The sequence below is a fragment of the Cyclobacterium sediminis genome (assembly GCF_054781075.1).
Window position 1 is genome coordinate 288,358 of the sequence record NZ_BAAGVC010000011.1, and the last position, 115,343, is coordinate 403,700.

Annotated in this window: 90 protein-coding genes and 1 tRNA gene (1 of these 91 running past the window's edge); 42 read left to right on the forward strand and 49 right to left on the reverse strand. The window is 39.4% G+C overall.

The window, feature by feature from the left end; translation table 11 throughout:
* Together ACYVHJ_RS14215 and ACYVHJ_RS14220 are read left to right on the forward strand one after the other, a co-directional pair.
* A protein-coding gene (locus tag ACYVHJ_RS14215; RefSeq protein WP_339900961.1) for an acyl-CoA dehydrogenase crosses the window boundary here: on the forward strand, positions 1–508 show its 3' end. 632 nt of this gene lie to the left of the window's left edge; 508 of the gene's 1,140 nt are visible here — the last part of the coding sequence; the start codon falls outside the window, past its left edge; the stop codon is at positions 506–508.
* 141 nt (positions 509–649) lie between these two features.
* Entirely contained in the window at positions 650–1,579 is a 930-nt protein-coding gene (locus ACYVHJ_RS14220) for a helix-turn-helix domain-containing protein (protein ID WP_339900959.1), read from the forward strand.
* Here ACYVHJ_RS14220 and ACYVHJ_RS14225 read toward each other — a convergent pair.
* The 3 genes from ACYVHJ_RS14225 to ACYVHJ_RS14235 are packed head-to-tail and all read right to left on the reverse strand — an operon-like array spanning position 1,562 to position 2,995.
* A complete protein-coding gene (locus ACYVHJ_RS14225; protein WP_460515820.1) occupies positions 1,562–2,347 on the reverse strand; it encodes a geranylgeranylglyceryl/heptaprenylglyceryl phosphate synthase in 786 nt (261 codons plus the stop codon). The genes ACYVHJ_RS14220 and ACYVHJ_RS14225 overlap by 18 nt on opposite strands.
* A complete protein-coding gene (locus ACYVHJ_RS14230; RefSeq protein WP_339900956.1) occupies positions 2,328–2,654 on the reverse strand; it encodes a hypothetical protein in 327 nt (108 codons plus the stop codon). Before ACYVHJ_RS14230 ends, ACYVHJ_RS14225 begins: the two co-directional genes overlap by 20 nt.
* Complete coding sequence (locus ACYVHJ_RS14235; protein ID WP_339900954.1) at positions 2,651–2,995, reverse strand: phage holin family protein; 345 nt, start codon at positions 2,993–2,995, stop codon at positions 2,651–2,653. The genes ACYVHJ_RS14230 and ACYVHJ_RS14235 overlap by 4 nt, the downstream gene beginning before the upstream one ends.
* Before the next feature lie 247 nt (positions 2,996–3,242).
* Here ACYVHJ_RS14235 and ACYVHJ_RS14240 point away from each other — a divergent pair, with 247 nt between their 5' ends.
* Together ACYVHJ_RS14240 and crtD are read left to right on the forward strand one after the other, a co-directional pair.
* A complete protein-coding gene (locus ACYVHJ_RS14240; protein ID WP_460515823.1) occupies positions 3,243–3,917 on the forward strand; it encodes a DsbA family oxidoreductase in 675 nt (224 codons plus the stop codon).
* Between the two features lie 145 nt (positions 3,918–4,062).
* Positions 4,063–5,532: a phytoene desaturase family protein gene (gene crtD, locus ACYVHJ_RS14245; protein ID WP_460515825.1), complete on the forward strand. Its 1,470-nt coding sequence runs from the start codon at positions 4,063–4,065 to the stop codon at positions 5,530–5,532.
* On the opposite strand, the gene ACYVHJ_RS14250 is transcribed toward crtD, so the two are convergent.
* The 5 genes from ACYVHJ_RS14250 to ACYVHJ_RS14270 form a co-directional block, all read right to left on the reverse strand.
* Positions 5,529–6,929, reverse strand: a complete 1,401-nt coding sequence (locus ACYVHJ_RS14250; RefSeq protein WP_460515827.1) for an MltF family protein — start codon at positions 6,927–6,929, stop codon at positions 5,529–5,531. The two genes, crtD and ACYVHJ_RS14250, sit on opposite strands and share 4 nt — an antisense overlap.
* 99 nt (positions 6,930–7,028) lie before the next feature.
* Positions 7,029–8,363 (reverse strand): TolC family protein, encoded by a 1,335-nt coding sequence (locus ACYVHJ_RS14255; RefSeq protein ID WP_460515829.1) that lies wholly within the window; start codon positions 8,361–8,363, stop codon positions 7,029–7,031.
* A 1-nt stretch (position 8,364) separates the two neighbouring features.
* Complete coding sequence (locus ACYVHJ_RS14260; protein ID WP_460515832.1) at positions 8,365–11,427, reverse strand: efflux RND transporter permease subunit; 3,063 nt, start codon at positions 11,425–11,427, stop codon at positions 8,365–8,367.
* Positions 11,428–11,436: 9 nt separating this feature from the next.
* Positions 11,437–12,513 (reverse strand): efflux RND transporter periplasmic adaptor subunit, encoded by a 1,077-nt coding sequence (locus ACYVHJ_RS14265; protein WP_460515834.1) that lies wholly within the window; start codon positions 12,511–12,513, stop codon positions 11,437–11,439.
* Between the two features lie 335 nt (positions 12,514–12,848).
* On the reverse strand, positions 12,849–16,247 hold the full coding sequence (locus ACYVHJ_RS14270) for a TonB-dependent receptor (RefSeq protein ID WP_460515836.1): 3,399 nt from the start codon (positions 16,245–16,247) through the stop codon (positions 12,849–12,851).
* 589 nt (positions 16,248–16,836) lie between these two features.
* On the opposite strand from ACYVHJ_RS14270, the gene ACYVHJ_RS14275 reads away from it, so the two are divergent.
* A complete protein-coding gene (locus ACYVHJ_RS14275; RefSeq protein ID WP_339900943.1) occupies positions 16,837–17,538 on the forward strand; it encodes a lysoplasmalogenase in 702 nt (233 codons plus the stop codon).
* Between the two features lie 7 nt (positions 17,539–17,545).
* Here ACYVHJ_RS14275 and aspS read toward each other — a convergent pair whose 3' ends face one another.
* Positions 17,546–19,306 (reverse strand): aspartate--tRNA ligase family protein, encoded by a 1,761-nt coding sequence (aspS, locus tag ACYVHJ_RS14280; protein ID WP_460515838.1) that lies wholly within the window; start codon positions 19,304–19,306, stop codon positions 17,546–17,548.
* Between the two features lie 237 nt (positions 19,307–19,543).
* Here aspS and ACYVHJ_RS14285 point away from each other — a divergent pair, with 237 nt between their 5' ends.
* The 4 genes from ACYVHJ_RS14285 (at position 19,544) to ACYVHJ_RS14300 (ending at position 23,958) form a co-directional block, all read left to right on the forward strand.
* Positions 19,544–20,812 carry a M23 family metallopeptidase gene (locus ACYVHJ_RS14285; RefSeq protein WP_460515840.1) on the forward strand — a complete coding sequence of 423 codons (1,269 nt, stop codon included), beginning with the start codon at positions 19,544–19,546 and terminating at the stop codon, positions 20,810–20,812.
* Between the two features lie 157 nt (positions 20,813–20,969).
* The gene (locus tag ACYVHJ_RS14290) at positions 20,970–22,046 is read left to right on the forward strand and encodes a glycosyltransferase family protein (RefSeq protein WP_460515843.1); all 1,077 of its coding nucleotides are present in this window, start codon (positions 20,970–20,972) and stop codon (positions 22,044–22,046) included.
* Positions 22,047–22,092: 46 nt separating this feature from the next.
* A complete protein-coding gene (gene rfbF / locus ACYVHJ_RS14295) occupies positions 22,093–22,875 on the forward strand; it encodes a glucose-1-phosphate cytidylyltransferase (protein ID WP_339905948.1) in 783 nt (260 codons plus the stop codon).
* A gap of 24 nt (positions 22,876–22,899) precedes the next feature.
* Complete coding sequence (locus tag ACYVHJ_RS14300) at positions 22,900–23,958, forward strand: NAD-dependent epimerase/dehydratase family protein (RefSeq protein WP_460515845.1); 1,059 nt, start codon at positions 22,900–22,902, stop codon at positions 23,956–23,958.
* 56 nt (positions 23,959–24,014) lie between these two features.
* Here ACYVHJ_RS14300 and ACYVHJ_RS14305 read toward each other — a convergent pair whose 3' ends face one another.
* The gene (locus tag ACYVHJ_RS14305) at positions 24,015–25,310 is read right to left on the reverse strand and encodes an NAD(P)H-dependent oxidoreductase (protein WP_460515847.1); all 1,296 of its coding nucleotides are present in this window, start codon (positions 25,308–25,310) and stop codon (positions 24,015–24,017) included.
* Positions 25,307–25,846, reverse strand: a complete 540-nt coding sequence (gene rfbC, locus ACYVHJ_RS14310; RefSeq protein WP_460515849.1) for a dTDP-4-dehydrorhamnose 3,5-epimerase family protein — start codon at positions 25,844–25,846, stop codon at positions 25,307–25,309. The genes ACYVHJ_RS14305 and rfbC overlap by 4 nt, the downstream gene beginning before the upstream one ends.
* A 207-nt stretch (positions 25,847–26,053) precedes the next feature.
* Between rfbC and moeB the strand changes: the two genes are divergently transcribed.
* Positions 26,054–27,268 (forward strand): molybdopterin-synthase adenylyltransferase MoeB, encoded by a 1,215-nt coding sequence (gene moeB, locus ACYVHJ_RS14315; protein WP_460515851.1) that lies wholly within the window; start codon positions 26,054–26,056, stop codon positions 27,266–27,268.
* Positions 27,269–27,405: 137 nt separating this feature from the next.
* Here moeB and ACYVHJ_RS14320 read toward each other — a convergent pair whose 3' ends face one another.
* From ACYVHJ_RS14320 to bshC, 8 genes are all read right to left on the reverse strand, one after another.
* Positions 27,406–29,757, reverse strand: a complete 2,352-nt coding sequence (locus tag ACYVHJ_RS14320; protein WP_460515853.1) for an OmpA family protein — start codon at positions 29,755–29,757, stop codon at positions 27,406–27,408.
* A 2-nt stretch (positions 29,758–29,759) separates the two neighbouring features.
* On the reverse strand, positions 29,760–30,734 hold the full coding sequence (locus tag ACYVHJ_RS14325) for a PorP/SprF family type IX secretion system membrane protein (protein ID WP_460515855.1): 975 nt from the start codon (positions 30,732–30,734) through the stop codon (positions 29,760–29,762).
* A 40-nt stretch (positions 30,735–30,774) separates the two neighbouring features.
* Positions 30,775–33,717, reverse strand: coding sequence for a T9SS type B sorting domain-containing protein (locus ACYVHJ_RS14330; protein WP_460515857.1), 2,943 nt, complete (start codon positions 33,715–33,717; stop codon positions 30,775–30,777).
* 264 nt (positions 33,718–33,981) lie between these two features.
* Entirely contained in the window at positions 33,982–35,475 is a 1,494-nt protein-coding gene (locus tag ACYVHJ_RS14335; RefSeq protein ID WP_460515859.1) for an LruC domain-containing protein, read from the reverse strand.
* 39 nt (positions 35,476–35,514) lie between these two features.
* Positions 35,515–35,877: a hypothetical protein gene (locus ACYVHJ_RS14340; protein ID WP_460515861.1), complete on the reverse strand. Its 363-nt coding sequence runs from the start codon at positions 35,875–35,877 to the stop codon at positions 35,515–35,517.
* Between the two features lie 1,125 nt (positions 35,878–37,002).
* Positions 37,003–37,476 (reverse strand): hypothetical protein, encoded by a 474-nt coding sequence (locus ACYVHJ_RS14345; RefSeq protein ID WP_460515863.1) that lies wholly within the window; start codon positions 37,474–37,476, stop codon positions 37,003–37,005.
* Between the two features lie 16 nt (positions 37,477–37,492).
* Entirely contained in the window at positions 37,493–38,077 is a 585-nt protein-coding gene (locus tag ACYVHJ_RS14350) for a 5-formyltetrahydrofolate cyclo-ligase (RefSeq protein ID WP_460515865.1), read from the reverse strand.
* Entirely contained in the window at positions 38,037–39,632 is a 1,596-nt protein-coding gene (bshC, locus tag ACYVHJ_RS14355; RefSeq protein WP_460515867.1) for a bacillithiol biosynthesis cysteine-adding enzyme BshC, read from the reverse strand. The genes ACYVHJ_RS14350 and bshC overlap by 41 nt, the downstream gene beginning before the upstream one ends.
* 183 nt (positions 39,633–39,815) lie before the next feature.
* Here bshC and ACYVHJ_RS14360 point away from each other — a divergent pair, with 183 nt between their 5' ends.
* From ACYVHJ_RS14360 to ACYVHJ_RS14395, 8 genes are all read left to right on the forward strand, one after another.
* Entirely contained in the window at positions 39,816–42,014 is a 2,199-nt protein-coding gene (locus tag ACYVHJ_RS14360; protein WP_460515869.1) for a heavy metal translocating P-type ATPase, read from the forward strand.
* 90 nt (positions 42,015–42,104) lie between these two features.
* Entirely contained in the window at positions 42,105–42,311 is a 207-nt protein-coding gene (locus tag ACYVHJ_RS14365) for a cation transporter (RefSeq protein ID WP_339902735.1), read from the forward strand.
* Between the two features lie 50 nt (positions 42,312–42,361).
* A complete protein-coding gene (locus ACYVHJ_RS14370; protein WP_460515872.1) occupies positions 42,362–43,624 on the forward strand; it encodes a M16 family metallopeptidase in 1,263 nt (420 codons plus the stop codon).
* An 11-nt stretch (positions 43,625–43,635) separates the two neighbouring features.
* Positions 43,636–44,115 carry a 2-C-methyl-D-erythritol 2,4-cyclodiphosphate synthase gene (ispF, locus tag ACYVHJ_RS14375; protein ID WP_303614998.1) on the forward strand — a complete coding sequence of 160 codons (480 nt, stop codon included), beginning with the start codon at positions 43,636–43,638 and terminating at the stop codon, positions 44,113–44,115.
* Positions 44,116–44,126: 11 nt separating this feature from the next.
* The gene (gene mnmC2, locus ACYVHJ_RS14380) at positions 44,127–44,816 is read left to right on the forward strand and encodes a tRNA (5-methylaminomethyl-2-thiouridine)(34)-methyltransferase MnmD (protein WP_460515874.1); all 690 of its coding nucleotides are present in this window, start codon (positions 44,127–44,129) and stop codon (positions 44,814–44,816) included.
* Entirely contained in the window at positions 44,801–45,340 is a 540-nt protein-coding gene (locus tag ACYVHJ_RS14385) for a hypothetical protein (RefSeq protein ID WP_460515876.1), read from the forward strand. Before mnmC2 ends, ACYVHJ_RS14385 begins: the two co-directional genes overlap by 16 nt.
* A 180-nt stretch (positions 45,341–45,520) precedes the next feature.
* Positions 45,521–46,792 (forward strand): FG-GAP repeat domain-containing protein, encoded by a 1,272-nt coding sequence (locus ACYVHJ_RS14390; RefSeq protein WP_460515878.1) that lies wholly within the window; start codon positions 45,521–45,523, stop codon positions 46,790–46,792.
* 17 nt (positions 46,793–46,809) lie between these two features.
* Positions 46,810–47,706, forward strand: a complete 897-nt coding sequence (locus ACYVHJ_RS14395) for a sugar phosphate isomerase/epimerase family protein (protein ID WP_460515880.1) — start codon at positions 46,810–46,812, stop codon at positions 47,704–47,706.
* A 39-nt stretch (positions 47,707–47,745) separates the two neighbouring features.
* Here the strand turns inward: ACYVHJ_RS14395 and ACYVHJ_RS14400 are convergent, their stop codons facing one another.
* The 22 genes from ACYVHJ_RS14400 to ACYVHJ_RS14505 all read right to left on the reverse strand — a co-directional run bounded on the left by ACYVHJ_RS14400 (position 47,746) and on the right by ACYVHJ_RS14505 (position 76,853).
* Positions 47,746–48,741, reverse strand: a complete 996-nt coding sequence (locus ACYVHJ_RS14400) for an adenosine kinase (RefSeq protein WP_460515992.1) — start codon at positions 48,739–48,741, stop codon at positions 47,746–47,748.
* 65 nt (positions 48,742–48,806) lie between these two features.
* A complete protein-coding gene (locus tag ACYVHJ_RS14405; RefSeq protein WP_339906209.1) occupies positions 48,807–49,184 on the reverse strand; it encodes a transmembrane 220 family protein in 378 nt (125 codons plus the stop codon).
* A gap of 45 nt (positions 49,185–49,229) precedes the next feature.
* Positions 49,230–50,603: an alkaline phosphatase family protein gene (locus ACYVHJ_RS14410; protein WP_460515882.1), complete on the reverse strand. Its 1,374-nt coding sequence runs from the start codon at positions 50,601–50,603 to the stop codon at positions 49,230–49,232.
* Positions 50,600–51,808: a metabolite traffic protein EboE gene (gene eboE, locus ACYVHJ_RS14415; protein WP_339903267.1), complete on the reverse strand. Its 1,209-nt coding sequence runs from the start codon at positions 51,806–51,808 to the stop codon at positions 50,600–50,602. The genes ACYVHJ_RS14410 and eboE overlap by 4 nt, the downstream gene beginning before the upstream one ends.
* Positions 51,809–51,848: 40 nt before the next feature.
* Positions 51,849–53,009 carry a 3-dehydroquinate synthase gene (locus ACYVHJ_RS14420; RefSeq protein ID WP_339903266.1) on the reverse strand — a complete coding sequence of 387 codons (1,161 nt, stop codon included), beginning with the start codon at positions 53,007–53,009 and terminating at the stop codon, positions 51,849–51,851.
* Positions 53,010–53,078: 69 nt separating this feature from the next.
* Positions 53,079–53,978, reverse strand: a complete 900-nt coding sequence (gene eboC, locus ACYVHJ_RS14425) for a UbiA-like protein EboC (protein ID WP_460515885.1) — start codon at positions 53,976–53,978, stop codon at positions 53,079–53,081.
* 8 nt (positions 53,979–53,986) lie between these two features.
* Positions 53,987–54,898: a TatD family hydrolase gene (locus ACYVHJ_RS14430; protein ID WP_460515887.1), complete on the reverse strand. Its 912-nt coding sequence runs from the start codon at positions 54,896–54,898 to the stop codon at positions 53,987–53,989.
* 104 nt (positions 54,899–55,002) lie between these two features.
* Positions 55,003–55,890: an EboA domain-containing protein gene (locus ACYVHJ_RS14435; protein WP_460515889.1), complete on the reverse strand. Its 888-nt coding sequence runs from the start codon at positions 55,888–55,890 to the stop codon at positions 55,003–55,005.
* A 314-nt stretch (positions 55,891–56,204) separates the two neighbouring features.
* Positions 56,205–57,365: a Gfo/Idh/MocA family protein gene (locus tag ACYVHJ_RS14440; protein ID WP_460515891.1), complete on the reverse strand. Its 1,161-nt coding sequence runs from the start codon at positions 57,363–57,365 to the stop codon at positions 56,205–56,207.
* A 50-nt stretch (positions 57,366–57,415) separates the two neighbouring features.
* Positions 57,416–58,447, reverse strand: coding sequence for a sugar phosphate isomerase/epimerase family protein (locus tag ACYVHJ_RS14445; protein ID WP_303614985.1), 1,032 nt, complete (start codon positions 58,445–58,447; stop codon positions 57,416–57,418).
* A gap of 168 nt (positions 58,448–58,615) precedes the next feature.
* Complete coding sequence (locus ACYVHJ_RS14450) at positions 58,616–59,821, reverse strand: class I mannose-6-phosphate isomerase (protein ID WP_460515893.1); 1,206 nt, start codon at positions 59,819–59,821, stop codon at positions 58,616–58,618.
* A 29-nt stretch (positions 59,822–59,850) separates the two neighbouring features.
* On the reverse strand, positions 59,851–60,918 hold the full coding sequence (locus ACYVHJ_RS14455) for an aldose 1-epimerase family protein (RefSeq protein WP_460515895.1): 1,068 nt from the start codon (positions 60,916–60,918) through the stop codon (positions 59,851–59,853).
* A 111-nt stretch (positions 60,919–61,029) separates the two neighbouring features.
* Entirely contained in the window at positions 61,030–61,827 is a 798-nt protein-coding gene (locus ACYVHJ_RS14460; protein ID WP_460515897.1) for a 3-keto-disaccharide hydrolase, read from the reverse strand.
* Between the two features lie 75 nt (positions 61,828–61,902).
* Positions 61,903–64,560: a c-type cytochrome gene (locus ACYVHJ_RS14465; RefSeq protein WP_460515899.1), complete on the reverse strand. Its 2,658-nt coding sequence runs from the start codon at positions 64,558–64,560 to the stop codon at positions 61,903–61,905.
* 210 nt (positions 64,561–64,770) lie between these two features.
* On the reverse strand, positions 64,771–66,276 hold the full coding sequence (locus ACYVHJ_RS14470) for a RagB/SusD family nutrient uptake outer membrane protein (RefSeq protein WP_460515901.1): 1,506 nt from the start codon (positions 66,274–66,276) through the stop codon (positions 64,771–64,773).
* A gap of 29 nt (positions 66,277–66,305) precedes the next feature.
* The gene (locus ACYVHJ_RS14475) at positions 66,306–69,401 is read right to left on the reverse strand and encodes a SusC/RagA family TonB-linked outer membrane protein (protein ID WP_460515903.1); all 3,096 of its coding nucleotides are present in this window, start codon (positions 69,399–69,401) and stop codon (positions 66,306–66,308) included.
* A gap of 336 nt (positions 69,402–69,737) precedes the next feature.
* Positions 69,738–71,246 (reverse strand): RagB/SusD family nutrient uptake outer membrane protein, encoded by a 1,509-nt coding sequence (locus ACYVHJ_RS14480; protein WP_460515905.1) that lies wholly within the window; start codon positions 71,244–71,246, stop codon positions 69,738–69,740.
* Between the two features lie 20 nt (positions 71,247–71,266).
* Positions 71,267–74,341, reverse strand: coding sequence for a SusC/RagA family TonB-linked outer membrane protein (locus ACYVHJ_RS14485; RefSeq protein WP_460515907.1), 3,075 nt, complete (start codon positions 74,339–74,341; stop codon positions 71,267–71,269).
* Positions 74,342–74,577: 236 nt separating this feature from the next.
* Complete coding sequence (rplS, locus tag ACYVHJ_RS14490) at positions 74,578–74,946, reverse strand: 50S ribosomal protein L19 (protein ID WP_339903326.1); 369 nt, start codon at positions 74,944–74,946, stop codon at positions 74,578–74,580.
* 48 nt (positions 74,947–74,994) lie between these two features.
* Complete coding sequence (trmD, locus tag ACYVHJ_RS14495) at positions 74,995–75,720, reverse strand: tRNA (guanine(37)-N(1))-methyltransferase (RefSeq protein ID WP_460515909.1); 726 nt, start codon at positions 75,718–75,720, stop codon at positions 74,995–74,997.
* A gap of 6 nt (positions 75,721–75,726) precedes the next feature.
* The gene (gene rimM / locus ACYVHJ_RS14500) at positions 75,727–76,257 is read right to left on the reverse strand and encodes a ribosome maturation factor RimM (protein ID WP_460515911.1); all 531 of its coding nucleotides are present in this window, start codon (positions 76,255–76,257) and stop codon (positions 75,727–75,729) included.
* 14 nt (positions 76,258–76,271) lie between these two features.
* Positions 76,272–76,853 (reverse strand): 30S ribosomal protein S16, encoded by a 582-nt coding sequence (locus ACYVHJ_RS14505; RefSeq protein ID WP_303615081.1) that lies wholly within the window; start codon positions 76,851–76,853, stop codon positions 76,272–76,274.
* Positions 76,854–77,080: 227 nt separating this feature from the next.
* Here ACYVHJ_RS14505 and ACYVHJ_RS14510 point away from each other — a divergent pair.
* From ACYVHJ_RS14510 to ACYVHJ_RS14525, 4 genes are all read left to right on the forward strand, one after another.
* Positions 77,081–77,152, forward strand: a tRNA-Arg gene (locus ACYVHJ_RS14510).
* A 481-nt stretch (positions 77,153–77,633) separates the two neighbouring features.
* Positions 77,634–78,776, forward strand: coding sequence for a hypothetical protein (locus tag ACYVHJ_RS14515; RefSeq protein ID WP_460515913.1), 1,143 nt, complete (start codon positions 77,634–77,636; stop codon positions 78,774–78,776).
* A 36-nt stretch (positions 78,777–78,812) separates the two neighbouring features.
* Positions 78,813–80,438, forward strand: coding sequence for a BCCT family transporter (locus ACYVHJ_RS14520; protein WP_460515915.1), 1,626 nt, complete (start codon positions 78,813–78,815; stop codon positions 80,436–80,438).
* Between the two features lie 10 nt (positions 80,439–80,448).
* Positions 80,449–81,309, forward strand: coding sequence for a universal stress protein (locus ACYVHJ_RS14525; RefSeq protein WP_460515917.1), 861 nt, complete (start codon positions 80,449–80,451; stop codon positions 81,307–81,309).
* Position 81,310: 1 nt separating this feature from the next.
* On the opposite strand, the gene ACYVHJ_RS14530 is transcribed toward ACYVHJ_RS14525, so the two are convergent.
* Positions 81,311–81,994 carry a site-2 protease family protein gene (locus ACYVHJ_RS14530; RefSeq protein WP_339903320.1) on the reverse strand — a complete coding sequence of 228 codons (684 nt, stop codon included), beginning with the start codon at positions 81,992–81,994 and terminating at the stop codon, positions 81,311–81,313.
* Between the two features lie 843 nt (positions 81,995–82,837).
* On the opposite strand from ACYVHJ_RS14530, the gene ACYVHJ_RS14535 reads away from it, so the two are divergent.
* The 3 genes from ACYVHJ_RS14535 (at position 82,838) to ACYVHJ_RS14545 (ending at position 86,754) form a co-directional block, all read left to right on the forward strand.
* Positions 82,838–83,245, forward strand: coding sequence for a hypothetical protein (locus tag ACYVHJ_RS14535; RefSeq protein WP_460515919.1), 408 nt, complete (start codon positions 82,838–82,840; stop codon positions 83,243–83,245).
* Positions 83,246–85,045: 1,800 nt separating this feature from the next.
* Positions 85,046–86,053, forward strand: a complete 1,008-nt coding sequence (locus ACYVHJ_RS14540; protein ID WP_460515921.1) for a phosphotriesterase family protein — start codon at positions 85,046–85,048, stop codon at positions 86,051–86,053.
* A gap of 95 nt (positions 86,054–86,148) precedes the next feature.
* The gene (locus ACYVHJ_RS14545; RefSeq protein ID WP_460515923.1) at positions 86,149–86,754 is read left to right on the forward strand and encodes a hypothetical protein; all 606 of its coding nucleotides are present in this window, start codon (positions 86,149–86,151) and stop codon (positions 86,752–86,754) included.
* Positions 86,755–86,814: 60 nt separating this feature from the next.
* Here the strand turns inward: ACYVHJ_RS14545 and ACYVHJ_RS14550 are convergent, their stop codons facing one another.
* Both ACYVHJ_RS14550 and ACYVHJ_RS14555 read right to left on the reverse strand, forming a co-directional pair.
* Positions 86,815–88,575 (reverse strand): M56 family metallopeptidase, encoded by a 1,761-nt coding sequence (locus tag ACYVHJ_RS14550; protein WP_460515925.1) that lies wholly within the window; start codon positions 88,573–88,575, stop codon positions 86,815–86,817.
* A complete protein-coding gene (locus ACYVHJ_RS14555; protein WP_303614955.1) occupies positions 88,572–88,946 on the reverse strand; it encodes a BlaI/MecI/CopY family transcriptional regulator in 375 nt (124 codons plus the stop codon). Before ACYVHJ_RS14555 ends, ACYVHJ_RS14550 begins: the two co-directional genes overlap by 4 nt.
* A gap of 148 nt (positions 88,947–89,094) precedes the next feature.
* Here ACYVHJ_RS14555 and ACYVHJ_RS14560 point away from each other — a divergent pair, with 148 nt between their 5' ends.
* The 12 genes from ACYVHJ_RS14560 to ACYVHJ_RS14615 all read left to right on the forward strand — a co-directional run bounded on the left by ACYVHJ_RS14560 (position 89,095) and on the right by ACYVHJ_RS14615 (position 103,449).
* A complete protein-coding gene (locus ACYVHJ_RS14560; protein ID WP_460515928.1) occupies positions 89,095–89,847 on the forward strand; it encodes an NRDE family protein in 753 nt (250 codons plus the stop codon).
* Between the two features lie 660 nt (positions 89,848–90,507).
* Complete coding sequence (locus tag ACYVHJ_RS14565) at positions 90,508–90,993, forward strand: hypothetical protein (RefSeq protein ID WP_460515930.1); 486 nt, start codon at positions 90,508–90,510, stop codon at positions 90,991–90,993.
* A gap of 11 nt (positions 90,994–91,004) precedes the next feature.
* Positions 91,005–91,637, forward strand: a complete 633-nt coding sequence (locus tag ACYVHJ_RS14570) for a hypothetical protein (RefSeq protein WP_460515932.1) — start codon at positions 91,005–91,007, stop codon at positions 91,635–91,637.
* 167 nt (positions 91,638–91,804) lie between these two features.
* Complete coding sequence (locus ACYVHJ_RS14575) at positions 91,805–93,946, forward strand: KAP family P-loop NTPase fold protein (protein WP_460515934.1); 2,142 nt, start codon at positions 91,805–91,807, stop codon at positions 93,944–93,946.
* A 150-nt stretch (positions 93,947–94,096) separates the two neighbouring features.
* Positions 94,097–94,819 carry a DUF6438 domain-containing protein gene (locus ACYVHJ_RS14580; RefSeq protein WP_460515936.1) on the forward strand — a complete coding sequence of 241 codons (723 nt, stop codon included), beginning with the start codon at positions 94,097–94,099 and terminating at the stop codon, positions 94,817–94,819.
* A 157-nt stretch (positions 94,820–94,976) separates the two neighbouring features.
* On the forward strand, positions 94,977–95,795 hold the full coding sequence (locus ACYVHJ_RS14585) for a carboxypeptidase-like regulatory domain-containing protein (protein WP_460515938.1): 819 nt from the start codon (positions 94,977–94,979) through the stop codon (positions 95,793–95,795).
* 117 nt (positions 95,796–95,912) lie between these two features.
* Positions 95,913–96,512 (forward strand): hypothetical protein, encoded by a 600-nt coding sequence (locus tag ACYVHJ_RS14590; RefSeq protein ID WP_460515940.1) that lies wholly within the window; start codon positions 95,913–95,915, stop codon positions 96,510–96,512.
* Positions 96,513–97,379: 867 nt separating this feature from the next.
* Entirely contained in the window at positions 97,380–97,622 is a 243-nt protein-coding gene (locus ACYVHJ_RS14595; protein ID WP_339904897.1) for a hypothetical protein, read from the forward strand.
* Positions 97,619–98,017, forward strand: a complete 399-nt coding sequence (locus ACYVHJ_RS14600; protein WP_339904899.1) for a type II toxin-antitoxin system VapC family toxin — start codon at positions 97,619–97,621, stop codon at positions 98,015–98,017. The genes ACYVHJ_RS14595 and ACYVHJ_RS14600 overlap by 4 nt, the downstream gene beginning before the upstream one ends.
* A 907-nt stretch (positions 98,018–98,924) precedes the next feature.
* Entirely contained in the window at positions 98,925–99,908 is a 984-nt protein-coding gene (locus ACYVHJ_RS14605; RefSeq protein WP_460515944.1) for a YpdA family putative bacillithiol disulfide reductase, read from the forward strand.
* Between the two features lie 459 nt (positions 99,909–100,367).
* A complete protein-coding gene (ppk1, locus tag ACYVHJ_RS14610) occupies positions 100,368–102,380 on the forward strand; it encodes a polyphosphate kinase (RefSeq protein WP_460515946.1) in 2,013 nt (670 codons plus the stop codon).
* Between the two features lie 49 nt (positions 102,381–102,429).
* A complete protein-coding gene (locus tag ACYVHJ_RS14615; protein ID WP_460515948.1) occupies positions 102,430–103,449 on the forward strand; it encodes an adenylate/guanylate cyclase domain-containing protein in 1,020 nt (339 codons plus the stop codon).
* Between the two features lie 54 nt (positions 103,450–103,503).
* Here ACYVHJ_RS14615 and ACYVHJ_RS14620 read toward each other — a convergent pair whose 3' ends face one another.
* Complete coding sequence (locus ACYVHJ_RS14620; RefSeq protein ID WP_460515950.1) at positions 103,504–107,139, reverse strand: BamA/TamA family outer membrane protein; 3,636 nt, start codon at positions 107,137–107,139, stop codon at positions 103,504–103,506.
* Positions 107,140–107,151: 12 nt separating this feature from the next.
* Positions 107,152–108,006, reverse strand: a complete 855-nt coding sequence (locus tag ACYVHJ_RS14625; protein ID WP_460515952.1) for a hypothetical protein — start codon at positions 108,004–108,006, stop codon at positions 107,152–107,154.
* A gap of 56 nt (positions 108,007–108,062) precedes the next feature.
* On the opposite strand from ACYVHJ_RS14625, the gene ACYVHJ_RS14630 reads away from it, so the two are divergent.
* Both ACYVHJ_RS14630 and ACYVHJ_RS14635 read left to right on the forward strand, forming a co-directional pair.
* Complete coding sequence (locus tag ACYVHJ_RS14630) at positions 108,063–109,250, forward strand: Pycsar system effector family protein (RefSeq protein ID WP_460515954.1); 1,188 nt, start codon at positions 108,063–108,065, stop codon at positions 109,248–109,250.
* 244 nt (positions 109,251–109,494) lie between these two features.
* On the forward strand, positions 109,495–110,145 hold the full coding sequence (locus tag ACYVHJ_RS14635; protein ID WP_339901468.1) for a hypothetical protein: 651 nt from the start codon (positions 109,495–109,497) through the stop codon (positions 110,143–110,145).
* A gap of 67 nt (positions 110,146–110,212) precedes the next feature.
* Here the strand turns inward: ACYVHJ_RS14635 and ACYVHJ_RS14640 are convergent, their stop codons facing one another.
* The 3 genes from ACYVHJ_RS14640 to dusB all read right to left on the reverse strand — a co-directional run bounded on the left by ACYVHJ_RS14640 (position 110,213) and on the right by dusB (position 113,142).
* Positions 110,213–111,124: a mechanosensitive ion channel family protein gene (locus ACYVHJ_RS14640; protein ID WP_339901470.1), complete on the reverse strand. Its 912-nt coding sequence runs from the start codon at positions 111,122–111,124 to the stop codon at positions 110,213–110,215.
* A 64-nt stretch (positions 111,125–111,188) separates the two neighbouring features.
* Positions 111,189–112,100: a DMT family transporter gene (locus ACYVHJ_RS14645; RefSeq protein WP_460515994.1), complete on the reverse strand. Its 912-nt coding sequence runs from the start codon at positions 112,098–112,100 to the stop codon at positions 111,189–111,191.
* A gap of 52 nt (positions 112,101–112,152) precedes the next feature.
* Positions 112,153–113,142, reverse strand: a complete 990-nt coding sequence (dusB, locus tag ACYVHJ_RS14650; protein WP_460515957.1) for a tRNA dihydrouridine synthase — start codon at positions 113,140–113,142, stop codon at positions 112,153–112,155.
* Between the two features lie 148 nt (positions 113,143–113,290).
* Between dusB and ACYVHJ_RS14655 the strand changes: the two genes are divergently transcribed.
* Genes ACYVHJ_RS14655 through ACYVHJ_RS14665 form a run of 3 tightly spaced genes read left to right on the forward strand, consistent with a single transcriptional unit; the run spans position 113,291 to position 115,251 of the window.
* Positions 113,291–114,229, forward strand: coding sequence for a CPBP family intramembrane glutamic endopeptidase (locus tag ACYVHJ_RS14655; protein WP_460515959.1), 939 nt, complete (start codon positions 113,291–113,293; stop codon positions 114,227–114,229).
* Positions 114,222–114,428, forward strand: coding sequence for a putative signal transducing protein (locus tag ACYVHJ_RS14660; RefSeq protein ID WP_339901476.1), 207 nt, complete (start codon positions 114,222–114,224; stop codon positions 114,426–114,428). Before ACYVHJ_RS14655 ends, ACYVHJ_RS14660 begins: the two co-directional genes overlap by 8 nt.
* A complete protein-coding gene (locus ACYVHJ_RS14665; RefSeq protein WP_460515961.1) occupies positions 114,412–115,251 on the forward strand; it encodes a phosphatidate cytidylyltransferase in 840 nt (279 codons plus the stop codon). Before ACYVHJ_RS14660 ends, ACYVHJ_RS14665 begins: the two co-directional genes overlap by 17 nt.
* The last annotated feature ends 92 nt before the right edge of the window (positions 115,252–115,343 follow it).

Genomic DNA, 115,343 nt, shown 5'->3' on the forward strand with positions numbered 1-115,343 from the left:
TTTAATGTTTACTGACCTAAAAATTCCTAAAGAGAACCGAATTGCAGAAGAAGGCTTTGGTTTTAAGTTTGCTATGGAGACATTAAATGGTGGTAGAATTGGTATTGCAGCCCAGGCACTTGGTATAGCAGCGGGCGCCTTAGATTTATCCATCAAATACGCACTGGAAAGAAAAACCTTCGGAAAAACCATCAGTGAGCATCAAGCCATACAGTTCAAATTGGCAGACATGGACACTGAAATTGAAGCCGCCCGATTACTTTGTTACAAAGCAGCCTTTAAAAAAGACAATAATGAAGATTATGTTAGGGCAAGTGCAATTGCCAAATTGTACTCTTCGAAGGCAGCTATGAAAACCACCATTGAAGCCGTTCAAATTCATGGGGGTTATGGCTATGTGCGTGAATACCACGTTGAACGAATGATGAGAGATGCAAAAATAACTCAGATATATGAAGGCACCTCTGAAATTCAGAAAATAATCATATCCAGAAAGCTTTTAAGCTAATTGTAATAGTAGTGAAGAATTAAAAATATATAGTAATTTTCATATCGGAATTTAGTTTATTCTAATTTTTTATTGGAAATTGTCATAATAAATCAGAAAAAAAATATACTTTTACAAAAAATAACTCTAAATGCACTAATCATGGAATATTACAATAAGGTGATAGAGTCGGTTGGAGTAAGGTACGTGAAAGGCAATAACTTCAAAATTGAACGACCTGTAACCATCACCGACTATACAGATTCTGAAAACACAGCCATCCTTCTTCACAGGGGCTCGCTAAATTATGGTGAAGACCAGGAATCTGTAAACGAAGGGGAAATTCTTTTTATTCCAGCAAGCAGGCCTACAAGGGTATCTTTTGGAACCGTTACTAAGAGGAACGAGACCAATAATGATAACTTTTTGGAAAACAAAAAGAAATACCTTCAGACCATAAGCTTCAAAAACATCAAAAATCTGGATGATGATTGTATCACCACGGTTACTTTTGAAGCAAAAGTATTCGATGTTGTTAATTTCTTTAATTCTTTAGGAATACCCGCATTTGTAATAAGATTCAATGACCGAATTGCTTCGATAATTGAAGATGTAGTGAAAGAATCTGAACAAAATACCCCGGGTAAAGAAAGAGTAATCAAGTTGTATACTGAATTGCTTGTAGTAGAATTGGTCCGCCATATTCTTAAAAACAGGTTATTCGTAGAAGAGTTATCTACAAACAGCACCTATTTCAAAGATCCTCGATTGATTGATATGTTCAACTATATCAAAAAGAATATAGGTGGTGACTTATCTAACAAAGTTTTAGCAAAGGTGGCCAATGTTTCTGAAGATTACGTTGGCCAATACTTTAAAATGCTGACAGGAATCAATCCTCAGGATTATATCGAATACCAAAGAATGGAAGCGGCAGTTGAATTATTACGTACAACCAAGAAAAGTATTCGTGACATAGGAAAAGAAGTGGGCTATAAAGACACCGCCTATTTCTGTAGGCGATTTAAGATGATGTATGGCCTTCCTGCAGGAAAAATGAGAAGAAGAGAGTCGCTAATTAACGTTCAGTGACGAATTATAGATTTTAGCATAATGCAAAACCTCAGTGATCAAGCTGGGGTTTTTTTCTGCCCCATTCCCAATAACCAATACATCTGCTCCCGCAGCCCATGCTGCTTTGGCTGCTTCCAGAGATCGAATTCCTCCTCCTACCATCAAGGGACATTCCACTTGTTCACTTACCGCCTTTATCATTTTTTGAGAAACAGGATTCTTTGCACCGGAACCGGCATCAAGGTAAAAGATAGGCAAACCCAAGTACTTGCCTGCCAAAGCCGTGGCTGCTGCAATATCCGGCTTGTTATGAGGGATCGGAATCGTTTGGCTTATGTATTCCACACTGGTACCTACATCACCATTTACCAGCATGTACCCCACAGGCAATATTTCAAGATTACTTTTTGCCAAGGTAGGTGCAGCCAAAACATGCTGACCAATCAATAGCTCCGGGTTTCTTCCGGAAATCAATGATAGAAACAAAATGGCATCGGCTTCCTCAGAAATCTGCATGACACTTCCGGGAAATAATACAATGGGTACATTACTTTTGCTTACTTCCCTTAATCTTCGCAAGCACTGATCTAGCCTTTTGGCATTTACTAAGCTTCCCCCTACAAAAAAAAAGTCAATTGTGAGGCCATGTGAAAGTTGATTCAATAAATCCAGAGAAGGTTGTTTGTCTAGCTTTTCCGGGTCTATCAGCAGTGCCAGGCCTTTCTCCCCTTTAATCTTCTTTTCTATAAGGAGCTCGCGCAGATCATTAATTCGATTCTTCTTCATTACCTACCTGGGCCATAACCACCTCCATTAATTTTGCTTTGCCTACCCCTACTAACATCCAAAATAACCTACTTCTTAAATTCCCTAAAAAGCTATAAGGTTTCTTACCTTTTTTTTTCTTCTTGGCCACTTTTTTCTTACGCTTACCTCCCAATTGATTGACAGTATAAACGGCCAATACCCCTCCTATTATTGCCAAGCCACCAACTTTTAAATACACCTGTGAATCTTGTTTAAAAAGCTGGAGTTGCTTTTCCAAAGTCTGTTCTAATTCTTCTGACTGTTTTAATAATTCCTCTTTCATCATTCTCCTTTTTTACCTTTAAATAAAAAAACATACCTGAAAAGAGAATTTTTGAGTATGCTCTGAAAGCCCCCTGCGTTTCTCAAAAGATACAATAACAGAAATATAAAAGTGTAAATGCCCGTTACCATCAAAAATCCAATGGAACTGCTACCATATAACTCACTGAAGTAAAACGCCAAAGCAATACTTCCAAAGAGTAAAATAAAAGAAGCAGAAATAATCATTAGCACCATAACTGCTACTCTTGCCACAACAGAACTAATTTTATCAGTAATTTCAGCTTTTATGATGTTTACCCTTACTTCTATTAATTTTTTTATCGTTGTAATGATCTCATTCATACAAACTTAGGGGTTGAATTAACAATTTATTAAATGGGATAGTCAAGTTACTATATTTTAAAGCAAAAACCTTGCAGAAAATCCTGCTTCTTGCAGAAAGGATATCTTCTGAGGGTTAGTTTATTCAACTACAAAGAAAAATAAATTCTCCTTAAATAAATATCCACAACTCCAGAACCGAAGCCAAAGCAGAAGTGTTGTAGTGGAATTACAACCTCCTCAAAAATTGCGGATAAAAAAAACTACCATGCAAAAGAAAATGAAAGTTGAAATCTGGAGTGATGTGGTTTGCCCATTTTGCTATATCGGTAAACGTAGATTTGAAAAAGCTCTGGCTAATTTCAGCCAAAAAAATCAGATTGAAGTGATCTATCGAAGTTTTCAGTTAAATCCCGATATTCAAACGGATACCAATAAATCTGTGGAGCAATACCTTGCTGAAAGCAAAGGCGTTACTCTAAGCAAAGCAACTGAAATGACCCAATATGTCACTGATCAGGCAGCATTAGAAGGGCTGGATTTCCAAATGCAGAATGCAGTGGTCGCTAACACTTTCAGGAGCCACAGAATATTACAGCTTGCCTTGACCCAAGGGAAACAACAAGCAATGAAAGAGCGCTTACTTGAGGCTTACTTTATAGAAGGCAAAAACATAGACGACATGGGTATTTTATCCAACTTATCCTCTGAGGTAGGCCTTACAAATGTTGAAGAAATCACAAAAACCGACACCTTCTCTGATGAAGTAAAAAGGGATATATTAGCATCTAAGCAAATGGGGATTCAAGGGGTGCCATTTTTTGTATTCAATCGAAAATATGGTATTAGTGGAGCCCAGGAAACCAAGGTTTTTGCTGAGGCAATCAATCAATCTTTTCTGGAATGGAAGGAAGAAAGCCTCCAATCTCAAGAAGGTATTTAAAACCCAAGCAATGGGTTTTACCAACCGCTGATTCCGTCTTTAGAAGCAGTCTTGATAACAAAGCCTACTTTTATAAGTTATCATTGAATAAATTGGCAATTGGTAACAAAAACCCACTTGAAAACAGTGGAAATATTATTAATGAATGGATAAAAAGGTAATTATAATAGGGGCAGGCATAGCAGGTTTGGCAGCTTCAATTCGATTAACCGTAAAGGGGTATCAAGTAAAGGTTTTTGAGGCGAACCCTTATCCCGGCGGAAAATTGACCGAAATCAATATTGACGGTTACCGCTTTGATGCAGGCCCGTCCCTATTTACTTTACCTGAACAAGTAGAGGAACTGTTTGCTTTAGCAGGCTTAAAAACCGAAGACTTTTTCCGATACAAGAAGCTTGATGTCAATTGTAATTATTTTTGGGAAGATGGTACGAAGCTAAGTGCTTATTCCAATTTGGATAAATTCACTAAAGAAGTGGAGCATCAACTTGGAGAAAAACCTCAAAACATCAAAAAGGCACTGGATAAATCAGCCTATATTTACAAATACCTTGCCCCTTTGTTCATGCATAGGTCTTTGCACAAGTGGAGTACTTGGTTTAACAAAAAAGCCATGGCTTCTTATTTTAGGATTGCTAAGTTTGGTCTTTTCAACACCATGAATCAGGCCAATCACCGGCAATTCAAACACCCAAAGCTGATTCAACTATTTAATAGGTACGCCACCTACAACGGATCAAACCCTTACCAAACCCCGGCCACTTTAAATATAATCCCACACCTTGAATTTAATAAGGGAGCATTCTTTCCTACCCAAGGAATGCACGACATTACTGTTAGCCTATACAATCTCGCAAAGCATTTGGGTGTGAATTTTCACTTTAACATGGCCGTAGATAAAGTCCTGGTCAAGGATCAAATAGCCATTGGAATACAAGCCGGGGACAAATCTTATAAAGCCGATTATATCCTTAACAATATGGACATGGTGACGGCCTATAAAACCATACTAAAAGAGGAAGAACAACCCAAACGATTATTAAAACAACCTAAATCTAGCTCTGCCTTGATTTTTTATTGGGGTATTAAAAAGTTTTTCCCTGAACTTGACCTACACAACATTCTATTTAGCAAGGATTATGAAAAGGAATTTAAAGCTATTTTTAAAGACAAAGACATCGATGATGATCCTACTGTGTATATCAACATCACCTCTATTCATAAAGAAAATGATGCTCCTAAGGGCGCCATGAATTGGTTCACCATGATCAATGTGCCTAATGATCAAGGTCAGGATTGGGAAAGTTTAAAAGCCAAGGCCCGAAAAGCCATTATTAGAAAAATAAATGCTACCCTAAAAACGGACATTGAGCCGCTGATTGAAGCGGAGCAAATATTAGACCCCATTGGAATAGCCACCAAAACTTCGTCAGCGAATGGAGCCTTATACGGCAATAGCTCCAACAACCGATACGCTGCTTTTTTAAGACACCCAAATTATAGTTCAAAAATAAAGAAATTGTATTTTTGCGGGGGAAGTGTTCACCCCGGAGGAGGGATACCTTTGTGCTTATTGTCTGCAAAAATCACGGCAGAGATGATTCCTGATGCTTAAGAATCTACTAAAACCTTATAGGATTCATAAAGTCCATAAACTTCCCGAACATAGCGAACTGTCACATGGCCTTTGGCATAGCCACTTTTCACCCATGGATCTCGATACACTTCCGGTTTGGATTTTCTCTCCAAATAATACGCAACATTCTTCCACCTTTTGTTGTCCTTTCCATATTTATAGGCCAAGCGCCAAGCGTCTTGAACATGACCATGCCCTACATTGTAAGAAGCCAAAATAAACTTAATCCTTTCGTTGTTATCAGGCACACGGTCGAGCCAAAAGCCATCCAGGTATTTGAGGTAATTGACACCTCCCCTTAAACTTTCATTGGGATTGTTTGGATCATTCACCCCAAAACGTTGTAAAGTTACAGGCATCAGTTGAAGCAAGCCTACTGCCCCTGCATAGGAAACAGCAGAATGATTAAAGCGGCTTTCTTTATACACCAGAGCAGCCAATAATCTCCAATCCCAACCCAGTTTATCAGCTCCTTTTTTAATGATATTATCATAGGCCGAAATTCTATCGCCTGAAACAGAAGAAAAGGCTGATGAGGACCTGTGGTAACTGTTTTTCTTATTGAGAAAATACTTGTGGTACAATATGGCTTTGTATCCTGTTCGATTTATTCTTTCAATCCACTCATTGATCTTGGCTTCCAACTGAGGTGCATTTTTACGAATGGCCCAAGCCACTGGGTTGGGTTGACTAACCGTAAGACCTACGTCTAATAAATCATTATAGGTAGCATTTACCAAGGCAATGTCATTGTCCACCACTGTATAGTCTATTTTCTCTTCAATGACCTGATTGATCAAATCTTCCAAACTTGTGTTCTTTTCTTCTATAGACAAAGCAAGCGAGAGGGAATCACTTAGTAATGAAAGCCTTTCCTTATAAACCGTCCCTTTCTTTATATAAACCTTCTTATTGGTAAGTTGGGTAAGGCTGTCCACATGAGATTGATCTTTCCGCTGCACCACCACTGTTTTCATGCTATTAATCGGTGCAGTAAAATTGGCCCGCTTTTTTCTCTCCTCGTTTACTTCAAAGTTTATGGCAACAATATCAGCTTTCCCTTTATTCAAAAGGCGAAATCCATCTTCCAAATCATGCTTTACAATTAACCTTAGGTTCACCCCAAGCTGGTTCGCCAAATTACGAAGCAACTCAAATTCATAGCCCATGGTCCGGCCCCTATAGATATAATAGCTGGTAGATGAATTGTCTACAACCGCTCTAATAAATCCCCTTTTTTTAATGGCATCAAAATCTAAGACAGCAGGGGATTCCCAATATTCCGGCACCTTTATTTCTTCAACATTTGACTTGCATGAAGTCAATTCGAAAACAATTAATAGCAAGAAAAGGCAAGAAATGCTGGTTTTTGACATAGAGGGGGCACTCTAATCGTGCTTTGGTGTTATCAATTATAGGCTTTTATCCTTAATATACCAAAAATAGCCCTGCAAAATATAGGCACTGAGCCCCTATTACTCATGTAAATTCTCCTGCAAATTAGCGAAATAAATATTACCGGAAAGCCGCATAAGTTCTATTTCATTCTCCTTTATTGTATAAAGAGACTCTATCAATCTGCTCTCAGCTTGCAATCTGCTCACTTGGGCATCCCGAAATTCAAGATAATTAGTGATTCCCAATCGAAACCTGTCGAGTGTAATGTCAGAGCTCTCCACAGCCACCTCATAATTTAATTTTTCTATTTCCAAAAGTCGTCTGCTATTTTGGTACGTATTGAAGGTCCGCTGTAAATCAGACAGCATTTGATTTTCATATTGTTCCATCAAGTGCTTCTGGTTGTTGATTTGAATCTTAGCGGCTTGAATGCGCTTATTTAAGGCCAAGCCACTGAAGAGGTTTAAGCTTATGGTGGCCCCCAAATTAATTCCTTGCTGCTGATTACTCAGCAAAAATCCTGCATCCGAATTTAAAGTATTGTCTATATATGACCCATTTAAGGTAATGGTCGGTAGCCTTTGTGCCCGCAACTCTTTTAATTGGAGATAGGCAACATTTTCCATTCTTTGGGTAGCCAAAAAACCTTTATTTTGATCTAAAGCACTTTCTTTCAATTCTTCAAGAGAATAAGAATCCTCTATGGTGATGGTGTCATTGACTACAAAATTTTTATTTGGGCCGATGGCTAGTAATTCGTTCAAATTGACACTTGAATTTTGAATAACTTGTTCTTGGGAAACCAAGGCTGTAAGGTCTGCATTGTAATCCACCTGTGCAGCTAAAAAGTCTCTTTTTGATGCACGTCCAAATTCATATTGAGCTTTGGCGATCTCTAATCTTTCATCTGATAATTTTAAAGTGTGCTTGAGCACCTCGTACCGTTGTTGCTCAAGAACCAACCTGTAGTAGGCCGTGGCAATAGCAGCTACGGTATTTTCTATGACCACCTTGGCCTCCAACTCAGATACTTCTCTCAATTTCCCCAAACGTTGCATGGCAACTACTGCATCTGCCCTAAAACCATAGATAGCTACCAAGCTATAGTTATTGTTTCTGGTTTGGGCATTGGGGATAATCCTTGGATTTTCCGGATCACTTACAAAGGCCTGTTCTGTATCTTCCTTTCTATAAACTCTGGTATTATTTAAGTCAAGCACTGGCATCAACAGACTTCCGGCTTGTTTTTTCTCATTTTCTGCCAACAAAACCTGATTGGTAGCAATCTTAACATCAAAGTTATTTTCCAATCCAATCTCAACTGCCTTTTCAAAAGTTAAAGGTTCGTCCTCCTGTCCATACAATCTGCAGGAGTAAGCTACTATCATTCCTAGCAATATAATTTTCTTCATATTAAACTCTTGCTAATCTTCCTTTTTTAGATGTCAAATAGGTATATATACCCGGAATAATAAATAAGGTAAGTAGTGTTGCTAACAACATTCCACCAACTACCGCTACCCCCATCGGTACCCGTCCTTCTGAACCTGCTCCCAATGCCAAAGCTATTGGCAAAATTCCCAAGATGGTGGACAAACTGGTCATTAAGATGGGGCGAAACCTTGCTGCTGCAGCGCCTTCAATGGCTTCTGATATGGGAATCCCTTGGGCTTTACGTTGGTTGGCAAATTCCACAATCAATATCCCATTTTTGGTCACCAAACCAATGAGCATGATTATTCCTATTTGACTAAATACATTAAGGGTAAAATCAAATAACCACAATGAAAACAAGGCGCCAAATATCGCCAATGGCACCGTAAACATGATTGTCAATGGGTCCATAAAACTTTCAAACTGGGCAGATAAAACGAGGTAGATCAATATCAAGGCAAACACAAAGGCAAACACCAAACTACTGGAACTGTCTCTGTACTCCTTGGATAATCCGGCCACATCGGTGGTATAGGTTTCGTCAAGCACTTCGGCTGCAATTTTATCCATTTCCACAAGTCCCGAACCTACTGTTTCTCCCGGAGCTAGGCCTGCCTGCACCGTTGCACTTACAAACCTATTGTAGCGATAAAGTTGAGGTGGCGTACTTCTTTCATTGATCTTAACCAAATTATCCATTTGAATCAATTCGCCTTCATCACTTCTTACATATAGCATCCTGAGGTTTATGGGTTCATTCCTATCCTCCAACTGCATTTCACCAACTACTTGGTATTGCTTGCCATTCATGATGAAATAATCAAATCGCTGACCGGAATAACTCAGCTGAAGTGTTCTCGCAATTTCTTGCACCGAAACGCCTATGTTTCTGGCTTTCTCCCTATCAATCTCCACCTCTATTTCAGGCTTGGTAAATTTTAAATTGACATCGGGAAAAGTAAAAACGGAACTTTGTCCTACTTTATCCATAAAAACCGGGATAATTTCTTTTAACTTCTCCAAGGTCTGGGCTTGAATAACATATTGGATGGGTAGTCCGGCTCTCCTATCTCCAATGGATGGTTCCTGCGCTCCAAAAGCCCTAACGGCCGTCTTGTTCTTTAAATACACTGCCACATCATCAAAAATTTCTTGTTGACTTCTTTCCCTTGTTGCTGCATCCTTTAAAACCAATCTTATAAACCCTGAGTTGGTACTTGCAGAACTAAACCCAGGAGAGGTAACCGAAATTAGCCCTTCTCTCTCTTCCTCAGGAATCATTTCAAACAATTCCACAGTCATTTCATCAATGATTCGGTCCATATAGCTAAAAGTTGCTCCCTCAGGTCCGGCCATATTTATTCTTATTTGTCCCCTATCTTCTAAAGGAGCTAATTCAGAAGGAATATTATTAAAAAGATAATAAGTACCAAGTCCCATTAGTCCAACCAAAACAAAAGACATCCACTTTATTTTCATAAAAGAGGAAAGAGCTCGCACATAAATTTTGTTTAACCACAAAAAGAATGGCTCTGTTTTATTATACAACCAGTTATGCTTTTTTCTTCTTTTTAGTAACTTAGAACTCAGCATTGGTGTCATGGTGAGGGCCACAAAAGAGGAGATGATCACTGCTCCTGCCACAACCACTCCAAATTCCCTAAACAGCCTTCCTGTGGTGCCTGTAAGAAAAATCACAGGTAAGAAAACCGCAGCCAAGGCTACCGTAGTGGCTATAACGGCAAAGAATATTTCCTCAGCTCCCTGCTCCGCTGCAGTTTCCGGATTTTCTCCGTTTTCAATTTTGGAATAAATATTTTCCAACACCACTATGGCATCATCTACCACCAACCCTATGGACAATACAATGCCTAGCAAAGTCAGTACATTGATGGAAAACCCTGCCATATACATGATAAAAAATACACCTATCAAACTAATGGGGATGGTAAGCACAGGAATAAAGGTCGTACGCCAATCTCTTAAAAACAGAAAAATGATAAGCACCACCAACATGAAAGCCACAAAAATTGTCTGTTGCACTTCGCTGATTGAATTTCTTATAAATTTGGTAGTGTCAAATCCTATCCCCAGTTTAATATCCTCCGGCAGGTCTTTCTTTATAAATTCCAGTCTTCGATAAAACTCATCTATGATTTCAATACTATTTGATCCCGGTAAAGGTACCAAGGCCACCCCTACCATGGGCACCCCGTCTCTTTTTAGCACAGTCCGTTCATTCAGAGGGGCTATCTCTGCATTTCCAACATCCTGAAAACGCACCACATTGTTGGACTCTTCTTTGATAATCAATCGGTTAAACTCTTCTGAAGTACTCATCCTACTCCTTGTCCTTACCGAAAGTTCTATGGACTCACCTTCAATTTTACCGGTAGGGAGTTCCACATTTTCGCTTTGGACTTTGTTTAGGACATCTAAGGGTGTAATGCCATAGGAAGCCATTCGCAAGGGGTCCATTCGCAAACGCATGGCATATTCCTTTTCTCCCCAAATTCTGATTTCACTGATACCATTGATGGTCTGCAGCCTTTCTTTGAAAATATTGGTGGCGATATCAGACAACTCCAATAAGCTTCGTTGATCACTTTGTACATTTAAAAATACGATGGGCTGGGTATCTGCATCCTGTTTGGAAACGATAGGGGGATCAGTATCGGGAGGAAGGTTTCTTTGGGCCCTTGAAACTTTATCTCTTACATCATTCGCTGCGGCCTCCATATCAGCCCCGATTTCAAATTCCACCGTAATGCTACTGTTCCCATCATTACTAATGGAAGACAAGGATTTAATTCCGGAAATACCATTAATGGCTTCTTCCAGAGGTTCTGTAATCTGTGCCTCAATTACATCCGCATTGGCCCCCACATAAGTCGTTCTTACATTCACCACCGGAGGATCCACACTTGGAAATTCACGGATTCCTAAAAAGGAAATTCCAATGATACCAAAAATCAAAATAGTGAGTGACATCACTATGGACAATACCGGTCTTCGAATACTGATTGTAGATAAACTTGACATATGATTCTATCAGTTCGTTAAGTTAACATCAACGGACATTCCATCCTTTGCTTGCAATACGCCTGTCGTTAATACCAGTTCTCCAGGACTTACTCCTTCTAACAACTGGACCCTCGTATCTGATCTTTGACCGATCTCCACCTTTCTGGATTCGATGACACCATCTTTGGCCACGAAAACTTTGTATCCTTCTAATTCAGGAACGATAGACTCAGAAGGGACAAGAATGGCATCCGTTATTTTATCCAGAACCAAACGAACCCTTACAAACATTCCCGGGAGGAATTTTTTGCCTTTGTTTGGACTCTGAGCCCTGATTTTCAAAGTCCTGGTAGCCGCATCTATATTCGGTTCAATGGCATAAACCTTTCCTTCTGCTTCTTCATTGGATACATTTGAGTTGAAATAAATGACCGTACCCACCTTTATTTCATTGGAATATCGCTCAGGAATTGAAAATTCTATTTTGATAGGGTCTACATTGACAATGGTGGCAATAAGGTCAGCCGTGCCGATTACACTTCCTTCTGATATTTGCCTGAAACCTAACTCTCCATCAAAAGGCGCCCTGATGATCATTTTATTTAGTTGGGCTTCGATCAAACGCAAATCTGCAAGATTGGTGTTGTATTGATTGAGGACTATGTCGTATTCTTCCTGGCTAATGGCCTCTTTTGTTAATAACTGCTTTTGCCTTTTTTCCTGACTTTCATACAACTTTTTGGTATACGCCAACCTATCATATTGGGCTTTTAACTCGTCGTCGTTTAAGTAAAGTAAAGGGGTACCTTTTTTCACAAACTGCCCTTCCTCAAAAGTTATTTTCTCCACCAAACCATTCACTTCAGGCCTTAAGTTTACCATTTCATTGGGTATAAGGGCACCAGTAATATTCAGGCTACTTTCCAGTGGCTCTTCCTTCAGTTTAATTACATTTACCGGAAGGTTTGACTGCCCCCCTGTAGTAACATTTTCTGTACCCGCCGTCTCCCCTTCAGTGAAAAGCTCCATTCTTGGATAGAAAAATATAAACCCTATCACTAATAGGATAATTACAGACAAAATGATTTTGGTTTGGTTTTTCATTCTGAAAACTAATGTATCGTTTAACCAACAAGTTTTTTTAAAGATATAAGGTTAAAGTAACCCTATTTTTATTAGCAAAAAAACAATAAAATTTAAGAGGTAAAACTAAGCCATTAATGGCGTGAAAATCCAGTATTTATGGGCTGAAATCATTTTATTAAAAAAAATGGATTTTGCAATGTCTATCCCATTTGGATAGATTAGCAATCCAGCCTAAACAATTGATATAAAATAGACTTAAGTCCGCATATTACACAAAGTGTAGTGTTTATTACGAAAAAAGAGGTCACCTATGTAGGCGACCTCTTTTATTCTATAGCAATCTAATTTAAAAATTAAAACAAATACCTTAAACCAACCTGCATGCTCCAGGTAGTTCCAAAACCACTAACATTTCTGAAAGGATTCGTAGGAAGGTTTCCTGAAATGGTGGTTAGGTTAAAATCAGGAGTGGCACTTACTGAACCTGCCCTTGAGAGCAGGTTTTCAGCACCATTTAAGTTATCCTGAATCCCCCAATCACTGTTTAATAGATTTCCAAGGTTAACAATATCAACACTCAACTGAACAGTGTTTTTCATTTTCCCAAAAGTCTGAGAAACATCTTGTAGGATACGGATATCGAACCTGTTTAACCATGGGTTAAGGAAGGCGTTTCTCGGTAAATAATCCCCTCTGTATTTGCTCAATCCATTTTCCTCGACATAGGCATCAAAGGCAGCTCTTTGCTCTGCTGCGGTATAAACTACACCATCATCATCTGTAATGTCGACAAAATTCATGGTAGAAGAATTTTCAGGAAGGTAAATTAAGTCTCCTGTAATGCCATCCCCGTTAAAATCATTGCCATACACATAAGAGTATCTTCCCTGATGTGCTCCATTATAGTAAAGTCCTATGGTGGTAGCCAATGCATTGGCATATTCAATTCTATAACTTACACTTCCTACTATCCTATGAGGAATTGCGAAGTTAGAGATATGCAGCATTTGATCGTTTGGACTATTAATAGTAGGGCTTGCACCCCATGCTGAACTTGCATTGGATCCATCATTTGCCGTAACTTCTTTTGCAGAAGAATAGGTGTAATACAAGGAAGCACTAAAACCTCTGTGATAAGGTACCGATACACCAACTGTTCCACTAAAGCTTCTACCTTTGATACTGGTATTGGAAAGTACGGTTGCATTATTTCCTCCCATTACACTGTTGTAAGCAGTACTTTGTCCGGGAAGAAACACTTCCCTGGTATCACCATAATCACCCGGAGCTCCACTAGAACCGTAATCCATGGTATTGGTTGACCTAATGCGGTTAGCTCCATATTGGAATACGGCATTGATATCTCTGGTGTACAATAAATCAGTAGTAAAAAGCAATGGAGTATTTGGGATTTGGTAATCCAAACCAAAACTTGATCTCCATACCATTGGCATTTTAAAATCAGGGTCAACCAATGCGAATGAACCCGGAGCACCTTCTGTTGGAGAAGAAATAAATACATCTTCAGCTCCTTCAGGAACATTTTCCACATAATAGTAACGCTCTGGTTGGAAAGTGATGTTGTCTATCCACCCTTCAACTTGCTCGTAACTCCCCGGCTCAACGTTATTCTGGATCACACCTGCATTGGTAGGCATATTGGTCAACCATACGAATGGTACCCTTCCAGAAAATACGCCGGTACCACCTCTCAATGTAAGCGAACGGTCACCAAATACGTCATAATTAAATCCAAACCTTGGAGAGACCATTAATTTAGAAGTTGGCCACTCTCCTGAGTTGTAATTGGTAGGCATTCCAAATTGATTGGTCAGGGTAATCTCGTTGATGGATTCGTTAGCCGTTAATTCATTCAGGTAAATCGGAAGCTCAGCACGAAGACCAAAAGTAATGCTAAGGTCATTATTTACTGCATATTTATCCTGAGCATAAAGAGAGGCCAATCCAAAATTAACCCTGGAATAGGTATCTTGTCCTGCATAAGGGTAAGTCAAGCCAAATATGGTAGGAGCAACTTCGTTGGCAGTCCCTGTAGTAAGGAAGTCTTCTACAGATGCATAACGATAATAAGAGGTTCCCATTCTGGTATAACTGTTACCAAAATTCTGAAGTTCAAAGGCAGCACCCATAGTGATGTTGTGCTTCCCTTCTACATAATTCAAGTTATTGATAATAGAGTAATTATTGTTAATAACGTCATTGTTATAAGTAAATAACTCCGTACCAAACGAAATATAATTCATGGAACCTTTGTCCTTTACCATATTTCCATTACCATCATCAACTAAATCGCCACCATCCCAGATGTCAACAAAAGGGAAAAGTTGGTCTGATGGAGAAGTTCTTTTGTCCTGAATTCTAGAATAAGTAGCCAATAATTGGTTCGACCAACTTGTGCTGATGTAACTATTCAATTCTGCAGTAATGGACCTTACAGAATTCTCAAATCCATAATTTCCATTTTCAAAGGTCATGGCATTCTGACTAACCCTTGCTCCATTTGGCCATGGAGCCCTAGGACGAGGACCTGAAGTGGCATTGGCCAATTGATTAGAAGTACCAATTACTTGGTTGTACCTCACGGCCAATTTGTTCTTTTCATTGATGTTCCAATCAATCCTTGCTAGCAATTTGGTGCTGGCTTGTTCCGCCTCATTGGCATAGCCTTCATATCTTCCCGGATCATACCCCCATTGGTTGATCAGGTGGTTTTGAACAGCTTCCAAATCTGTTCTTGTAGGTCTGGCAATATTATTTTCAGGATCAGCAATACCGTCTTCTGACGGTCTCCAAAGGTTTACTCCGGAAGCATTAGCTCCTGTGAGGATCTCTCTTTCGGCATTTACAAAGAAGAACAATTTGTTTTTGATAATTGGTCCTCCCAATCTAAAGCCAAAATTCTTGGTGGCAGCATCTACAGCCTCCAATTCATTGTCACCAATTTTCCTTCCCTGAAGGGATTGGTTTTTAAGGAAGTAATAGGCAGAACCTTCTAAGGTATTGGTTCCACTTCTGGTTACGGCATTGATACCTGCACCTGTAAAGCCACTTTGCAACACATCATATGGCGCAATATTTACTGTAATTTCTTCAATGGCATCCAGAGAAATTGGTTGAGAATCTCCCCCTGGTAGTGGGTCACCACTTAAACCAAACCCATTGTTAAAGTTTGCTCCATCAATCTGAAGGTTATTGTACCTTGCATCCCTTCCCGCAAAGGAATTACCACTGGCTTGAGGGGTTAACCTTGTAAATTCAAGTACACTCCTGTTGATCTGTGGAAGGTTTTTTAATTGTTCATTGGAGATATTGGTGGCAGTACCTGTGCGGTTTGAAGTGAAGTCTGAACCCCTGTCTCCTTCTACAACAAACTCTGTCAATTCCGTGTCTCCGTCAATAAGCGCTGCATTTAAATTATAAACCTCTCCAAGCCTCAAGACTATTCCTGAGAATAGTTGAGATTCAAAACCAAGGTAATTAATTTCAATAGAGTAGGGCCCTCCCACTCTCAGGTTGGGTAGGTTAAACCTTCCATCCACATTGGTAACAGCTCCATACACGGAACCGGAAGGCTCGTGGGTAGCTTTTACAGTAGCACCTATCAGTGCCTCTCCTTCTGTGTCAAACACAGCTCCTTGAACAGAACTGGTAGTTACTTGCCCATAACTGCTCCCAATAGCCAGAAACAGCAATAGCACAACAAGCATTCTTTTTTGTAATAGTTGCCTCATTTTCAAATATTTAATAGGTATAAATAAATAATAGAATCAAAAATAGGATCGGCTTTATTTGGGTACAAATATAATCTTAAATTAGGGCTATTAGAATAGCTAACTATTAAGTTTTCAATTGAAGTGCCAAAAATAATTAACAAATTCCTAACATTAGAATTTAGAAGGAAATATTTTAAACCTTTTATTAACTCGATTGAAAAAAAATAATCAATCGTAAATCTAAAAATTGCCTTACAATTATTCCAAATCCACTTCTAAAGTTTAAGAAAGGTCTAAATCAAAAATTCATTAAATGAAATTTCTAAACTTTATTCTAAGCCTTCCTAAAACTGCTGTTCTTTAAAAGCATTATTTTCATAGAAACTCATTATCTTCAATTTTATAAAACGAGCAAAGTAGCAGCTGTTGTCTTCTCTACTTTAATTCGTCCAAAATCATTCAAATTGTAAATAATGCTGACCTCTCAAAAAGGAATCATTTTCATTCAAACTACAAAGAGAAGTAAATGCCAGTACACTTTTAACAACCACCTAAGTACCTGATTGGTTCGACTTTAAGACAATTAAAAATAAAGAAATTAAAAAAAATGCGCAAAAAAGAAATCTTATGGTTATATGTCTTCCTCTTTACATCCTTGGCAGATATTTCAATGATCATTCATGCAGAGATTAATTATAGGTATTTCACCAAACCTTTGATTATGCTCTCTCTCTTGCTTTATTTTTTGCAAAGCACAAAATTGATCAAAGGAAGTTTACTACGTATCACCGTTTCTGCCGGCCTGTTTTTCTCCTTCCTGGGAGACGCTTTGCTTTTAAACAAAGACTTGTTTTTATATGGCCTCGGCGCCTTTTTTATGACACATGTATGTTATATAATAGCCTTTAAGCTGACTCAAAATCAGACCTTAAACCTATTTAAGGTAAATTTTATAAAAATGTTTGTTTACAACCTTCCACTTTACATCCTAACAGCATTCATCTACTTCCTGATTCATGCGCAGTTGAACGAATTAAAAATTCCGGTTATTATATATACAATGGCCATTGTCATGATGGTGACAATGGCCAGAGAAAGGTATGGTAGAACCAATAATTCAAGCTTTTGGCAATTGTTTATTGGTGCTTTTCTATTTTTTATATCTGATAGTTTGCTGGCCTTAGATCGGTTTTTTTATCCCATAATCGATGGAGATCTTTATATTATGGGCACCTATATTTTAGGTCAACTATTGATCATTATGGGAATAAGAAGCCACCTTTTGCAAGTTCATAAAGCTTCCTCTTAAATTCCGTTTATTCTTTTTCTCTTTCTTTTATATCCAATGACAACTCAATCAATTGTTCATCAGAAATGCTGCTTGGAGAGTTAATCATCACGTCTCTACCTGCATTATTCTTTGGAAAGGCAATATAATCCCTAATGGAATCTGTTCCTCCAAAGATGGCACATAAGCGATCAAAACCAAAGGCAATCCCACCGTGAGGAGGAGCTCCAAATTCAAAGGCTTCCATAAGAAACCCAAATTGTGATTGGGCTTCTTCTTCTGTAAAGCCCAGATGCCTGAACATCATTTGCTGGGTTTCCTTGTCATGAATTCTAATGGAACCACCACCGATTTCTACTCCATTGATAACCAAATCATAGGCATTGGCGCGAACCTTTCCGGGATCTTTGTCGAGAAGTTCCATGTCCTCTTTTTTAGGAGAAGTAAAAGGGTGGTGCATGGCATGATACCTGGCCGTTTCTTCATCCCATTCAAGCAATGGAAAATCCAGCACCCAAAGCGGTTTATATACAGATTTGTCTCTCAATCCCAAATCATCCCCCATTTTAAGCCTTAATTCGGACATTTGCTTTCGGGTGTCTTTTTCACTCCCGGAAAGCAGCAATATCAAATCACCTTTTTTAGCTCCTGCTTTGTCTGCCCAAGCTTTAAGGTCTTCTTGACTGTAAAATTTATCCACTGATGACTTAAAGGTGCCATCTTCATTGCATTTAACATAGACCATGCCTTTGGCACCTATTTGCGGTCTTCTTACCCAATTGGTAAGCGCATCCAGCTGCTTTCTGGTATAGTTTGCTGCACCCCCTGCATTGATGCCAAGGATCAGCTCTGCACTATCAAATATGCTAAACCCTTTTCCCTGTGCCAAATCATTGAGTTCCACAAAAGGCATCCCAAAGCGGATGTCAGGCTTGTCATTTCCATAGAGACGCATGGCATCTTCATAGGTCATGCGATCGATATTACCCAATTCCATCCCCTTAACTTTCGTGAAAAGATGACGAACCAAACCCTCAAAGATCTCCAAAATATCCTCTTGGTCTACAAAGGACATTTCACAGTCTATTTGGGTAAATTCCGGTTGCCTGTCTGCACGGAGATCCTCATCTCTAAAACACTTTACTATTTGAAAATAACGATCAAAGCCACTGACCATTAATAGTTGCTTAAAGGTCTGTGGAGATTGAGGTAAGGCATAAAATTCCCCTCCATGAACCCTGCTAGGAACAACAAAGTCTCTAGCTCCCTCAGGAGTGGACTTGATCAATACGGGTGTTTCCACCTCCATAAAATCTTGTCCATCCATGTATTTCCTGGTCTCCTGCATCATGCGATGTCTCAGTTGCAGCTTTTCTCTAACCACATTCCTTCTCAAGTCCAGGTAACGGTACTTCATTCTCAACTCTTCCCCTCCATCTGTCTCGTCTTCAATGATGAATGGTGGCACTTTGGCCTTATTTAATACCTTCAATTCACTTACGCGAATTTCAATTGATCCGGTAGGGATTTTATCATTTTTTGAAGCACGTTCAATCACCACACCTTCAGCCTGAACGACATACTCCCGTCCCAAGGTTGTTGCAGTTTTTAAAAGCTCAGGAGCCACGGCCCCTTCTTCAAAAATCAGCTGGGTAACACCATAACGATCCCTAAGGTCTACCCATGCTAATCCTCCCTTATTTCTTACCCTTTGCACCCATCCGGATAGTATAACTTTTTTATCCAAATCCTCCAGACGGAGTTCTCCACAAGTATGTGTTCTAAGCATTGAATTAGATTTTTATTTGCAAATAATCGCCAAAGATAATCATTCAGACTAGAGATTGCTATTTTTATCCTCAAGATAAAGCAATACAATTGGGTGAATTCTCGTTTATTCACAAAAAATATAATTTAGTTCTTGAAGGAAAAAATGTATATTCGCATAGGATACTCAAATTATATTGTAATTTACTAAGATATTCGACATTACAACCCCTACTAAATATTAATTACCCTAGAATTTATGAAAAAATATTGGACTTTCGGAGGATTATTTATCATTACCTGTATTGCATTTTGGATTTACGATGGAAATGTTCCTCAAGTTCAGGAAGATGAACCGCAAGAACCAGTAGTATCTGCTCCTGAACCGGAAGAAGAAAATTTATTATATGGAATCAATGTGGATGATGTAGACATTGTGGAAGGTGTGGTAAAACGAAACCAAACTTTGTCTACAATATTGGCCCCTTTTGATGTGCCTTATCAAATTATCGATGAAATCGCTAAAAAGTCAAAGGAAATATTCGATGTAAAAAAAATAGCATTCAACAAAAAGTACACCGTACTGACTCCAAGGGATTCCACGAAATCTAAATTTTTTGTTTACGAACCCAATCGGACAGAATTTGTAGTTTTTAATCTTAGCCAACCGGAAATTTATAAAGAAAACAAACCGATGGCGATCAATCGTAGAGAAATTGGAGGCAAAATCAGCTCTTCCTTATATGTAAACATGACTGAGTTGGGACTTGGTCCTGATCTTGTTGATCAATTTGCTGATCTCTATGGCTGGGTGGTAGATTTCCAAAGACTTCAAAAAGACGATAAGTTCAAGGTTATTTTCAAGGAGCAGGTAGTTGAAAACCAAATTGTAGGCATCGAAGACATTGAGGCCGCCTACTTTGAACATATGGGACAAGGATACCATGCCATTCCTTTTGAGCAAAACGGTATCATTTCTTACTTTGACGAAGAAGGGAACAGTCTAAAAAAAGCATTCTTAAGAGACCCCTTGAAATTCTCCCGAATCAGTTCCAGATATAGTCTTAGTAGATTTCACCCCGTTCAAAAAAGGTACAAAGCTCATTTAGGAACTGATTATGCTGCCCCAAGAGGCACAGAAATTCGCTCAGTAGGTGACGGAACAGTTTTAGAAGCAACTTATAGGGGTGGCAATGGCAATTTTGTGAAAATCAAACACAATGGCACCTATACCACTCAATATTTACACATGTCCAAAATAGGAAAAGGAATAAAAAAGGGAACCCGCGTAAAACAAGGTCAAATTATCGGCTATGTAGGTAGCACAGGACTGGCTACAGGCCCACATCTTTGCTTCAGATTTTGGAAACACGGTAAACAAGTCGATTGGCTAAAAGAAGATATTCCACCTGCAGAACCGATAGCAGAAGAAAACAAACTTGCGTTTGAAAAGGTAAAACAAGAAAAAATCAACAAATTAACGGCTATACAATATACTCAAAAAGTACCTCTGCTGACAAGCAAATGATTTGAAGTCAGGTAATGTATTAACCTATTTATTACATGTAAAATTAGTTTAAAACAAAAATGTTTAATTATATTTAAAACACTAATACCCCTTATGTTCCCTCACAAAATTTTTTATTTTAATGAAGCCTAAGGTCTTTTTAATTAACAATTACTCGATGGAAAGAGCCTATTCACTCTGGGAAAAGGGGATTAGTGGCAGCCATCATGTATGGGGCAAGGTAGAATTGGACCAAAGAGGGAAGGTGGAGATGACAGTATTTCCCCATGAGAAATACAAAATACTCAATAAGATTGGTAAACTCTTTGGCATTGGTCACCTTGACCAGCAAATTAGAATCTTATTCAATCTCAAAAAATTTGATATTTTATATTCCCCTTATTCAAAATCAAACACAAAACTTTTACTCTTTTTAAAAGCCTTGGGCCTATTTAGAAAACCGATCGTTGTCACCATCCATCAACCGTTTTGGATGGGCAGGAATGAAAATTGGTTTTTCAGATTATATTCCAGAAATTATGTGTTAAATTATTCCGCTTCCATTTTTTTAAGCAGAGCCCTCATGGAAAAAACAATTACACTTCTTGAAATCCCTGAAAAGGCCTATAAAGACAAGTTCAGCCTGGCCCAGTGGGGTCCGGATATGACATATTACGAGCGGTATGCTACCCAACGCAAAGCATTTGAAGATTGTGAGTTCTTTATTAGTGCCGGACATACCGACAGGGACTTCGAAACCCTCATCGAGGCATTTAGAGGTTTGGACTACAAACTAAAAATATTCTGCACACCCAAGACGATTCCAAAAACCGTTGATATCCCACCAAATGTAGAAGTCGACTGGGAGGTGACGCTATCCTATGACCTCGTGCCCTATTACCAGAAATCAATAGCAATTTTGATCCCGCTAAAATATCCTATGCATAAAGAGGGGTGTCAAGGAATGACCAGCCTCCAGGATGTGGTTACCTTTAGCAAACCGGTAATAATGACCCATAATCCATGTTTGAATTTGGACATCGAAGAAGAAGGGATTGGATATTGGGTGGACATGTATGATGTAAATGGCTGGAGGGAGAAATTAACCATACTAAAGGAAAACAAGGACACTTGGCTGGAGTTGAGCGACAAATCTCAATCAACTTTTAAAGAAAAGTTTAATTCTAAAATTTTCGCAGCTCATCTTGAAAGCGTCCTCCTTTCGGTATACAATAAGGAAAACGACAAACCATAGGAACATTGTTCCATGGCATTCAGTAATATTTCTAGTTTTTTATCATATGAAGGCAGTAATTTTAGCGGGAGGTTTCGGCACTAGGATAAGTGAGGAAAGCTCAATACGTCCAAAACCCATGGTAAGCATAGGGCAGAAACCTATAATTTGGCATATCATGAAGATCTACTCCTATTACGGGATAAATGAATTCATTATTTGCTGTGGGTACAAAGGAGAGGTGATCAAAGAGTATTTTTCCACTTACCACCTGCTCAAGTCTGATTTTACGATAGATTTAAGCAGCAATAAAATTGACATACACCATGCAACTTCTGAGCCTTGGAAAGTAACACTTGTAGATACAGGTCTTGACACCATGACCGGTGGGAGGCTAAAGAAAGTGAAAGAATACATTGGTGATGAAACATTCTGCATGACCTATGGAGACGGTGTATCGGATGTAAATATCCGTGAAGCCATTGCTTTTCATAAAAAAGAAGGCGCCTCTGCTACCCTGACAGCCGTAAAGCAACCCGGAAGATTTGGGGCTTTTATTTTATCCTCAAAATCTGCAAGAATAGAAAATTTCAGAGAAAAACCTCAAGGTAATGGAAATGAAGGCGCCATGATCAATGGGGGCTTCTTTGTTCTAGAGCCAAGGGTATTGGATTTGATAGAAAATGACCAAACCATTTGGGAAAGAGAGCCACTAGAAAAATTGGCCAAAAACCATGATTTGGCCGCTTATGTTCACAATGGGTTTTGGCAGGCCATGGATTCTCTAAGAGATAGAAACTACCTGGAGGACTTGTGGAATCAAAAAAATGCACCTTGGAAAGTTTGGTGATATTGACCTTTAAAACCATCAAAAATGAAAATACTTATCACAGGAAATATGGGCTATATCGGCCCTGTTTTAGTCAATCATCTAAAAAAAGCCAACCCAAAAAGCACCATTATTGGGTATGACATAGGGTATTTTGCTCAATGCATTACCAGCAATGGACCTTTCCCGGAAGTGAATGTGGATCAGCAGGTTTTTGGAGATGTAAGAAATTTCCCTGAGAAACTACTGGAAGGAGTGGATACCATTGTGAATCTTGCTGCCATATCCAATGATCCAATGGGTAAAAAATTCGAAGAATTTACCTTAGATATTAACTACCGCTCTTGTATTAACCTAGCAAAAATGGCCAAAAAAGCGGGGGTAAAACATTTTGTTTTTGCTTCCAGCTGCAGCATGTATGGGGCGGCAGATGATTACCCAAAAACTGAAGAAGACAGCTTGAACCCGCTTACCGCGTATGCAAGGTCAAAGGTCATGTCTGAAAATGACTTGATAAACCTGGCAGATGAAAATTTTATCGTTACCTGTTTGCGTTTTGCTACCGCCTGTGGTTTTAGTCCAAGGTTACGTTTAGACCTGGTGCTCAATGATTTTGTAGCAGGCGCAATAGCTTCCGGGGAGATTTCAATTTTGAGTGATGGTACACCTTGGCGAGCCATGGTACATGTAAAAGACATGTCCAGAGCCATTGAATGGGCTTCTATCCGAAAAGCGACAAATGGCGGGTCTTTCTTGGCTGTTAATATCGGTACCAATAAATGGAACCATCAAGTTAAAACCATGGCATTGGCTGTTCAGGAATTGCTCCCGGACATCAATGTGACCATCAATCAGGATGCCCCTGCTGACAAACGTTCCTATAAAGTAAACTTTGACAAATTTGAAGAGTTGGCCCCGGACTTTCAACCCCAATTTGATTTGGAAAAAGCAATAATGGATTTGGAATCGGGAATGAAAAGTATTGGTTTTAATGATGCTGATTTTAGGAGTTCAAACCTGATCCGCTTAAAAGTACTTAACAGTTTCCAAGACCAAGGCTTGTTGAATGACAGACTAAATTGGACGAATAATTCGCTATTATAAGCAAAGGCTAAGTGAAGGGAAACACTTAGCCTTTGAATTTCTTTAGGATTCTTTCACTAAAGGTTGAAGAAATACTTGTTTTGTTCTGCTCTCAACTGGTCACTTAACCTGATTTCAGGCAATATCACGTCATCATAGGTTAAAACCTGATCCTTTGGCACATCTCGACGAAGTACACAGTCAACAGCCAAACCCAATGGCAGCAAACCCTCCTCAAGAGAAGTTGTCATATTTTCACACAGCCCGTAGGTCATATAATGCCCTATCCCATCAATTTTCTCTCCTTTTTTTAGGTCTCTTTTTGCGGTAGTCACCACATCCACCATTGGCTTCTCAGGAGCAATCGTAGCATCATGAAACAACACCGCCCTTGCCACCGTAATGGGCACTTCAAAATGACACAAATGATAGGGGTTATAAAAACAATATAAAGGGCCTTCGCCGACCTTATATAGGTTCAAATAGTGTTTTTGGATTGGGTCATCTATGGTCCCTAAAACGAAAACACCCGGCCCCGGGCTAGCCCCCACAATATAGTCTACAATTCCATTGCCTGCCAAGATATCCTCCAAGGGATATTCATCCATACATTCAGTTATGGGCTTTCCGGATGCTACCGTAGGGCCGTGCATACCTCTTTTGGCCACACCCATTCCCGTAGCATTGGCAATAATCGCTTGTTCGAAGGAAATTTTACTCCCATCAGCAAAGGAAGTAACCATGGCAGGCTTTTGCTTCCATTTCTTGGCAAAACCTTCCTGGGTGGTGGGATTTCTGTAAGGATCATGAAGCCCCTTGATATTTCCACAAAGCACCGGCTTTAATCCCAATTGCTTGACAAAACGAAATAAATTAAGGGTCACTCCCGGCTGATCTCCATCAGCATTGGTAAAGACCACTCCCTTTTTGTCTGCGTGTACTTTTAAAATCGGGCCTATTGTACCGTCAGTTTCTGCATTCATCATGATGATATGCTTACCATTTTCTATGCATTCTTGTGCAATCCTTGCCCCTAAATCCACGGCGCCGGTTACTTCTATGACTGCATCGATCCCCTCTGCTTTACAAATCAGAAAAGGGTCGGTTGTGACAGCTTTCCCTCCATCTTTTATCACCTGATTCAAAGCTTCCAGGTTTTCCACCTCTTGGGCATTTTCCTGCCCTGCTTTTTGAAAAACATCCTTTGCTTTTGATAGGGTTCTATTGGCAATGGCCACTAGCTCCATACCTTGGGTGTATTGTTCAATCTGAAGCGTAATTCCTTGAGCCATAAAGCCGGCACCTATCATCCCAACCCTAACAGGCCTGCCTTCTTCCGCTCTTTTTCGGAGCGCATTGTCAATAATTATCATATGAATTGGTCGTTTAAATAAGGGTGGTTATTGTCTTTTTCGGAAATTACAGCAACATCAACAGGCCATTGGATGTTGATCTTGGGATCATCCCATTTGATCCCCTTTTCTGATCCTGGCGCATAAAATTGTGATACAAAATATTGAATGGCCGTATTGTCCTTTAAGGTTATAAAGCCATGGGCAAAATCTCTGGGAACAAATAGCATTCTGTTGTTTTCCTCACTAAGCTCAAGGCCAATCCATTCCAAATAAGTCGGGGAGTCTTTTCTCAGGTCCACGATACAATCAAAAATTGCCCCTGAGGTACATTTGACAAGTTTGGTTTCCTCATAGGGTGACACCTGATAATGCATCCCTCTCAAAGTGCCTTTTTTTGGATTAAAAGACATATTGGTTTGGGCAATATTTGATTCGATACCAACTTTATCAAACTCATTTTTGCAAAAAACCCTTCCAAAATACCCCCTTTCATCCTCGATCTTTTCCACATCAATGATATAAGCACCTTTTAACTTAGTTTCTGTAAAAATCATAGCATAACCGTTTGTGAACAATCTACAATACTAATTCCTACGAATTTAATATATTTTTTGAATGTAAAGGTTTATAAATATTTAGAATTAGTATTTAATTATCTTTAATCCACAAATGGCAGCAGCCTTCTAAATCCATCTTTGGAATTTATTGAAGATACTGCCATTCCTGCAGATAATTATTAAGCCATTATAAGCAAGCTGAAAATGGACAAAATGCCCCAAGACTCAAATAGCAAAGCAAGTACTAAACAAAATAGCACAGAGAGCACTGCACCTGACCTTTTTTCCAAAGAAGAGCTGGCAAGGTACAATAGACATATTATAATTCCCGAATTTGGCAAAGAAGCCCAGACAAGCCTTAAAAAATCCAAAGTGCTGGTAGTAGGTTCAGGCGGCCTGGGAAGCCCCTTGTTATTGTACTTAGCGGCGGCGGGAGTAGGTACAATTGGAATAATCGATTTTGATAAAGTAGAAGATAGTAATTTACACAGACAGGTATTGTTTGGAACAGAAGATATTGGAACCCCAAAAGTCGAGGCGGCTAAAAGAAGATTAACAGCCAATAACCCTTATATCAACATCGAAGTATACCATCAAAAATTAACTAGCGAAAATGCCTTGGAACTAATTTCCAAATATGATGTGGTGGCAGATGGCACAGACAATTTCCCCACCAGATACTTGGTCAATGATGCTTGTGTATTGGCAGAAAAAACCAACGTTTATGCATCTATCTTCCAATTTGAAGGTCAGGTATCGGTGTTTAACTTTTTAAAAGATGGAAAACGGGGACCAAATTACAGAGACCTATACCCATCCCCTCCTCCTGCCGGCTTGGTCCCCAGCTGTGCCGAAGGAGGAGTCTTAGGTGTATTACCTGGTATTATAGGGAGTTTACAAGCCCTTGAGGTAATCAAAGTGATCACCGGGGTGGGTGATACATTAAGTGGGCAATTGTATACTTTTGATGCATTTTCGTTTCAATCCAAAACTTTCAAGATAAAAAGAAAAGACAACAATCCATTGAATGGAACAACGCCTACCTTAACCAAATTAATTGATTATGAGCAATTCTGTAATCCTGGGCAGTTAGAAGAGAAAATTAGGGAAATAGACGTGGATGAATTGAATGCCCTAATAGTCAATAAGGAAAGCTTCCAATTGATAGATGTAAGGGAACAGCACGAGTTTGACCTGGTCAATATTAATGGAGTCCACATCCCTCTCCAGGACATAAGGGAAAATGCAGACAAGATCAAAAAAGACAGAAAAGTAGTCATCCATTGCAAAATGGGAGGGAGAAGTGCCAAAGCCATACGCGAGCTTGAAGCCAAATATGGCTTTGATAATTTATTCAACCTAAAAGGGGGGATCGACGCTTACTTAAGGAAATACGATTCCCATTTTGACCAAGCATAACTCCAAGCCTTCTTAATCAAATTTATTTTCTAAAGAAATCAATTGTAGCTCAGCCAAAAAAGCCCTCCTTATTTATCATGAGGAGGGCTTTTTAATTGGATAAATCTTATTCAGATTCAAAGCTATTTATAAGAAAGCTACTCTTCTTTTTTTGTCCAGTCTTTCTTCAATTTGGGCAAGCTTAATTCTGTGCGCCTGTTTTCTTTATGCATATTAGGCGTACAAGGCTGCTCTCCACAATCGTTGATTGGTTTTTTCTTTCCAAAATACTCATAGTTTAATCTATTAGGCGAAATCCCCTTGTCTTCAAGGTATTTCTTCACCACAAGGGCACGTTTTTCAGAGAGTTTCTCATTGTATGCATCACTTCCTCTACTATCTGTATGCCCGGTAATTTCCAATCGATGGTAAAGCATTTCCCTAAGCATTAAAGCAACTCTTTCTAAGGCCATCATGTCATTGACAGATAGGCTGGCTTGATCGAAACCAAAATAAATGGTAGGTAAGTCTGCCGGTAACTGAATATTGCTAACGTCACATAAGTCCAAGTCTTGCATTTCTGGTGGCAGTTGATAGGCTTTTCCTTCTTCGGGAAATGCTAGTAACAATAGCTCCGTCCTTCTATTGATCTGATGTTGATCTTCAGGACATGGCACCCCGTCACCACAATCATTGGCAGGTTCTTTTTCTCCAAACCATTCTGCTTCTATTCTAGATCTTGCGATACCAAATTGCCCTAAGTAATCTCTCACCGCATCCGCTCTCCTTTCACTTAGTGCCTCATTATATGCTTCACTTGCCCTAGCGTCAGTATGCGACCTAACAGCGATGTTTAAAAACGAATAAGATTTTAACAATTCAGCTACTTTATCAAGAGATGGTTTGGCATCATCTCTTATGATGGATTCGTCGAGATTATAAAAGACCAAATCCACATAAGCTGTCGTATTGTAAGGAACCCTTACCATTTGATACGTCTTCTCCAGTGAAGCCTCTTTCAATCCTTTTGTGCTAAGTGACTTGTCATGAATAGAGAAATAGCCATCTTTCTTAATGACCATCTCGAAATCTTCTTCCGGGGCTATTGAGGCCTCCAATTTACCCCTTCCGTCTTGCTTCACCTCTACGTTGATCCTGTCAGTCCCTTCCATTAAGCTAACCTCCAAATCACCTGTCAACTGCTCTCCATCGCAACCAAGAATTAAAGCTTGAAAATCCTTATAGCGCGTTTCTAATTCAAAGATATCATCCCATCCCTTACTCTCAGGTCTATCCGATGAAAGTATGGTTTTGTTGTCTGATGTAATGAAAAAGCCGAAATCATCTTGGGGAGAATTGTAAGGAAGGCCTAGATTTTTTACTCCTGAGAAGCCTTTGTCCAAAACTTTCGCTTCAAATAAATCAAGACCGCCTAATCCAACATGACCATCAGAAGCAAAGAACAGTTTCTCTTCTTTGAGGTAAGGATTACTTTCATTTCCGGCTGTATTGATTTCACTTCCTAAGTTCACAGGAGCTTCAAAAACAAAGTCGTCTGAATAATCCATATAATACAAATCAAAGCCTCCAAAGCCTCCAGGCATGTCTGATGAGAAATACAGACGCTTTTCTTCTTCATCTACAAACGGAGTTTTCAAACTATATTCCAAGGGTGCATTAATAGAAAGCCCCTTAAAATCACTCAACTGACCTTCTTCATTGATGCTACTGTAATAAATTTCCGAATGGACTTCATAGCTTCCCGACTTCCTAATTTCTCTACTGACTGTATAAAAAAGCACCGGAGATTCTTGTAAAACATAGGGCTCAGTTGAATGAAAAACATCCGGAACCGGTATGGATAGTTTTTCCATCTCTCCTGAATCATCCATCTTATAGATGCTTAGGAAATCCCTACCTGTCCAATCTGATTTCTTGTTATAGTATTTGTAACTTTTGTCAATTCTTAGTCCTTTTTTATTTCGGTCCAATTCACCACCCCTATCTGAAGAGAAATAAACTGTCCCATTGCTGTCTTTTGTAAAACCAAATTCAGCACTATTTGTATTCAAACCATCCACTCCAACTACAGCAGAATTGGGTTTGCTTCCATACCAGGATTTCAAAGAATCAAGGTTAAGTGCGAGTGCTGAGCCATTCATTGAATCCAAGGCAATAAATACTGCTTCCCTTTGATCGGCTTGGTTTGCTGCTTCGATATAAGCCAACCAATCATTGTTGGTTGCATCCGGGAATTTTACAGCTTTTTCCCACCAATCATGGCTTTTTTGATAATCTCTTAAAAAGGTAAAACTTTCAGCTGCTCCCTTTGCTGCGGTATAAGTAGCCTTTTTACTATAAGCTTTTGCATAGCCATTCGCCGCTTCAAAATAATTAGATTCCGCAGCTTTTCGCTGGGCATACCTCAACAGTCCGCTTTGGGCCTGCACTTGACAGACCATGGCACTGAATAAAATTACAGGCAAGAAATAAATAAAAATCTTTTTCATATTTAGAACCATCTTGGGTTTTTCATATTCACTTTTCTTGGAGAGATGTAGTAACCTAAAGACATCTCATGGCTATTGTTTCGCAAACCATTGAAAGCATTGGTTTGCACATCATAGGCATAACCCAGCCTAAGTTTTTCTGTCGCAAACAATTCTAAAATAAAGGCTACTGCATTTTTAGCAGAAAGACCGGATGGCAAATCCGAAGCGCCCACTTTTAAGTTGGTTCGGTAGGAGGCTCCTGCCCATACTCTGTCCATGAATAAAAACATGCCATTTAGATCCAGGTTGGTGGGGCCGCTCCCTCCATTTCGCATCAGGAATGAGGGCTTAAACTGAACTTGATCGGAAATTGGAAACAAAGCCCCTGCTGTCAAGTAATAGTGTACATTATGATAAGCCAAAGCCATGGCCTCTTCTTCTAGTTTCTTTTTACCTATTAGGTTATAGGCACTGAATCCTGCATAAAATTTTGGGCTATGAAAAAAGATCCCGGTGTTCAAATTCGGTGTAAAAACATTAATTCTCCCTTCGGGTAATTCTCCATCTCCAAAATCATTTGGATCATACATGCTCCCATCGATGGCATATTCTGAAACTCCTCCACTTACCCCTATACCCAGGAAAGATTCATTCCCTGTTTGAATCCTATAGGCATAAGTCAATAAGGCTGTATTGGTTTTTGTAGCGCCAACTTCATCTGCCATAATAGAAGCGCCGAAACCCATAAGCCCCTCATTGGCACTTAAGTCTGCTGTGACTGTAAAAGTGGTGGGCGCTCCCGGTAAACTCCCCCATTGACTTCTATAGGTAGATTGAACATAATGTTCCCCCTTGTATCCCGCATAGGCCGGATTTACATGTAAGCCATTAAACATGTATTGGCTAAACTGAGGCAGCTGCTGGGCCATAGACGAATGAAGGCCTGCAGGAAGTAAAATCACCAAAAATCCAAAAACTCTAAAAATATTCTTCATCGAACTTATTATTTTAATGCTGCTACTATACACAAAATCATTATTTTATGACCTGAACCCAACCTTTATAGGTTTGTTCCTCACCGCTATTGTCCGTAATAATCAGGACATAAAAGTAAGCACCTGGATTCAACCCTTCCGCTGCCCAATCATTCATGTAATTTTCGGATTCGAAGACATGGTCACCATTTCGGTTAAGAATGGTTAAGGAGCTTTTTGCAAAGTTTTCAATTCCCTTAATTTCAAAAGTGTCATTTTTACCATCTAGGTTCCCCGGAGTTATTACATTGGGTACAAAGAACCTAATGATTTGATTGGTGTCACTGTCCTCTTTATTTGTTGAAATATTATCCTGATTATCCGGCACTTCAATATTCACTGTATTTGTTACGGCACCAATGCCTACGGCTTGTACCTTAATCACATACACCAAATCTTCACCGGCAGCTATAGATGAAACCGTCCAACTTATAGTGTTTCCTGAAACAGTTGCTCCGGGGTCTGTACCTGTGAAACTGATAAATTCAACATTTGTAGGCAATTGATCACTTACCACAACATCTTCTGCTGAACTCAGACCATTATTGGTTAGTTTGATTTCATATTCAAATTCATTGCCTTCGTAAATGGCCTTACCAAATGAGGTCTTCGAAACGCTAATATCCACTTGTTTGGCAACTACTGTGACAGTAGGGGCAGTAACCTGATCTGTAAACTCCCCAACACTGATGGTTGCGGTATTTACTTTTTCACCTTTTTCTACTCCCATTGCTTCAATTTGGAAGCTGGCAGTTTCTCCGGCACCTAGGGAGGCAATGATCCAATTCTCTTCAGTATCTTGTGCTGGCACTGTTCCCATGTTTAATAAACCTGAAGGAAGGGGATCTGCTACTTGCACGTTTGTTAAATCAAAGGCTGAATTATTGGTAATGCTAATGGTATAGGTAACCACTCCATCTATAGGGATTTCAGTGGCACTGGCGGTTTTATTCAGTTCAAGTAATATTGGTCTAACTAGAATGGTAACTTTCGCCTGATCACAGAACATTCTGTCGGCATTTTCGCAGAATTCATAGACAAATGAGTCAGTTCCTGAAAAATTATTAGCAGGGGTATAAGTAATCAGTCCACCGTCTGCAATGGTTATTGCTCCATCAACAGGATCTTCTGTTATCAACAATGTTTCATCTAAAATCGCCCCTGAATTGGTAAAATCATTATCCAAAACAGCTATTGTGATGGATTCATTTTGATTGGTTACCACCTCGTCATCCTTGGCCTCCAATTGGACGTCCTGCAAGCTAAACCTAATCTCTCCCTCATCTTTATTGGAAGGATTAATTGTCTCAACGAGATCATATAGCAAAATATAATCCCCTTCAGGAAGACCTGTAGGTAGGGTAAGTGTGCCATCTTCTGCTAAGCTAACTCCTGTTAGTCCATCATTATCTGTCAGAACAGAATGTACCCGATCTGAACTTACTGACTCACCATTGATTAGGTCATTGGTTAAAACATTACCTATTTCTCCTGCCCTATTGGCATTGACCGAACCATAATTGTCCGTAACAGCTTCCAAGACTGTAGGATTAACAGTAATTGATACGGTAGCCTGATCACAATTGGCGGGATCCTCTTTGTCACAAATCTGGTATACCAGTTCGTAATTACCTGCGGAAATACCTTCTACGATATCAATGGATCCATCTGCATTCAGCACTATTTTGCCGTCAGAATCGTTACTAACAGTAGTTAAGTTCACATTTTCGATCAAAGCAGGTAGCCCATTGAGTAAGTCATTGTCCAGTACATTCAGGATGCTTTCTTTCCCAAAACTGTCATCTAACTCAAAAGCATCATCCATGGCAATTGGAATGTATTCTATGACTTCAATGGTCACTTCGGCTTCATCAGAATCTCCTCCTCCGGTGGTGATTTTATATACCAGCTTGTATTCTCCAGGGGGAGTATTGGGAGCCACGTCAACAGTCCCATCCAAATTTAAAGTCACATCTGCAATAGGGAAAGGGTTAACAATATCTAAAGTTACATCTATGGGATTCAAAGGAAAACCATTCAACTCATCATTGTCATAAACATTGAGAACTGCATCTCCTCCCAATTCACTGTTTACTCTTTCCTTCAAATCCGGTGTGGCGGATATGGCATTGACAAAGAATACCAACTTTCCATCCGGCTCATTTTCTGCAATGATTCTGATACCAAAAATAGGTTCTGTGGATTCAAAAATTGAAGGAGAAAAAAGAACCATATATTGGGTTTGTGTAGGCACATTAGACACATGGTTAATACCTGTATTCCATTGAAAGCCTCTAACCTGTATTCTTTTAGCTCCTGCAATGGGGTTGCCATCTCTATCTAAGGCGATAAAATCAGTCGCTGAATTCCCATTCCGCTCAGTATAAAGCAAGTAACCTGATGTCACTACCTGGTCCTTATATTCCAGATCTACAAAAGCTTCCCCTTGGGGTATTGAAGGTTGACCATTAATGTCCCAATAGGACCGAATATCCGGGGTAGAAACAACTGTTTCTAGACCACTAAAAAAATCGTCATCCACATGACTGGTAATGGTATTGTCCGAATGGACAATTTGTATGGCGTCTGGCCTAATGGCAGCTGACCCTATAATCGGATTTGGATTTTCTACTGTAGGATTTCTAGTTGTGGCAAAAATCACTTTATCCGAATCGATCTTGATTGAACTGATCACTACAGGAACATCTTCCGGGCTAGGGTTTTCAATACCATCCGGCGAAGTCTGAATCAATTCATTTCCTTCAATGGTATATCGCACTTCAGTGATGGGAATATTGTTTTCAGTACCTGTAACAGTAACAGTTTGTGCAGAAACCTGCCCGATAGCAACAATTCCCAGTAAGAAAAGAAATGAGATAAACTTCAAGAAATTTCTAAAAAAATAATTAAACCCAAGCTGTACCAATAGAATTAAACTTTTCATATAAAATTAATCTTAAAAACTAGTCACAACACACCTATACAAAAACAAAAGAATGAAATAGTGCCCAAAAATAGGTTATTTATTCATAACTGGCAAGACAGATAATCCCCCAAACAAATATATTTATAAATTATCAATCACAATTTTTTATTAGAAAAAACCAGGCAACTTCGAAAGAAGCTACCTGGTATCTACAACTAAAAACAACCAAATTAACCTAATGGAATAAATTCCAACCTAAAATATTTATTGCAAAAAGGTTTATTATTTTGCGTTTAACAAAAACTTATCCTTACGATAGCCATCTTTATCTTGGTACCAATCAGGGTAAGCTTCTCCTCCGGTGGCAGCCCACTTATAAAACATCTGATATCCGTTGGTAATGCTCTCCTTATTTATCATATATGGTATGCTTTGAGTCACATTAAGTGCCCACGGCAACCCACTGTCTTTTCCTCTGTAATAGGATTCTTTATTCCCATCTGAGCTGTCTTCTTTTGTCCCGAAAAGTGATTTTTCCACCTGTGCAGTTGGTCTTTTGCCGGGAAGGTGGATTTCAACACCTCGCTTCTGATTGACGATCAAGAATGGATTGAAATGATCCATTTTTAGCTCATCCAGTTGGATATGTCCTTTCGCATTTTCACCATCTTTGATGTACATGATGATTTGCATTTTCTCAACAGACTGCATAGGGAAACTGGGATCCGTATTGATGCCAACTGATCCTCCACCCGGATGCGTTAGCACATTGTCAACATCATCGAATGCGATAATTGTAGCATATTCATTTCCTGCTTCAAGTCCATTGTCCAAAAACTTATGGATGCTATTGGATTTAATTTTTGAACCTACCACCTTATAAACCTGGTCTGGTGCAATCCCAGTAAACTCTATACCAAAACCATTGGAATAGCCTGCTCCTGCTGCTCTTGGCAAAAGATCTATCACTACTTCCACTATCTCACCGGAAGCATCTGTAATTCTATTGATCATATAATCCAATACCAAATCATTGAAATCATAATCTCCTTTAGCAGGCCATAGATCCTCAAACATAAGGGTTGCTGCGCTTTTAGAGGTAAGGTAGTTGTCAAATGCCTTGTATTTATCTTCAGGATAATCATCTTCAGCATCCACAACGCCATCCCCGTCCTTATCCTGCTTTTCTACTTTCGGCATACAGTTATAAGAGGGATCGGCAGCATATTTGCCCGGAATAACCAAATCATCCAATCCAGCTCTGGCAGAACCTCCGGTTCCTGTGAAACTGATGAAAATTTTAACCGTCTTGCCTACAATCGCTTCCGGAATATTAGCTGTTACTTTATGAACTGTTGTTTGCTTGTTCACCGGATGTGGAAAAGAAAAGGAATCAAACTCAACTTCTTCACCTTCACCATAATCCATGTCCGCATCAAATGGAATATACTGAATCAAAATATCCCTGTTTCCTCCAGCATTTCCGTCTAATCTGGTTACAAAACTAATTTCCCCTGCTTCCATAACCATCCATGGGCTTTTGATCCAAGTTGCTTTATTGGATTTATCGGTCAACTGATTGGTCCGCATACTAAAATCCCCGTTTAGCAAAGTCGCATTATTATCACTGACAGTCACAGCTCCCATTCCCCAACATAAGGAAAAATAATGGCTCCTGTCTCCTAGTTCAGCATCGTTTTTTACGTAATTCTCTTGTCCATGGGTTTGTAAAAAAACCAACCCTAATAGCGAAAACAATAAAATAAATCTTTTCATGATAAAATTATTAAAAACTTAATGATTAGGATTACAAAATTAGGATTCAATGTCGCTTGCATTATCTTCAATAAAAAAATCAAACGACACTTTACGGCCTACAACAGTCCCTACTTTTTCAAACGCACCATATTTCATCCTTACTTCGCCAACTCCTTTAGGGAGATCAAAACTCATCTCAAAATCTTCATTCATGCGATGCATGCCTCCAAAAATCTCTCTTCCAGCATCAGTTGTTAAAGAAAGCCGCTGATAAACTCCTACATCCACGGGTAAACCTTCAATGCTTACGGTAAGCTCTTCTGTAGTTTCCCAATCAAAAAATGCGGAAACCACTAAATCGTCAATTGTTTCTCCTGTAGGAGTGATTTGCTGAGTGCTCTCTTCTATCTGTTCATTCACGCAAGAAGAATTAAGGGTCATTACGAGGACAATCAATGCCAAGTATGACAACAAAGTTGTTTTGCTGTTTTTCATTGTTCTGCTGTTTACTGTATCAAAAAAAGTAAAGCGACCTATCGATCAACTTTATCATACACCAAAAGTCCTCATTTTTAAGTTTGTTTAGGAGAAAAATCGACCAACTGGTGAAAAAGATCGGTCAACACCACTATTATAAGGGACAGGTTTACTATTGGTTGGTTTTCAAGTCTAAATTTAGAAAACAATTATAGGTTTAAAAAGAATTGATAAACAAAACCGCTTATTAAATAGCACAAAGTTCTTTTTATTATTCAAAAACCAAATTTTATAATACAAAATATTTTATTTCAATTAATCTGTTTTTCACACCAACTTTTTCACACATTAAACCAATTCAACACATTAAATTGAATTGTTTTTTTTATTGTTATTATGGCAATAGGGAATGACCGCTAGGTTTACATCGATAACCTTTAAGGCTTTTCCAAAATAATCCTAAAAGCGTTGAAAAGAACATAAGCACCATTAAGGAACCCGGGAAGCCATTACTATAGGAGGGGGTTGAATTCTTTGTAGAGAACGATGTGGCGTTTTATGCAGCTAATGAAAATCACCCAAGAGCGACTGATAAGTCATAATACAAGGAAATTAAAAGTCGATTTTTTCACTTATAGGAGGATTGGTTGAAAAAGCATTTGGCAGCCACTAAATCCCGATAGAGGCAAATTATATTAACAGGTGAAAAATTCAAAAGCCCATTTTAATTACAGAAGATAAGGTTGGTTAAAACGGATATTAGGGTTTCCTAAGCTTCTCAAGGAAGTGTGCAACTACAGGAATATCAATCAGTTAGGATATTTTAGCATAGCATGCCTGAGGTGAAATTGTAAACAGGGGCGAAGGGATTGACCTTGAAGCGATTTCAGCACATAATAGAGGATATATTGCCTATTTCAGGTAAGTTCTTCTCTTGGTTTTGATAAAACCAAGAGAAGAACTTCCTTGAAGGGGTTTGGTGGATAGCAAAAAAAATGATGACCGGCTCAAAAAAAGTAATTCCTTTATGGTACAACCCCATATACCACCTTGCTAACAGGTCGTTTATTAAAATATATACCTAACAGATAGTGCGAATTCGTCACCCCAGAAGCCTCCATTATTAATTATATTGATAGCAGGTTTAAAATCCAGTGAAAAATTAAGAGGAAGCTCTTCTAAAACATACTCCAAGCCAATGATCCCATCAATACCAATAACGGTAGATCCATCGTAATCATATTTAGAACTGTTGTTCCAACTACCTATATGGGCTCCTCCTCCATAAAACCAATTCAAACCATCTACGTCTTCAATATCCCTGTGAACTTCATAAAGACCGGTAATCAAAAGACCTCTCCAACGGGTATGCAAAATTCCCTCAAGGGCTGCATCCTGGCTTATAAAATGCTTTACGCTTAATCCGCTACTTGCCCCTAAGCGCAAACCAACTCCAGTATTATACGCTTGTGCTTTGCTTTCATTAGATAAGGAAAACATGAGTACCAATGCCATCATGGCAAACATTACATTTTTCATCATTATTATAGTTGTTTAATTAATAGTTCTCAAAAAGAGTGATCCCCTCAGGATGGATACAGCCATCCAAGGGAACATCATGAGGTTCATGAGGAATTTCTTCGGATAACGGCGCATTGAAAGAAAGTCCGATTTTCAGCACACCATCATTTAGTTCTCCGAAAAACATATCATAAAACCCTAATCCATAGCCTATTCTATTCCCTCTTGAATCTATACCGAGTAAAGGTACAAATACGAGTTCTACGGGCTTTGGATTTTCCAATAAAACCGGATCTACAGGTACAGGAATGCCCAGCTTATCATTCTCAAAAACCGTTTCCGGGGTCAATTTCACAGTAGCCATTTTTCGGGCATTATGAACAGTAATCGAACTGTACACATGATAATCTAGTTGAAAAAGTGATTGCAATAATGGTACCGTATTCACTTCCAAAAGTTTTTTTATAGGCAAAAACAAATGAATATGCCTAAGCTCCGGAAATTGCTTTAAGAATGTTAAGCAATTTGTAGTAATCTTCCGGGAGTAGGCTTCACGCTCCTCAAGCCCTAATGCAAGGCGACTATTTCTGAGTTGCTGTCTTACTACTTCTTTTGTCACCATTTTCCTTTAGAAGAATAAAATCAAAGTTTAACGGGTCAAAGGTATCAAAAAGCTCCTTTATAAATTCCGGATTACTTAAATAGAACTCCAGAAAGTTGATTTTTCTTTCCTGCAAAGTTCCTTGGGGAAATAGCTCCCTTTTTATAGCTGCTAGTTGCTGTATGGCTGTAGACTTCTTCCTCTCTTCTGCTTTACGAAACTTGGTCGCCACTTGGTCTAAAATCTTTTCATTGCGCTTATATGCGGCCTGAACTGCATCAGTTAAAGTAGCATCCATTTCAGCAGACTTTTCTTCTAAAGACTTATAGATAAGATTTAATTTATCTTTTTCCTCCTGCAGTTCAAGGTCCTGATCGGAATTTTCTTTTACATACTTTATGCGCAAATCATCGTAAGGGAGGAACAATTCCTTCTCATTTAACCCCAGCTTATTCATTTTGCGCTGTAAGGGAGAAGTCAGAATCATTGCGAAATTTCTTGGAAGTAAAAATGGATAATCTACTGAATAATGGGCAAAAACATTTTTTAGTTGAAACCAATAGGCCACTTCCGCCGGCCCACCCAGATAGGCCAAATTGGGTAAAATAACCTCTTGGTAAAGGGGTCGCATGACTACATTGGGACTAAAATTCTCTGGCTTTTCTTCTATAATTGCTGCCATTTGGGCTTCAGTCCATTTGTTTTTCCCATCATGGGTTTCAAATAAACCATCTGTTAAAATCAACCTTTCTCTACGGCCCTTTTCCATATAGAAAAAATTAATTTCTCTAGGGAATATTTGGGTGGAGTAGCCGGCCTTTTCCAAAGCATTGTTACAGTCATTCACCAGGTTATTGGCAGTGGCTTTCAAAACGTCATCCTTGATAACTGGCACAAACAATTGCTTCAGTTCCTTTTCATTGGCATCCATGATCACCAACCCTCTGTCTGCAAATAAATGATGGACGTATTTCCTCACCGCCTCTTTCAAATGCTTACTTTCGGTATAGGCTGTTTTGAAAAACTCGGGAAGAAAATGTAATTCCCCTATTAATTTTTTTAACGATTCATCTAAAATAAATTCTCCTACGGCTCCTTTTTGATCAGTTTCCCATTCATAATTTTTTCCGTCAAAATAAAAATGGTTGATTTCAGCAAAATCATGATCTTCTGTGGCCATCCAATATACCGGAACAAAATGGTAATCCGGGTTTTCCTTTTTTAGCTTATCTGCCAGCGCAATGGTAGACACAATCTTATATATAAAATAAGATGGCCCGGTCATCAGGTTTAATTGATGGCCTGTGGTAACCGTAAAAGTATTGGCTTGTTTCAATTGCTGAATGTTGGCCTTAACCTTTGAACCTTCAAATCCTTCATATTGCTTTTCCAGCACCTTGGCAAGGCTGTCTCTTTTCTCTTGCTCAAAATGTTTGTTGGGCAAAGTTTTTTTAAATTGCTCTAAATCGGGAAACTCCTTATAAAACTGTTTTACTGACTCCTCTTTGTGAATATAATCTAAAAAAAGTGATGAAAACAGGCCGGTACAGGCCGGGTCTAAGCTGGACTTTAACATAAAGGATGCAATTTCAATTTTTATAAAGGCAGGTATTGAAACCATTAAAACGGGCAAAGGGATAGTAAAGTTCACCTAAATTGCCAACAATTGGTGGGGCAAGTTATACATTTTTTCAAAAATCTTGTAACAATAAACCAGCATCCCCTTTGTAATTTTGTGCAATAAACAAGCTTTCTATATATGAGCCAGACTATTGAAGTACCTATTTCCGGAATGAGTTGCGCTGCATGTGCGGTCAGTGTGGAATCCATGCTAAAAGAAACAAAAGGCATACAATCTGCAAGTGTAAACTATGCCAACCAGTCTGCCATTATTTCCTTGGAAAAAGAAGGAATGGACCTATCGGAGGCCAAGAAAAACATCCAATCCATAGGTTATGATTTATTAATAGACCTAGATAAACCGGAGGACTTGGAGGCCATAAAGGCCGCTGAATTAAAAGCACTTAAAAAGAAAACCCTTTCCTCAGGAATATTGGCATTCCCTGTATTTCTGATTGGCATGGTTTGGCCGGAGATACCGTATGCCAATTTGATCATGTGGGCCTTGACCAGTCCAATTTTGGCCATTTTCGGAAATGCTTTTTTTATCAACGCCTACAAGCAAATCAAGAAAGGAAATACCAATATGGATACCCTGGTGGCCCTGAGTACTGGAGTAGCCTACCTTTACAGTTCATTTAACACTTTTTTTCCGGATTGGCTGGAATCCCGCGGAATGACCCCTCATGTTTACTTTGAAGCGGCTGCCGTCATCATCTTTTTTATTCTGCTTGGCAGATTAATGGAAACGAGAGCAAAAGCAGGTACTTCGGAAGCCTTAAAGAATCTCATCGGCCTTCAGCCCACGGACTTAACAGTCATCCGGGAGGGAAAAGCCATCCAAATGAATGTTTCAGAGGTGCTACCCGGGGAAACCATCTTGGTGAAACCCGGACAAAAAATCCCTTTGGACGGCATACTTACACAAGGCCAATCCTATGTGGACGAAAGTATGCTCACCGGAGAACCTTTGGCAGTAGAAAAAAGCAATGGCGATACCGTTTATGCAGGAACCATCAACCAGAGTGGGAGTTTTGAATTTAAGTCCAATAAAAGCAAGTCAGAAACCTTACTTTCCAGCATAATCGCTAGGGTAAAGCAAGCCCAAGGTTCAAAAGCACCCATACAGAAAACAGTGGACAAGGTTACAAAAATATTTGTCCCTGCCGTTTTAGCCATCTCACTGATTACCTTTATCATTTGGTCGCTTAGTGGGGCAGATGATGCCATTTTAAGAGGCATGCTTTCTGCCATAACCGTACTTGTTATTGCCTGCCCCTGTGCACTCGGGCTTGCCACACCAACGGCCATAATGGTGGGAATCGGCAAAGCTGCCTCCTTAGGAATTTTGGTTAGGGATGCCGAAAGCCTTGAAAATGGCAAAAAAATAGACAGCCTGATTCTGGACAAAACCGGAACGATCACTGAAGGTAAGCCTAGTGTACAAAAAGTGATTTGGAAATCAGGAGTCAATGAAAAGCCCATGGCTGCAGTATTTCGGGCGCTGGAAGAAAAAAGTGAGCACCCCTTGGCTTCAGCCATTACGGATTATTTTTCAAAAGAAAAAGTATCAGGCAATCTAACGGCATTCAAAACCTTTACCGGCAAGGGAGTGACTGGCCAATTTGATGGAGCGCAATATGCTATCGGAAATTTAAAATGGTTGAAGTCTTTGGGTAGCAGCATCGATCTAAGCCTGTCTCAAGCAGCCGATGAAATGCTTGAACAGGGCAATATTGTCGTATACATGGCCAAAGGAAAGGAAGTGGTTGGGGTTGTTTCCATCGCTGATAAGCTAAGAGAAACTTCTAAAGCAGCCATTGCTCAATTAACTAAAATGGGGATAACTGTTCACATGCTTACCGGTGATCAGGAAAAAACAGCTGCAAGCATCGCCGGAGAAGTAGGTATAACCAACTTTCAAAGTGGCTTACTGCCTCAAGACAAAGGGGAATACATAAAAAAATTACAAGAAAAAGGACACAAGGTTGGTATGGCAGGAGACGGCATTAATGACAGTGAAGCATTGGTTTTAGCTGATTTAGGCATTGCTATGGGTGGCGGCACCGACATTGCCATGGAAACGGCTCAGGTTACACTGATACATGCCGACCTTATGGCCATTCCCGATTTATTAAAGTTGAGTAAAAACACAGTTGCCACCATCCGTCAGAACTTATTTTGGGCCTTCATTTACAATATTATTGGCATACCCATTGCAGCCGGATTGTTGTATCCCATATCCGGATTTTTACTTAACCCAATGATAGCCGGATCTGCAATGGCCCTTAGCTCCTTATCCGTAGTCGGTAATAGTTTACGGCTGAAGTATAGTTGATAAGAGCTTAGCTAAATGCATGCAAAGAATAGCCAAAATGGCTTATTTAATAAAATAGAAGATTGAATTATAAAAACAAAAATTAGCAAAATGGATAAACAGGTCAAACTTAAAACAAATGTAAAATGTGGTGCATGTGTGGCAGCCATTACCCCGGCAATGGACAATTTAAAAGTAAAACATTGGGAGGTAGATTTAACTTCACCGGATAGGATTTTGACTGTAGAAGGAGAAACTGAGGTGGAGGAAATAAAGGCGGCACTTGATCAATCAGGCTATAAAGGTGAATCAATTTGATTGAAAGGATACAGGATAGGTAGAAAATTTATTACTTTTGCCTTTATTCTATGATCAACTATAAATCTTTTACTCTGGACAATGGACTTCAGGTACTGGTCCATGAAGACCATTCTTCAGAAATGGCTGTAGTCAACCTTTTGTATAAGGTAGGTTCCAGAAATGAGGAAGCCGGTAAATCCGGCTTGGCCCATTACTTTGAACACCTTATGTTTTCAGGTTCAAAGAATATCCCTGAATTTGATACTGCCTTAGAAAAGGTTGGAGGGGAATGCAATGCATTTACCAATACTGATATCACCAACTTTTACATTACCCTTCCCGCAATTAATCTGGACACAGCCCTTTGGCTGGAATCGGATCGAATGCGTTACCTTAACCTTAAGGAAAAGCCTATCAACACCCAAAAGCAAGTGGTGATTGAAGAATTTAAACAGCGTTATCTCAATCAACCTTATGGCGATGCCATGCATCATGTGAGGCAATTGGCCTTTGAAAAGCATCCTTACCGCTGGCCAACCATCGGTGAAAAAATAGCAGACATTGAAGGGTTTGAAAAAGAAGAATTGCAGCATTTTTATGAGCAAAACTATGCCCCAAACAATGCCGTCCTTTGCATCGCAGGAAAGGTTAACTTTGAAGAAGTAAAGGCTAGAGTTGAGCACTGGTTTGATGAAATCCCAAGAGGAAAGACTGCCCCAAAAACGATACTTTCTGAACCTCTTCAGGACAGTAAAAGGAGAAAACAGGTCTTTGCCAATATCCCTACAGAGGCTTTGTATAAAGTATATAAGATTCCGGGAAGACTAGAAAACAATTACCTTACATGTGATCTTATTTCCGACATTTTGGGTTTTGGAAGGTCCTCTCTTTTGGAGAAGAAATTGATTAAAAACTCCTCGCTCTTTGCCAATTGTCAAGCTTATGTTCTAGGCAATATTGACCCGGGACTCTTAATCATCACAGGAAAAATGGAGAAAGGCGTGACTGCCGAGGAGGCTGAAAAAGAACTGGATAAGACGCTTGAAGACTTTAAAAATGAGCCAATTGATTCAACCAATCTTCAAAAGATTAAAAACCAGGCAGAGGCCATGCAGACCTATGAATCCGTTTCCTTGCTTGGAAGGGCCATGAAATTGGCCTATTATGCTTATTTGGGAGATCCACTGCTTATGAATGCAGAGTTTGATCGAAAAATGGCGATTACTGTAGATGAGATACAATTGGCTACACAGGAATACCTCAGAGACGAGCTTTCCTCTGTAGTTTATTATAAATGTGCACCTAATAATGGATCACCAGATAACCTTTAATACTTTAAATTATGAGTGCTTTTCGCATAGGATTTGGATATGACGTTCACCAATTGAAAGAGGGTGAAGAATTTTGGTTAGGAGGAATATTGATTCCACACAGCAAAGGAGCTGTTGGCCATTCGGATGCTGATGTGCTTATCCATGTCATCTGTGATGCCCTTTTGGGTGCAGCCAACCTAAGAGACATTGGTTATCATTTTTCGGATCAGGATCCACAATACAAGGGAATTGACAGTAAAATTTTACTCAAGGAGGTCATGGAACTTTTGAAGAAAGAAGGCTACCAAATAGGAAACCTGGATGTAACCATCTGCTTGCAACAACCAAAAATCAACCCTCATATTCCGGCCATGAAAGCTTGTCTTGCTGAGGTAATGAATATCGAAGACAATAAATTATCCTTAAAGGCTACAACTACAGAGCGCTTGGGATTTGTAGGTCGTGAAGAAGGCGTCTCTGCTTATTGTGTAGCTTTGATCCACCCATAATAGTCAACAACATGGAAAATCAAGAACCAAAAATCATAACGACAGAAGACGGCTCCCATTCAGTATATCTCCCTAATATCAATGAAAGCTATCACTCTTCTCATGGGGCTTACAAAGAGTCTATCCATGTTTTTTTTCTTTATGGACTGGATGCTTGGTATGCGAGAAATAGGGGAAAGTTTCCTATCCGTATTTTTGAAGTAGGCTTTGGAACGGGCCTGAATGCATGGTTGACTTTGATCTGGGCAGAACAAAATCAGGTACCTGTGCTCTACCATACCATAGAACCTTATCCCTTGAAGAAAGAGATATACGAAGCCCTTAATTTTACGCAACTTGATGAAACCCTAACGCATTTCAATGGCTATTTCAAACGCCTTCACCAAATGGAATGGGACAAGGGAATGCCAATGACAGATTATTTCAACATTAAAAAAGAGAAAACCAGCCTCCAGGAGGTACAACTTTACCCTACAGACCTGGTGTTCTTTGACGCCTTTTCTCCAAAAAAACAACCGGAACTCTGGACCTTGGAAATGCTGGAAAAAATCGAAAACAGCATGAACCCATCTGCAGCCTTTGTTACCTACTGTGCTGCTGGCCACCTCAAAAAGAACTTACAATCTCTTGGCTTGACCCTGGACGAAGTACCCGGACCTCCGGGAAAAAAAGAAATGACAAGAGGGTGGAAAAAAAGCTAAATCTACAAGGTTTTTCTAACCTATTGGCCTTTTATGTACTTGCTGTGACTTCTATTGCTTGCCAACCTAAAGGCAGGGCAAAGAATAATTCAAGTCCAATTAACCCCCTCACTGAAGCCAGTCAGGCTCCTTCTAAAAAGAAAAATGGCTTTTCCCACATAGTAGAGGGTGACAGTATTCTCCAACGGATACACCTAAATGACAAGTTGCAATATGAAAGCCTTATTGTAGAGGAGAAGAGAGTTTACAATAATATTTATCCCAACATCAATGATTCCTTCCTATTCGAAGACAAGTATTATTTAAAAATAAGCTACTCAATCCCTTTTAGCGGCACCATTGAAACAACTATTCCCGAATGCCCGGATTATGTACTCACCCCTTTAGACAATGGTATCCTTCAGGTAGTCATTTACAATGCATTGGATTTAAGCGCAGTTGATCTCAAGTTCAACTATTTCCCTTCCGAAAAAGACAGTTTGGTCAGTTCCGAATATTTTTTCAATCATGTGATTTTCAATTAAGAGAATTGAGCAATTATTTAGGCCTATTGATCCAATATTTTAAAGCAAATTGTGCGTTTAATACTTCAAAATCAGTAATATTAACCTGCCTTTTTACTTCCTAGTGAATCCTTCAATTGATTTTCAGCGAATCAGATTTTGTTCTATCACTTTAAATAAGGTGATTTTGAAAGCTTTAAAATGAAAAACCCAGGTAATCATATTTTAAATGCCTGCATTAAACGACAAATAAACCCGGTAAAAAACATGAAAAACTCCCCTATAATCCTGGCAAGTACTATTTTTTATATCCTTGCATTAGCAGTTGCACAGGGCCAATCCATCACTTTTGACAAACCTCTAGATGTTGGTCAGGGTACCATATCCGGAGTAAGTGCATTAGAGGTAGCGGATTTAAATGGAGATGCCAGAATGGATGTGATCGTACTCGAAGGGGGCGCCCATGCTGAAGGCCGATTTACCTTGGCATGGTTTGAGCAAACCAAAAAAGGAAAATGGATAAAACATGATTTTAACTTACCTGTAATATTTGATGATTTTATCGGGTCTGCACGTTGCGAGGACATGGACAATGATGGAGACATGGACTTGATTTTTAGCAATGATGGTCACAGCACCGGCCCTATCAATGTCTATTTATTAATCAACCCGGGTAAAAAGAAGGTTTACGACCAATGGGAGCATTTACTAATTTCAACCATTGAAGGCTTCCATGCCAATGATATGCGATTGGCAGACATGGACCTGAACGGTAAAAAAGATGTGGTAATCCGTCATAAAAATCCTGAATCTTTAAAGATCATCTTTCAGATTGAAAATGAAAACTGGCAAACCAAGACCGTCTATGAAGGACAAGCTGGTGAAGGGCTCGCAGTCGGAGACATTAATAGGGATGGCATACCTGACATTACCATGACAGGACATTGGTTTAAATCGCCCAAAGATCCTAAAAATGGTCAATTTATAAGATTTGATATTGAAGCAAGTTTTAAAGAAGTGAATAAAGCCACCAAAGAAGAGGTAGGCGACATTAACAATGATGGCCGACCTGATGTTTTATTATCACCTGCCGAACATTTTAAAAAATATGGAGGGGACAATTATGATCTCGCTTGGTATGAGTGCCCACCCAACCCGGAAAAAGTATCAGCATGGACAAAACATGTCGTAAAATCAGATTATAACAAGGCCCATTGTGCAAAACTAGCGGATATGGACAATGATGGAGATTTGGACATTATCTCTGCTGTGGCCTGGGATGAGCGAGAAATCAGAATTTACATCAATGAAGGTGGTGAATTTCGAACATCTATCTTAGTAGCTGAAGGAAAAGGCATTTATTCAGGTGCAATTGCAGACATAGACGGAGATGGCGATTTAGATATCGTTGGGGAAGACAAATACTCGACAGATGCCAAGCCTTGGTTATTCAGAAACCTGCTTATTAAATAATTAGTAAATTTAACACTATGAATAGGAGAGATTTCATGCTACAGGCCACACTATCCGCAGCTGCCATTTCCGGCCTGCCATTGGCCGGCCTTGGCAAACCCGAAAAAAGTAAAATGAAACGGATTGGTTTAACCACTGTGGTATTTCGTAATCGATTTGCTTTAACCAAACCAAAGAACCAAGAGTTAGAAAATGAACTCACTTTGTTGTCCACGCCTGAATATTTCGCAGATCGATTTGGAGTACATAATGTTGAAATGTGGACCAATCATTTTGAATCCACGGGTAAAAGTTATTTAAAGGAAATTAAAAAAAGCTTACATAAACACCATTGCAACTTAATCAACTTGCAATCCGAGGGGAAATTCGACCCTTCAGATCCTTTGGAAGAAAATAGATTGAAAGCAGTAATGGAAGTTAAAAACTGGATTGACATTGCCAAAAACCTTCAGGCTCAGTCGCTGCGTGTAAAATCCATGAAAAAGTCCTATACTCATGCGGTACTGTCTCTCAAAGAGATCACATCATATGCCAAGTCTAAAGGAATTAGGGTACTGATAGAGAATCACAATGACTTATTTTCAGATTATACAACCCATATCAGCACAATAAAAGACATCCCTTCGGACAATATTGGACTACTTGCTGATTTCGGCAATTACTCCTCCAACACTGTTAGATTTGAATCATTGAAACACATCGCCCCATATACCAAGTTGGTCTCTGCAAAAACAAAGGATTTCACGGATCAAATGGCGCACAGTGCATACGATTTCCAAAGGTGCATCCGTATTTTTGAAGACCAAGGTTATCAAGGCATTTATTCTTGTGAACAATGGGGAAAGGCTAATCCAAATTATGACTATGAAAAAATTACCGATTGGATGATTGAAAATATAAAAGAAAACATTTAAAACGAACTGAATCAGAACGTTTTAAATGCTATTATAGCCTTAAGGCTGCAGTCTTTCCAATACAGCTTTTGCTTCCTCCCAAGTAAGCCTAGGCCCAAATTGACTGACTACTTTTGATGAAGCCATGCTGGCCAGCTTGCCGCTAGAAGCATAGGAATGCCCATTGGTGATCCCATACATAAAAGCCCCGGCAAACATATCTCCGGCTCCATTGCTATCAACAGCCACCGTAGGGTAGGGTGCAATATCGATAAAAGTATCCCCATCATAAATCAATGCCCCATTCTTTCCTTGGGTAATCACAAAATGCTTGGCGATTTTCTTTAAGTCTTCTGCAGCATCTGCTACATTGTCTTTTCCAGTATAGAGCATGGCCTCTTCCTCATTGGCAAATAACATGTCCACCCCTGAACCAATTACCTCTTTAAAGCCTTCCCCAAAATATTTAACCATGGCCGGATCAGAAAAGGTAATGGCTACTTTTACCTCATTTTCTTCCGCAATCTTTTTGGCTGCCATCATGGCTTCTTTGGCATTCGGAGAGGTGATAAGGTATCCCTCGATATACAAATATTTTGAAGCTTTAATTGCCTCTTCATTGACTTGAGAGGTAGAAAATTGCTCTGTGATACCAAGAAATGTATTCATGGTACGCTCGGCGTCTGCCGTGACCATTACCAGACACTTACCGGTAATGCCTTCTTCCAACTTAAACGGATCTAGGTTATGATTGACACCGGCTTCCCTTAAGTCATCGGTAAAAAATTTCCCTAATTCATCGTTGGCTACTTTGCAGCAATAATAGGATTTACCTCCAAATTGACTTACGGCAATGATTGAATTGGCTGCCGATCCACCACATTGTAATTTTGAAGTCTTGGTATTGATGGCTGCCATCAACTCTCCCTGCCGATCTTCATCTACCAAGGTCATCAGGCCCTTTTCAATACCATATTTATCAAGAAAGGTATCACTAACTTCAAACTCAATATCTACCAAGGCATTTCCTATGCCGGTAACATCATACTTTTTCATCATATTGATTTAAACTATTGTCTCGATCTGAAATAGATCTCTAAATATTTTCCGGAATAGTTATTTTACTCCCGAAGTTTTATGCTTCTTCCTTTGATTGCCTCCAAGGCAAAGAATATGGCACAGATTAACAAGCCAAAAAACTCCCTATTAATTTCCATGGCATGGGTTTTCATAGAAAGGTCCTTTTGTTCCAATTCTTGTCCTATCCAGCCAAAAATATTGTCCGGCCAAAAAAAGACTGCACCTATCAGGTAACTAAAGGTAAGGATTACCAATAGGTTTACATTGAACTTTCCAAAAAAGGCAAACCCTGCCGTGGCAGAGGCAATAAGGTAAATTGGCACCCACCACTCCGGGTCGGGATCATTGATCTGCCAATACCCGAAAAGCAAAAAGAATATAGAAAAGGTCCCAAAGAAATATTTCCAGAAATTACTCATAACAACACTCAATTAAGATATATAAGTAGAAAATAACACTTCAAATCACTTCCTGTTAACAAGCTCATAGATCATGGAATAAACATCTGTAGGGGCTACACCCTCAATCTTCTCTGCATGTTTCGAACCGATCAAAACCGGCCAATCTGCTTTGTCTTCAGGAATTCTCCCATGAGAACCCTTGACTAATTCCGCCTTTAAAGGAATTACATCCATCAAATACCTGAAACCCAATTTCTTTTTTAAGAGGGTCCAACCCAGCTTCCCTTTCAAGAATTTAATGTCCGGATTGGCAAACATCTCTACCGGATCATAACCCGGCTTGCGGTGGATATCCACCGTTCTTGCATAGTCAGGCGCAACTTTATCGTCCAGCCAATAATAATAAGTAAACCACGAATCTTTGTCAGCTACAACCACCAAATCACCCGATCTGTCATGGTTTAGTTGATAGGCCTCCTGCTCCTGCTTATCCAAAACTTTTTCTACCCCGGGAAGGGCTAAAAGCAGGTCTTTAACCTTAGTTAATTCCTCCGGCTCTTTCACATATACATGGGCCAATTGGTGATCGGCAACTGCGAAGGCACCACAAGTTCCTGCATCCAAGGTCTCAAGTCCCAACTCGTCCTTCACTTGTATATAGCCGGCTTTTCTCAGAGCCCTATTGATATGCACAGGTTGATTTACAGAGGTAATGCCATATTCAGACAATAGAAGTACCTCAGCCCCCTTGCTCTCATAATACCGTATGACCTGTTCACAAAGCGCATCAATTTCATTCAAACTTGTACTTATCTTTTCAAAATCAATCCCAAATTTCTGCAAGGCATAATCCAGGTGGGGTAAGTAAATCAAAGTCAAGGTTGGGTCATACCATTCGTCTACTTTCAAGGAGGCATCAGCTATCCATTGGCTAGAGGCAATATTGGCATTGGGTCCCCAAAATGAAAACAAAGGAAACTGGCCCAGTTCTTTCTGCAGGCGATCCCTTAAGGCCATTGGTTGGCTATGAATATCCGGTAATTTTCTTCCATCTGAAGGGTACAAGGGCCTTGGTGTTACAGCATAGTCAACAGAGGAATACATATTGTACCACCAAAACATATTGGCACATGTGAAATCGGGATTTTCTGCTTTCAATGCATCCCAAACTTTAGGAGATTGTACCAAATGATTGGATTGTCGCCAAAATTTTATTTCACACTCATCTTTAAAATACCAACCATTGCCTACTATTCCGTTGTCCTTTGGCCACTTACCCGTCAAGTAGGCAGATTGAGAGGAACAGGTAACTGCCGGCAATACAGGTTTTATCGCTGCTTTCTGCTTTTTATCAGTCCATTGCTTTAAAAATGGAGTATGTTCTCCTATCAGCCTTTGAGAAAGGGCAACTACATTCAGAACAACTGTCTTTTTCATTTGATGTTATTTTTTACCCAGTTTAATTCCCTGGCAATGGACTGATCCAATGACAAATGGATGTCTTCCGGCAAAACTTCCCATGTATAGGTTTCCACTTCTAGGTGACTGGTAAGTTTCCTTTCACCATTTAATTTCAATACGCTTAAAATATCTTCTTGAGTAGAATGCACATCCCCATAGGTTGATAGAAATAATGGTACATGAAAATGGATTCGCCATTCTAGCTCTTTGGTAGTGGCCAAATCCATAAGTGCATCCGGAAGATCCGGATAAGCATGTAAGGTACTGTCTTCCATTCTACCTATTACCTGATGCAGGTAAGTGGATTCCACAAAAGGCAAAAGGGCTTTTTCTACTGCCCGTCTTTGGTTGATTTCAGTGGGGATATTGGCTTTCAGAGCAGCGCTCAACTGAAACTTACCAATCTTAATACCTTCCTTTTCAAAAGCATCCAGTACTTCTTCATGGTCTTCGTAGCCTACTGCAAAGTGACATACATCATAGCAAACCTGAACATGGTCTTTAATGGCTGCTTCTGCTTCCTCGGCTGAAAGCCCAAATTTCTTCGACAAGATAGGCCCTCCCTTTGGAATAAGCCAGTCCTTGAAAAAATGTATCAAACCTTTAGACTCTTCAATCACGCCATCCGGTTCGGGTTCTATATCCAGATGAAGGTCTATATTTTTTTCCAGTTTCAATTGATAAAGGTATTCCACCACCTCTACGATATTCGCACAAGACTGCGCCATGAGCTGGTCCAAAGCCGCTGAGGATTTGTGCCAATACTTATAACTCAGGGGGGAAGTGGAAATACCCGCATCCATATCAGCAGGCATTATTTGCGCCAGTATGGTAAAGAGCCTTAAGGTATAGGCCTTCCTTTCCTCAGTACTCCAATCCGGAAGATGCACCTCGTCTTTCACCACCTGCCTGTGAAATCCGCCAAAGGGAAATCCATTGAAAGTAAAAACATAACAATTATTAGCACTGAGCCAAGATTTGAATAGGTCCAATTGTTCAGGCTTTATCAATTCCCGACTTGCCTCATCAGAGAGCCTTAAACCTATGGCAAAAGGCTTTTCCACTGACAATTCTCCCTTAATTTTGGGAATGTATTCTTTTAAGTTTTTAAAGGTAGCCTCCCAACTTTCCCCGGGATGAATATTGGTACAATAGGTCAAATGGAAATCGGATACTTGCATAGAATAGGTTACGCTATAATTATTTATTCAAAGATATTGTTCAGGCCTTCGGAGATTCAAGCTGGAGGTCTTTGAGTTTACCAATGGCATTTATGATCAGATCATTGTCCATTTCATGTACTTCCACTCCATGGCCAATCTTGTCTAAAAGCATAATGGTAAGCTCTCCACCCAGATGTTCCCTAAACTCTTCCAGGCCTTTCAACAAAACCTCACCCGAAAGTTCAGGTTGGTATAGATCAAAGCCAAGGTGGGCAATAACATTCAAGACTCGGTTTAATTCATTTTCAGAAAGCTTTCCGGCAAGAAATGAGTAGGTGGTATCCAAGGCAATACCGATGGCAACTGCCTCACCATGTCTCACCTTATAATCTGTCAGGTGCTCTAACTTGTGTGCCGCCCAATGTCCAAAGTCCAATGGTCTTGAGGATCCGCTTTCAAAAGGATCTCCCGAGGCAATGTGATCCAAATGCATTTGCGCACAACGGTAGATTAATTCTTGCATGGCAGGACTGTCTCTATCCAGAAGTTCCTCAGCCTTTTCCTCAATCCACAAGAAAAAAGAAGCGTCTTTGATCAAGGCAACCTTTAAGGCCTCAGATATTCCTGATCTCCAGTCTCTTTGCTCCAGAGTCTGTAAAAAATCACTGTCGTTAATCACCGCATAGGGCGGACAAAAAGCTCCCAAATAATTCTTTTTACCAAAGGCGTTGATGCCATTTTTCACTCCTACACCGGAATCGTTTTGAGAAAGAACAGTGGTTGGAATACGAATATGCCTGATCCCTCTGTGCGCAATAGTCGCGGCAAAGCCCACCATGTCCAATAGCGCTCCTCCACCTAGACCAACAATATAAGAATGTCTGTCTATTCCGTACTCATCTGTGGCCTTAAGCACCTGCTGAAAGTAGTTTTGGTCGTTCTTTACCTGCTCTCCCCCGGGGATCACTAGAGGAGCTGCACAAAGCGTAAAGACATCGCTGTTTTTCTCCGAATATTGCTGAATAGAAGGGATAAGGTTAGGGTTGGTAAGTACTACCCCTTCATCCAACACAAAATAAACCTTAGGGATTTTCTGTCCACTTACCAAGTCAGCAAAAAGATTGTTATCAATTGAAAACAATGCTTTTGTAAAAAAGACTTGGTAATTGTAAGGAACACTAAAAACTTGTTCTATAGATTGATGTGTCACTTTTTTCATTTTAAATATGATTGTCCCTAAGAACTTCTTGCTCTTTATAAATAAGTAAATTAAGCTCCTTTTGGTTCACTAGGTGACTGCAAAACCTTTTGCCAGCTGCAAAGATAAAGGTAATAAAAGTAAAATCACCAAACCGACTATCCAGCCTGCAAAGGAAACAGCAATGGCGGCATTCACAATAATCAAAGCCAACACTGCAGCTTTAACCGATTTACCAATTAACGAGGGCTCTTTGTACTTCAAAGCTTTAACGAGTGGGGGGAAAATAAAGTAACTTAGCAAAGCCAAGAAAGGCAAGCTTTCCCACCAATTCTCAATATTGGTATAGGCCAATAGGAAAATAAATCCAACAATGACCGCATAAATCGCCAAACCTGATTTTAGGGCCATGATATTCTGACCATGAACTTCTCCACGACTTACCATTGTAATGGCAGCCACATAAAGCAGAGGGATTAGGCCAATGTACCAATAGTTTTGCACTGCCTCGTCTATTAGACTCATGCCCAACAGCAAATTCCCTGCCCTGCAAAGGCCCATATTGATGGGGCCAAATATATTTTGATGTTTCCCCCATGCATCATAAAGCACAGCCAGTAAAGCCACACTTAAGGCAATGCCTGCAGAAAAAGCACTTACTTGCCAGGCGGCCAATACGCCAACCAAAAGCAATAAAAAAGCCATTATACCTGCACTTTTGACCGAGGCTTGACCACTTGGAATTGGGCGTTCAGGTCTTTCGACACTGTCCAGTTCTGCATCAAAGACATCATTAAACGCAACCCCTCCTCCATATAAGCCTATGGTGGACAATATCAGCCAAGCAATGGACTTGATAATATCCTGATCCATACCCTGTATCAAGAGATAAACCGCTCCGGAAATGGCTGCCCCAGCCAATATATCTGCAATTGCGGTAACAATATTTGCCGGTCGGGTGAGCTTAATGTGTGCTATAATAGATGACATCAGTAAATTTAATTCTCTATAATATTGGAGGAATCACTGTCTACTCGAGGGTTTTGTCCCCCTCTAAGCACAGTGTTGCCACCCATTTTTTTTGTTTGGTCGATAGGCTCTTTTTCTAACCAGTCTTTTTCCTCCATCTGCCCACTTTGGCCATAAGCTTTCAAGGCATTTCCATAGCAGGTCATTTTAATATGCTCTTCCGGAATGCCTTTTTCACGCATCAGAGCAGCTGTTTTAGGTACGGCCAAAGGATCACTTATCCCCCAATCGGCAGCACTGTCTACAATAATTCGCTCGGGGCCATATTGACGGACAATTTCTACCATTCGCTCACTACCCATTTTGGTATGGGGATAAATGGTGAATGCCGCCCAATAACCTCTATCAAGGACATCTTTTACAGTTTCTTCATTGTTATGATCCACAATGACCATATTCGGAGCAAGGCCATGCTCTTCACTCACATCCATACTTCTTATGGTTCCCTTCTTTTTGTCTCTGTGTGGAGTGTGAATCATAACAGGCAAGTCTACTTCCTTTGCCAACTCAAGTTGCAAGCGATAAAACCTATCCTCCGCCTCTGTTTGGTCATCATATCCAATCTCACCAATGGCTACTACTCCTTCTTTGCTTACATATAGTGGCAGCAACTCCATCACCTCTTCGGCCAAAGCTACATTATTGGCTTCACGAGAATTGAGACCGATGGTGCAATAATGCACAATCCCAAATTGCTTGGCCCTGAAACGTTCCCAACCAACCAGACTGCTAAAATAATCCTGAAAACTTCCTACTTTGGTTCTTGCTTGTCCCAGCCAAAACGCCGGCTCAATTATGGCAACAATGCCCGCTTTTTGCATGGCTTCGTAATCATCCGTAGTTCTGGAAGTAACATGTATGTGTGGATCTATGTACATCATAACGCTCAAATTTATATGCTAACCTATGTTAAATTAAATGCAAATCATAACGATTACAAATGAACGGAAAATATCAAATGAAAACGGCAAACTTTACCACTTATTTAGTTTAGGGCTTCAGAATCTTTACCTATTTTCTCCCAATTGATTTCTCCATTTTCAATCTTTTCTTTTATTTCCGGCTGCTTGGTCAATAGCTCTTTGGCAGCTAGGTTGTCACTTTCATGGCAGGCCAGGGCTGCTGCATATTTCTCCAGCTCATCCCCCTTTTCCCCAACCTTTTCCAAAAGGCCAACAATTTCTTCATCAACAAATGGACTTAAAAAGCGCCACAATTCCGGAATTACATTTCTACCGGCAGACCAACGTTCATGAATATAATCAACCAGGGTGGTTGCCAAATTAACATTCTGCCGTTGCTCAATCCCCACAATCCGGTAAAGGGGCCGTTGCATAAAAATGGCTTTCAAAACCATCTGATTCCATGCCTGCTCACTAAAATAGTCTGCAGGATATGGATTGTTTAGGGCAATGGCATCAAAAACGGAAGTCATATTGCTTCTCAAGCCCTCAGCTGCACGCTTGGTGAATTTTTCTTGAAAAGGGTAGATTGGCAAGGCGGCATAAAGCGCTTCTTGCTCATGAATATCTGCAGATTCAAAAAGTTTCTCCATATCTTCAAACCATTTTTCATGGTCTTCCGAAAAGGCCTCCAATACCAATATCACCCTGGCCGTCTGCAAACCGGTCCAATTATTCAACGAGAAACCATTTCTTATTGCTTCTGCCTTCTGTAAGGTTTCAATAGGCAAATCCATTGGATGCTTGGAAAAATGACGGGAAGCCTGGCTAAAAGATAAAAACAGCTTCATGGACCCCTTGTCTGCTTTAATCTTAGCTACCTGAAGTTCCAACCAATCCATGCTTTCGGCACTAGCAGCAGCTGCAAGACTTTGCTTTAAAAATCCTATGGTGGATGAAATACTATTCATGCTTTTTTAACTTTTTGTTAATTACAAATATAACATTTATTCCCTTGCTGTTTTTTGAACATGAGAACAATCATAAATCTATCAGCTGTTTATTTCCTTAATAAATAAAAAATTGATTAAAGCCGGCTTTCCCATTAGGGCTTGCTTGCCTATGGAGCTAAAAACCGCAGGGTAAAGACCAAAAAACTAGAGTCAGTTCCATCGATTAACTACACCCTTATGATTAACTCATGCTTGCCCTCAGAAAAAAAGCCAAGCCATTTCAAAACTGAAATGCTTGGCTTGTACCTAGGTATTAAATGAACTTTTTGGAATTATTCTTGCCAATCAACACCTGTATCTTTCCAGCTTTTGGATTTAGCTGAGTCCAAGACAGCTTCACAAACCTTCTGTGTTTCATAGGCATCTCTGAAGGTTGGGTGGCATGGTTCATTTCCTTCCAAGCTTTTGAAGAAGTCCGCAACTTGGTGGATAAATGAATGCTCATAGCCAATGCTTGTTCCTGGAATCCACCAACGATCCATATAAGGTTGATCACCTTCCGTAACATGTACAGAACGCCATCCTCTTACTTCTGGCTCATCATTATGGTCAAAGTATTCCAACCTGTTGAGGTCATGTAAATCCCATCTAATGGAGGCATGTTCTCCATTGATTTCAAAGGTATAAAGGGCTTTATGACCTCTAGCATAACGAGTTGCTTCAAATAGACCCAATGAACCATTGTCAAAATGGCAATGGAACGCACAAGCATCATCTATTTCTACCTTTTGTTTTTCACCACTTCCTTGGTGTACCCTTTCCTTGATAAAGGTTTCCGTCATGGCAGAGACATCTTTGATGCCACCATTTAACCACATGGCAGTATCAATACAGTGCGCCAAAAGATCACCTGTCACACCTGAACCGGCTGTGGCAGCATCCAGTCTCCATAAGGCATCTCCGCCTTGTGGCAACTCAGGGCTTATGGTCCAATCTTGAAGGAAGTTGGCACGGTAATGAAAGATTTTCCCCAATTTACCTGAGTCAACAATTTGCTTGGCCAAAGTAACGGCCGGTACTCTTCTGTAATTGTACCATACAGTATTTTTCACTCCTGCATCTTCCACAACCTTCACCATTTCTTCTGCTTCTTCCAAGGTTCTGGAAAGCGGTTTTTCACAGAGAATCATTTTCCCTGCTTTTGCAGCTGCGATAGCAATTTCTGCATGGGTGTTGTTAGGTGTACAGATATCAACAGCATCGATATCGTCTCTTTCAATTATTTTTCTCCAATCTGTTTCATAGGAGGCATAGCCCCACTGTTCTGCAAATTCTTTGATTTTATCTTCCCTTCTGGAACATGCGGCTTGCAAGACCGGACGGTACTCATATTCAGGAAAAAAGTCTCCCAATCTTTTGTACCCGTTGGTATGGATTCTGCCCATAAGGCCCGTACCTATCAATCCTATTCTTATTTTCTTTTTCTCTGACATTTTTTATTATTTTGGTTGCTAATCAATTGTTGGCGAAAGTAAGCTTGATACTATGCTTTCCAACCATGTTTTTCTCTTACCGAAATCAAGGCTGCCAGGATATTGTTCCAGGTGTCTTCCTTTTTCATCACTTCATTAGGGAACATACATCCGTCCCAGCACATGTGCTGAAAAGCTTTGGTCAATTCTCCATTTTCATCCCGAAGCCAGTAACCTGCATCTTCGGCGATATCCAGTTTTCCGTTGGGGTCATTCGCCAGGCAATGTCTACCTGTTTTGTCATGTGATCCGGAACCAAAGACAGTGGCATCATTTTGAGCTACATGGAAATCAATGGTCCAGGGCCTTAATGCGTCTGTCATTTCTTTTAAAGCAGCCTTCCACACAGATTTGTCTTTCCAGTCATACCCTTCAGGAAGTAATCTATGTTCAGGGTAATTATAACCCAGGGTGTACAATAAAGTATGGGCCATATCTGCCTGGAATCCTAAATAAGGGCTATTTACAGATTCAAGCGTTTCAAGCATTATTTTCCAACTGTGCATTCCTCCCCAGCAGATCTCACCTTCGGCAGCAAGTTTTTCTCCGTAATTTTCAGCAATTTTAGCGGCTTCCTTGAGGGTATCTACAATAATTTTTTGGCTTCCTTTAGGATCTTTTGCCCACAATTCAGGGCTACTAGCGGTATCTATTCTAACAATTCCATAAGGTCTAACCCCTATGTCTCTTAATTTTTTTGCCAGCTTGCAGGATTTTTCCAATAAATCCAGGTAGGTTGCTCTGTCTTCCTTCGAACCAAGAATTGGTCCTCCCCAGATGGGAGCCACCACACTTCCAATATTTAGATCAAGAGCGGAAACTTTATCTGCTAATTTTTTTACCCCGTCATCATCCATTTCTAAATCAATATGGGGATCAAATAGTCCGATGTCCACACCGTCAAATTTAACGCCATCTACTTCAGCATTGGCGGTATTTTGTAACATCTCATCAAATGAAATGATAGGCTCGGAATCAGGACCTTTTCCAACTATTCCAGGCCATGTTGCATTATGTAATTTAGGGAAATTATTTTGGGACATAATTTAATATGGTTAGCAATGAATAATTAATTTAAATCATACTATTAAACAGCCATTTTTAGATGAATATTCACCTTCGAATTCGCTGTTTAAAATTTTTCATCAATTTAATAAATAACTATTGGAATCCCATTCAAATAAGGCTTCCAATAGTTATCCTTTAAGCTTCTAAATGTTCAAATCTGGATTTTCTGGACCAAAGTGTTTCAGCATTACGATGGGATCAGTTTTGGAAAGGTTGGTGATTTTAACTCCTTCCTGAGCTGCTTTTTCAGTCACAAAATATTCATCATGTGTCAGTTGACCATAACGAATCAAAGAAGGTGTTTCTATATCCCAAACTCCCATGGTTCCATGACCTTGCATCATGATCATCCCATAGGCAGCACTGTCTTTAATTACTACTGTTTGGCCGGGAAGAACAGTCAGTTCCTTGGCACTGAAAGCATCAGATCTGTAGCATATCCAATTTTCTATATAACCTTCTGCTTCCATTTCTTCGCTGTCTTTGACAGGCACTGGAGCCATAAAACGAGTTTCCAAGATATTTGGATCCACGTTTAATTCCCAGTCAATCACTTCCATCAATTGGTCATAATCACCTATCCTGTCTTTTGGCGTTCCTTTCCACAGCAATTCTTCAGGAATAATGGCTTCATTCACCAATGACTGGTACATGGCAAAAACATCGGAAGCCTTCTGTGGCTCATAAGTACACATACTGCCAGGAGCATGTAGCATCCCCGGAGGAACATCCCATCCGGTTCCCGGATCCAGTTTGAAGGCCTGAGAAAAGCTGGTAATCTTATTGTCTCCTTTATTAAAGTTTTTGAGACATTCTTTGATTTGTTCTTTGGTAGTTCCCGGAGCTATTCCAAAAAAAGTATAAGGGAAATCTCCTCCGTGATTGTTCAGTTGAGGTGGAAAATAATAAGCTTCCGGCTTGCCTTTCATACCGATTTTAGCGGCATGTTCATCATTGTGGTGAATATGGTGGGGCAATGGGCCCATATTGTCAAAAAACTTAGAATACATTGGCCAGCTTTCGTATTCGTCCCAAAGCCTGTCCCCTATGATTTCACCTTTCAGCTCATCAATGACATCCTTCAATAAAATCTGCTCTTCTTTTCCGTCTTCTCCTAAGACCACTTTACTTAAGCCTTCATGCTCACCGGTAAGGGGACCGTTTTCAGCAGGGCAGGTAGAAGAAAACCATCGCTCATCAATTCCGCCTCTTTCGCCTCCTAATATATAGTAATCATCCGGGTGAAGCTTAATCCTTCTTCCGGGTACACAAAAAGATCTGGGTACCCAGGTAGGTGCCAAACGCAAAATACCCTGTCCTTCTTCTAATGCTTTTTTTGCCAAACTCATAGGTTCTATTTTGATTTATTGTTAATGTATTACGCTTTGTTTTCTATAAATGATTGAATTTTTTTCTTGTTTGTTAGAATGTCAAACACCAATTCATACTTTCTTTTTTCTCCCGGCTTTAATAGGATCAAGGTTCCCTCTTCCCTGGCTTGGGCTTGCCCATAAGGAGGATTGGTTCCCGGCTCCAAGGCGGTAACATACTCGTTTTCTCCCCAGTGCTGCCAATTGATCAACCAGGGCAGTTGGCTTTTATCAAAAGTCATCCTAAAAGCAAAACCCAAAGATGAATTGTACAAACCGGCTCTGCAACGGTCATCAGATTCAGAACTTGGCTTGATAAAAGCCACATCTTCACCAAATCCCCTATGCGCTTCCATAGGCGCAGGACAGGATTTAAAATCGTTTTCCTGATTAAAAATTCGATTGTTTGGGCCGCCATCTCGGGCTTCCCAAGATCCATTCCAAATTATTTGTGTCCCCTCATCTACCAAAGGCCAACCGAAATTAACATGGTAAAGCAACATATGCGGAGCCTCCACATTGGAAATATTGGTAATCTCATCTGATATTTTAAGGTAAGGCTGACCCAAAATCCCGGAAATGGTTCTTTTCAATAGAAGATTAGGTCCGAACACACTGCATTCCCTGATCAAGCCTGTAATATGCATTTCTAAATCTCCCGAATGAATGTCCGGTTGCTTTATGGCGATGATCTCAGCAGGATTATTGGAAATCCTCCCATGCAACCCCCTCTTTCCATACGCGTCATTCTCAGGGCCTCCCACATGCGAAAGACCACAGGTGGTAAGCAAGCCTCCGCCAAAAGTACTTAACCAATCTATACCATCAGCAGTAAATGGAGCAGGGGGAGTAATGCCCACATGGCTTATCCAGGCAAGCCCATGCTCCCCAAACTGGGCTGTGGATATGTCCATGGCCCTGTCCAAAACAAGCTGGTAGCGAAATCCTGCTCCTGTATCAATATTGGCTATCCTGACCCCCTTACCTGTCCCATTGTCCAATATGGCAGTTTCGATACCTCCCAGCTGTTTTACATTTCCGACCTTCCCTTTCCAACGCTGATTCTTTGGATTCATATTTCATTAAAAGCTTAATTCGACTAAAATAACAATCCATTTCCGGCAAACTATCCTGCACTGTAGGGTTCATCCCGGGAAAGCATTGTCGATTTATATAAACAGCTAAAATTAAAGATTTTTTAAATAAATATTGCGATAAGCTACTTGCATTGGAGGCCCTACATGCACCTGCATGCCTAAATATCCTTTGGAAGTGCTATTGGCAGGATCCTCATCGGTAACATCACTCATAAGGGTGCCGTTGATATAGTGTTTCAAACGGTTGCCTTTGGCGACAATACGTATTTCATTCCAATCATTGGACTTCACTACTTTTCTCATTTCCGCCCTATCTCCTAACTCCTTCACCACTTCAAGGCCCAACCAGGCATTTTTCTCCACATTGGCTCTGAGGTTGCCTTCTTTTTCTTGAGGATTTATCTTGGTTTGTTGACCGATATAAGCCAGTGTTGTTCTTTTTCTCTCTTCGTAATTCTGTCCTGTATAATTATTCTTCCCGTCAATATCTGCTTGATAGCCTTTAAGGGCATGCGCTAAACCTTCCACAGGTTCACTTCTGTAATTGACGCCCGAGTTTCCTGCTTCAGTGATTTTAAATTCCGCTTTGAACTCAAAGTCTGCAGGCTGACCACCTTGATAAATTAAAAAATGATTCCTTTCCAATTTGGTCCCTTCAGTAATCTCTCCTATTATGGCACCATTTTCCACGCTCCAGTAGGTAGCATCTCCATCCCAACCATTCAGGCTTTCTCCATCAAAAATCTTGACAAAGCCATCATTTGAATCTGTCTTGGCAGGGCTTTCCTCTTTTACAGCTGCAGCTTCCTCCTTTTGCTGGCCGGAGCCACAGGCAAAGGTCAGTGCAGAAAAAGCAAGCACTGAGGTTATTTTTAGTATATTTCTCATTAGGTGATGATTTAGGTTGAAAGTTTTCAGGCCAAACAATACTTGCTTGGCCTGAAATTCATATAAATTTAAATTTTATTGGTACACTTCGTGATTGGGATTTCCTCCGGACACAAGGTATGCCATCAAATCTTTTAGCTCCTCTGCATTAAGTCTATTGACCAAGCCGGGTAACATCACTGAAACCTCAGACTCTTTGGTGCTTGTCACTTGATCCTTTGGTATCTCCATAATCATATCCGGAGAAAAAGGATTTTGTGACACATAGTAGGTAGTCTCATCTTCTCTAATAAGTCTACCAACCACTGACGACTTGTCTCCCATAACGAATACCATTGCAGCATATTGGTCTGAGATGACATCATTTGGGTTAATTGTTGCTTCAAGGATATCTTTAGGGCTAAACCTGGTACCCAATTGGGTAAGGTCCGGTCCAATAACTCCACCTTCACCTCCCATGGCATGACATGAACTACAAAGCGTGGCATTAAACATGGCTTCGCCTTTTTCCAGGTCTCTTCCTTTAAGGTCCTCTACCAAAGGTGCGGCTTCTTCCACTGTCCATCTTTTTCCCGGGCCTTCAGGCTGAATAGAAGATTCTACAATTTCATTTCCTGAACCAGAAAGTCTTTTTCCGCCGGACAATTCATCATAATGATCAAATTTGGATTTTGGAACGGTACTTAGTGCCATCTTCCTTGCCCGGTCTATAAAGCCCACATAACTTCTTCCTCCTTTGTATTGGAAGGCGTTATTGGTCCAGTTAAAATATTTCTCGTAAGACGATTCATCCCATCCTGCTTTCGCACCCCCAAGCACAGTGGCCAGATAAGTTTGTTGCGCCGGTGGAACATTGGCCAGCATATTGGCGATATCCAAACCATACCTTGGGTTTCTCATGATCAAATCAGAGGAAGCTGTAAGGGTTTTTTGGAAATTAGGATCATCTTCGGCTTCGTCCAACATACCCAATAACTTAGGCACAGCGGAGGGAGCTTCCAATTTAACCAAGACTTTACCCATAACCCTGTTTACTTCATTGGTCTCTGCAGGGAAATGCTCATCCAAATAGGCTATCAATTGATTGCTTACCGCTCCTGATGGGTTTCCATGTCTGGCGATTACTACTTCAAAAGCCCTGGCCAAATTCATTTTGTCTCCCTCATCAAGTGATCCATAATCGGCTTTCATCAAAGCTTGAATCATCTGGTCTCTTTGAGAAGCTTTTCCATGTCTTGCCAAGGCAATAATGGCCTGTGTCAAGGCCCTGGTATTGGTTTCATTAAGGGCTTTACTTTGCCATTCGGACAATGGCTGATGTTCCACTGCAATTCTTGCGGCATACTGAACAAAGCGATCACTATGGCTCAAATAGGGCCAAGCAAAATCAATCGCACCGGATTTAGCCCCTGTATGGTAAGCTTCCAGGCTTCTTCTTATTTTATGTTCCTCAGGTAAATCTGCCTCGGTAAGGCCTCCTTTACTCTCTCCACTCAAGTCACCGGTATAATGAACCCGGTACAAGTCAGACTCCAAACGTCTTCCTCCTGTCATAAAATACAGCGCTCCATCCGGTCCAATTACTCCATCCGTTAATGGCAAAGGTGAACCTGAAATAAATTCCTCACCCGTAGCGGAATAAGAACCTCCACTAGGAGTAAGATTAATTTTATACATGATCCCAAAACTCCAATCGAATGCATACAATGCATTGCGGTATTCTTCCGGAAATTTGGCTTTGCTGCCATAAAAAACATTGGTTGGTGATCCCTGTCCAATATTCAACACTGCCGGAAGGTTGTCTGTATATTCCGGAGACCATTTCATATTTCCTGTTCTCCATCCATACTCACTTCCACTGGTTACATGGTTAATTCGCGTAGGACGGTACCACGGCATTCCAAAGTCCCATTCCATATCAGAATCATAGGTAAACAAGTCGCCTACTTCATTGAAGGCTACATCAAAGGGGTTTCTGTACCCCACACTTACCAACTCCCATTCTTTACCTTCAGGGTCAATTTTAGCTACCCATCCTCCCGGTGCACCTCTACTGTTCGCATGGCCTCTGGGGTCCTTGATTTCAGGAATCAGGTTGTCATTTTCCCAAACACGTGGAATCCTATAATGGTCCATTTCCGGAACATCTATATGGTTACCTACAACAATGTAGATGGATTGACCATCAGGAGAAACTACCATACTGTGTGGACCATGCTCACCGGGGCTTCCAGTAAATTCTTTTAAGGTTGTTATTTTATCAAATTGGTCATCACCATTGGTGTCTTGTAGTCTATAGAGACCTGTGCTTTTGTCAAAATCATCATTGGCACGGTGATTAACCATTACATACAGGCTATTAAAAGCATACAATAAGGCTTGGGCATATCCCATTCCAATTTTATCGTCTCCATTATCTCCTATGATCAGTTTTTGAACAGTGGGAGTTAATGAGTCTGATCCAATTGCAGGAACTTCCAAGCGATAAATTGCTCCATATTGATCGACGGTTAAGAGTCTATTTTTGTCATCGAAAGTCATTCCTACCCAAGAGCCCTGATCATTTTCTCCGGGGCTGTATAGGTGTTCTGCTTCAAAACCTGTCGGCAATTTTAATTTGGCTACTTTGGGGTGTACCTCCTTCTGATCGCCATCGCTTTGCCCGCATGAACCCATCATTAACAGGATCAGGCCGGCCATTAGCCAGTTCTTCATCATATTAGTTTTATACATAAGTTTATTGTTAATTCAGCTTCCTACAATCAATTGTTTACCACAGGCTTGAAACCAATTTTAAAATTAACCCAAATTCGCAGCTTATGATAACCAATAATGTTGAAATAAAACCTTTGGTCATAAAAACCCAAAAAACAACGGAAAGCTTGGTCGCTTTCCGTTGTACTTTAAACCCTTATGGAGGTTTAAATTTAAGTACCAACCTGATTAGAAGTGAGGGGTTATCTCCGCTTCAGCTGCAGGTAATGCATAGTATTTGGTGATGTTAGTAAAAGCATTGGACCTGAAAGTTGCCCCTGCTGGATAATAATAATCCAAAGGATTGGCCAAAGCCCTTTGGCCAAAATCACCGATAATCTCCTGAACCCTGTCTGCTCTGACAATATCAAACCATCTTTTATTTTCAAAAGCAAGCTCTACTCTTCTTTCTTTAAAGATTGCCTCTCTCATATCTCCTTGACTTGAAGCGGTAGTGGCTCCCAAACCGGCTCTTTCTCTGATTTGGTTTAGGTAACCTGCAGCTTCGGCAGTTTTACCTTGCTCATTCAATGCCTCTGCTAGGAAAAGTAAAACTTCTGCATAGCGATAAATAGGCCAATTCATGCCATGGTTTCCATTTAATTCGTGATGTTTAGCATATTTCTTAATGTATGGATATACTTTATCTTCCCTATCACTCCCAGCGATCTCTACATAAGCAATTGAAGCATCCAATCTTTCGTCACCATCTTCGTAAGCAGCAATGATATCAGGAGTGGGAATATTGTTACCTTGTCCATCAAGTCCTTGGGTATTTGAAGTACCTGTAATCGGCTGCAATTCCTGTGAAGATATGGGTCTTGGCATAAAGCTATACAAGAAGTTTCCATTCAAACCTTCAGGACCTTCCAAGTATTGCACTTCAAATAAAGATTCCATATTATTCTTATTGCCTACACTTTCAGAAAATACATCCTCATAATTGGCTATAAGTTCATATTCTCCGCTACTTACAATCGCTTTCAGCAAAGTCTCTGCCTCTGCCCACTTCTTCTGGGTGATGTAAACGTCTGCTAGCAACATCTGTGCAGCCCCCTTAGAAGCTCTACCTACACCTTGATTCGAGCGGACTGGAAGTAGAGAAACTGAAGCCTGAATATCACTGATAAGCTGATTGTATATTTCAGCTTCAGGAGTAATCGGAAGGGCTGCTTCTTCTCGCGTAGTTACCGGTTCCAAATGAAGTGGAACTCCCCCAAAATACCTTGCCAATTCATAATAGGCATAACCTCTTAGAAAAAGAGCCTGTCCTTTAAGGTTATCTTTGCTAGTCTGGTCAAACTCTACCTCATCAATTAACGAAAGAATTTGATTGGCTCTAGCAATAATAAGATAATCCTGTCGGTACTGATTAAGCACATGGGTATTAGAGGTAATCCCCTGGGCTTCAGGCAAAGCATGGTCCGAAATATCCTCCTGCTGCTCGGTAGCACCAAAGTTAATATTTCTAGCATAAATCGTATTGTCCGAACGCATTTCGCACAATAACCAAGATCGATCATCAGCAATAGAACGAAGCGGCGCATAGGTTGCATTTACGGCCTGTTCAAAATCCGCCTCTGTTTTATAAAAGGTGGCTGAACTGAGTGCAGTTTCAGGAGTAATGGTCAAGAACTCTTCACAGCTTGACAACATAATACCCAAAAGCACAATGTATATATTTATTTTTTTCATTTTTAATCAAATTAAGATAAGAAGCCTGATTAGAATGTGATGTTTGCACCAATAGTGAAGGTACGTGGAACAGGGTAACCTGTAAGATCAACCCCCGGGCTCAAGTTTCCACCATCACCACTACCATTGTTTTGCTGGCTAACTTCAGGGTTTGGCCCTCCCCAGTAAGGAGTGAAGATATACACATTTTGTACGGAAGCATATAACCTGGCAGCTTTCACAACATTGGCTATTTTGCCTATATCATATCCAAGGGTGATGTTTTTAATGGTGAAAAAAGAAGCATCCCATACAAAATTGCTATTGGCCCAATCTCTTTCAATACCCGTTACATTACCTCCTCCAACTGTGGTACCGAAAATCCCTTCTCCCGGATCTTCAGGAGAACGGAAACGATCAGTGGCTTTGGCAACCATGTTAAACACGCCATCCAAATTGGCTGTACTGTAAAGGTGTCTCATGTATAACTGATGGCCTTGAGAACCGGAAGCAATGATGTTCAAATCCCATTTACCATATTTGAAATTATTGGTAATACCATAGGTAAAGTCAGGAAATGGATTTCCGATAATTGTTCTATCATCATTGTCTCCCCCAATACTTATGATACCATCACCATTTACATCTTCCAACTTGATGGAGCCTACTGTCGACCTTCCTGGGACTTGAGGCGAATTGTCCAAATCTTCTTGATTCATATAATTACCCAATTTGTTCAATCCATAAAATTGACCAAATGGTTGTCCTACCTGGGTGATATGTGCATAACCATAAACTCTGTCTATTCCATCCGCCAATGCGATCACTTCATTTCTATTGAAAGAAATGTTGGCATTGGTTGTCCATACCAATCGCCCTTGGGTATTTCTTGAAGTGATAGAAAATTCATGACCCCAGAATTTGATTTCCCCAATATTATCTGTAAAACTTCCAAAACCGGCTTCCTGAGGAATCTGCACATTGTACAATAGGTTGGTGGTATTTTTAGAGTAAAAATCATATATGAATGTTACCCTATCATCAAACAAACCTAAATCAAGTCCTATATCAAATTGTCTGGTTGTTTCCCAACCTAGGTAAGGATTAGATAAGGAGGTAATGGCTGCTCCAGGTACTACTGTATTGTCAAAAACTGAATTTACAGTATTACTAACCAAGGCATATTGGGTATAATTACCAATATTATTATTACCTGTCACACCGAAACTACCTCTAATTTTGGCAAATGAAACTTTGTCGCTTGTATTCAAGAAACCTTCATCAGACAAAACCCAACCGGCCGATACTGAAGGGAATACACCCCAACGGTTTTCAGAACCAAATCTGGAAGAACCATCAGCTCTAATGGCTGCTGTCATTAAATACTTTCCTTTGAAGTTGTAAGTCAACCTGGAAAGAAAGGAAGTCAAAGACCATTCCTGAACATCTGACAAGGTACCCCCTCTGCTAATATTGATGGCCCCTTGAATCGTTGGAAGCCTGTCATCTGCATAGGTATTTGCGGCTACTCTGGTTCGCTCTCTCCTAAATTTCTGGTTGGTAAACCCACCCAATAATTGGAAGTTATGGTCGTTTATTGACTTGTTATAGGTAACCGTATTCTCATTCAACCAGCTAAAATTATTGTAATGATCCCTAATAGAAGATGCAACCGCAGGAATGGCAATGTTTATTCCCGGAGTAGCTGTGGATGGGTTGAAATAGAAATATTTACTATTTCTTATTTCAGCATTGATCGTAGATTTAACTACTAGACCTTCAATTGGCTCATATTGGATATATGCGTTGGAAAGCAAATTGGTTTGCTTGGTCTCATTGGTGATTTCCAGAGCAGAACGCACATAGTTTGGATAAGCAAAGATATTTCCTGTTTCACTTGGGAACCTGTTATAATACGTCAACTCACCATCTTCATCATAAATTGGCATATTAGGCCAGGCATGTAAGGCATTAAACAATATCCCGGTACCTCTTGAACCATCCGTTCTAGGTGTATTGTCCCTCACATACTGAGGGGCAATATTGAATCCCATAGAAACTTTTTCAGAAGCCGTATAATCAGAGTTAATTCTTAATGAAAAACGTTCATAATCCGTATTCAATACCACGCCTTCCTGATCAAAATAACCCGCCACTACAGAGGTTCTCATTTTCTCTGTATTGGAGTTTATGGTTAAATTGTAATTAGAAATGGGTGCAGTTTGCAGCAAAGCATCGTACCAGTCCTGCGTTTGTCCTTCATATTCAGAAGGATTCTGAAACATATCCGGAACAGGTCTGCCTGCATCTTCATAATATTCCTTTTTGAACTGGGCAAATTCAACAGCATCCATCATTTCCAGACGGTTGTAATGAGGTACATTTTGCAAGCCTCTGTACACATTGAGAGAAACGCTTGACTGTCCTGCTTTACCGCGTTTAGTAGTGATCAGCACTACACCATTCGCAGCCCTGGAACCGTAAAGAGAGGTAGAGGCAGCATCTTTCAAAATGGTAATGTCCTGAATTTCATCCGGATTTAAAGTGGAAATATTTCCGGTTATAGGGAACCCATCCACTACATACAATGGGTCACTACCTGCAGAAACCGAAAGTTGTCCCCTAATGCGGACATTCATTCCCTGACCTGGCTTACCTGTGGTTTGATTAATTTGCACACCGGCAAGTTGCCCCTGCAACTTCTGAGCTATCTCAGTAGCAGGTATATCCATTAGGTCATCTCCGTCTATGGTTTGCACCGCACCGGTGATTTCCTTTTTCAACTGACTACCATATCCAACCACTACAACTTCCGTCAAGTCACTCATGGAGGAAGCAAGGGTGATATCATATTGTGTTTGACCACCTTGAATGGTGATTTCCTGGGTCGCATACCCGATATAGCTCACCGAAAGAATTTCTCCTGCAGCGGCTTCTACCTGAAACTTCCCATCCAGATCAGTAACAGTTCCACGGGTGGTTCCCTTTACCAATACCGACACTCCCGGTATGGTCTCGTTATCGCCTTCTGAGCGTACCACACCGGTAACGGTGCTTTGCGCATAAGAAGCGAAGCTCAATAACATAGCAGCCAAAAGGGTAAATAGCTGCTTGCTATCCATAAATTGGTAACAATTTTTTTTCATAATTAATAGGTTAAATTGAGTGGGTAAATTGACTCCTTCATCAGTTTAATGATGAATTTAATTACAATAAAGCCCTTATTTTTTCTAAAACTGTCCTGTACTGTGCTGAATAAGTAAACCGACAATTTCCCCTATAATTCAGATAGGCATATCATAGTTCAGTACGAAAAATCTGAATAGAAAAAATTATATTTTGATTTTTTAAAAAATAAAGGATTATACGACTTTTAAATCAATCATCATCAAAGCAAATAATTTAATATTCTGGCATTTTTAAAAAAAGTAATTGGGTTTCAGAAAACCATAGTCCTCTGAAACCCAATAAAAAGATGAAAATTAATAACCGGGATTCTGTAACAATGAAGAATTGATCCTCATTTGATCCTGTGGAATTGGAAACAAAATCTCATGTGCCTCAAAAATAAAGTCATTGTTAGAAAATGGAATACCCTCTCTAGAGGTGGTAGGGTTTGCTCTTTCTCTTAATCCATAAGCATTGAGCATATTTACCAACTCACTATCAGTCTTGGTCCGTTTCAAATCAAACCAGCGATGGTTCTCAAATGCCAGTTCTATCCTGCGTTCATTAAGGAGCACTATTCTGAACTCATCTTTACCTAAGCCATTTACCGGCTCCAACCCGGCTCTGTCTCGAATCTCATTTAGGTACCCTAAGGCTGTTCCTGAGGGACCTTCCACTTCATTGATGGCCTCCGCAAGCATTAACAACACATCTGCATATCTGATTACAGGCCAATTGTCATTGGTAACTCCTCTGATGGAATGGGGATGGTGAAACTTGTTGATATAAGGTACAGCTATATAAGTTCCTTCTAGGCTGGTATAGCCTTCTTTCAAAGACACCTCTTTTCTTAAATCTCCTTCCTCATACAAAGCGATTATTTCATTGGTAGGCGTATTCCATCCACCACCATCCTGACCCGGAAAATCGATTACTGCCCCAACTGACTCCCTGGGTGCAAAGGTGTAAATGAAATTACTTCCCACACCAAATTGATTGTCTCCCTGATACTGAATATCCCAAATGGACTCCTGATGATTTTTGTTTTGGGGATCAAAAACAGCCCCATAATCCTGAAGCAAGCCATAACCCAAAGAAGTAACCTGAGTCAAGGCATCAATGGCTTCAGTATAATTTTTTCTGGTCAGGTGTACCTTACCCAGCAAGCTCAAAGCTGCTCCTTTGGTAACTCGGCCAATATCATCCGCACCATAACTTGATGGCAATAAAGCAACTGCATCATTTAAATCTGAGAGGATTTGCTGGTACACAGTTTCCACCGGAGACCTGTTGTATTCAAAAGCTTCTGCAGGGGAACTCACCGGTTCAGTGATGACAATCACATCTCCAAAATGCTGCACCAAATGAAAGTAAAGGTAAGCCCTAATCATTTTCAATTCCCCCTCAGACCTGTTTTTGATTGCATCCGAAGCATTGGATTCCGGTAACTTGCTCAAGCTGGTATTGACATTGACCATGATACCGTAGGTGCTGTTGTACAGATTGGTAATATTTGAAGTAGCCGGATTGTATTGCCAAAACTCCAAGGCTTCTAAGCTCGGTCCATTCCCCCTATTACCGGGATTAAAATGAAGGGTCGTATTGTCTGAGATAAATTCTGTATACTGCCATTGACTCAAATGCCATGGCCTCAATTGACCATATACACCATTAACGGCCTGTACAAGTTGCGTTTCTGTCTGGTAAAAATTATCCGATACCAAAACTGTAGGATCGGTTTTATTTAGAAATTCATCATCACAGGATGTGCTAGCAAATAAAACACCCAGGCCAATGAACAATGTATTAATGTATTTTTTCATGTCTTAAGTCATTTTATGATTTAGAATCTTACTGTTGCACCTAAAGTGAAAGTTCTTGGCATTGGATAAGCTTCATCATCTACCCCTATATTGATACCTCCTCTGGTGTTGACTTCCGGATTGGTGCCGGGAAACGAAGTAAATAAAAACGGATTCTCTGCACTGAAAAACACCCTGGCATGGGGCACTACAGGGTTCTTTGGAATGGTATAGCCCAAGGTGATGTTTCGTAACCATACATGGCTAGCATCATACACATACCTGGAATTTGATTCCCGCTGCCATTTCCAAGTATTGGTAGTTGCTCCTCTTCCATCCCCCGGGTTTTCGGCAGATCTCCAGCGATTAACTCCTGATTGAAGGATATTAAACACCCCATCCATATTCATGGTGGTGGCCTCTATATTTCTAAAAACATCGTAATTAAAAGCCCCGGTAAACATCAGGTTAAAATCAAAATTCTTAAAATCTCCCCCCAGCGTATAACCTATAATATAATCCGGATGGGGGTTTCCGATTTCAATCATGTCCTGCTGGTCATAGGATATTACTCCATCCCCGTTGGCATCAAAATACTTATAGGTACCGGGTACGGCTCCATCCTGATCCGGCCAAGCCTCAATTTCAGCATCAGTATCAAAGATACCTACCATTTTGAAGCCATGAAACATGGCCAATGGCCTTCCGACTTGGGCTACATTGTAAGTACTATAGAACCCACCTGCCCAGATCTCGTCGTTTTCTCCTCTAATTTCCAATACCTTGTTCCTATTGATGGTCAGGTTCAGGTTGGATCTAATGTTTACCTGATTGATCATGGTTCTGTAGTCCAAAGCCAACTCAAGCCCTCTGTTTTGCACTTTCCCTACATTGTCCAAAGATTGGGTAAATCCTGAAATTACAGGCATCTCAACAGAAAGAAGCATATTGTTGGTAAGTCGATTGTAATATTCGGCGGTTAGAATAAGCCTATTGTCAAACATGGCCCAATCCAAACCTATATCAGTCTGTTGGGATTGTTCCCAACCTAAATTCGCATTGGCAAAATTGGAAAGGACCTGCCCGTTGGCAATGCTTCCCCCCAACACATAATTCGAAATGGCCATATTGGACAAACTTGAATAGTTACCAATTGCATTGTTACCTGTAACACCAAAGCTGGCCCTTAATTTCATGTCGGTAATCCAGCGGGTTTCAGGCATAAAAGACTCTTCAGAAATCCTCCAACCTGCCGAAAAAGCAGGGAAATTACCCCATTTATTATTGGCACCAAACCTTGAGCTCCCCTCTCGTCTAAATGAAGCTGAGAACAGGTATTTGTCATCAAAGGAATAATTGGCCCTTGCAAAATAGGCCATCAGACTCCAATCAGCTTCTCCAGAGGTGGAAGTCTGCCTAATGGCTGCACTTAAATAAGTTACCTCGTCATTGGGAAACTCATTGCCATTCCCCTGTAGATATTTGTAGGTTTCCTCTTGTACAGAATAGCCTAACAAGCCATCCACCCTGTGGTTGCCAAAAATCTTACTGTAAGACAGCAATTGATCTGCCGCGATATTAAGGGTTTCATTCCTTCTTTGGTACAAGGTAGCCTCCCTTGGTGGCGCCTGATTAAATCCTGTTCCGGCCAAGGTAGAAGGTCTGAACTCTTTTTGTTCTGTATTGTCAAGAATAGCATTTACAGAGGTTCTGAATTTAAAATTTTTCAAAAAGGAAAATTCTAAAAACCCATTGGTCAAAAGGTTATTCTCTGAAAGGGTCCGTTCCATTTCATGCAATTCTTGCACTACATTGGCGGTACCAAAAACACCGTTGGTCCCTCCAATATAATCGTTGAAGCTTCCATCCTCATTGTATACAGGATACCGAGGATCCGCCCATAAGGCACGCCCAATCAAAGCACTTCTACCATTGGTAGACGCATAGTCTTCGTTGGATCGGGAGGCGGCGATATTCCATCCCATGGTTATAAAATCATTGATCTTGCCCCCTATATTTGCTCTTACATTAAACCTTTCAAAGCCGGTTTCAATTACCGCTCCTTCCTGATTGATATACCCCACCGATACCAAAGAGCGAATGCCACCTTTACCGGCAGATAGGCTTACATTGTAATTCTGAAATCTTGCATTTTGATTGAGAATTTCGTCAAACCAATCTGTGGAGACGGTTGTTTGTTCAGGGTATCGGAATTCCAGAGGAACTTCTTCAATGGAAGGTTCCCTGTTTTCGTAATACCTGATCCTGTCTACAAAACTATCGTGTTTAAACTGGGCAAACTCAACCCCATTCATCATTTTGGTCCTTCTTCCATCGGGGATATTTTGCACGCCTTGATTGACAACAAAATCAAGGTTTACAGTTCCTTCTTTGGCTGATTTTGTTGTGATCAAAATTACTCCATTGGAACCTCTTGCACCGTAAATAGCTGTGGAAGCAGCATCTTTCAAAACGGTCATGCTCTCTATATCTGAAGGATTGAGACTTTGCCCCAATGAAGTGCCCACAGGGAATCCATCTACAACATACAGTGGTTGACTACCTGCCCCTAAAGAACCTATTCCCCTAATGGTAACTTCCATTTCTTCTCCGGGCCTTCCGGAATTTTGCCTTACCTGTACTCCTGCAGCTTGTCCCTGCAACAGCCTTGAAACATTGGTGGTGGGCACTTCTCCAATATTGTCCATATTGATCACAGACACTGCTGAGGTAATGTCTGCTTTTCTTTGGGATCCATATCCAACCACTACTACTTCTCCCAAATCCCCCATGGAAGATTCCATAGAAATCTCATAGTTGGTCCGCCCACCGGAGACGGTTACCTCTTGGCTTTCGAAACCTATAAAACTTACTGTGAGAACGTCACCGGGAGCAGCTTGAACAGAGAATGCTCCTTCCATATTTGTGACAGTCCCTCTACTGGTACCTTTAACCAGGATAGACACACCCGGTAATGGTTCATTATCATCCACACTCACCACTATTCCTGAAATTTGGCTTGCCTGACGGGAATAGCCCACCATAACAATCATTGCCATCAGAAAAGTCATAAGGATTCGAAGATAAGATTGCATCCAATCATATCGTTTTCTCATAATTATTTGGGTTTTATTATAAATTTAAATATTACAAATCATAATGAAATAAACTTAAAATAAACCAAATGACTATCCTGCACTATCCTGTTTCCGAAAAATTTTACATGGAAGGATTAAGGCAACAACTTATATACTATGGAAAGAAGCTAAAAAACTAAAACAACAAACTATATTAGAAACAAAAAAAAAGGGAACCGCATGGTTCCCTTTTTATAATTGATCGGTCAAGGTAATTATTTTTTTACCCTGATTTTTTCTTTAATCCTTGCGGACTTACCATGTCTTCCTCTCAAGTAGAATAATCTGGCTCTTCTTACTTTACCTTCTCTCAAAACCTCAATTTTTTCAATGCTTGGAGAGATGATTGGGAATATTCTTTCTACACCAATACCATTAGAAATTTTCCTTACGGTAAAAGTTTCACCATTGGTATTAACATTTTTTCTTTGAATCACGGTTCCCTGAAACTGCTGTACTCTTTCTTTAGCACCCTCAGTAATTTTTACGTGAACATTGATAGTATCTCCTGCCTTAAAAGACGGGAATTTGGACCTTACATCCTTGTACTCCTGTTCTACGAATTTAATAAGTAGTTCGCTCATTGCTTTACTATTTTGCTTATCGCTTTCCTGGACACTTTAAAAGTATCCTTAATTATCTTTTCGTTCTATGTTATTATCGTCATTCTCCTTGGAGTATTCGCCTTGCATTAAATCAGGCCTCCTTTCATGAGTGCGACGTACCGATTGTTCAAACCTCCATGACTCTATCTTAGCAGCATGTCCCGAAAGCAAAACCTCAGGCACCTTCCATCCTGCATATTCTGCAGGCCTGGTAAAAACCGGAGGCGCCAATAGGCCATCCTGGAAAGAATCTGTCAAAGCAGAAGTCTCATCATTCAAAACACCTGGAAGCAACCTAATAATCGCATCTGTTATCAATGCCGCAGGAAGTTCTCCTCCTGAAAGCACAAAATCACCTATGCTGATCTCCTTTGTAATGAAATGTTCCCTTACCCTTTCATCTACGCCCTTATAATGGCCGCAAAGAATGATAAGATTTTTTTTCAATGACAAAGTATTGGCCATTCCCTGATTAAATGTTTCACCATCAGGTGTCATGTAGATAATTTCATCATAATCCCTTAATTTCTTTAGGGAATTGATACAATTGGCTATGGGCTCGATCATCATGACCATTCCTGCGCCACCACCAAAAGCATAACCATCTACTGTCTTTTGCTTACCAATACCATAAGTTCTTAGATCATGAACTTCCACTTTTGCCAAACCTTTCTCTTCAGCCCTCTTCAAAATTGAATGAGAAAAGGGACCTTCAAGCAGGCCGGGTAAAACGGTTATGATATCAATATGCATCAGCTATCAATCTTCCAGATAAATGTCAATCAAGCCCTCAGGCAAGCGACAGAAAACTTTTTTCTCTGCCTTATCTACTTTTTGTATGATCCCATCCTTTAAAGGAATGAGTACTTCTCTGTCTTTGTATTCCATACCAATCAAGTCTTGGGTCTCCATATCATAGATCACCTTAACTTTCCCCAACTCCCCAAGTTCCTCGTCTACAACCAGAAAATCCACCAATTCGTGAAAATAATACTGGTCCTCATCAAGTTCCGGGAGCGCGGTAACCGGCAGGTATAAAGCCGAACCAACCATGGGTTTTACTTTGTCTACATGATCAAATTCCTCAAACTTGGCTAAAAACCTGTTATTGGGCTGTGGTACCATGTGCTCCAAAATATAAGGAACCAACCTGTTACCATTCTCCACAAATACATGTCCTAGACCTTCATAGTCATCGGGATAATCAACATCCAGCACTAGTATAACCTCTCCATGTAGCCCATGAACTTTGGCAATATGGCCCAATTGGAAACAATTGTCTTTGTTCATGGCTGTAGATCAGTTTATGCTTTGTCTTCTGATGCTTCTTCTCCGGCTGCAGGAGCTTCTCCTTCAGCTGGCGCTTCTTCTGCAGGAGCAGCAGCTTCTTCAGCGGCTTTGGCTTCAGCCTCAGCTGCAGCTTTGGCTGCATCTTCTCTTTCTTTGATTGCGTCAAGACGAGCTTGGTTTTTAGCAGTTTCTGCTTCCAATGCTGCTTTTTTAACGCTCTCTTTAGCAGATTGAATCTTCTCTACTTTGCTAGAAATGGCTTTCTCTTTGCCTTCTAACCAAGATTGGAATTTTTCATCCGCTTGCTCTTGCGTAATTGCACCTTTTACAACACCCACTTGAAGGTGTTTTTTCAACATGACGCCACGATAGGAAAGCATCGCCTTCACAGTATCGGTTGGTTGCGCACCATTCATCAACCATTTCAACGCTCGGTCGTTGTTGATATTAATGGATGCAGGGTCAGTATTTGGGTTGTAAGACCCGATTTTCTCGATAAAGCGTCCATCTCGTGGAGCCCTAGCATCAGCAATTACTACATCATAGATGGCCATTTTTTTACGACCTCTACGTGCTAATCTGATTTTTACTGCCATATTATATTGACTTTTAGTTAATTGATGGATCCCGTCCATCGTTAATTTTTGGACTGCAAAGATAAGGTAATAATATCAAAAAGAACAATAAGACTAAATTTTATTTGCGTAATAGAAAAATAATGGTTTAAATTGCGGTGTTTTTAAGGGAAAAAGATCCCAAAGACCAGGCCTATCCAGGTTAAAACCCTGCAAATCAATTGGGTTCCCTTTCTTAACAAATAATTAGCCTCGTAGTTCAATGGATAGAATAGAAGTTTCCTAAACTTTAGATGCAAGTTCGATTCTTGCCGAGGCTACATTAAACCCCTTATACTTTCAGTATTTGGGGTTTTTCTTTTTCTACCCATCAAAATTAAAAAGCCTCCTTTTTTAGCGTAAGATCCATAGCCGTAAGCAATCGTCCTATTAACCAGACCTAGCAAATTACTATAAGTCTAACTACCAATTTTTCTTTTGTCTTATAAGAAAAATAGCTCCTCTTTCTAAGCCAAACTATTAAAGTTACCGGTTTAAAATTATTTAAAATTTAAAATAGCAATCCGATGAATGGCAAAGTAATTGCGGGTTAAGCAAAATTGAAACATTAGGATGTGAAAAATTCAGTCCTGCTTCTAAGTCACAAAAAAACAATGATATACCTTTATAATAATAAGCAATACCTAGCCCTTTCTGATACAGCTTATCATTGGTCTAATCTTAATGTATGAAAATAATTTTTATTCAATTAAAGGAAATACCTTTCTAGAATTCAAGACCCACAGGGTAATTAATAACACGATGCCAATAGAATTTAAATACCTTATACTTTTATCCTTTATTTTTATGGTAGAAACAACCTTATATACCGCAGATGCACAGGAAGTACCTGAAGTAGCCATAGGCGGAGCATTGAGGTTTAATTACAACCTATCCTCCTGGAAGCCTGCTCAAAAAAGAAGAGGAGGAGAGTTTGGATATGATTTATTCCGAATAAATGCAAAGGCCGCCTATAAAGGCATTAACCTCAATGCTGAATACCGATTGTATAGCAATGCTTTTGGTGGCGGAATGCTTAAACAAGGTTGGTTTGGGTACCATTTTGATGAAACCAATGAAATCCAACTAGGGCTAACTCAGGTGCCTTTTGGAATTCAGCAATACAACTCCAACAATTGGTTTTTCAACCTACCTTATTATGTAGGACTAGAAGATGACCATGACATGGGTATAAAATACAGGCACACTGGAGATAAGGTGGAATACCAATTGGCCTTTTTTAAAAATGCAGAAGAAACACGTTTTGGAAACACCACTGAAATTACGCACAGCAGGTATGCGTATGATGTGGCAGGGAGAAACAAAGAGTTCAACCAATTGAATGGTAAATTCATTTATAAATTTGGCAAGCAACTAAAGCATAGGCTTGGTGTCTCAGGCCAATACGGACGACTTTTTAATTTAGACACGGAAGAAACAGGCAATCATTATGGACTGGCGATACACTACGAACTCACTTATAATGACTGGAACATCAAAACAGAAGCCATGAACATTTCCAATAACCCGGCAAATGCCGCAGGTATTTCAAGGGACGAGATTTCAATGGCAGCCTATGGAGCAGCCTATAATGTGGCTGCTGACTTTAATATTTATACCTTTACCATTGCCCGAAATATACCCGTAGAATGGGATCCAATTTCCTCTTTAAAGATTTACAACGATTTCGGATACATGCAGAAGAAAAAGGAGGATTTTGATGACTCAATTATGAATGTGACCGGATTGTTAATCACTGCGGGAAATATTTATACTTATATTGATTATGCTGCCGGCTTGAATCATTCCTGGCTGGGAGGAAATTTTGTTGACGATTTTAGCAGGGGAACGCCTGAAGCAGGCTGGGAAGCCAGATTCAACGTCAATATTGGATACTATTTTTAGAATCAGAAAACATTACTAGTAATAAACAAATACTGTATGGCTAAGAAGATATTAAGAAGCGATGAAAGAAAATCAATCATGGGATTGGATGTAAATGGACCGGTATTTTTTACCTCTACCATTTTCATTATTGTAAGCATAGCGCTTACCCTTATTTTCAGGGAGCAAGCAGAATACTATTTTAATGAAATCCAAAGTTTTATTTCCAACACAGTAGGTTGGTTCTTTATCCTGTGTGTAAATGTATTTTTGATTTTCGTTATATATCTAGCCTTTAGTAAATATGGCGAGATAAGAATAGGCGGCAAAGATGCCAGACCCGAGTTCAAAACCCTCTCTTGGTTTGCCATGCTTTTCAGCGCAGGAATGGGCATAGGACTGTTGTTTTGGAGCATAGCTGAGCCGGTTACCCATTTTATGACACCACCACTAACGGAAGGGGGGACACCTTTTGCCGCTCAGGAGTCCATGAATTTTACATTTTTACATTGGGGATTTCATGCCTGGGGAGTATATGCTTTAGTAGGTTTATCCTTAGCCTATTTCACCTATTCTCACGGACTTCCCCTGACAATCCGCTCCGTTTTTTATCCTATCATGGGAAACAAAATCTATGGAAAATGGGGAGATCTTATTGACATTTTTGCTGTTTTAGCCACCCTCTTTGGGCTTGCCACTTCCTTAGGCTTGGGCGTACAACAGATTGCAGCAGGCTTGGCCCATGTATTCGGAATCAGTAGTGGGATTGTCACACAGGTCTCTCTAATAGCAGGCATTACACTTATCGCAACAGTTTCTGTTGTTTTGGGAGTAGACAAGGGCGTGAAATTCTTAAGCGAGTGGAACATGAGGATAGCAGTGCTCTTACTGGCACTGGTAGTTATTCTGGGGCCTACGATTTTCATCTTTCAGTCATTTGTTCAAAACACCGGCAATTACCTTTACAGTTTTCTGGAAATTGCCACCTGGACAGAAAGCTATACAGGGAATAACTGGCAAAATGCATGGACTGTTTTTTACTGGGGCTGGTGGATAGCCTGGTCTCCATTTGTAGGCATGTTTATTGCCAGAATTAGCAAGGGTCGAACCATTAAAGAATTTATCCTGGGTGTACTATTTGTCCCTTCACTCATTACTTTTTTCTGGATCACTGCTTTTGGAAGCACATCCATTCAGCAAGCATTATCAGGAGATCCTACCATACTGAATGCCGTAGAAGATAATGTAGCGACAGCTTTGTTTGTTTTCTTGGAAAACTACCCTTTTGCGGTCATTCTAAATGTGATAGGAGTTATCTTGATTGCCGGATTTTTTATCACTTCATCAGATTCAGGATCTTTGGTGGTAGACAGCCTTACCTCAGGAGGAAAAATTGATGCACCTGTAGGACAAAGAATTTTCTGGGCACTTACCGAAGGCGCTGTAGCAGCAGTCCTTCTAATTGGCGGCGGTCTACAAGCCTTACAAACAGCATCTATAGCTACAGGTCTTCCTTTTGCCTTTATTCTCCTATTTATGTGCTATTCCTTATACATTGCCCTAAAAGATGAAAAGCAACAATCTGAAGAGCGAAAAGCCCAAAAGGAATGGGAAAGCTATGAAGAAAGGCTGGCAGATATCATTAAAAAACGCAGTTCGGAAAAAACAAAACCCAATCAATAAAGAATCGGTTATGAAAAAGGAATATAAGAACATACTTGTAGCACTAGACCTTTCAGACTTAGATGAGGTACTGATCCAATACAGCTCATTTCTTGCTGAAAAATTAAAGGCTGAAAAAGTTTATTTTGTTCACAACATTAAAAAATATGACATTTCAGAACTCTTTGAAGAACAATTGAAGGAGATAAACCTTGATGAGGTAATTGGAGATGAATTGAATGAAAAAGTTCAGGAGCACTTTAGTTCAGATATCCCTTCTGAAGTATTAATTTCTGAAGACCCTTACAGTGAATCCTTAATCAAATATGTTGTAGACAAATACGGGATCCAACTTGTTTTGGTAGGCAACAAAAAACATGAAAAAGGTACAGGCTTAGTAAGTAGCAAATTACTAAAACTGCTAAGGTGTGATGTACTAGCGATCCCTCGCCTTGCAAAATTCAAAATTGAAACGATTTGGGCCGGAACAGATTTTTCTCCCGAATCTCGCAAGGTGTTTCAAGTAACCGAGGCTTTATATGAAAAAGAAAAAACATCACTCAAACTAGTTCATGTTTACAGTGTGCCCTTGCAGTTTTCCCCATATGTTTCACCGGAATTTATGGCGCCAAAAGTAGAAAAACACATGAAAGAAAAAATAGAAAAGTACATAAGAAAAACGGCTTATCCCGAGTCTATTGAACCTCTGGTTTTTCACGGCAGAGAATCCGGTACGGCACAAAAAATCATTGCCAATATAAAAAAATCAAATGCTGACCTTATGGTGGTGGCAGACAAAGGAGGGAATACATTTTCACCTTTTGCAATTGGAAGCGTAACTGAAGAACTTTTCAATGCGAATTATGGAGTTCCATTATGGGTTGCGAAATAACCTATAATGGAACCTTCGGGAAATTGTGAACTTCTTTTTCCTCCCCTTCTTGATGAAAAATTATTTTACTTGGCTTAGCCCTTACTGCTATAGCCCTTGCTTTATCGTAAGCCTCCTTTTCATTTTTAAACACTTGAACCAAGCCCCCATCATCACTTAACACCTGCCATTGCTCCTTCTCCCCATCCCGCTTTACAGTAATTACCCTTTCTTTAATGATGGTAGACTTTCCTTTTATAAGATCCAATATCACTTTGCCATCACTGTAATTTCCCCCGGGGTAAGGCATTGGAAGCATGGCAAAAAAAACATAATAGAATGAGAAATAAGTGAACTGATAAGTGAACATACTTTCACTTATCAACCCTTGCTTTATCAGAAATAACACCAATATTATCCCTACAATATTGAAGATACTCCCCCCACCAAAGATCAGTATATTGCTCCATTTTTGCTTTCTTTTTAAATTCTCAAATGTACAGACCCCGTACCAAAAATAGTATTTGCGAACCTCAAGCATTCCCAAATTAACAATTGGTTTTCCTGAACCCACACTTATTTTTACGTTCTTACCACCCATTAACCAGGCAAAAAATACGTGCCCTCCTTCATGTAGAATTGATATAATTGGCAACACCAGAAAAAATGCCAAAAAGAATTTAGGTAGATCGCTAATTTCAAACATGCTCTTGGTCTTGGTTAATTGTCTTTTCCCCTTCCAAAAACCACAAATCATGCCGAAAAAAAAATAAAAAAGGCACAATAATAATTCCACCAAACCCCTAATTCCCAAAGGGTATGACAATATGTTAGCCAAGAGCATCAACCCTCGAGAAATTAGGTATAGGTACGTCTTGATTTTGGCGGTATTGTTGCTCCTTTTTGCAACAATCCTGACAAAATCATAACGAAAACAAAATCGATAAAAACGGATATTCTCCCTGCCGAAACCCCGAGCCCTGAAGGGGCGACAAAATAATAGCCGAGGGTGTCAGCCCTCGGAATACAATGAAAAAGCATACCTTGATTTTGGCGGTATTGTTGCTCCTTTTTGCAACAATCCTGACAAAATCACCTAGTGAATCTGCAACAAAAAAGCTATGAAATAAAATCTCATAGCTTTAGTCAATTAACAATAAACCCAAAATAACCTGCTGTAGGAGAAGGAGTCGAACCTCCACGGAGCGGTTAGGAAAAATACGAGCTCGATATCTTCTTTATCCTGTGATCTCCACCCCCGAGACAGGAGGGCATGTCTGCCAGTTTCATCATCCTACAGTATATATCAGCAATAAAGCTTCCCTTTACTACCAAAGACCTTTTGTCTTTGTTTGATATATCAAAGGTAATAAAAAGATTAATAAGTTAAAATTACGGCAACAATAAATGCATATTTTTACACTATATTTATTAAACATATTAATTTGTTTTATTTTCATTAATTCAATACTTCTAAAATCAACCCTAATTAAAAGATTTGTAATAAATAAAACACACAACCTCGATTTGACAAATAAAGTAACATTTCTTGCCTTCAAAACACATCTACCTTGGGAATGAAAACAAGCATTTTCACCCGTATTCCAGCCTATTTTTAAGAGAAGCCGAGATAAAAATCTCCGACTTCAACGTCTCCCAAACTCCGGAGAAGTGTCATTTTTGTAGCCGAGGGTATCAACCCTGGGGAAATGAGTTATATGTACGTCTTGATTTTGGCGGTATTGTTGCTTTTTTTTGCAACAATGCTGACAAAATCACTTTCGCCCATAGTTATCCAAATTTCTACCTGTTTATTTTTCCCCCTGAGTTGTCTCGCTTAGGGCAGGCCCTGAGTGAGTTAAAAATCAGGGCAGGCCCTGAGTTGCTACGCTTCAGGGCAGGCTTAACACAAAAACGAACCAAAAAAGTCAAGGCTGTCAAATCTTATTTCAAATGATGGGTTATTGTTCAGAGATGAGATTCCTCTTACGTAGCCATCATTTGATTTTTGAATCAAGGTTTCAGGCTAAAAATGAGTGGATCTCCTTATGGGAGCTAACTCATTTTCTTAACGCCCTCCACCCTGCTCCAAAAACCATAACCTTTGAAGGCCGATAAAACCTAATAGGTTATGCTTTCAAGAAAAACTACGGATATCGATATGGAAACTCTCTGACCATAAATCCAAAACTCCCTAGGAGTGTCATTTTTGTAGCCGAGGGTATCAACCCTCGGGAAATGAGTTAGATGTACGTCTTGATTTTGGCGGTATTGTTGCTTTTTTTTCTGCAACAATGCTGACAAAATCTTATCGAAAACAAACGCTTCGAACTCTTTTACGGGTTTTTGAGGTGGGAAAGGGTGCGCCAGTCTCCCAAATGTTGAGATTCCTTCGCCTTCCTTCCCGCATGCCCCCCGCAAAGTCTCGGAATGACGAATATATTAACTTCCGCCTTGTAGATTTTCGGCGTTAAGAAATTTAAGATGAGAAGGCAAGGGCACAGGCCCTGTTTGACGAAGTTTTTGGTTTAGTTAACATTAAAAAACAACACAAACATTATAACCAAAAACTAAGGAGTTTGCCTGTGTGCGGGAGGCCTTAAATTTTAGTCGAAAAGATACTCAGCGGTGGGGTTTTCTCCTGACTAGCTCCGCTTCAGGACAGGCCACTGAGTTGCTCCGCTTCAGGACAGGCCACTGAGTTGCTCCGCTTCAGGACAGGCCACTGAGTTGCTCCGCTTCAGGACAGGTTCCTTACTTTTTTGACCACTGAGTTGCTACGCTTCAGGGCAGGCCCTGACCGCTTCGCATCAGGACAGGCCCTGACCGCTTCGCATCAGGGCAGGCCTACAGCAAAAAAGTAAAAATGCTCTTTTTAATTGAATGCTGTCATCATGATTGCTGCGTTTTTAAATGTTAATTCTTGGAAGGACGATTTTTTCAAAATTTTTAGGCGAACTCAGTTCATATTATTCACGCAAAAACCCAAACCCTGAAAGGGTGAAAATATTATAGCCGAGGGTGTCAGCCCTCGGGATATAATTAAAAAGCATACCTTGATTTTGGCGGTATTGTTGCTTTTTTTTCTGCAACAATGCTGACAAAATCACTTAGAAGATCCACAAACAAAAAAAAAGCTATGAAATAAAATCTCATAGCTTTAGTCAATTAACAATAAACCCAAAATAACCTGCTGTAGGAGAAGGAGTCGAACCTCCACGGAGCAGTTAGGAAAAATACGAGCTCGATATCTTCTTTATCCTGTGATCTCCACCCCCGAGACAGGAGGGCATGTCTGCCAGTTTCATCATCCTACAGTATATATCAGTAATAAAGCTTCCCTTTACTACCCAAAGACCTTTTGTCTTTGTTTGATATGTCAAAGGTAATAAAAAGATTAATAAGTTAAAATTACGGCAACAATAAATGCATATTTTTACACTATATTTATTAAACATATTATTTTGTTATATTTTCATTAATTCAACACTTCTAAAATCAACCCTAATTAAAAGATTTGTAATAAATAAAACACACAACCTCGATTTGACAAATAAAGTGACATTTCTTGCCTTCAAAACACATCTACCTTGGGAATGAAAACAAGCATTTTCACCCGTATTCCAGCCTGTTTTTAGGAGAAACAGAGATAAAAACCATCCGAAATCAATTAATTATCCCAACTAATCGATATTTTAGAATATAGGTTTAACCAAACAAGCCAGAATAGCTTTACCTCAGCATAAGAAAACAAACCATGAACAACGCTCTAAAAATCACATTTTTTTCATTTTGGATCATTAGCGGATGCTCCATCCAGCGCAATAATGCGGTAATCCAAAGTCTGTCAGGAAAACAACAACCCACAGCCAATGAAATTTGGCTAACTCATGAACATATTTTGGTGGATTTTATCGGGGCAGATAGCATATCCTCAAGTAACTGGAACCATGAATTGGTAATAGATGAAATGACACCCTATTTGGAGGAGTTGAAGCCATACAATGTCAGTTACTTTGTAGACGCAACTCCTAACTATCTTGGAAGAGATGTATTATTGCTTGAAAAGATTGCCCAAAGAACCGGACTAAAGATCCTTACCAATACAGGCTTGTACGGAGCAAGTAACAACCAATTTATTCCGGATTTTGCAAAAAAATTGACGGCCAAAGAATTGTCGGACATGTGGATAAAGGAGTTTACTGATGGCATAGACGGGAGTTCCATCCACCCCGGTTTTATTAAAATTGGAGTTGACAATTCGGATCCTTTAAGCCTTATGCACAGCAAGCTGGTAAAAGCTGCTGCCCTAACTCATCTGGAAACAGGCTTGACCATTGCTTCCCATACCGGAACAGCCAAAGGTTTGTGGCCACAATTGGCGATACTAAATGAACTTCAGGTTTCTCCCAAAGCCTTTATCTGGGTACATGCACAGTCAGAGACCAACCCGGAAGCCTTCCTTAAAGCAGCAGATAAGGGGTGCTGGATTAGCCTTGATGGCCTGGGTTGGGACCTTGAAAAGCATTTAGAAAAAATAGTTTATGCCAAAGAGAACGATTTTTTGGACCGTATTTTGATTTCCCATGATGCAGGATGGTACGATCCTCAAAAAGACCAGCAAAGCATAAAGGGCTATACCAATATTTTCAGCCAACTTATTCCTGCTTTGAAAGCCCAGAACTTTACAGAGGAAGACATTCAGCTGCTGTTAAGCACAAACCCTTCAAAGGCTTTCTCTATCAAAATCAGAAAAACAAAATGAAGGGTAACGCAAGTGAAAAAGTCTGAATTTCTTTGTTAGGCATTAAAAATACTTGCAAGAAAATCCAAAATCACTAATCGCAATCAAATTACCTCATGGACACACCCAAACTTGTCCCCCAACAACCGCTATATTCTACCATTGAAATCCGATGGTTCTTCAGTTCTCCAATTGAGGAACTAGTGAATTTCGTAAAAGAGCTTTCATTGTATAAAAATAAACCGGAAACCCGTACAGACACTTACTTTCCAATGGCAGACAGGCCGGATCTGGGGCTTAAGGTTAGGGATGATATTTACGAAGTAAAACAAAGACAGGAATGGACCATCCCTCTCCCGGAATCCCAGCCTTTGCCCGGTAAGTTTGAAGCCTGGGACAAATGGACGTTGGAAAAATTACCCAAAACTGAAAGTAAATTAACCGGTTTACCCATTATAAAGAAACGCTGGCTGACAAGCCTTGACCAAGCATTTAATGTTATTTCCAATTTCTCAAACCCTCCGCAGGAAATTCAAATCGAATATACAGAAATCAAAATTGAAGCTACAAACCATTATACTTTTGCCTTGGAAATTTCAGGCTTCCCTACCCCGGAAAAGCTTCTTGAAATTGCCAGAAAAACACCAATCCACCCGAGGATGACCGCAGAAAACTGTTGCAGCTATCCTGCTTTTATTTTGGAAAATGTAGTAAAAAAATAATCCCCAGTCATAAGAAAATATCTCATGACTAAGGATTACATTATCTATTAAAGGGCAAATCTATTGTTCCTTTTCCCAATATTCTTTTGCTTTCAATTTCTTCTCTTTCTCCCATGCTTCAATTTTTTCTGAATATGCCTTGGCCCAGGATTCCATCTTTTCTGCATTTTCCGCGGCCCAAACTTCCATTTTCTTTTCAAATTCTTTTATTTTAGGCTCGTTCTCTTTCTGCCAGGCTTCCATTTTTTGCTCAAACTCCTTCATTTTAGGCTGAAATTCTTTTTCCCAGGCTTTCATTTTTTCCTCGAACACCTTTTGGGATTTCTCCATTTTCTGTTGCAGCAACTCCATTTTCCGCTCAAGCTTTTTCTTTTGTTCCTGTGACAAAACGGAGGTATCCCCCTGCAGCATCACTATATTTCTTGCATATACTTGAATACTGTCTCCAAAACCACCCATAATGTTATGGGTAAAGTGAGCCAAGCTATCGTTAAACACGGGCGGACTAAAATTAGCAATCGGAGCCGGGCTTAAATTCAACACAGGCGGTTGTTGCGGTAAAGGCAAACTATCCGAAACTACTGAGTGAATAGTCGTTGTTACCTTATTATTCGAATGAATGACTACTTCTACATCTTCCGAAACATCATGATCAAGGTCTACATCTACATTTTTATTGATGATAATCACAGTATCTTCCACTTCAATGGACTGTGGCAAGGTATCCATCAAAAAGTAAGTATTATCATCAAATTTTGATTCCAAGGCTGTGGAAACCCAGCGTTCCTGGGTTTTTTTAACCTCATTGGCATTGCCGATAAATAGAATGGCGCTAAATATTAGGGTAAGTATCATTGTTTTAGTGATTAAAGGTGAATTGGAAAAACGGGCAGGCTCATTGCCCAGCATCCTTTTGATTCTATTGAGTAATGGGAAATTGGATGAATGGGCTGCAATGGCCAATTCAGGGGATTGCTCCACAGCATCGTTGGCGACTATAGCCAAAGCATTGGCCAAATCGATTGCTTTTACTCCGGCCTGAATAGCGATATCATCTGCAATATGTTCTCTTGCTTCTTTCACCAATCCATTGACCCACCAAAAGGCCGGATGATAAAAAAACAAGATTTCCAAAACAGACTGCATCAGGTTGACAGTAAAATCATACCTACGGATATGCGCCAACTCATGGGCAATTATGGCCTCCAACTGTACCGGAGACAATTGCATGATCAAAGCTAGGGGAAGCAAGACTATTGGTTTAAACATTCCATAGGTTATGGGTACAGTGATTTCCGAACTTAGCCGGAATTCAACCGGAAAGCTTAAATCATACTTGGTCTTTATTTTTTGAACACGCTGAAGGATATTTTGGGGGACATTATTATGCGACCTTGCCTTTAATTGCTTCAAAGCAACAAAATTCCCCAAATGCCTCACAAAATAAAATACAACACCAATTACCCAGAAATAAACCAAGTAAGGCAAAAGGTATGCTATTCTTTCTGATAAATAAGCCGACCAAAGCAATTCGTTTGCTACAGGCTGAACATCTGCTTGTAGCTGACTGCTGATAGCCGGAGCTTCAAGCCCTTTACTTTGAATGGACTGCAATTCCATTAAAAATGTCCCGACAAAGAAGCAGCACATCAAAGCCAAGCCGGCTAAACCAAGCATGTACTTTTTTTGTGGACTATTTAAGGCTTTAAACCTAAAAAGCAACCACATCCCTGCCGCTACGACGAGCAGCTGCCAAAGTGAATGGGCCAGTGTCCATCCCAAAGCTTCAGCAAAGTGCGATACAATCCATTCGGTATTCATTGTGAATCATTTTCTATTTTATCCAAAAACGCACGAATCTCTTTGATCTCCTCCTTAGAGGGCTCGCTCTGACCCAAGGCTTGCATGACCAACTTCTTGGCTGATCCTCCAAATGCTTTTCCTATAAAATTTTTAACCAAAGACTGCTGGGTATCTTCTTGGGAGATCAAAGCACTGTATATGTGACTTCTTTTCTCCTCGTCTCTTGCCAGCAATCCCTTGGCATGCATGTTTTGCATGATTTTTAATGTTGTCGTATAGCCTGTTTCCTTGGTCAAAGACAATTCTTCGTGCACCTGCCGAACACTTGCTTGCTTTTTTTCCCAGAGAATGGCCAATATTTCTAATTCTGCTGCTGTGGGCTTGTCCATAGTATTGTTATACGATTTATTTCGTATCAAATATATACGACAAAATTCGTAATTACAAATTATATACGATTTTAATCGTAATTAAATATAGTTAAAAATAATTTGGATTGGTTTTCCCTTTGCGAGGGGAGCTGGTTAATTTTACGCCATGTGCTTACTGACATTTAGCTGGAATCAACATCCCAAATACAAACTTATCATGGTTGCCAATAGGGATGAATACTTTAATCGTCCGACCAAAGGCCTCCACCAATGGGACAATGGCATCTATGCCGGAAAGGATTTAAAAGGAGGAGGCACTTGGATGGGTTTTCATACCAATGGTAAATTTGCCGCCCTAACCAATTATAGAGACCCCCAAAACGACAAGCCTTTGAGCAAGACCAGGGGCGAATTGGTAACCAACTTTTTAAATGGAAGCCAATCTCCCAAGGATTATTTGAGGCAAATAGAAAAATCGCAGCAGAATTACAATGGCTTCAACTTATTGGTAGCTGAAAAGGAAGAATTAATGGTGTTTTCAAATTACGGAGGCGGCATTCAAGAGGTAATCCCAGGCATCCATGGGCTTTCCAATGCTTTTCTAAACACTCCCTGGCCAAAAGTAGAAGCTGCCAAAGCCGATCTTAAAAACCTTTTGGAGCAAAAAACACCTTCCCTGGAAGATTTAATAAAATTGTTACAATCAAAGGAAAAAGCACCAGTAGAATTACTGCCCAATACCGGTATTCCCATAGAGTTGGAACAAACCATTTCTTCCCAATTTATCCGGGTAGATGATTACTACGGGACGGTCAATACCACAGCCCTGTGCTGGGGCTATGATGGGAACGTTTCCATCAAAGAAGTACGCACCATTCCTGAACGGGAAATCAATGAAAGTACTTTTGTAAGCCGGTAATTGAAAAAGCGCTGCAAGAAAAATAAAATATAAAAAATTATATCCGTTCAATTTGGACCGAATACCTACATCCTATTCTATACGGCAAGAAAGCCTTTCAAATTAATTGGTTTGGCATTTAATACTTATTGGGCTGCAGCCCCCCTATATTGCTTTCAATGGAAAGGAAGTTTCTAAACTACAGTGGGGTTACAATATTTATGAGGATTTCCGTGCGTAATAAAAGCACCAATTTCGACTTAAACGAAGGAAAAAGCCCCTATAGTGGGCAGGAAAAGAATTTTTAAAATCAATTTCAAACGATTTTGGTAGTAGGAAAATTCTGAATTTTGTATCTTGGGGTAAATATTTTTTTCAACCCAATGCGGAAGACCATTATTTTGAAAAACGATAGGTTTCAAAAGCTGCCTATTATACGGCTAGAATTCCCCTATGATTTCGAGTTAAAAGAGATTGTTAAAGGATTTCCGGAATGTAAGTAACCGAGAAATTAAAGAGATTCGAAGTCCAATAGAGGATATGGACATAAAAATATAAAGTGAAATAAAACTACACAAAGTCAACCAAATAAGGATATATTGTGCAATAAAACTGCGCCTATAAACAAGTTATCGGCAAGTTTAGCGAACGACACAAAGAACATTTACGAACAGGCAAAGAATGAAATTAAAAGACATAGAACTTACAGTCGACAATCATTTTGTAGCGATGGAGTATTACTATTTGATACTTAACAGAACATTTCTTGTAATTAAATCAAAAGGACTTTTAATTGGCATTCAAGGTAACGGACTTGTAAGCGTTGAAGGTGGTAAGGATATTCTCACACGAGAAATAACCTCTAATATGGCTATCAAAGGCGACTTGACAAATCCTTACTCCTATTTAAAAAACAAGTATTTAGAAAAAATCGCTGACTTGAATTTACCTGATGGTAGTATTGTTGAAGCGAATAAGACGAATTTTTTAATAAAGTTGTCAGACATTAAATCAGCCATTTACAATCCTTCTAAAAAATTTGGAATGGGTCCATATCCTCACGATGGAAGAGTGACAATTGAAACTTACGACAACAACAAAAGAGAATTCATTATTCTTGGAAATCAATCAGGCGAACATATTGCACACTTAATAACAACAAAATGAAACATAAATAAATGAAAATACTTCTCTTATTCTTAACAATCACAGCAGTAACAACAATTACAACCTTTGGACAAAATTTTGAAGGTAAAATCTTTTACTCCAACACCTACAAAAGTAAAAACACCCAAATGACAGACCAACAATGGACTTCAATGATGGGTTCAACACAGGAATATTTAATTAAAGGTGGCAATTACAAATCAATTGCCAATGGGACTTTGGTTCAGTGGCAGCTGTACATAAACAAGAACAATAAACTCTATAATAAAATGTCTAATTCCGAAACTGCATTTTGGAATGACGGCAGCGTTCAAGGTGACGAAGTATTAAAAGTTGAAGTCAATAAAAACGTAACAGAAGTATTAGGTTATAAATGTGACGAAGTAATTCTTACTTGCAAGAGTGGAATTCAGAAATATTACTTCAATCCCAACCTTTCTGTTGACACCAAACTATTTACAAATCACAAATTTGGCAACTGGTTTGACTATCTTTCTAAATCAAACGCTTTGCCTTTAAAATCAGTTATTGAGAACGCACAATTTACTTTAGTAAGTATAGCGACTGAAATAAAGCCATTAAAACTTGACGACAAAGAATTTGAATTGCCGGCTGGTATTAAAACAGACAAAAGCCCTTACTAATGACGAGAAAACCAGCCGATAACACGGGTTTTGCGTCAGGCGGGGTGAAGTGCAAACTTGGAGCTTAGTGCTTCTATGCAAGTGTAGTGCAGGTTGACAGTTTTGTGCTCCGAAACCCGCCCGAACGCAAAGCCCGAAAACGTTGTAAGCCATATACGAAATCCATAATGAGTAAAAATTTTTCATCGGACAAACCAGTAGAAAATCCTGAAGAGGACAGATTCCAGAGATTTGGATTTTCCAAAAGAATTGCTGATACTATCAAACAAAGAGACGCTGACGAAGGAATAGTAATCGGAATTTACGGAGCTTGGGGAGAAGGAAAAACATCTGTCCTAAATTTTATTCAAAACGAATTAAATCAAGATGAAACCATATTGCAAGTTTCTCTAAATCCTTGGAGATATAATGATGAAGAAACTTTAATCAAAAATTTTCTCAAAAAAATTGCTGAAGTTCTAGGTAAAGAACTAGATAGTAAGAAAGAAAAATTTGGCAGTTTTATAGAAAGATATGGCAGTTTTGGTTCGATTATAGGTAAAGATTTAACGGATGTAGGAAAAACTCTTTCTAATGTCGATTTAGAGGAACTCAAAAATAGAATAGATGAATTTCTTAAAGAAAGCAAGAGTAAACTTGTAATTTTCGTTGATGATATTGACAGATTAGACAAACAAGAGATTTACTCGCTTTTCAGACTTGTAAAATTAACTGCTGATTTTACCAATACAACTTATATTCTATCATTTGATGAACAAATGGTGGCATCAGCTATTGGCGACAGATTTGGTGCTGGTAATGAGAAATCTGGTCAGAATTTTTTAGAAAAAATCATTCAAGTTCCTTTACAAATTCCTCAAGCACAAATAGCTGCCCTTAAAAAATATTGCTTTGAACTTGTTGATAAAGCAATAAATGAAAGTGAACTAGAGCTTAATGAAGAAGAAGTACAACGATTCGTTTCAGCTTTCTCTCATAATGTTCTTTTAAGGCTTTCTACACCAAGAATGGCAGTTAGGTATGGAAATTCTTTATCCTTTGCTATTCCACTTCTCAAGGGAGAAGTAAACCACGTTGATTTAATGCTTATGGAAGCAATTAAAATATTTTATCCAAAGCATTATGAATTTATAAAAAATAATTCAATTTATTTTACTTCATCGTATTCATCACATTCGTATGGCGGTCAAGGTGTAAAAGGGAAAAAGGATGAACTTTCAGAACATTTAGACAATCTCGGTTCTGATTTATCAAAAGCGGAAAAAGGTGCTATTTTAAATCTATTAAAATCGCTATTTCCAAGACTTAATGAAGCGTTTCATAATACTTTTCAACACGAGGGACATAAAGAATGGCTTAAAGAAAAAAGAGTGGTTTCAACTAGTTACTTTAATAGATACTTTTCTTATGCAGTAATTGATGGGGAATTATCAGATGTTGCATTTGATGAATTTGTAAATTCAGTTGAAAAAGCAGAATTAGTTGATACTGCCAAAAAAATTAAAGAAATTATTGAACATAGCTCTGTTGATACCTTCCTTTTCAAAATCAGAACTTACGAAGAAGACTTGAGTTGGAAATCTACTATGAACTTATCATTGTCAATTTCTTTAATGGGAGATTTATTTCCAAAAAGTAAATCATTCTTTGCATTTGGTATGGATGGTGCGCAATCACAGGCAGCTATTTTTATTTACAATCTTCTTAAAAAGCATAAAAGCGAAGAGGACGTTTTTGAACTTGCAAAAATACTAATGGGTAAGGACGTACCTTATGATTTTGCATATGCATTAAATAATTGGATGCGTTCTGGCAAGACACCTGAAGAAAAACTATTTACAAACGAACAATATACTGAACTAGCAAAAATTTTAAGAACACGATTGTTAGAAGAGTGCGGAGAAAAACCAATTTTTGAGGTGTTCCCAGACAATTTATCTTATATCTTTTCTACTTGGTTTGAAGAAAGTCCAAAGGAGTTAGAAACTTATCTAAAAGGTTTTATTGATAAAGACGCAGAGCAATTAAAACAATTATTAGTTGCAATGACACCAACTGCAACTAGTACAAATCATCCTGAACCGTATAAATCAAATTTCACGAAAGAACATTATGAATATTTAACCAAATTATTGGATAAAGACTATTTACATAAAATAATATCGGATAACTATTCGGAAGAAGTTGAAAAGGAGAAAGTGCAATTTTTTGATTTTGAGAATAATCAAACAGATTTAAATATTTTAAGACAGTTTGAGCATTGGTATTCAAAGGATGACGGAATTCAAGAGGCGGAAATCGTGGAATAAATACGGCTTACAACAATGTATAAAAATAATAGCGGTTTTAGTGCTAAATCTAAAGTAGGTAAATATAAAAAAGGTCAGTGTTTAACCGAAAAGTTAGTCTGTTTAAATCCGCTACTATTCTTATACTAGACCGTTAGTGGCAAATAAAAAATGAAATACCTAGCATTGATTTTTATCATCTTTATTCATTGTTCCCCAAAAAAGGAAAATGAATTACCAATATCAATTGAAGGAGAATGGATAGAGATATATGAAGATACTGAGGGGATTTATGATTGGTCAGGACTTAAATTTGAGAATGATACCGCATATAGAATAAGTGATTTTGGCTTAGTGGTAAAGGGAGCCTATTCGATTGTTGAAAATCGCATAATCACAGATGAATTAGATGGAGTTTTAGAATGCACAATCCTAAATCTTACAGAGGATAGTTTGAAAATTGAAAGAAATGGAGAAGTTAACCAATACTACTCAAGAAGATTAGAGTACGATAAAGATTTGAAAATTAACTCTATCTCAATATCTACCTATAAATGTATGGACTTATGTTGGGAGTTTGATTATAGATTAGAAAGTGATGGAATTGAGGTTTTTAATGGAAAATACAATACCCAAACCCTTGGAATAAGGAAAGGTAAAATGGAGGATAAGTTGCTCAGGGAAATAGAAAGCCTGTTTAAATGGTCAAACATAAAGCGACTTAACCCAGAACGGGTTCCAATAGCAATGGATGGATGGTTAATAGAATTCGATATTAATTTTAATGACAACGAGTCAATTTCCTTTTCAACAACAGATTTTGAAATCCCTTATAGAATCAAACCAATATTTCATTTAATTCAGAATCACCTTAAAAAGAAAGGATTAAAGTAATCTGCCACTAACATCACCTTGGAATACAGCGGGCGGTTTCGATTAAATATGAAAATCATTATCTTTAAGAAGTTAGGTGTAGGCTGGAAGCGAACGTCTCCAAAAGCCCGCCGGCTCCAAGCTGAATCACGTTAGCGGTTATGCAAAAACAACATCAATGAAAGAAAAATTATTAACAATATTATTATTAATACTTGTACAGGTTTCTGTAAATAGTCAAATAATATCTGGCAAGATAATGGATGAAAACAAAAATGTTCTGCCATATGGAAATATTGGGATTGTTGGTTTAAATAAAGGGACTATCTCTTCCGATAAGGGCTTGTACAGTATCGACATTTCCAATATTAATAAAGAAAAAACACTTAGATTTTCCTTTGTGGGATTTAGAAGTGTTGATTTCAGAATTGGCGATTTAATATCTGATAAAGTTTCTATACTGAATATTACTATGGATAAGGAAACATTTCAACTTGATGAAATAGTAATAGAATCAAATAATGAAGAACCTATATATATTGGTGCGAAAAAAAGAGGTAGAATGTCTTGGGTTTGGAGTGAATCTACGAAAGGGGCAGAAATAGGCGCATTATTTAAAATAAAAAAGTCTACCCTTTTAAAAAAAATATATTTCCATGTAAAGAAAAATTATTGTGATAGTATCAACTATAGACTAAGAATATATGATGGTACAGAAGAGTTTCCTGTAAAAATAATTAACACTAAGGACATTAGATTTATTTCTAAAATTAAGAAAGGATGGGAAAGTATTGATATTTCAAATTATGATATAAAAATTGATACTGACTTTATTATTACATTAGAAACATTAGAAAGTTGGACTAGTGGAAAATATCGAACGACCCATTTGTCAGTAAGTAGAAAACAAGGGAATAGCTATTCAAGAACTTCAAGTATGGCTCAATGGACGGAATTTGGTAATGAAATGAGTTTTAAGATAGAAATACGTGAATAAAACAATAAAGCACAAACCGCTAACAATGACTATAAGTAATTGCTTGTTCTCGCATACTTCTAAAAATCCGCAAGGATTTTCAGCTTGGTGTGTACTTGCAAAATTAAATGCTAAACCATGCAACTACTCATAGCCGAGACCGTTGTGGCTAATTTGAAAATGACAAGAATAGCATTCATACTGACCTTTGGACTTTTAATGTCAAGTTGTAATAACATGACAACGACTTCCTCAGAATCAATTCCAGAAATGATGCAACCAAATTGGGCAGGACTTGACATTGGAAGCTTTCCCGTGAAATTTGGACAGATTTTAAAGTTTGAGAATGACAGTCCTGAAATAAGGGGTATTGTTTTGGACTTTAGTGAAGACGAAGGCGGACAATGGATTGGAGTTAGCTTCATTGACCAAAATCGACTTTTTGGAAGACATATTCCAAGCGGAATGATTAACACGAAATGTCTTGACCTGCTTGACTTGACATATATTCAAAGAGAAGCACTAATTGACTTTGAAGTATTGAAAACAATTACAGTCAATAAATCGAAAGTTGGAATTGGTTCTCAAAGTCCTGCAACAACTTTATCGGAAATTAAAAGAAACTTTGATTGGGGAATTGAACAAAGGAAAAAGGAACAAAACCCTTGTGACAAAGGATTGACAGATTTAAACACTGTAAGAGAATGCTATTTTGACATGGAAAAAATAAAAAACTAGCCACAATCGAGTAGCCTAACTTGAGCCAAATAACTCAGGTTGAGGCTCTCACACAATACCCGTCGACCCCTGTGAAATACAGGGCAGGCTGTACGGGTCTCGTACCTGCCCTGCATTCCGGCGCTTCACTAAAATGATCCTAAGAGATCATTTTTTACGCTCAGCCCTAGTTCACCGGATTATGGGTTGCGTTTTGAGGTAATAGGAAAGCATAGATTCATACCCTTTTCTTCTCAGGCGTGACAGAGTAATAGTGGTTATCAAAATCGGACTCTGAGCTACTGCCCATCCTCCCTTTTCTACCCTCCCACATCCTGGTTCCTCGCTAAAATGACCTAAAGAGGTCATTTCTTTACGCTCAGTCCTCCTTTGTCCCCTTTCTGGTATGCCGGAACAAATGCATATCCTGAGACTTCAGGTATTTTCCCACCCTGCATCCTGGCTCCCTACTAAAATCTTCTACCGGAAGATTTCCTTACGTTCAGCCCTCTCACGACAAGCCACCCCTGCGAAAAAATACGGCACAGGCTACCGACATGCTTCGGCACAGGTTTTCACCCGTTGGAACGGACAATTTTATGACCTATATTCACCATTCATGGCACACACATTGCATAAAATGTTAACTGGCTTGATGTAGAATCTTTATCATTAGTACAGTTTGTTTATCCACCTCTTACAGGATAAAAGGAATGGAAGAAACGTTTTGGTTCAATACTGAAAATCAATTCATAAATGCAGGTGGATTTACTACTGATTTGAGAGAAATGGGAGACTTGATTCAGAAAAAGAAAAAAGAATTAGGTATTTAATTATCCAAATCTTTTGACCATCAAACCATTAATTTCGTAAATTGAATAAAAAAGTATGGCAAACCTCACTTTAAACAACAAGACATTAGAAAAGTATTTCGGTCTCTTGAAAGGTTTGGATAATCTTTCTAAGAAAAAACTGATCATTAAATTGACCGAGTCTCTTGATATAGAAGAAGAGAAGGTGGATTTGCAAACCATTTTTGGAGCATGGGAAGATGATAAAGATTCTGATGAAATCATCAAAGAAATTAGAGAATCAAGAGTTGAAAAAGCAGAAGATCTTGGTTTCGAATGAAATATCTTTTAGACACCAATATCTGCATCCATTTTTTAAGAGGAAAGTTTGGGATGATTGAAAAGTTTCAGGAGTTAGGAACGGAAAATTTTGCTATTTCTGAAGTTACGTTTGCTGAACTGGTATTTGGAGCCGAGAACAGCACTAATCCCAAGAAGAATCTTGAGTTAATTGAAGTTTTTACCGATCAAGTTCTGATCCTCCCTATTTTCAATGCCATTTATCTTTATGGAAAAGAGAAAGCCCGATTAAGGTCAATAGGACTGATGATAAGCGATTTTGATCTATTAATCGGTTGTACTGCAGTGGATAAAGATCTGATCATGGTGACCGAAAATCAAAAGGAATTTGAAAGAATATCTGGAATCCAACTAGAAAACTGGGTAAAGAGATAAGATAAACTTTCGCTAAACGTGTAGACGGCACCATCAGATTCCTCTGACGGGGAGCGTCTCACACAGTTCTGCCGAGCTTATCGAAGTACCATTCCGGTCGACCCCTGTGAAATACAGGGCAGGCTGTACGGGTCTCGTAGCCACCCTGCATTCCGGCGCTTCACTCAAATGATCCAAAGAAATCATTTTTTACGCTCAGCCCCAGTTTACCGGATTATGGGTTGCGTTTTGAGGGAATAGGAAAGCATGGATTCATAACCTTTTCTTGTCAAGCAGGACAAGGTGATCGTAGTAATCTAAATCGGATTTCGAGCCACTGCAAGGGAAAAACAAGTCAAGACCTCCCCCTTTTCATCCCCAGATAAAATTTCCTTTAAAACTTGGACCTAGTCTTCAATTAGGCTAATTTATTTTTAATTTCACCGGTTCCTGAGCGGAGCCGGAAGGGGTAGGCATTACGTACCTGTTACCCTATGGTTTCGACTCCGCTCAACCGCCGAGAATATTGAAACCGATTCTGAGCTGGGTTCGGTAAAGACCTTGCCGGTTCCTGGGCGAAACCAAACGTAGCAACCTTGCCGGTTCCTGAGCGGAGCCGAAGGAGTAGGCATAACGTACTCGTTACCCTATGGTTTCGACTCCGCTCAACCGCCGGGTGGGTGGTAACCGATTCTGAGCTGGATTCGGTAAAGACTTAGCCGGTTCCTGAGCGAAACCAAACGCAGCAACCTTGCCGGTTCCTGAGCGGAGCCGAAGGAGTAGGCATTACGCTCTCCTTAACCCTATGGTTTCGGCTCCGCTCAGCCGCCGGGAGTATGGAAACCGATTCCAGCGAATATTTAGTACATCCTTCTTATATAAACCGGATTTCAAGGAACTCAAATCCACTAATCGTGTTTAATAATTTATGAAAAAGTTGGAATTATTGATAATAGGTGCCGGCCCTATAGGTTTGGCCTGCGGTATAGAAGCAAAAAAGAAAGGCCTTGACTATCTGATTATAGAGAAAGGGGTGCTGACAAATTCTATTTTTAATTACCCCGTCAACATGACCTTTTTCTCTACTTCTGAGAAATTGGAAATGGCAGATATCCCTTTTATGTCGATATCCAATAAGCCGACGAGACCGGAGGCACTGGAGTATTACCGAAGGATCGTCAAACATTATCAACTCAATATCAACTTGTACGAAAAGGTCAATACCTTAGAAAAACAAGAAGGTGGATTTTTGGTACACACCTCCAAGAGGGATTACCTTACTGAAAAGCTTGTATTGGCCACCGGCTTTTATGACCTGCCCAATACCATGAATGTTCCCGGGGAAGATTTGCCCAAAGTTTCGCATTATTACAAAGAACCCTGGCCTTATATCGGGCAGAAGATCATCGTAATAGGCGGAGGTAATTCAGCAGTAGATGTAGCCCTGGAAACTTGGAGAAAGGGAGCCGAAGTAACCATGGTGGTCATGAAACCTGAGATCGATCAAACCGTGAAATACTGGGTCTTGCCTGATATAGAGAATAGAATCAAAGAAGGATCAATCAAAGGTTATTACAATTCGAGTATCAAAGAAATTAGAGAAAAGGAAGTAGTAATCAATACTCCGGAAGGGGAAGTCACCATTGAAAATGACTTTGTCCTTGCCATGACGGGTTACAAACCCAATTTTGAATTACTGGATCAATTGGGTGTCCAATTGAGCTTGGATGAAAAAAGGCAGCCATGCTTTGACGACATCAGCCAGGAATCCAATGTCCCAGGCTTATACCTTGCAGGGGTAGTTTGCGGTGGACTCAATACCAGAGAGTTTTTTATAGAAAACACAATCTCTCATGCCAAAGCCATTGTAGAAGATATCCAAAGTAAAAAAGAATTGGCTGCTAAAAATTAAAGCATTCTTGTATACCTAGAATGCTTGAAATGCACTTTCAACGGTAAGTTCCGGCTGTTAGAACGAATGAGAAGTGCTATAGTCATTGCGCGTATTTCAACTGTGATGGCTAACAGGGAATTTTCATTCGCTCTCAAAGAACTTACAGTTTTAAGAAGCTTGGAGCCCATGTTAAAACAAATAATTCTCGCTTAAGGCAAACCTTTATCAAGGGAGATTCTTTCGGAGGATTAAAATTCCTAAATAGAAAAAGCCATATAATTATTTCAGCTAATGGCCCAACCTTATTTTATATCAAAAAGCATCAATTCCATCAAATTAATTACTCTTGCTTTATTTTTCACACACATAATCCCCCGATAACAATAGTGACCATTTTAGGGGCCTCAGCGCAATAAATAGGCAGTCAATCCTAAATCCTGCAAGTAAAGTCATTATATTTAAACAAATTTATAAACCATGGATTACACAGATAGGGATTTAAATTGGCTGTCTTTTAACGAAAGAATTCTGCAAGAGGCTGAGAATGAAAAAACCCCTCTGATGGAACGCTTAAAGTTTATCGCCATTTATTCTTCCAACCTGGAGGAGTTCTATAGGGTTAGAGTAGCAAGTCATCATTTTGAACAAAAGTTTAAAGGTGATGAAAGAAATAAATACGGATATCGACCTTCCTACCTACTACAAAAAATAACCAAAATTGTGAGTGCTCAACAGGAGCGTTTAGGGAAAGTATTTTATTCCGAAATCATTCCCGGCTTATCTCAAAAAGGAATAAATCTATTAACCAATAAATTTACAGGGCAGGACCAAAAACAAATGGAATTCCATTATCAAAAATTTCTGCAGGGGAATTTTATCTTAATGGACATTTCTGAGGAACAGCAACTTCAACTTAAAAATCAAACCGTATATCTTTTTGCCATAAGTGCGGCCAAGCAATATCTCATTGAGATTGATTATAAGACTTTTGGAAGATTTATCGACATCTCCACAAGTGATAATGAAATTCGTATCGTACAACTGGATGATATTTTCAGGTATAATGCCGACAAGATTTTCGGCGGGCCAACGGATATTTTTGCCATTAAGATTTCAAGAGATGCGGAATTGTATATGGATGAAGAACAGGATGGCGATCTAATATTAAAGATCAAAAAGAGCATCAAAAACAGAGAAACAGGACTTCCCTCAAGGCTACTCTTTGATGAAAATATCCCTTTTAAATACATTGACAAACTAAGGAAAAAGATAAATGTGGAAATGTCCGGTTTAATCCCCGGAGGTCATTACCATAATTTCTATGATTTTTTTAGTTTCCCGGTTTCTGATCCAAGTTTGTATTATCCAAAAAGAGAAAAAGTACCCTGTTCCAGACTCGATTTGACGACGGATTGGTTTAAAGAAATAAAAAAGGAAAACATATTCTTAAGCTTCCCCTACCAAAGCTACAATTATGTAACGCGTTTTTTAACCATGGCCGCTGAAGACGAGGATGTTGAAGAAATAAACATTACGCTGTATAGGGTTGCTACAAAGAATTCTGAAATTTGCTTAGCCCTCGAATCGGCTGCCAGAAAAGGGAAAAAAGTATTTGTTTTGGACGAAGCCCAAGCGAGATTTGATGAACAATCAAATATTTATTGGGGTGAGCGATTAAAAAAAGCCGGTGTGCTTGTTAAATATGGGATAAATAATCTGAAGGTGCATGCTAAAATCTTCTCTGTCAAAAGAAAAGAAGGAGATCACATCAATACCTATGCTTACATGAGTACCGGAAATTTCAACGAAAAAACTGCGGAAATTTACGCTGACCATGCATTGCTTACCTGTCAAGCTAATTATATCAGGGACATAGATCAGCTATTTTTAACGCTCAAAAACGATGATCACCAAGCTGAATTTGAATCTCTCTTGGTAGCTCCTTTTAACCTGCGTAGTTCGCTCAAACAGTTGATAGAAAACGAGATAAATCTGGTTAAGCAAGGCAAAAAAGGTAAATTCACATTCAAATTAAACAGTCTTGAAGACACTGAGATTATAGACACAATCAGAAATGCTGCAGATAATGGGGTAGAAGTAGAGCTAATTGTTAGGGGGATTTGTTGTTATCATCCCCAAACTACTCAACAAGAGAAAAACATTACTGTTGTGAGCATCGTTGATCGATACCTAGAACACACCCGGATTTACCATTTTCAAAACAACGGGCAACCTTTGATTTATTTAGCCTCTGCTGATTTGATGACCAGAAATCTATCCAAACGTATCGAGGTAGCCTTCCCAATTAATAATGAGAGGGCAAGATCCCTCCTCCTATCTCAATTAAATGGCCAACTTCAAGACAATGTAAAAGGAAGACAGGCCACCGGCAAAAAGGCAAATCATATGCTTCCTGGAAAGGAATCCATAAGTAGCCAAGAAAAGATGTTTCAACTAGTAAGTAATTATAATGTTCAGGATGCTATCTAGAGAAATCGTTAGGAACTTTAAAATCTATTTTATTTTAGGGTTCATATTTATGTCCTTGGCAACCTACAGTAGGGTTATTTTTACTGAATTGTATGAACTGGAATTATTGGGATCCACCCATATTAACTTTGGTACAATTGTGAAATTTGCTTCCCTAATGATTTTCCTGGGATCCTTTGGGCTAGCCCTATTGTCCAGTTTGTTGGACATCCTATTTTTAAAAAAATTATTGGTCAATACCTCTCCTAAAATTGTCCTTATCATTGGGATCCCTACGCAGGCCCTAATGATCATATTAACCTTACTCTTTCTGGATTTCATTTTCATACACACGGTTCCTTTTTTTTACAATGGACCTTTAAGAGCCTTTGAACCTTCGGAGATTGTAATTATCGCCGTGCATTTAATTGTAGCCACAGGGATGTCCAGGGTAATGATAGAGATTGACCACAAACTGGGGCCGGGAAATTTATGGAAAATGCTCAGTGGAAGATTTTTTAAACCTCGAGAAGAAGAGCGAATTTTTATGTTCATTGACCTGAAAAGCTCTACCTCTTTTGCTGAAAGAATCGGCCATCTGGAATACAGTCGTTTTTTACAAAACTGTTACCAGGATTTCTCAATTGTCGATCGATACCGGGCAGACATCTATCAGTATGTGGGGGATGAAGTAGTGGTAAGCTGGAACCCCAAAAAAGGAACGGACAATGATAATTTTCTAAAGGCATTTTTTGCATTTACAGACCTACTGAAAAAAAAGACCGATTATTACCAAAAAGAATACGGCATTACTCCTTACTTTAAGGCAGGAGCTAATATTGGCCCTGTGATCATCACTGAGGTTGGGGACATCAAGCGGGAAATCACCTATCATGGCGACACCTTGAATACTGCCGCCAGAATTCAAGAAAAATGCAATGAACTCAATGCCCAACTGTTAATCTCAGAGCCCCTTTATAAGTTGATAAAAAACAAAGCGGCTTATAAAATTGATGATGTGGGTACCATCCATTTGAAAGGAAAAGGTAAAGACGTAAGGCTATATCGTGTAGCTCAATTAAACAGTTGATTCACCTCCTGCTTGACACTCTGAAGAATGGGAATAGTCGGTTATGCCGATATCTTAAAACTGATAGCCTAAAGAGAAGAAAGGTAAGGTTTCCTCTTCCGTAAAACCTACAGAAAAAGTGGCCACAAGTTGATTCAGCGGAGCCATCCATATTCCACCTCCGCTTGCATTGTGCCATTTACCCGACGTTTCTTGCCGGCCCCAGACCCTACCAATATCATGGAAGGCCAAGACACCCACAGTAGCAGGAAAAACATAAGTCTTTAGGTTAAATAAGCGAGCCCTCACTTCCGTATTGTTATAAGCCACAGCATATCCATTGAACCTATACCTCCTAAAACCCCTTAAATTAATAGTGCCGCCTAAGGTTTGACCTTGAAAAAACGCATAATTCCCCCAGTTTCTCCCTGCACCAAATTTGGTTGCCCACACCAATCTAGAAGGATATCGAAATGACCAATACATGGCCAATTCAGCATTTATCTTTGTAAAACTTCCTGAATAGTCATTTAAACCCCACATTTTTTGGCTTTGCGCCTCAAAAAACACACCTCTTGACGGCATTTTTTCATGATCTCTTGTATCAAAAAATACTTTGGCAAAAAGCCCACTATAATACCGGGCCTTATCAAGATCTGCTTGATCCAAGCCACTCTCCGATGAGGTTATAAATTTATTGGCATTTTCATTTGGGTCGAATTTAAAAGCCTGAAATTGGGGACCAAGGGTTAAATTACCACTTTCCCCAAGCTTGGTTTGCAAGCCAGTTTTAAGCTCATACCAATTAAACCTAGCCCTGTAATAAGCAATCTCGAAAGACTCCCTATTGTAGACAGATTCATTCCCCATTCCAAAATAATTGAAAGAGTATTGTGGGGCGCGAATATCAGCACTCCATATCAGATCCAAGTTTCTCAGCACATCCACATCATGACCTTTGTACTCCACATTAAAGGCATTGGTTTTAAATGCAAATTTACTCATCACAGACTGACGGATGGCAAAAGGCTCTTTTTTGAACCCTTGTTTTTCCCACAATAGCCCTGCACCAATATAGATCCCGTCATCCCTATTGTATGCCACCGAGGCCAAAGGCATGAGTTTGTCAAATTTAAAGCTTTTTCTATCGTAATTTATTTCGGAAGGTACAGGTCTGACTTTCGCACTATTTCCTAGTGCAATAGACATCTTTTCATTGGGACTTTGATAAATAAGGGTATTCTTTCTTTTTGTTCTTCCATTATCCGCAATCACTTTTTCCCCATGACCCGGAATCACCCTGACTTTTATTTTGCCGGTACCTTCGCCATTAAATTCAAAAATATCATCTCCTTCCAACCCATACAAACGGATTTCATTGGTTTCTTTCGGTAGGAAAATCCGCCGGTAAAGCTCCTGTTCAAGGTTTCCTGATTTATCAATTTTTCTAAGGTAAACTTCCACACGACCATCAGGGAGGTAGTCCACCTTAAATAACTCATTTTTATCTGTCCCAATTACATCGACCTCTTTGGCTAGAAATTGGTAATATTCAAGCATTCCCGACTTCAACCAGGTTTTCCTTTGCAACAATTTACCTTGTATTTCTCCCCCATCAACGGCCACAACCGAATCAGGCCAGTCCTGAAAAGCTGATTTTACCCCTTCTACGGAAATCTTAGCCATTACATCGTCCAAAGACTCCTCCCAGTCTTCCCTGTCCAATTCATTCATAAAACTTCGGTCAAAGTACCTTCCATTAAACATAAAACCCGGAATGGTACGAGGGGCTTTATAATCAAACCCTTGAAACTTAGGCACCAACCATTTCCTGCTGCCAATTTTGGGGATTAGGCCTTCATTTACAAAAAACGCCTGGTCCCTATCTCTCGGCATCGGGCTAAACTTCCAGCCTTTCACCTTTTTTTCACCGATCCACCTCCATTGGTCATCGTGTCGGTCCCAGTCACCTATCCATAAATCAAATATTCTGGCTTTGAGTACTTTGTGTTGCAACACCTCATGGTCATTGTCACCATGAATTTTACCAAGCATCTTGTCCGTACTAAAAAATTTAAAATCCTTTGCCACACCCTCCCAGGCTATTTCTCTTTCTTCAAACAAGTACAGCTTATCTGCATATTTTTCCCGGTAGATTCCCAAAATAGGGTCATCGGGTAGATGTACAATTTTAGGATTGGTATGGACCACCCCTACTTCTTCTGCAAGCCTTGCCACAGCGAGAGCCGCATATGGATGAGAAGAAGATATTTGATCCTCCACCACCTGTTTGGCTATTGTTTCTCGTAAGGCCGGCGAAAGGGCATTTTCAGGATATTTATTTACAGACCTTAACACATACTCTTTTTCATCTTCACTCTCTAATCTAAGTGAGCGCGTCTGCATGCCCCCACCTTGTTTGACAATGCGTAAGCCTCCTTTGGCAGTGGACAGGTCTATGGTCTCGAAGGTAGCAGGAATCGCCCAAGTGTTTCGGTAGTTTTTACCAAGAAATTTATAGTACCCTTTCCCATGGATGTATTGAGTGGAAATAGGTCTCGTCACCTCTTTTGGCAGGTTCCTTTCAAAATCCTCTAGAGCAGTCTCATCACTTGCAAATGGTGCTACCAGTTGCTTTTTATACAATGCCTCTTTTTTTGAGGGGTCAAAAAAAGTCAAATTCACTTCATGATTGGCATTAAAATCCAAAACAGCATATCCCTGAGATGGATAGATAAAATCTGCATCATGGTGCTTTTTTACAGTGGTATGTTTGGCACCTGCACCACTGATTATAAAACTTATGTTATCCTCCTGGGTATAGGCCAAGCCATGTTCGTGTCCGGCAACTTGTATCAAGTTGGGGTGTGTTTCAAAAATTGCTTCCAAGGCATCAACCATGGCCTCATATTTTGGGTGGACCAAATCTTGAATATTGCCAAACCATGTTCGGTATAAGGGATAAATCGAGCCTATGACAGGTAAAGGCAGGTATAAGTTGGGGGAAAGGGCTGTAAGGGGAAAGAGGTGGTCTTTCCAACTGTAAGCGCCATTGTGAGGTCCGTAAGATCGAAAAGGATGGTGCATGGCTACCAAGACTACCTTATCCTTATTTTCTTCAAGGACATAAGTTACGGCTTCTAAAATTTCATCTTCCGTTTTGTACTCACAATCGGATTCAATTCCCGGTTTATCCTTGAGATGAAGCCACCATTGGCTATCCAACAATAGCAGTATGGTTTCATTGTCTAGCTCCACCACCTCCGGCCCGGGGCATCCACCATTTGGCACCCAACTTACCTTATCCTCAGGATAATTTGCCGCTACATATTTCTCTGCCCTAAGGATGCTGTTCCACCCATCTTCTTTGCCTTTTTTCCAGTCATGATTCCCCGGTATCATCCATATCTTACCGGACAAGTATTGGTAGAGGTCCAACTGGGTTTTTAGCACATATTCCGCCATTGCCCTTTCATCATCATCTCGTTTGGGCATCCCTTGCGGGTAAATATTATCACCCAGGTAAACTATATGCGATGGAATATCAGGCTGAGCTTTTAGTTTATTGCGGATATCATCCACTACAGCATTTGTTCCATTTTTAACCTCTCCTGCATCCCCTATTAAATAAAGCCTGAATTTTGAAGGGGCTTCCTGAGCCTCAGCAGTAGAGAAAGACAATAATATCAACAAAAGGAAAAGCTTATTCATAGGAGGAAAAGTTTATGGCTTGTATTTATAAATTAACAAATTTGGCTTTCCGCCCCTGGCTTCATTTGAGACATACATATTTCCCTTAGGATCAAAAGTAATGCCTTCCGGCTGTTTAAAAATCTTGGGGTCTAGCTCATAAATTTCCTTCGCATTAAATGAAGTATCCGTAATTAAAAGCCACTTTCCTGTGGAGGACAAAATATAATATTTGTTTTCGATCGGGTGAAGCGCCACGGCTGCAGGTTCCATTTTCAGACTTGTTTTCCCCTTAAGCTTCAAAATGGTTTTAATATCTGAGGCTTTTAAGGTCATAAGGGCTACTTCTTCATAAGCTTTGGTCCCTAGGTCAAAACGATATACGGAAGTTTCCCTGGTCTTTTTATCCCATTCACAGGTTTTACAAAAGGTATAAATATACGCTCCATCCTCAGAAACAACCAAGGCCTCCAAGTCGCGTTTCTTTTTAATTGGAAAAGTATATTTTTTACTTGCAGATTCTTTAGTAAATGGAAAAGTAACCTCATAAAGTGTCCCATTGCTTTGCAAGACCCAAGCCCTGTCATTGACCCAGGAAATGTCTTCAATGTCGGCATTTTTGGCAAACTTTTGACGGTCTAAGATCTCACCGGTTTCCGGTGATAGGCTATAAATAATTGAAGATTCATCTTCAACGGCCAACAGCAGGTTATCACCTACCCATTCTAACCCCGACACTTCTTCCATTCTGTCTGGCAATACTATTTCCGTATAATCGTTTAAGTCATAAGCTGACGGAAACGTATCACCTTTCACTCTTTCTGCAATGGAAGTACACTGCATATTTGCCAGAATGATAAAGGTTAAAATCTGTGAAAAATTTACCATTATTCAATTGTAATTAATTACCTTGAAGTTAGTACTATCAAAATTAGTAAATCACCTTGGATAAGCAACTAGAAAAATTCGAAACCTGGATCAGGAAAATGTTTGAAAACAGGCAAAAGTCAGAGGTCTGTTACCACAACATGGATCATTCATTGCAAATTGTCGAGAAAGTTGCCGAAATAGGGGCCTACTATAATTTAAGTGAAGGGGACAGAGAAGATTTATATGTAGCAGGATGGATGCACGATATCGGTTATTGGGAGGTCAAAGGAGAGGGGCATGAAGAAAAGGGTTCTGAAATGGCTCAGGATTACCTGATAGAGTTGGGGCTGAAACAAGAGAGGATTGACCGAATCAAAGCTTTAATTCTAGCGACAAAAATGCCTCAATCCCCCAAAAATCTTTTGGAAAAGATCATCTGTGATGCCGATTTGTATCACCTAAGTTCAGAGCATTATTTTGATCAAACCATCCTTTTAAAAAAAGAGAAAGCAAATCTTGGATTTGGAAAAACTTCTTTACTTGACTGGCTAAAAGAAAGCAAGATTTTCATGCTGGCTCACCACTATCATACAGAATACGCCAAGATCAATTTTCAGCCCGGAAAGGAGGCCAATTTAAAATCCATCGAACTGAAGATTAAGGAAGCGGAAGCCCAATCAAAAGCCAAACTAGAAGGTAAAAAAAAAGATAAAAACAAAAAGAAATCAGAACGGGGTGTTGAAACTATGTTTCGGATAACCTCAAAAAATCATTTGGCACTTTCTGCCCTTGCAGACAATAAAGCCAATATTATGATTTCTGTTAATTCTATTATCATATCTATCGTTGTGGCAGTTTACCTGCGGGTTATTGAAGAATATCCCTATTATTTGGTTCCAATTTTAATGTTAATTATAACTTGCCTTATTGCCATGGTATTTGCCATTTTGGCCACCCGCCCCAATGTTACCCAAGGGATTGTAACCAAGGCCGATATCAGCAAAAAACAAGGCAACCTGCTTTACTTCGGTAATTTTCATGAAATGTCATTACCTGAATACAAAGAAGGCATGCATTCATTGATGAATGATGGAGTATACTTATATGACAGCATGATTACCGACATTTATCATTTAGGAATTGTCCTTTCAAAAAAATACCTATTGCTCAGAAAGTCCTACAATTTCTTTATGTTTGGCTTCGTTCTTTCGGTAGTTTCTTTCTTGATAGCCACTTATATCTTCGAACCAATTCCTCGATAATGTAAATTACAAGTTCTCTGTATTGACTTCTAAGGTTTATATTGAAAAGTGTCCTTTCTTAGTAAACCCATTTTTTAAGTAAAAAGAACGCTATTAAATCTCGATTGGGTTGCCTTCAATCATTATTATTTACCTTCTAAATTAAATAATTTTCGATTTTATTCGTACTCCTTAACTTGTGGATAATTTTTAGTTGAGAAAATATTTTTTTCCCATTTTTTTCTGGATTTTTAACATTTAATTGATGAATAGACTTTTTTTCAATTCAGATCTATCAAAAAGAAAGATTAATTTCTTCTTCCAAACTATACTGGTCCTTGTTCTATATTATAATGAGATCAGTGAGCTGATTCCTTTAAAGTTAATCTTATGGCAGATCGTCCACTTTTCTTTGATTGCTATAATTGATTTTTATTTGGATGATTACCCTTATAAAAAAGAAAAAATACTATGGGCCTTGTTTTCCATTTCAATCGTTTTTTTAACAATAAGCCTTTTCTATGGTGTTTTTAATGCACCTTATATCAGAATTCATTTAGCAATTTTAATTTTAGGGAATATATTCGGAGGTAAAGTGGATAAGCCTTTTTGGAAATTGCTTACAATGCTCAATCTTCTTATTTTATTTTCAATAGAATTTTCTAGAAATGAATTGTATTCAATTTTTGGAATGGCATTATTGTATGCTTCTGGAGCAATCTTTTTACTTGCCATCACGGAACGGATTTCTGAAAGAAACCGAAGTTTCTGGATGGTTCATGCGTTAGCATTATTTTTATACATTAACTTTAAAGGCCCTTTTTATGAGGAAGCCTTTATTTTTTTGGTTGGCGGAATAGCTTACGAATTGGCTAAAATATTAATCGCTCAAATGCCAAAATTAAAACCACTATAGGCACTTGATAACCCATCTATAAGATCATCCACGAATAAATTCTACACGCTTACGGTTTGATATAAGCCTAACGGTTGGGATTGGTTTCGGGATGAACCTTATCTTGGTGAAGCAATACTGTTGAGGTAGGATAAGCCAGGCGAATATTGTTCTCAGGCCCTAAACGCTCTAGTATACTTTCTGTAATGGCATGTTCAAACATCCTACGTTTCTTTGGGTCGCAAAGGTATCGCATGGAAAGCTGCACACCACGCTCAGTGATTTTGGTAAAAATCATCGGAGTAAATTGTTTGTATACAATCAAATGATCCTGTTTGGCTTTTCGAAAGACCTTCTCTGCCTTTTTTAAGTCCTCCTGCAAGTGGCTATTTAGTATTTCCAGTAGTATTTCTTTGGTTTTCTTGAAGTCGCTCCTAAGGGTAATGTAGATATTCTGTTCGTTCCAGATATAATTAAACCCGGTGGAATAATTGGCTTGGGCATCCATAAAAACTTTTCCATTGGGTACGTGAATGACCCTGCCTGTACTTTGGTCAGCATCCACCCAGTTGCCGATTTCCAGCAAAGAAAATTGAAACAACCGAAGGTCAATCACATCCCCTTGCACCTCTCCAATCTGAATCCTATCTCCCACATCAAAAGGTTTGCGAAGGTAAATAAAGGCCCAACCGGCAATGTTGACAAAGATATCTTTCAAGGCGATGGCTATACCTGCAGACAACAGGCCTAGAAATGTGGTCACAGAATGAAAATTGCCTATCCAAAGGTTTCCTATAATCAGTATACCAATAATAAAAGAGGTGTACTCTATAAACTTTCGATAATGATATTGCCTCCTCAATTCCATGGCATCTCCCCTGTAAATCAATTTCAGGGAGATTTTATTGATCAGCCACATTACGAATCCTATCAGTATTGTCTGTAGAATCCGGTTCCTTAATTCCGGCTCAATATCAATATTTAAGAAATTATCGAACATGGTCTTTCAATATGGAAACAACAATAAATATTACTTTAAAAATAAATATACGCTTTCCTTTTGGTTAGGCTACGGCTTTTGCTTTTCGATTTCCAATCCATACGCCCACCACTACAGCAAATATGCCCAAATAATGCAGGGGAAACAAAGATTCTCCGTCCAAAACTCCCCAAAAGATGGCCACCAATGGAATGATATAGGTTACAGAACTGGCAAAAACAGGTGTGACCAATTTCACGATTGAATTAAAGAGAACCAGGGCTGCTGCTGTGCCAACAGCACCGAGAAAAGCGATATATCCGGCTGCCTGCCATGCGCCTTCAGCATGCAACAGCTTAAAAGAAAATTGGGTAAACCCAAACAAATAAATGGCTGAGATGGGCAATACCATCATCAAAGAAATAGCGGTAATTAGGGTTGGTTTTATTTCCTTGATTTTATACTTAATTATATTGACATTGAAGCCATAACATATCGCAGCCAACACTACCAACAAACCATAAAGATTAAATTCCCTGAAAATATCCGGACTTCCTGAATTCCCTGCCAAAACCAATATACAAACACCCAAAAGAGCAATTATCAAACCTATGGCATTTTGTCTGGAGATCTTTGTTTTGAACAATAATGCTCCAATTATACCAACCATCAAAGGAGTAAGTGCATTGATAACTCCTGCCAAAGAACTGGAAAGCCGCGTTTGTGCAGTGGCAAATAAAAAGGCTGGGACAAAACTCCCTAAGAAGCCGATGCAAAGCAAATAGCCCAGTTGCTTTCGGTTAAGCAATTTTACTTTGGAAACACCTAACGGTAACAAAACCAAGGCAGCCGAAAGTATTCTAAATGCCCCTACCTCCCCCGGTGAGTACACCACCAATGATTTTTTGATAAGGATAAAAGAACTCCCCCAAATCAAGGCCAGCAACAGTAACATGGCCCAGTGCTTGGCTTTTTGGTCTTGGATCTTTTTTGCTATCGGCACTAATTTCTTTTTTTACACTTAATTTCGGCCATTGAGCCAAGCTACGTTAAAAAACCTCATCGGCGAAAACCGTAGATATTTCTTCTAAAAAATCATTTACTTTCGCATATTCATCGGTAGTCACCAAAGAGGTACGGTAAGGTTTGAAATGAGGAATACCTCTAAAATAGTTGGTATAATGCCTCCGCATTTCCAGCACTCCTAATTTCTCTCCTTTCCATTCAACAGAAAAATCCAAGTGCTTTTTAGCTACTTTCACCCTTTCCTCCATATCAGGCACAGCCAAAAGCTTTCCCGTTTGCAAGTAGTGCTTGATCTCATTAAATATCCAAGGATATCCTATGGCCGCTCGGCCAATCATCAAGCCATCTACACCATATTTTTCTTTATAGGTCTTGGCTTTTTGCGGGCTGTCTATGTCTCCATTACCAAAAACAGGGATTTTTATCCTGCTGTTCTTCATAATTTCAGCCAGGTAAGACCAATCCGCCTCACCTTTATACATTTGTTTTCTGGTGCGGGCATGAATACTGATGGCCTGTATACCTACATCCTGCAACCTTTCAGTAACTTCATTGATCCTTATGGTATTCTCATCCCAACCCAACCTGGTCTTGACAGTTACAGGAATTTTTACGGCTTTTACTATTTCGGCCGTCATGGCCACCATTTTGTCTATATCCAATAAAATGCCGGCACCGGCACCTTTGCAAGCCACTTTATTGACCGGGCAACCATAATTGATGTCCAAAATATCAGGCCCTGCCTCCTCTGCTATGGCTGCAGCTTCTCGCATAGAGGATATTTCATTTCCAAAAATTTGTATCCCTATAGGCCTTTCATAATCGTATACATCTAATTTTTGAACAGATTTGGCCGCATCACGAATCAAGCCTTCAGAGCTGATGAATTCGGTATACATTAAATCTGCACCATTGGTTTTACATACCGCTCTAAAAGGCGGATCACTAACATCCTCCATAGGAGCCAACAGCAATGGAAAGTCCCCTAAATTTAAATCTCCTATTTTAATCACAAGCTGAAATTTTTTGCAAAAATGAGTGTTTTTAGTTGAATATCAATAACATTGCCACGATTGTCTTTCATTTTATCCAAATTAATTTATTTCCAAAAAACAAAAGTATCTTGTGGTGCACACTAATTACTGTAAATTTACTCCTAATATGGAAATATATGAAAATCAACCAGGACAATCTAACAGGCATCCATGGTTGCTCTCGTTTACTGTTTTGGTGCTAATCGTATTTGGAGCCCTTGCTATACTTCAAACAGCAGCTTTGGGCTTGTTGCCTTTTCTATTTGGGATTTCTTTTGAGCAAGTTCCTTATTTACTCGGTGCCTCCCTTGACCATCCAAATGCCAGGATGGCCTTTCTTTTTATCCAAGGTTTAGGTGGGGGGCTCGGTTTCTTTGTGGGGGGTTGGATATTTATCCGCTTTGTAGACAGGAAAACCTTGCGCTTCGATAAGCAATTGAAGCCGGAAAAAATAGAACAGCTTTGGATTGTGATTCCCATGCTTATAGGCTTTATCCTTTTCAATTCATTGTTGGTTTACCTCAATATGAATGTTGAATTCCCGGAGGCCCTTAGCGGCCTAGAGGCTTCTTTCAGAGCCAAGGAAGATCAATTGATGGAGTTGACAAAATACCTTACGGACTTTGAAAATACTGGTGAATTCCTTTTGGGGGTATTGGTTATCGGTGTGTTGGCAGGTATAGGAGAGGAGTATTTATTCAGGGGAATTGTACAACCCAAAATGCATCAATATACAGGAAATGCCCATTGGGGTGTATGGATCACCGCTTTTATTTTCTCAGCCATTCACTTTCAATTTTACGGTTTTCTACCCAGACTAATGCTGGGAGCTTTATTTGGTTACCTGTACCTGTATTCCGGGTCTTTATTGTATCCCATCATTGCACATATCCTTAACAATACTTTAACCGTTACTATGGTTTACTTCAACAAACTCGGACTAATGGAGTTTGACCTAGAAGATACCGATACGTTGTATTGGGAGTATGTAATTATAGGCATAGTAATCTTTCTCTTATGTTGGAATTGGTTTATTAAATCAAATAAAAAACAGATTTATGAGTAAATGGCAGAGGGTTTTTGAGTCGAGTACCCCAATAAGGGCGGAAATAGTAAAAGGAGTGCTAGAAGAAAAAGGTATCACCGCGGTCATTGTTAATAAAAAAGACCCGGTTTATAAAATCCACGGAAACATCGAAGTGATGGTGCTGGCGGAAGAAGCCCAAAGGGCATTAAATATCGTAGAAAATGAAATCTCGTTTTAGTATAAGTAATTACAGTAATCTGGGCCAAAGGATAATCACAGCCATTTTGGGCACAATTATCATTATTGGCAGTACTGTATATAGTGAGTGGTCTTACTTTTTTGTTTTTGCTATCATTCTAGCATTTACCCAGATGGAGTTCTATAAACTCTGTGGACTTGACGGCATGTTGCCGCTAAAAAGCTTTGGCACATTTATTGGGCTTTTGGTATTCTCATTTACCTTTTTAGAGGAAATGAAAATCATTCCAATGGCTTATTATTTTCTGGTTTTTCCTTTAGTGTCCATGATATTTTTTATCAAACTCTATAAAAAAACAGATAAAAAGCCATTTACAGGAATAGCCTATACCATATTAGGGATAATTTACGTGGCACTTCCTTTTTCATTACTCACGGTAGCTGCATTTTCTGTGGACAATACTTTCCATTTTGAAATCATAATTGGCTCGTTATTGATGTTATGGGCTAGTGATTCTGGGGCATATTTTGCAGGAACCAAATTTGGTAAAACGAAGTTATTTGAACGTGTGTCTCCAAAAAAATCCTGGGAAGGAAGTCTTGGCGGAGCATTTGCAGCTATTATTGTCACGTATTTTATATCAAAAAACTTCACAGTATTGCCGGAATGGCAATGGTTTTGTATCATGACCATTATTATTATCGCCGGCACTTATGGAGATTTAATTGAATCGCTTTTCAAAAGGAGCATTGCAATTAAAGATTCAGGAAAAGGATTACCGGGTCATGGAGGTTTTATGGATCGTTTTGACGGACTATTGCTTTCCACACCTTTTATTGTTGCCTTTTTGAAAATATTTTAATAATTGCTCTAAAAAGTCCTAATATTGTAATCTCAAAAATATATTGAGGACACTTAATCTTGGCTACTTTTTAGAAAGCTGGAATTGAAAAA

Bases quoted from the DNA above. Each gene is read 5' to 3' on its own strand.
- ACYVHJ_RS14665 (WP_460515961.1), top strand. From the start codon at position 114,412: ATGAAATCTCGTTTTAGTATAAGTAATTACAGTAATCTGGGCCAAAGG.
- ACYVHJ_RS14660 (WP_339901476.1), top strand. From the start codon at position 114,222: ATGAGTAAATGGCAGAGGGTTTTTGAGTCGAGTACCCCAATAAGGGCG.
- ACYVHJ_RS14545 (WP_460515923.1), top strand. From the start codon at position 86,149: ATGGACACACCCAAACTTGTCCCCCAACAACCGCTATATTCTACCATT.
- aspS (WP_460515838.1), bottom strand. From the start codon at position 19,306: ATGCTTAGAACACATACTTGTGGAGAACTCCGTCTGGAGGATTTGGAT.
- ACYVHJ_RS14485 (WP_460515907.1), bottom strand. From the start codon at position 74,341: ATGAGAAAACGATATGATTGGATGCAATCTTATCTTCGAATCCTTATG.
- ACYVHJ_RS14550 (WP_460515925.1), bottom strand. From the start codon at position 88,575: ATGAATACCGAATGGATTGTATCGCACTTTGCTGAAGCTTTGGGATGG.
- ACYVHJ_RS14570 (WP_460515932.1), top strand. From the start codon at position 91,005: ATGAAAATACTTCTCTTATTCTTAACAATCACAGCAGTAACAACAATT.
- ACYVHJ_RS14335 (WP_460515859.1), bottom strand. From the start codon at position 35,475: ATGAAAAGATTTATTTTATTGTTTTCGCTATTAGGGTTGGTTTTTTTA.
- ACYVHJ_RS14290 (WP_460515843.1), top strand. From the start codon at position 20,970: ATGGAAAGAGCCTATTCACTCTGGGAAAAGGGGATTAGTGGCAGCCAT.
- crtD (WP_460515825.1), top strand. From the start codon at position 4,063: ATGGATAAAAAGGTAATTATAATAGGGGCAGGCATAGCAGGTTTGGCA.
- ACYVHJ_RS14265 (WP_460515834.1), bottom strand. From the start codon at position 12,513: ATGAAAAACCAAACCAAAATCATTTTGTCTGTAATTATCCTATTAGTG.
- ACYVHJ_RS14640 (WP_339901470.1), bottom strand. From the start codon at position 111,124: ATGTTCGATAATTTCTTAAATATTGATATTGAGCCGGAATTAAGGAAC.
- ACYVHJ_RS14220 (WP_339900959.1), top strand. From the start codon at position 650: ATGGAATATTACAATAAGGTGATAGAGTCGGTTGGAGTAAGGTACGTG.
- ACYVHJ_RS14235 (WP_339900954.1), bottom strand. From the start codon at position 2,995: ATGAATGAGATCATTACAACGATAAAAAAATTAATAGAAGTAAGGGTA.
- ACYVHJ_RS14320 (WP_460515853.1), bottom strand. From the start codon at position 29,757: ATGAAAAAGATTTTTATTTATTTCTTGCCTGTAATTTTATTCAGTGCC.
- rfbF (WP_339905948.1), top strand. From the start codon at position 22,093: ATGAAGGCAGTAATTTTAGCGGGAGGTTTCGGCACTAGGATAAGTGAG.
- ACYVHJ_RS14635 (WP_339901468.1), top strand. From the start codon at position 109,495: ATGAATAGACTTTTTTTCAATTCAGATCTATCAAAAAGAAAGATTAAT.
- eboC (WP_460515885.1), bottom strand. From the start codon at position 53,978: ATGTCATCTATTATAGCACACATTAAGCTCACCCGACCGGCAAATATT.
- ACYVHJ_RS14240 (WP_460515823.1), top strand. From the start codon at position 3,243: ATGCAAAAGAAAATGAAAGTTGAAATCTGGAGTGATGTGGTTTGCCCA.
- ACYVHJ_RS14450 (WP_460515893.1), bottom strand. From the start codon at position 59,821: ATGAGTTTGGCAAAAAAAGCATTAGAAGAAGGACAGGGTATTTTGCGT.
- ACYVHJ_RS14555 (WP_303614955.1), bottom strand. From the start codon at position 88,946: ATGGACAAGCCCACAGCAGCAGAATTAGAAATATTGGCCATTCTCTGG.
- ACYVHJ_RS14585 (WP_460515938.1), top strand. From the start codon at position 94,977: ATGAAAGAAAAATTATTAACAATATTATTATTAATACTTGTACAGGTT.
- ACYVHJ_RS14625 (WP_460515952.1), bottom strand. From the start codon at position 108,006: ATGGTAAATTTTTCACAGATTTTAACCTTTATCATTCTGGCAAATATG.
- ACYVHJ_RS14350 (WP_460515865.1), bottom strand. From the start codon at position 38,077: ATGGTGACAAAAGAAGTAGTAAGACAGCAACTCAGAAATAGTCGCCTT.
- ACYVHJ_RS14270 (WP_460515836.1), bottom strand. From the start codon at position 16,247: ATGAGGCAACTATTACAAAAAAGAATGCTTGTTGTGCTATTGCTGTTT.
- rfbC (WP_460515849.1), bottom strand. From the start codon at position 25,846: ATGATTTTTACAGAAACTAAGTTAAAAGGTGCTTATATCATTGATGTG.
- ACYVHJ_RS14515 (WP_460515913.1), top strand. From the start codon at position 77,634: ATGCCAATAGAATTTAAATACCTTATACTTTTATCCTTTATTTTTATG.
- ACYVHJ_RS14580 (WP_460515936.1), top strand. From the start codon at position 94,097: ATGAAATACCTAGCATTGATTTTTATCATCTTTATTCATTGTTCCCCA.
- rimM (WP_460515911.1), bottom strand. From the start codon at position 76,257: ATGAACAAAGACAATTGTTTCCAATTGGGCCATATTGCCAAAGTTCAT.
- ACYVHJ_RS14590 (WP_460515940.1), top strand. From the start codon at position 95,913: ATGCAACTACTCATAGCCGAGACCGTTGTGGCTAATTTGAAAATGACA.
- ACYVHJ_RS14400 (WP_460515992.1), bottom strand. From the start codon at position 48,741: ATGAAAAAGTATGATGTTACCGGCATAGGAAATGCCTTGGTAGATATT.
- ACYVHJ_RS14525 (WP_460515917.1), top strand. From the start codon at position 80,449: ATGAAAAAGGAATATAAGAACATACTTGTAGCACTAGACCTTTCAGAC.
- ACYVHJ_RS14530 (WP_339903320.1), bottom strand. From the start codon at position 81,994: ATGTTTGAAATTAGCGATCTACCTAAATTCTTTTTGGCATTTTTTCTG.
- ACYVHJ_RS14440 (WP_460515891.1), bottom strand. From the start codon at position 57,365: ATGTCAGAGAAAAAGAAAATAAGAATAGGATTGATAGGTACGGGCCTT.
- ACYVHJ_RS14455 (WP_460515895.1), bottom strand. From the start codon at position 60,918: ATGAATCCAAAGAATCAGCGTTGGAAAGGGAAGGTCGGAAATGTAAAA.
- ACYVHJ_RS14595 (WP_339904897.1), top strand. From the start codon at position 97,380: ATGGCAAACCTCACTTTAAACAACAAGACATTAGAAAAGTATTTCGGT.
- ACYVHJ_RS14230 (WP_339900956.1), bottom strand. From the start codon at position 2,654: ATGATGAAAGAGGAATTATTAAAACAGTCAGAAGAATTAGAACAGACT.
- ACYVHJ_RS14565 (WP_460515930.1), top strand. From the start codon at position 90,508: ATGAAATTAAAAGACATAGAACTTACAGTCGACAATCATTTTGTAGCG.
- ACYVHJ_RS14615 (WP_460515948.1), top strand. From the start codon at position 102,430: ATGTCCTTGGCAACCTACAGTAGGGTTATTTTTACTGAATTGTATGAA.
- ACYVHJ_RS14360 (WP_460515869.1), top strand. From the start codon at position 39,816: ATGAGCCAGACTATTGAAGTACCTATTTCCGGAATGAGTTGCGCTGCA.
- ACYVHJ_RS14365 (WP_339902735.1), top strand. From the start codon at position 42,105: ATGGATAAACAGGTCAAACTTAAAACAAATGTAAAATGTGGTGCATGT.
- ACYVHJ_RS14420 (WP_339903266.1), bottom strand. From the start codon at position 53,009: ATGAAAAAAGTGACACATCAATCTATAGAACAAGTTTTTAGTGTTCCT.
- ACYVHJ_RS14655 (WP_460515959.1), top strand. From the start codon at position 113,291: ATGGAAATATATGAAAATCAACCAGGACAATCTAACAGGCATCCATGG.
- ACYVHJ_RS14575 (WP_460515934.1), top strand. From the start codon at position 91,805: ATGAGTAAAAATTTTTCATCGGACAAACCAGTAGAAAATCCTGAAGAG.
- ACYVHJ_RS14275 (WP_339900943.1), top strand. From the start codon at position 16,837: ATGCGCAAAAAAGAAATCTTATGGTTATATGTCTTCCTCTTTACATCC.
- ACYVHJ_RS14435 (WP_460515889.1), bottom strand. From the start codon at position 55,890: ATGAATAGTATTTCATCCACCATAGGATTTTTAAAGCAAAGTCTTGCA.
- ACYVHJ_RS14255 (WP_460515829.1), bottom strand. From the start codon at position 8,363: ATGAAGAAAATTATATTGCTAGGAATGATAGTAGCTTACTCCTGCAGA.
- ACYVHJ_RS14390 (WP_460515878.1), top strand. From the start codon at position 45,521: ATGAAAAACCCAGGTAATCATATTTTAAATGCCTGCATTAAACGACAA.
- ACYVHJ_RS14260 (WP_460515832.1), bottom strand. From the start codon at position 11,427: ATGTCAAGTTTATCTACAATCAGTATTCGAAGACCGGTATTGTCCATA.
- ACYVHJ_RS14600 (WP_339904899.1), top strand. From the start codon at position 97,619: ATGAAATATCTTTTAGACACCAATATCTGCATCCATTTTTTAAGAGGA.
- ACYVHJ_RS14300 (WP_460515845.1), top strand. From the start codon at position 22,900: ATGAAAATACTTATCACAGGAAATATGGGCTATATCGGCCCTGTTTTA.
- rplS (WP_339903326.1), bottom strand. From the start codon at position 74,946: ATGAGCGAACTACTTATTAAATTCGTAGAACAGGAGTACAAGGATGTA.
- ACYVHJ_RS14250 (WP_460515827.1), bottom strand. From the start codon at position 6,929: ATGTCAAAAACCAGCATTTCTTGCCTTTTCTTGCTATTAATTGTTTTC.
- ACYVHJ_RS14445 (WP_303614985.1), bottom strand. From the start codon at position 58,447: ATGTCCCAAAATAATTTCCCTAAATTACATAATGCAACATGGCCTGGA.
- ACYVHJ_RS14560 (WP_460515928.1), top strand. From the start codon at position 89,095: ATGTGCTTACTGACATTTAGCTGGAATCAACATCCCAAATACAAACTT.
- ACYVHJ_RS14520 (WP_460515915.1), top strand. From the start codon at position 78,813: ATGGCTAAGAAGATATTAAGAAGCGATGAAAGAAAATCAATCATGGGA.
- ACYVHJ_RS14285 (WP_460515840.1), top strand. From the start codon at position 19,544: ATGAAAAAATATTGGACTTTCGGAGGATTATTTATCATTACCTGTATT.
- ACYVHJ_RS14460 (WP_460515897.1), bottom strand. From the start codon at position 61,827: ATGAGAAATATACTAAAAATAACCTCAGTGCTTGCTTTTTCTGCACTG.
- ACYVHJ_RS14620 (WP_460515950.1), bottom strand. From the start codon at position 107,139: ATGAATAAGCTTTTCCTTTTGTTGATATTATTGTCTTTCTCTACTGCT.
- ACYVHJ_RS14405 (WP_339906209.1), bottom strand. From the start codon at position 49,184: ATGAGTAATTTCTGGAAATATTTCTTTGGGACCTTTTCTATATTCTTT.
- ACYVHJ_RS14325 (WP_460515855.1), bottom strand. From the start codon at position 30,734: ATGAAGAATATTTTTAGAGTTTTTGGATTTTTGGTGATTTTACTTCCT.
- ACYVHJ_RS14305 (WP_460515847.1), bottom strand. From the start codon at position 25,310: ATGATAATTATTGACAATGCGCTCCGAAAAAGAGCGGAAGAAGGCAGG.
- eboE (WP_339903267.1), bottom strand. From the start codon at position 51,808: ATGCAAGTATCCGATTTCCATTTGACCTATTGTACCAATATTCATCCC.
- ACYVHJ_RS14430 (WP_460515887.1), bottom strand. From the start codon at position 54,898: ATGATGTACATAGATCCACACATACATGTTACTTCCAGAACTACGGAT.
- ACYVHJ_RS14465 (WP_460515899.1), bottom strand. From the start codon at position 64,560: ATGTATAAAACTAATATGATGAAGAACTGGCTAATGGCCGGCCTGATC.
- ACYVHJ_RS14540 (WP_460515921.1), top strand. From the start codon at position 85,046: ATGAACAACGCTCTAAAAATCACATTTTTTTCATTTTGGATCATTAGC.
- ACYVHJ_RS14370 (WP_460515872.1), top strand. From the start codon at position 42,362: ATGATCAACTATAAATCTTTTACTCTGGACAATGGACTTCAGGTACTG.
- trmD (WP_460515909.1), bottom strand. From the start codon at position 75,720: ATGCATATTGATATCATAACCGTTTTACCCGGCCTGCTTGAAGGTCCC.
- ACYVHJ_RS14480 (WP_460515905.1), bottom strand. From the start codon at position 71,246: ATGAAAAAATACATTAATACATTGTTCATTGGCCTGGGTGTTTTATTT.
- ispF (WP_303614998.1), top strand. From the start codon at position 43,636: ATGAGTGCTTTTCGCATAGGATTTGGATATGACGTTCACCAATTGAAA.
- ACYVHJ_RS14345 (WP_460515863.1), bottom strand. From the start codon at position 37,476: ATGATGAAAAATGTAATGTTTGCCATGATGGCATTGGTACTCATGTTT.
- ACYVHJ_RS14395 (WP_460515880.1), top strand. From the start codon at position 46,810: ATGAATAGGAGAGATTTCATGCTACAGGCCACACTATCCGCAGCTGCC.
- ACYVHJ_RS14605 (WP_460515944.1), top strand. From the start codon at position 98,925: ATGAAAAAGTTGGAATTATTGATAATAGGTGCCGGCCCTATAGGTTTG.
- bshC (WP_460515867.1), bottom strand. From the start codon at position 39,632: ATGTTAAAGTCCAGCTTAGACCCGGCCTGTACCGGCCTGTTTTCATCA.
- ACYVHJ_RS14330 (WP_460515857.1), bottom strand. From the start codon at position 33,717: ATGAAAAGTTTAATTCTATTGGTACAGCTTGGGTTTAATTATTTTTTT.
- ACYVHJ_RS14410 (WP_460515882.1), bottom strand. From the start codon at position 50,603: ATGAAAAAGACAGTTGTTCTGAATGTAGTTGCCCTTTCTCAAAGGCTG.
- ACYVHJ_RS14475 (WP_460515903.1), bottom strand. From the start codon at position 69,401: ATGAAAAAAAATTGTTACCAATTTATGGATAGCAAGCAGCTATTTACC.
- mnmC2 (WP_460515874.1), top strand. From the start codon at position 44,127: ATGGAAAATCAAGAACCAAAAATCATAACGACAGAAGACGGCTCCCAT.
- moeB (WP_460515851.1), top strand. From the start codon at position 26,054: ATGGACAAAATGCCCCAAGACTCAAATAGCAAAGCAAGTACTAAACAA.
- ACYVHJ_RS14505 (WP_303615081.1), bottom strand. From the start codon at position 76,853: ATGGCAGTAAAAATCAGATTAGCACGTAGAGGTCGTAAAAAAATGGCC.
- ppk1 (WP_460515946.1), top strand. From the start codon at position 100,368: ATGGATTACACAGATAGGGATTTAAATTGGCTGTCTTTTAACGAAAGA.
- ACYVHJ_RS14225 (WP_460515820.1), bottom strand. From the start codon at position 2,347: ATGAAGAAGAATCGAATTAATGATCTGCGCGAGCTCCTTATAGAAAAG.
- ACYVHJ_RS14470 (WP_460515901.1), bottom strand. From the start codon at position 66,276: ATGAAAAAAATAAATATATACATTGTGCTTTTGGGTATTATGTTGTCA.